Here is a 92,243-nt window from a genome sequence, read left to right as displayed (position 1 = left end):
GGTTCATCGCGTTTTACCGGGGAACGCTGCTTTTATCTTCAGGAAGAAGTAGTCATTATCCCGGTATCCATATGCCATGCGTTTCAGCACCTTGATCTTGTTATTCATTCCTTCAAGCATGCTCGTATTCAGCCGGTGCGTCGCACTGGCGATTATTCCGCTTATGTAGTTCTTCAGCTTGTTAGCGAACTGCTGTAACGCCCTGATCCCACTCTCATCACACTGTCTGTACCACTCATTCCAGCGTGCCTGTGCGGTGGCCTTGTCTGGTGCATACCACATCTCCTTCAGCGCAGTTTTCATTACATACACGGTATTTAGCGGCTGGTTGGCTTCCAGCAGTTCTGCCAGTTTTACCTCATGTCCTGCCGGCAGGTTTTCCGGGTTACGCAACAGTAACCAGCGGCTGCGCTTGATAACCTTCCGCGCTTTCTTGTTGTCACGCAGCTGATTAGCCTGGTCGACCCGCACCCTGTCGATAACCTCACGACCGAACTTTGCCACGACGTGGAAGAGGTCATACACCACTTCTGCCTGTGGGCATTGCTCTCTGACCTCCAGGTCCAGTGCAGTATTCATATCCATCGCTACAGATTCAATGGCAGCGCAGCCTTCAGGACCCAGCCAGGTGAAGAACGGACGGAAGGCCACCCGGCTTCGACCTTCACCGACCCACAACACCTGCTGTGTATCTGCATCCACGACAACGGTGGCATAACGATGGCCTTTAAACAGAGCGAACTCATCCATTATCAGGCGGCGCAGGGTACGACGCTCAGGCTCTTGTAGCTCGCGTCGCAGTCGACGGAGGTCGATATTCTTGATGGTATGCCAGTGCAGCCCCGTCAGCTGCGCTACATGCTTAACGGGTAACAGCCGGGTAAGAGACTCCACCCAGACAGCTAAAGTGGAGGTATAACGTTGTCGCTCAGGCAACCAGGATATGCGTTCAGTAACGATACCGCAGGATGCACATCGCAGACGGCGAACGGGAACCTGAAGTGTGATGCGCCAGTGCAGCAAGTCACGCTCACGAACCCGGCGCAGGGAAGTATCATGAACAGCACAGGTGTTCTGGCCACATCGGCGGCAGGCAGGAGCAAAGTCCGGGTCAGGCCGGAGGGTAATAAGAAGCGCATCGTGTGCGCATGGGGTAAAGGAATCGACGGTGAAACCTTCCCAGAAAAGCGAAGAGAGGTTAGCATTCATGGCAGACGGCGGTTTAGTGGCTGGTTAGTGTTTTGGCGAATACAAAACTAACCACTTTTACCGCCGTTTTCTATTAATTCACGCGAAGGTGCGATGAACCATAAAAAAGCCATCAGCAAATAATTGCGATGGCTTATTTCGCGGGTTTCCTGATTACAATACGGCGATAATCGCTTCACATAACGCGGACATATTATCCGGCGTCATTCCGGCAATATTGATCCGTCCGGAATCTACGGCATAAATACCGGATTCATGGCGTAACCGGTGTACCTGCGCCGTTGTCAGACCACTGAAAGAGAACATACCGTTCTGATTATTGATAAAGCTGAAATCCTGTGCTGCGCCTTTATCCGCCAGAGTATTAACAAACAGCTGACGCATCCGCTGGATACGCTGTCGCATATCTGACAGTTCCTGTTCCCAGATAGTCCGTAATGCGTCGTTACCGAGGATCGTCGCGACAATCGCTGCACCGTGTGACGGAGGATTTGAATAGTTTGAACGGATGGCAAATTTCACCTGGCTGAAAGCTGCAGTGGCTGCACTGCTGTCTTCAGCGACCAGGGTTACGGCACCGACACGTTCGTTGTACAGTCCGAAATTCTTCGAATAAGAGCTGCACACCAGTAATTCTTTATGCTTATCTGCAAAGATACGCAGTCCGGTAGCATCTTCTTCCAGGCCTTTACCGAATCCCTGATATGCGAAATCGAATAACGGCAGCCAGCCGCGTGCAACTGACAGTTCAGCCAGTTGCTGCCATTGTTCGGCAGTCGGGTCGATACCGGTAGGGTTGTGGCAGCAACCATGGAACACTACGACATCACCGGCGGCAGCCTGCTGTAATGAATCTGTCAGTGCAGTAAAGTCCAGCTGGTGGTTTTGTGCATCGTAATAATGATAAGTGCATACTTCCAGGCCACTGGCGGCAAAGATATTTTTATGATTCGGCCAGCTCGGATTGCTTATCCAGACACGTTTAACGCCAGTCTGCTGCACCAGAAAATCGGCGGCAACCCTCAGTGCACCGGTCCCCCCCGGGGTCTGAGCGGTACGGGCGCGTTGTGCAGCCAGTAACGGGTTATCTTTACCAAACAGTAACTCCTGAGTAAGACGGGCGAACTCAGGGTATCCGTCGATACTGAGATAACTTTTGGTGGTTTCATTTTCCAGCAGGAACTGTTCTGCTTTCTTCACGCTGGTCAATACCGCGGTTTTTCCTGTTTCATCTTTATATACGCCAATACCGAGGTTAATTTTATTCGGACGGTCATCGGCGCGGAAAAGATCAGCCAGGCCCAGTATAGGATCGGCAGGTGCAGCAGAAATTAATTCAAACATGAGTGAGACCCGATTAGAGATAAACACATTGTGCGAGAGCTCAAGGTTATCCCGATGGCTGCAGATTGCCAACAGCTACAAGGCAAATTTATGCGCTAAATATCATATTTTTATTATGACAGAGGACTGAGCAAAACGGAGAAAGGATGCAGAACAGGAAAAGTGTGTGAAGTGAAAATAGCGGAAAAAACCAAAACATACGGGGCCATCCGGCCCCGTGTGCAGTACTGAGTTATCTGACAATCAGAACTGGTAAACCAGACCGACGGCCACGATGTTATCGGTAGCCAGATCCAGTTTGTTATCGCTTTTCAGCAGGTTGATTTTGTAATCAACGTAGGTAGACATATTCTTGTTGAAGTAGTAAGTCGAACCGACATCAATATATTTATTGATATCTACATCGCCGACATTTTCAACATCTTTGGCTTTAGTCTGGATATAGGCCAGAGAAGGACGCAGGCCGAAGTCAAACTGATATTGTGCAACCAGTTCAATATCCTGAGTCTTGTTAGCGAAACCAGAAACAGAAATATTGTTGACTTTACCTGAAATAGGAGTGGCGTTCTGGCCTTCAGCATAGGTCGCTGCCAGGTAGATGTCATTTGCGTCATATTTCAGACCGGTAGCCCATACCTGCGCATGGTTGCCTTTACCCAAATACTGACTGCTATTCTGGCTGGCGGTACGTGTTTCGCTTGAAAATGCACCGGTTACCGCTACACCGATCGGCGAAGTATAACTGGTTGAGAAGCCGTAGCCATCGCCATTCGCTCTCTGGATGTCAGTAGTACGGTCATTTTTGCCCTGGTACTGAACAGCGAAGTCCCAGCCATTCACCAGACCAAAGAAGTCAGTGTTACGGTAGGTAGCAACACCGGTAGTACGGCCAGTCATGGTATCAGTGATACCAAAGTCGCCACCGAACTCTGGCAGCATATCGGTCCAGCCCAGTACGTCATAAGCAACGGCGTAGTTACGGCCGTAATCAAAGGTACCGTACTGACCGGCTTTCAGGCCGGCGAAGCCCAGACGGGTCTTGTTACCGTCTTGTGCATCAGAGCCTTCGGAGTTATTCGCGTTGAAGTTGTATTCCCACTGGCCGTAACCGGTCAGCCAGTCGTTAATCTGAGTTTCGCCTTTAAAACCGAAACGGGCATAAGACTGGTCACCATCATTTGATTTGTCTTTAGAAAAATAGTGCAGGCCGTCGACTTTACCGTACAGATCCAGTTTATTACCGTCTTTATTATAAATTTCAGCGGCGTTAGCTGCGCCTGCAACTAACAATGCCGGGATCACGACTGCCAAAATGTTGCGCTTCATCATTTATTACCCTCATCGGAGTTTATTGTAGACAACTGTCACTATCGTCAACAATTCTTTACAAGAACTATTTGCGATGTTTCGTGTCTTTCTGTGTCTGAGGCATCTTTCCATTCATACGATGCCATTTCTAGCCCGAATATGCTACAAAACTAAAATTTGAGTTTCAAGCTGAAAAAGTGTATTTCAAGATGTAAATAACATGGAACTTTGTGAGAGGAATAAGTTCGGTACAAAATAATAAAGCCGGTAATTACCGGCTTTATTATCTATATGAATTTATTATGCTTTAATTAGCATTTAGAAATTTGCATTTCTCGGGGTGCGGGGGAACGGGATAACATCTCTTACATTTTGTACGCCGGTGACATAAGCGATCAATCGTTCAAAACCTAATCCGAAACCTGAATGTGGTACGGTGCCATAGCGACGAAGGTCACGGTACCACCAGTAATCCTCTTTGTTCAGGCCCATTTCAGCCAGGCGCTGGTCAAACACATCCAGACGCTCTTCACGCTGTGAACCGCCGATGATTTCACCAATACCCGGGGCCAGCACGTCCATGGCTGCGACAGTTTTTCCGTCGTCATTCAGTCGCATATAGAATGCTTTAATATCTTTCGGATAGTTTTTCACCACCACCGGGGCACAGAAGTGTTTTTCTGCCAGGAAGCGTTCATGTTCTGAGGACAGGTCAATTCCCCAGGAGACGGGGTTTTCGAATTTGTGACCACTCTGTAACAAAATATCTATCGCATCCGTATAGTCGACCTGGGCGAAATCGGTACTGATAAAGGTCTCCAGGCGCTGGATAGCTTCTTTATCAACACGTTCAGCGAAGAACGCCATATCGTCAGCACGCTCGGCCAGTACCGCTTTAAATGCGTATTTCAGCATTGCTTCGGCCAGTGCTGCCGCATCATCCAGTTCTGCAAAGGCAATTTCCGGCTCTATCATCCAGAACTCAGCCAGATGACGGCTGGTGTTAGAGTTCTCGGCACGGAAAGTCGGGCCAAAGGTATATATTTTGGACAGTGCACTGGCGTAGGTTTCGCCATTCAGCTGTCCGGAAACTGTCAGGAATGATTCCTTACCGAAGAAATCTTCACTGAAATCAACTTTACCCTGTTCGGTACGCGGCAGGTTTTCTAAATCCAGCGTCGAAACGCGGAATAATTCACCGGCACCTTCGGTGTCTGATGCAGTAATTAGCGGTGTCGACACCCAGAAATAGCCGTTTTCGTGGAAAAACCGATGAATAGCCTGAGCAAGGGTGTGACGGACACGGGCAACAGCACCAATCAGGTTAGTACGCGGGCGCAGGTGAGCAACTTCGCGCAGATATTCAATACTGTGACGTTTTGCTGCCATCGGGTAACTGTCCGGGTCATCAACCCAGCCAGCCACTTCAATGGCGGTGGCTGCAATTTCAAAAGCCTGGCCCTGGCCCGGCGACTCCACCACTTTACCGGTGACAATCACAGAGCAACCGGTGGTAAGGTGTAAGACTTCATCCTGATAATTATTAAGCGAATTATTAACAACAGCCTGAACAGGATTAAAGCAGGAACCGTCATAAATGGCGATAAAAGAAAGACCGGCTTTGGAATCTCTACGGGTACGAACCCAGCCGCGAACTGTGACTTCACTATCAACAGCAACACGGCCTTGCAGTACGTCCACTACAGGCACTACGCTCATAATTATCTCTCTATTCAATAATGTTTATAAATGCCCCGACAGGGGGTAGCAGATATGTTACTTGCGAGTTTTCAGGAAACAAGAAAAATTACGCGAAGCAGGATGATTTCACGGTAAAAGAGAGAGAATAGCTGCTCTCCGCAGCTATTCAACTGGCGCGCCTGACCGCAGGCAGGTCAAAAGCTTTTTGCAGGGCCCGGACAAATGACTGGTCGTGACAAATGGTTTTTCCGGGGCTGTCTGAAAGCTTGGCGACAGGTTTACCATTACAGCTGACCAGCTTAATCACAATATTCAGAGGTTCGGTTTCCGGAATATCACAGGTCAGGCGGGTTCCGACACCGAAAACAACCCGGATCTGGCTGTCAAAGTGACGATACAGATCCAGTGCTTTGTTCAGTGTCAGGCTATCGGAAAATACCAGGGTTTTGGTCTGCGGGTCGATACCCAGTTTGCGGTAGTGAGCAATAACTTTTTCACCCCATTCCCGCGGGTCTCCTGAATCGTGGCGCAGTCCCTGATAGTGGCTGGCAAAGTGACTATCAAAATCACGCAGGAAAACATCGGTGCTGATACAATCTGTCAGCGCAATCCCCAGCTGGTCCTGATATTCGTCCAGCCATACCTGTAAGGCAACCCGCTGACTGTTAGCCAAATCAGGACTGATTTGCTGGTGGGCCTGAAACCATTCGTGGGCCTGGGTGCCGACGGGGCTAATATCAAGGCGTCGTGCAAGATCATAATTACTGGTGCCAGCCAGCCAGCTGACATCCTGTTTCAGGGTTTCCACGACTGCCTGCTGTACCGGACGCGAGAAGCGGCGACGGGTACCGAAATCCATCAGACGAAAACGGCTCAAATCGAGACCGGCAGAGGCGTGGTTAAATTCCGCCAGCTTTTGCTGCAAATAATCGACTGCCTGAGTCACACCGTGGTCAGGAGAGCGATCACGATGAACCAGTTCGCTAATCATCGCCAGTAACGGGACTTCCCACAAAATCACATCGACCCACAGGCCGCTGATAGTGATCACCAGCTTGCCCTGTTGATCGGTAACTGACACCTGTTGTGAATTAAAACGGAAGTTTCTGAGCCATCGCAGATAATCAGTGCTGAAAAACGGAAGGGTGCTCAGGTAGTTATACTCTTCGGGAGTTAATGCCAGCGATTGCATCAGCTGAATTTGCTGACGAATTTCCGCGGCATACCGGCCCGGGAGCTGTTCACCCCGGCAGCGGAATTCTGCGGTCACTGAGACATCACGATAACGATGATAAACCGCTTGCTGCATATGAAGCTTATAAGCATCAGTGTCCAGCAATGAAGTAAGTATCGGGGAAGCATGTCGTTTCATGGTGCGTATCTGCATCCTGTTCCGCGGCGCCCGGGGCTGGCCTGGTGAAAGTTAAGAATATTAAACAACAGTTGCAGTATAACCTGATCCCGGGAAAAGTGAATCAGATCACAACACACTTTATGCGGTCAGGTCGAGATTAAATTGTGCCAGATGTTAAAAAAATGTACATAATAAGTTCGCTTATACTTTCGTCTGGAAACCCATGCGTAAGAAGCATAAACTCGGGATTTAAGACTATTTTTCTAAGGCTGAGAAGGAATGATGACAGATCAACCGCAAATTAAGTATCGTCACGATTATCAGGCACCGGACTTCACTATCACTGATATTGATCTGAGTTTTGATCTTGATGAACAACAGACCAGAGTGGCTGCAGTGAGCCAGGTTAAACGTCTGAATGATCAGGCTGCGGCACTGGTTTTGCAGGGGGAATCATTAACCTTACATTCTATTGCTATCGACGGTGTTACATGGGAAGACTACCTTATTGAGGGCAATCTGCTGACCATAAACAACGTACCTGCACAGTTCAGTCTGCAAATAATTAATACCATTCATCCGGACCAGAATACCGCCCTTGAAGGCTTGTACAAATCCGGGGATGCACTCTGTACTCAGTGTGAAGCTGAAGGGTTCCACCATATTACCTGGTACACCGACCGCCCGGATGTACTGGCGCGTTTTACGACAACGATTACTGCCGACAAGAAAAAATACCCTTATTTACTGTCCAACGGTAACCGGGTTGACTCGGGAGAGGCTGAAAATGGCCGTCACTGGGTAAAATGGCAGGATCCGTTCCCGAAACCCTGTTACCTGTTTGCGCTGGTGGCCGGTGAATTTGATGTCCTGCGTGACAGTTTTACCACCCGTTCAGGCCGTGAGGTTGCACTGGAAATTTTTGTCGACCAGGGAAATCTTGACCGTGCTGACTGGGCAATGACCTCACTGAAACAGAGTATGAAGTGGGATGAAGAACGTTTCGACCTGGAATACGATCTGGATATCTTCATGATTGTCGCGGTTGATTTCTTCAATATGGGGGCAATGGAAAACAAAGGGCTGAATGTTTTTAACTCTAAATATGTGCTCGCCAAAGCAGAAACCGCGACCGACAAAGATTATCTGGGTATTGAAGCCGTTATCGGACATGAATATTTCCATAACTGGACCGGTAACCGTGTCACTTGCCGTGACTGGTTCCAGTTAAGCCTTAAGGAAGGCCTGACCGTGTTCCGTGACCAGGAATTCAGTTCTGATTTAGGTTCCCGGCCGGTCAACCGCATTGATAACGTACGGGTTATGCGCGGGGCACAGTTTGCTGAAGATGCCAGTCCGATGGCACACCCGATCCGGCCCGAGCAGGTCATGGAAATGAATAATTTCTACACCCTGACCGTCTATGAAAAAGGCTCAGAAGTTATCCGTATGATGCATACCTTATTGGGCGAAGATAAATTCCAGCAGGGTATGAAACTCTATTTCCGTCGCCATGACGGCAGTGCTGCAACCTGTGATGATTTTGTACAGGCGATGGAAGATGCGTCCGGGGTTGATCTTACCCAGTTCCGCCGCTGGTACAGCCAGTCGGGGACTCCGGTACTGACGGTGCAGGATGAATATGATCCGCATACTGAGACTTATAAACTGCATGTGAAACAGCATACACCGGCCACTGCGGATCAGACTGAAAAACTGCCATTACATATCCCGCTGGATATCGAACTTTACGACGGACAAGGCGAGGTTATCCCGCTACAGTACCAGGGGCAACCGATAGCTTCGGTACTCAATGTGACTCAGGCTGAGCAAACTTTCGTGTTTGATAAAGTATACTTCCAGCCAGTGCCGTCTCTGCTGCGGGAGTTTTCGGCACCGGTCAAACTCGACTATCAGTGGAGCGATGCTCAGCTGACTTTCCTGATGCAGCATGCACGTAATGATTTTTCTCGCTGGGATGCGGCACAAAGTCTGCTGACCACCTATGTGAAGCTGAACGTATTACGTTTCAGCCAGAAACAGCCATTATCGCTGCCGAAACACGTTGCTGAAGCCTTCCGTACTCTGTTGCAGGATAACACCAGTGACCCGGCGCTGAGAGCCTTGATCCTCAGCCTGCCATCAGAAAATGAAATGGCAGAATGGTTCAGCGTTATCGATCCTCTGGCGATTTCTGCTGTCAGAACCTCAATGATCCGTACCCTGGCAAAAGAGCTGCACAATGAGCTGCTGGAAGCCTGGCAGCAGAACCAGTGTGGTGAGTATCGTGTGGTGCAGCAGGATATTGGAAAACGGGCCCTGAAAAATGTCTGTCTGAGTTATCTGGTGTTTGGTGATCCACTGGCCGCCGATGCTCTGGTCCGCCAGCAATACCTGCAGGCAAACAATATGACGGATGCGCTGGCAGCCTTAAGCGCAGCGGTATCTGCACAATTGCCTTGTGTCGATGAACTGTTGCAGCAATGGGATGAACGCTGGCATCAGGACGGGCTGGTCATGGATAAATGGTTTATGCTGCAAGCGACCAGCCCGGCGGCAGATGTGTTATCACGGGTTGAACAGTTGCTGACACACCGTTCCTTTACCATGAGTAACCCTAACCGGGTCCGCTCACTGATCGGTGCCTTTGCTTCGGCAAACCCGTCTGCGTTCCATGCTGCCGATGGCAGTGGTTATCGTTTTCTGACCCGTATGCTGACTGACCTGAATAAACGCAATCCGCAGATCGCGTCCCGTCTGATTGAACCGTTAATTCGCCTGAAACGTTATGACAGTCAGCGTCAGCAACTGATGCGTGAAGCATTAGAACAGCTGAAATCTCTGGACGATTTGTCGGGTGATTTATACGAAAAAATCACCCGCGCATTAGCGGCCTGATTACTGGTTAAAGACAGCACAGTGACGAAACCACCGGCAATGACCGGTGGTTTTTTTTGCATCTTAAATAATAAGTTTATTTGATACCCCTCAGGATCTGCGGGCAGTTTGCGGGTTAAATTTACTTTTGTCCGAAAGCTCTTTACCATTCCGGCGCAGAAAACGTTTCAGCCTGACCCCTAACCGCGACCAGTGTTTCCAGGAGAGTGCATGTTATATCCAATCATCCGCCCTGCATTATTTAAACTTGACCCCGAGCATGCTCATGAGCTGTCAATAAAACAGCTGAAATTACTTCAGGGAACCGCATTTGAGCGTCTGATCCATCAGTCTGTGCCTTCAAAGCCGGTAACTTGCATGGGTCTGCAGTTTGATAACCCGCTCGGCCTGGCGGCCGGATTAGATAAAAATGCCGAATGTATTGATGCATTTGGTGCAATGGGTTTCGGATTTGTTGAAGTCGGTACCGTCACGCCACGTCCCCAGCCAGGCAATGATAAGCCTCGTTTATTCCGGCTGGTGGAGGCCGAAGGAATTATTAACCGGATGGGGTTTAATAACCACGGGGTTGATCATCTGGTCGAAAATGTAAAAAAAGCAAAATTTCGCGGTATTATCGGGATCAATATCGGAAAAAATAAAGATACACCTGTTGAGCAGGGTAAAGATGATTACCTGACATGTATGGAAAAAACTTATGCCCATGCCGGTTATATTGCCATTAATATATCTTCACCGAATACTCCGGGCTTACGGACATTACAATACGGCGAAGCGTTAGATGATTTGCTGTCAGCAATAAAAGAGAAACAACAGGAATTACAACGCAGACATTTAAAATATGTGCCTGTCGCGGTAAAGATCGCGCCGGATCTTTCAGAAGAAGAATTGATCCAGGTTGCCGACAGTTTAGTCCGGCATAATATTGATGGTGTGATTGCGACGAATACCACCCTGGATCGGTCGCTGGTTGAAGGATTGAAATATGCAGGAGAAGCAGGCGGGCTTAGTGGCCGTCCTGTTCAGCTACGCAGTACCGAAATTATTCGTCGGCTGAGTAAAGAATTAAACGGGCGGTTACCTGTTATCGGGGTGGGCGGGATTGATTCTTTAATGGCAGCGAAGGAAAAACTCGCGGCAGGAGCTACGCTGGTTCAACTATATTCAGGATTTATTTATAAAGGTCCCGGACTTATCCGGGATATCCTGAGGGATATTTAAGCACAATAAGTTTATTATTTAGCCAGAGGGGTTTCTTTATTCCTCTGGCTCGTTTATATTTTATCCGGATTATACTCAGCAGGACCGGTTTAGTTATTCAGAACAGGCTGTGATTTATATTCAGGAAAGAGATTTCCACCGTAATGAGAGAGGCGGCTAGAGATGACATTAAAGCCCGATGATCGCTGGCAATGGTATTACGATGATGTCCGGGATCGTATGATGCTTGATTTAACCGAAGGGCTGCACTTCTGTTCCCGTTTTCCTAAAAAAATGCTGACGCCCGATGCATTTGAACCGCAGCGTTTTTGTGTTGATGATGCTGCCGGTTTTTTCAATTTCGATGAAAAATGTCGTGCTGTTAACTTTAGTCATCAGCAACGGGCTGAATTGGTGTTAAATGCGCTGGTAGCCAGCCGTTTTCTGAAACCACTGATGCCAAAAAGCTGGCATTTTGTTGCCTGTCATTCCGGCTGGCAACCGGAAGCAGGGCAACTGGCGGAAGCAATCCTCTCTGATACCGGTCAGCCGGCACGTTTGCTGGTGGTTGAAACGGGCAGCAATGCTGCACTGTGTGTTGTTGCCCAGAGTTCGCTGGAATTATCAGGAAAAAGGCTGTTACTGGGTGATGCCATTAAAATTATGTACGATCGGCTGCGTCCCGCGGACACCGCCGGCGAATTCTCCCTGGAACAGGCCGGTTAATCTCAGTCACTTTCCAGAACGACGGCACTGCGCGGTATACAGCTACAACTCAGTACTTTGTCACCGTTAACTCCTGAAGCATTCAGTGCGGTGACCTCTCCGCTGACCAGAGTCAGCCGGCAACATCCGCAGGCACCCGCACGACATGAATAGGGGATACTGAATCCCGCCGCTTCCAGTTGCTCCAGAAGGATCTGCTGGTTATTACCACGGAAGCTTTTTCCCTGATAGCGGATATCGATAATGGCATTATCCGTCTCTGGCCGGGCCACGGTTTGCTGACGTTGTGTCACTGTGTAGGGACGGGCGGGTTTTCTGGCCAGTACAGTAACATCATCGCCACAGCGGATGACGCCGCTGTTACGGGCGATCAAATTCAGGCCGAAATCGATATCACCACTGCTGTCTGCGGCCAGACGGAACATTTTCAGGGTTGTCATGGGTTCACCGGATGGGTGCTTAACTCCGCGTTCGGTACTGACCGTGGTGAAAATACAACGGCTGCAGGGTTTTGCCACATCGAACGTAATATCGCCGACCCGGATCACAGACCACTGATCTTCATCCCAGGCGCTTGCCCCCGCCACTACCAGATTCGGACGAAATTGTTCGAGACGGATCCCCGCCGGACAGCGATTCTGTAAATCATAAAAAGAAGACTGGTTGATCAACAGAAACGGGTAACCATCAGCAAAGCCGACCGGGATCTCCGGAAAACGCCTGACCCGGCGTGCAGGTTTAATACCGGTCCAGCGCAGTTGTACCGGATGAGGAAAAAACCGGCTCAGCCATTGGTTAATCACTTCGGGGGCGATACAGGAGGCAAAGTTGCTGCCCCAGACCTCGGCGGGTTCCACCTGCGGGCTGAAATCGTCAAATCTTACCAGCACCTGACTATTATCCGGCGCCTGGATAAACAGTCCTTCTGGCTGAACCAGCGGAGTAAATAGCACCATTTCCGGATACTGGCGGGCAGTAATAAACTTACCTTCAGTAGTGGTTACCATAAACATCCGGTCCCAGGAAAGTCCCTGTGGTTGTACCAGTGACTGGGAAACAGCGGTACCGCGCATCGATTTTACCGGGTGAATAAATAACCGCGACAGACTGATCATAATTTCTCCGTTCCGGGCTTCTTGCTAATAAAGACGCTAACTTTATGACATAGCGCTGTGATTCGCTATAATGCGCAGCAATTTCCAATTAAGTAGACCAAAAATATGAATTCTCTGTTTGCCAGTACAGGCCGTGGGCTGGAAGAACTTTTAAAAACTGAGCTTGAAGCGTTAGGCGCTCAGGATATACAGCTGGTACCGGGCGGTGTTCATTATCAGGGCGATGATAAAATGCTGTACCAAAGCCTGATGTGGAGCCGGCTTGCTTCGCGGATCCTGCTGCCATTAGGAGAGTTTGGTCTGTGGAGTGATCTTGATTTATATGTCGGCGCACAGTCGATTCCCTGGACCGAATTATTCGACAGCCAGCATAGTTTTGCGGTGCACTTCAGCGGCACCAATGACATTATCCGTAACAGCCAGTTCGGTGCTATGCGGGTAAAAGATGCCATTGTCGACAGTTTCACCCGTAAGAATCTGCCAAGGCCGGACGTTAACCGTGACGCTCCTGATATCCGCATCAATGCATGGCTGAACAAAGACAAAGTCAGCATTTCTCTTGACCTGAGCGGAGATGCGTTACATCAGCGTAATTACCGTCAGCAGACCGGACAGGCACCATTAAAAGAAAATCTGGCGGCAGCCGTGGTACTACGATCAGGCTGGCGTCCGGGGACGCCGATGATCGACCCGATGTGTGGCTCAGGTACTCTGCTGATTGAGGCTGCCATGATCGCCGCCGATCGTGCCCCGGGGCTGGCTCGTCAGCATTGGGGATTCACGGCCTGGAAAGGACACAATGCCACCCTGTGGCAGGAAGTGACAGCTGATGCTAATCGCCGTGCCGGGCAGGCAATGCAGGGTAAAAAAGTGCGTTTTTATGGCTACGACAGCGATCCGATTGTTATTCAGCGGGCACAGGCCAATGCACGCAAAGCGGGCATGAGTGCGTTTATCAGTTTTAAACGCCAGGATGTCTCACAGCTGACGAATCCGCTGGCTGCCGAAGATCAGGGGACCCTGCTCAGTAACCCGCCTTATGGCGAACGTTTGGAAAGTGAACCGGCGCTGATTGCACTGCACAGCCAGCTGGGCAGGATTGTGAAACGTGAATTTCCCGGCTGGACATTATCGCTGTTCAGTGGCTCCCCGGAACTGCTGAGCTGTCTGCAACTGCGTGCTGAGCGTCAGTTTAAAGCGAAAAATGGTCCGCTGGATTGTGTGCAGAAAAATTACCAGCTGATGGCCGGATCCGGTGAAGCAGGGCGGGAAATCGCCGGGGATTATGCTAACCGTCTGCGGAAAAATGTGAAAAAGCTGGATAAATGGGCGAAACAGGAAGGTATTGACGGTTACCGGATCTATGATGCCGACTTACCGGAATACAATATTGCTGTAGACCGTTATGCCGACTGGGTGATAATTCAGGAATATGCACCACCAAAAACAGTGGATGCACAGAAAGCACGACAGCGCCTGTTTGATGTGATCAGTGCCACCCTGACCGTATTGGATCTTCCGGCAAACCGGTTGGTGCTGAAAACCCGTGAGCGCCAGAAAGGTAAAAACCAGTATCAGAAATTAGGCGATAAAGGCGAATTTTTCCCGGTAAAAGAATATAACGCCCGATTGCTGGTCAATCTGACCGACTACCTGGATACCGGATTATTTATTGACCACCGTATTGCCCGTAAGATGCTGGGCCAGATGAGTGAAGGGAAAGACTTTCTTAACCTGTTCGCATACACCGGCAGTGCCAGTGTTCATGCCGGACTGGGCGGAGCCCGCTCAACCACGACGGTTGATATGTCACGCACCTACCTGGAATGGGCAGAGCGGAATTTACAACTGAATGGGCTGGCCGGCCGGGCACACCGTCTGATCCAGGCTGACTGTCTGAGCTGGCTGAAAGAAGCGACAGAATCTTTCGACCTGATCTTTATCGATCCGCCGACATTCTCAAACTCAAAACGGATGGAAGACAGCTTTGATGTTCAGCGTGACCATCTTGATCTGCTGCGTGATCTGCAGCGATTACTGCGTCGTGGCGGAACGATTATGTTCTCGAACAATAAGCGCGGGTTTAAAATGGACTTTGACGGGCTGGCGGCTCTCGGACTACAGGCCAATGAAATTACGCAAAAAACCCTTTCTCAGGACTTTGCCAGAAATAAACACATTCATAATTGCTGGCTGATTACTGCCGCGGGTAAGGAATAATTTTTTATGTCATTAATCAGTATACACAATGCCTGGCTGTCATTCAGTGACGCGCCATTACTGGATAACACCGAACTGCACATTGAAGAGAATGAGCGGGTATGTCTGGTCGGACGTAACGGGGCCGGTAAGTCGACATTGATGAAAATCATTAACCAGGAAATTGCCCTGGACGATGGTCGCATTGTCTATGAGCAGGACCTGGTCGTTGCCCGGCTGCAGCAGGATCCGCCACGAAATATCACCGGCTCGGTGTATGACTTTGTCGCCGAAGGGGTCGCGGAACAGGCAAAATACCTGAAGGAATACCATGCGATTTCGCATCAGGTCATGCAGGATCCGAGTGACAAGAATCTTAACGAAATGGCGAGATTACAGACATTACTGGATCATCATAACCTGTGGCAGCTGGAAAGCCGTATTAATGACGTGCTGGAAAAGATTGGTCTGGATGCGGAAACTGAACTCTCTTCTCTGTCGGGCGGATGGTTACGTAAGGCGGCACTGGGGCGTGCACTGGTCAGTAACCCGAAAGTACTGCTACTTGATGAACCGACCAACCACCTGGATATTGAAACCATTGACTGGCTGGAAACATTCCTCAAGACCTTTACCGGCAGTATTATTTTCATTTCCCATGACCGTTCGTTTATTCGCAATATGGCAACGCGTATTGTTGACCTGGATCGCGGGAAACTGGTGTCATGGCCGGGTGACTATGACAATTTTGTGCTGGGTAAAGAAGAAGCTCTGCGGGTAGAAGAACAGCAAAACGCGGAGTTTGACCGTAAGCTGGCCCAGGAAGAAGTCTGGATCCGCCAGGGGATTAAGGCTCGCCGTACCCGTAATGAAGGCCGTGTCCGCGCTCTGAAAGCATTACGTCGCGAACGCTCTGAGCGTCGCGAAGTCATGGGCAAAGCAAATATGCAGGTTGAGGAAGCATCTCGTTCAGGGAAAATTGTCTTTGAACTGGAAAATGTTAATTACCAGGTGGACGGTAAAACACTGGTCGATAATTTTTCGGCACAGGTTCAGCGTGGTGACAAAATTGCACTGATTGGGGCTAATGGTTGTGGTAAAACCACAATGTTACGTCTGATGCTGGGTGATTTAGCCGCGGACAGCGGACGGGTACATAGCGGTACCAAGCTGGAAGTAGCCTATTTTGATCAGCACCGTGCTGAACTGGATCCTGATCGCACAGTTATGGATAACCTGGCAGAAGGCAAGCAGGAAGTGCTGGTTAACGGTAAACCGCGCCATGTCCTCGGTTACCTGCAGGACTTTTTGTTCCATCCTAAACGGGCGATGACCCCGGTCAGGGCTCTGTCAGGCGGAGAACGCAACCGGTTATTGCTGGCCAGATTATTCCTGAAACCAAGCAACCTGCTGATCCTCGATGAACCTACCAATGACCTGGACGTGGAAACACTGGAACTGCTGGAAGAACTGATTGATGGCTACCAGGGGACAGTATTACTGGTCAGCCACGATCGTCAGTTTGTCGATAATACTGTCACTGACTGCTGGATTTTTGAAGGTAACGGCGAAGTCGGCCGGTTTGTCGGGGGGTACCATGATGCACAGCAACAACGTGCCGCCTACAAACAGACCAAAAAACCGCAGAGTGTCAAGCCAGATGCACAGGCGAAATCACCCACTGAGACCAGAGCAAAAACCACTAAACCCGCTAAGCTTAGTTATAACCTGGCACGGGAACTGGATCTGTTACCACAGAAACTGGAAACTCTGGAAACAGAGATAGGTGAGTTGCAGGCAAAAATGGGGCATGCTGATTTTTTCAGCCAGCCCCATGACAAAACTCAGCCGGTAATCGATCAGCTCTCCGCAGCCGAACAGGCTCTGGAAGAGGCTTTTTCCCGCTGGGAATATCTTGAAAATCTCAGGAACGGAGAGTAATTCCCATGAACATAACCCGGTGTGAGCAACGTAATGATGCAGACACATGGGTTTTGTGTCCTCAGTGTGATATGGCATGCCGCTTACCGCCCCTCAGCATCGGGACGAAAGCGGTTTGCCCGCGCTGTCACACAACTCTGAATATGCACTGGCCGGATCCCGGCAGACGGCCTATCGCTTATGCGGTGTCGGCTCTGATTATGCTGATTCTGGCAAATATGTTCCCGTTTATCAGTATGCATGTTGCCGGCTTAAGCAGCGAAATCACCCTTACCCGTATTCCGGATATTATGGTGTCTGATAATTTTCGATCGCTGGCATTTCTGTTTTTATTGCTGGTACAAATTATTCCGGCCAGTTGTCTGGTGATGATTATTTTACTGGTTAATCACGTAAAAATACCCCGTTCTTTGCGGATCCTGCTGGCCCGGCTGTTTTTCCAGCTGCGCAGCTGGGGCATGGCTGAAATTTTTATGGCCGGGGTACTGGTCAGTTTTGTAAAACTGATGGCTTACGGAGATATCGGACTGGGGATCAGCTTCTGGCCGTGGTGTCTGTTTTGCATACTGCAATTACGCGCTTTCCAGAGTGTGGATAAACGCAGTTTATGGCGTCATATTCAGCCGCAACAACCGTTGTTTAAAACGCCACAGGCAGGTATCAGTGGTTTAGCTCAGGGGATGCGGTCATGTCCCTGTTGTACTGCTATTCTTCCCGCAGAGACGCGTATCTGCCCGCGTTGCTCAACGGCCGGAACGGCACGAAAAAAACAAAGTTTGCAATGGACACTGTCATTATTGCTGACTTCTGTAATGCTTTATATACCCGCCAATATTATGCCGATTATGGTGACCGATGCCCTGGGGTCGAAGATCACGTCGAATATTATGGCAGGGGTCGTGTTGTTATGGAGTGATGGATCTTACCCGGTCGCGATGGTTATTTTTATCGCCAGCATTATGGTACCGTCGCTCAAAATGCTGGCTATTGGCTGGTTAAGCTGGAACGCCAGCGGTAAGGGGCGGAGAGACAATCAAAAAATGCATCTGATTTATGAAGCCGTCGAATGCGTCGGACGCTGGTCTATGATTGATGTATTCGTGATCGCTATTTTGTCATCCCTGGTGCGAATGGGGGGGTTAATGAATATTTATCCGGCTCCCGGAGCACTGTTGTTTGCCAGCGTTGTTATTTTAACCATGTTTGCCGCACTGACATTTGATCCTCGTTTGTTGTGGGACCGTGAAACAAAGAACCGTATTGAGGAATCTGGTGTTGAAACAGAATAATCATGAAACAGCCCGTATAGAGAACATCAAAAGGTGGTCACCGGTATGGATTGTGCCGATTGTGACGATTCTGATTGGGGCATGGATACTTTTTTATCACTTTTCACATCAGGGACCGGAAGTTACCCTGATAACCAGTAATGCTGAAGGTATTGTCCCCGGCAAAACGACCATCAAAAGCCGCAGTGTCGATATTGGTCTTGTGCAAAGTGCTGAACTGAGTGATGACCTGCGGCATGTGGAAATTAAAGCGCGGCTGAATGCAGGAATGGAAAAAACCCTGCATCAGGATTCGGTATTCTGGACCGTTAAGCCGCAAATCGGCAGGGAAGGTATTACCGGACTGGGGACGCTGCTGTCCGGTTCTTACATTGAATTACAACCGGGAACAACAGGTGATAAACCGGACCATTATGCGTTACTTGACTCGCCTCCGTTAGCTCCGCCGGATGCTAAAGGGATCCGCGTGACTCTTGACAGTTCTAAAGCCGGACAGCTGAATCCCGGGGACCCGGTATTATTCCGTGGCTACCGGGTCGGCTCGGTGGAAACCAGTAAGTTCGATACGGAAAAACGTCTGATGAGTTATCAGTTATTTATTCAGGCACCTTATGACCGGCTGGTAACCACCAATGTCCGTTTCTGGAAAGACAGTGGTGTCTCCTTCGACATGTCAGCCTCAGGAATGCGTATCGAAATGGGATCACTGACGACCCTGTTCAGCGGCGGGGTCAGTTTTGAAGTCCCTGATGGTGCTCCTCTTGGTGAACCGGCAAAAAACAATGCTGATTATCATCTGTTTGATGATCAACATTCTTTACAGGAATCGATTTATACCCAGCACACCAACTTCGTGATGTTTTTTAATGAATCGATTCGCGGGCTGCAGCCTGGCGCGCCGGTGGAATTCCGGGGGATTCGTTTAGGTACCGTCGCTAAAGTACCTTATATAATGCCGGGCAGCCTGAATACTCTGAAAAATGATTATCGGATTCCGGTACTGATCCGTATCGAGCCCGGACGACTGGCGGCCAGTGTGGGAGATAAGTTTGATCTGCAACAGCACTTGCAGGATGCCCGTCAGCATGGCCTGAGAGGCAGCCTCAAGACGGCAAACCTGATTACCGGTGCACTGTATGTTGATTTAGATTTTTACAATAACGTACCGCCATTCACTGGCCCGGATAAGGTGGGTGATGTTGAAGTGATACCGACAATTGCCAGCGGGCTGAATCAGATGCAACAGAAGGTGATGACTATTCTCGACAAGGTTGAGAAGTTACCTCTGGCACCAATGCTGACTGAAGCTACCGGTACCCTGAAACAAAGTCAGAAGACCCTGAAAAATATGCAAACGGCTCTGGATAATCTGAATAAGATCACTTCCAGCCCGGCGATGAAAACATTGCCTGCCGATATGCAGCAAACCCTGCGTGATTTAAATCGCAGTCTGAAAGGGTTACAACCGGGATCGCCGGCATATAACAAGCTGGTGGGTGATATGCAACGACTTGACCAGGTATTGCAGGAGCTGCAACCGGTGCTGAAGACTCTGAACAATAAGAGTAATGCGCTGGTATTTGAAGCACAGCCTGGCAAAGATCCCCAGCCGAAGAGGGCGAAATAATGAAAAGAACATTCATCGCGGCTTGTGTACTGTTGCTCAGTGCCTGCAGCAGTGAGGCAGATAAGCATTATTATCAGCTGCCGGCACAGCCGGTACCTGTATCTGCTGTCTCTTCGCCGGGGCTGTCCTCTGCTGACTCCCCGAAAGTATTATGGGTAGAACCGGTCAGTGTCTCCGATTTTCTGTCAGGAACGGGTCTGGCCTATCAGACCAGTGATGTACAGTATGTGATTGCCACTAGTAACCTGTGGGCCAGCCCGCTGGATCAGCAATTACAACAGACGCTGGTCAGTAATCTGAGCCAGCTTATGCCTGGCTGGCTGGTGACCGGATCACTGGCCGGTAATAACTATGACACCTTATCGGTTTCGGTCACCGGTTTTCATGGCCGTTATGATGGTAAAGTGATTATTACCGGTTCATGGATCCTGCAACGTGGCCAGCAAACCCTGCGCCGGCCGTTTTCACTGGTATTGAAACAGTCACAGGATGGCTATGCGGCATTAGTCCGAACCCTGGCAGAAGGCTGGCAACAGGAAGCAGTGCAAATAGCCAGACAAATCAACCAGTAATATAATATTATCCCCTGAAAGCCTCCTGACGGAGGCTTTTTTTATCCGCAGAAGCCGGCCTCGGAATATTCCTGAATGATGCTGCTGTTTGTAAATAATTCTCTATGAAAGAATAACAGGTGACGGTAACACATTGTCTGAACTCTGTTTGTCTGCCGGTTGTGTCAACAGGATGACAATCTGATGAATTTCAGTGATTGATCTTTTGTTTTTGAGGCGGTAGAAATAGGGCGTGGCCGGATGTTTATTAACCACACATCCTTTCTATCCCGTCCCACCTTAGACAATGAGGGAAAGCTGATATGAAGAGACAAAAAAGAGACCGCCTGGAACGAGCACATTCACGCGGCTATCAGGCCGGCATTACCGGACGTTCAAAAGAGAACTGTCCGTATCAAACCATTGATACCCGTTCCCATTGGTTAGGCGGGTGGCGCATGGCGATGGCCGAACGCTCGGTGTTTGCTTAGCTCTGAAAGGATAGGACGCCGGGGCCTGTGCCCCGGCAGAAAATACCGGACTCTGATAACCTGCCTGATAGATCCCTTTGCCCGCCGGGCCCGCCCGTTTTTTCTCTCTGTTATGGTCCGAAACCGATGCTGATAGTCTGTTTCTGCGGCGGTGAACCGCCAGTAACCCCGTGACCCTTATAAAGGATTAACGGCAGCCAGAACAGGGGAGTTTTGCATAAAAAACGGGAGTGAATTATCACTCCCGCTCAGGTCGGTACTGTCAGTCAGCGGTGATCAGAAAGATTCAGTATCTTTGAATAAACCAACTTTCAGGTCGCTGGCATTGTAGATCAGCTGACCATCAACAAAGACTTCACCATCAGCCACACCCATCACCAGTTTACGGTTGATGACACGTTTGAAGTGAATTTTATAAGTGACTTTTTTAGCGGTAGGTAATACCTGTCCGGTGAATTTAACTTCACCAACACCTAATGCGCGGCCTTTACCTTCTGCGCCCAGCCAGCCGAGGTAGAACCCGACCAGCTGCCACATTGCATCCAGACCCAGACAGCCTGGCATCACCGGGTCATTGACGAAATGACAGGCAAAGAACCATAAATCAGGGGTGATATCTAACTCAGCTTCAACGAAGCCCTTGTCAAACTTACCACCCGTTTCGGACATTTTGACGACGCGGTCCATCATCAGCATGTTTCCTGCCGGTAATGGCGGACCATTCTCACCAAATAACTCTCCGCGTCCGGAGGCAGCAAGATCTTCTTTTGTATAGGATTCGCGTTTATCTACCATGTCTTTTTCTAGCCTTAAATTTATGAATGACGGAGAATAGCTTACAGTTGTACGCTGAGCAAGTCCGATTAACGCTGGTTAAACCAGTTGAGCCAGCGTAAGACTCCTGTTCTGCTGCTGTGTTCGGGTTGTGTAGCCTGAGCAATACGCCGCTGGATCAGAGAGATCAGATCGTCGCTGTCGTCTTCTGTCAGCCATTGTTTACCGGTCAGCAGTGTCAGGGCCTGGTCGGCACTGTCGACTGCCCACAGGTGAAATTGCCCTGCTTTTACTGCCTCTGTGACTTCATCACTCAGTGACAGATGACGCACATTGCTTCGGGGAATAACCACACCTTGTTTACCGGTCAGTTCACGCGCTGAACACACGCCAAAGAAACCTTCAATTTTTTCATTTAAGCCGCCAACCGGCTGAACATTACCCAGTTGATCAATTGAACCGGTAACGGCAATCGATTGTGTCAGAGGCTGCAGAGCTAAGGCACTGACCAGCGCACAGAGTTCTGCCAGCGAAGCACTGTCACCATCCACCTCTGAATAGGATTGTTCGAAAACCATTGAGGCACTGAAAGGCAGCTGTTGATCGAGTTCAAGTTCAGAAATAAGAAAGGCCTGGATAATCATCATACCTTTGGCATGCAGGTTCCCGCCCAGTTCCGCTTTCCGCTCTATATCCATAACTTCGCCATCACCATAATGGACAACACAGGTAATACGGGAAGGTTCGCCCCATGGACGCGGATGGCCGGGGAAGTCCAGTACCGACAAACCATTCACCTGACCAATCACTTCACCTTCGGTTTCAATAAATACCTGCTGGTCATTGATCTCGTCCTGCATCCTGCCGGGCAAATAACTTTCACGCCAGCGTCGGGCCTCTAAGGCTCCCCTCAGGGTACGGGCACAAATTTCTCCGCCATAGCTGACAGCATCGGTTAACTGTCGCTGTATCCAGTGCGGACAAAGGGGCAGCAGAGTCTGGTCTCCCGTATAACGGCAGCCCTCAGTCACCAGTAATGGCCAGCTGTCTTCAGCGATATCCGGCAGATTCAGTTCCTGGCTCAGGCAAGTGACCCAGCCACACCATAAGGCCATGTCATCGTTATCACTGAAACGCCACTGCTCTTCGTATTCAGTGTACAAAGCCCGGGCAACAAACTCAGGCTCAGACTCCTGAAATTCAGCCAGTGCATCCCGGTCACCGCATAAAATAAGTTTAATATTCAGTGGCAGATCGGGCAGGGAGACGGGTAATGGCCGGCGTTCATCCGCTGACAACCACTGAAAATATCCGCGCGCAAGATATTGCTTTAACCGCAGCCACATCAGAGGCTGTGCGAGCAGAGTACGGACGGACAGAATAAGTGTGCCGCCGTTCGCCTGATGCAACAGTCCGGGTTCAGGACGGTAGTCGCCGGCGTGCCCGCGTACGGCACCAAACAGCTCGGTACTCTCTATCCATTCACGGAAGAAAACCCCCGGCTGCTGACAAAACACAGCATCTCCGGGGGCGGCCGGGACCAGCAGAAAACGGTCATCAGCCTGTCGCTGATAATTCCAGCCACTGAAGTCGCTGTTGTTCTCTGAAACGGCAAGATACGCGGCTGCGATACGTGAGAGATAGTCGGTATTTTCCTGACTACGAACCATCAGTACCGGTGAAAGGGTCTGGTTATCCAGGTAAGCCAGTCCATTGATTAAACGCGGCTGGATCGCTGCCTGAATATCACCTTCAGTATCGGGAATCCGGGTGAATGCTGTCCGGTAGTCGTCAGTGTTTGGCCGCAGTGCCTGCCAGGGGAGTTGAGAGCTGATCAAAGTAATAGCATTTATCCGGTGGTAAGAAAGGCACGATTATACAGGAAATGAGGTTATGAAACAGTGCAGCGTGACTGGCCGGTTTCAGTGAAGTAATCCTTACTACAGCAGCGCAAAAAACTGTTATTCTTAGCAGGATACCCGAATATGATGAGACCCCTGATGAAATATCTGCAACTTGAAAATCTGGAGTCCGGCTGGAAATGGAAATACCTGGTGAAAAAACACCGGGAAGGTGAGGCCATCACCCGTTACCAGGAGCAAAGTGCTGCGGATGAGGCGGTCAGATTACTGGCGACCCTTGAACACAGGCCTGATGATATTGCCGGCTGGATTGAACAGCATATGAACCCGGCACTGGCTAACCGGATGAAGCAGACCATCAGAGCACGCAGAAAACGGCATTTTAATGCTGAACAGCAACACACCCGTAAGAAATCCATCGATCTTGAGTATCTGGTGTGGCAACGGCTGGCGGGGCTGGCACAGCGTCGCAGTGCAACTCTTTCGGAAACCATTGTTCAGCTGATAGAAGATGCTGAGAGAAAAGAACAATACGCCTCTCAAATGTCATCCCTGAAACAGGATTTACAGTCAATACTCAGTCAGAAGAGTAGCGGGGATCCTTCATCACAGCAATAATCTGCAGGAGCGATCATTCCTTTGTATTTTATTGCATAAAAAAACCCCGCATTTGCGGGGTTTTTAATTAGCCGGAGTGACTCATTAGCCCTGAGGCTGAGAAACTACGTCTTTGATACCTTTCACTTCGATTTCAACGCGACGGTCCGGACCCAGACACTGGATCAGGGCAGCACGGCCTTTCACGTTGTTACAAGTGTTGCCGGTAACCGGATCTGCTTTACCCATGCCTTGTGCAGAGATTTTGTTTGAAGGAATACCTTTAGATACCAGGTAGTTCACAACAGACTGTGCACGTTGCTCAGACAGTTTCTGGTTGTATTGAGCAGAACCGATACGGTCAGTGAAGCCCAGAACAACAACAGAACCATCTTTAGGATCCAGAGAGCTCAGCTGAGTATACAGCTGATCCAGCGCCTGCTGGCCGCTTGCTTTCAGGGTAGCTTTGTTGAAGTTAAACAGTACGTCTGATTTCAGAGTAAAGTGTTTGGTTTCAACAACCGGAGCTGGTGCAGGTGTTGGCGCAGCAACAGGTGCCGGCGCATCATCCTGACCGAAACGGTAAGATACACCAACGCTCAGCATGGTGTTATCCGGACGAGTACCAACGGTACCAGCGTCACCGATGTGGTTAACCCACTGGTAATCCAGACGGGTTGCCCAGTTTTTGGTCAGTGCATATTCAACACCAACTGCGGCCAGCGGAGAAACACCGGTGTCGTTATCTTTCAGATGTGCACCGTTTTTGTTCTCGCTAGAGTCTGCACGCCATACCATGCCACCCAGACGCGTATAAACATCCAGATCGTCAGTGATTGGGTAGCTCAGTTTAGCCGCCAGCTGTACGCCCTGCGCTTTAAATGCGCCATTAACGTTGGTGCCTTTATGAGGCATACGGCCCAGCCAATCGTAACCCGCTTCGAAGCCCAGGTATTGGTTTGCCTGATAGCCTACGAATGCACCGGCACCCAGCTGACTTTTGTGGGTAGGGCCATCATTCTGCTCGTAGTTGTTACCGTAGAAACCGGTGTCGTGATACTGAGACCAGCCCAGTTTACCACCAGTGTACCAGGTATTATCTTTCGGTGCGGCCTGCGCTACGGTAGCGAAACCTGCCAGTGCCACTGCAATTGCGATAGCTGTCTTTTTCATTTTGCGCCTCGTTATCATCCAAAATAGGCAATGAGCATAAATTTTGCTCTTTGGTTGTAATCCTTTGCCGGGTTGTAATGCTCGATTTTTACTCTGCCAAAAAGGAGATTATTGAGCACCCTGGCGAGCTAAAGTCTACAACGAGATTAGAAAGTTACAAGTACGATATGATGTTGTACAGTAAAAAAACAGCATTTTGTACATATATGGTTACATTTAAAACTGAACTAAGGCCGGAAATGCCATTACAAAATCACGTTAACTCATTGTTGGCTCTGGGGTGCCATGAGGTAACGGTGATTTATTTTTCTTCACGTAAATTTTCCTGAGAAAAATCTTATTTTAGCTCAATGTAGTAACGGAGACTGAATTTTCAATCGATTTTCCTGTCTGCCGGGGTAAACGAAGCCATTTTCTTCCCGCATGATCAGTCCGAGAGTACAACCTTCTTTTGCTGCCAGTTCGAGATCTTCCCGTTCAGCTATCGTCAGATGATCTGGTAACCAGGCCATCACCACACTGAAATTCCCTGAACAAAGAGCCTTAGTCATCGCGCGGACGTCGCTACAGGTATCCAGAGATGCAACCTGTATGCTTTTTGCCAGCGGTAACCCGGATTGTTGTAACCAGTGACGGTTCAGCTTATGTGGCGGGCTAAGCCATAGCTGCCAGCGTGACTGCTCACCCAGTTGCCTGAGTAACGGCAGCAGTAAACTATGCAGTAACGCGGGATGCTGTGCATGATAACTTAATTCACTGATACAACCGCTGACACTGGCAGGTGTCGCCGTATGCCGGTGAAGGTTAATTGTCGCTGATTTCAGTAGTTGAGCACGCATATTTTTATATCATCCGCAATGAACTGTATGTATATACAGTATTCCGGTTATGGATAAAGATCAATCATTTTTCTGAAAACAGTTCGCATAATCCAAAACTAACCGGCCAAACGGCTATTTATGCATTGAACTACTAATAGCTTTTGTTTAACTTCTAACATGTTGATAAGTATTATTTTATTGGCAGTTATGCCATTGCCAGAACCAGGGAGGTTCGCGATGAAAACATCCGGTCAACGTATTGAAGAATCAAAGAAACAGCTTTCAGCATTAGGTGACATTCAGTCACGTACCCAGTTCGGCGGATATTCTTTATCGGTTGAGAAAATTGTGTTTGCTTTGGTGAGTGAAGGTGAACTGTATTTGCGGGCCAGTGAAGAAATGCATACTTATCTGCAGATGCGGCCTCTGCAGCCATTTATTTTTCATAAACGCGGACAGTGCGTCAGTCTTAATTATTATCGGGTGGATCATCAGCTCTGGGGCCACCAGGACGTATTGCTGGGCCTGTCGCGTAGCTCCCTGAATGAAGCCAGAGCATTGCGTCAGGCACAACTTGACTGTCACCGTTTAAAAGACCTGCCTAACCTGAGTATCCGTCTGGAAGTATTATTGAAAGAAGCCGGCGTGCCGACCATTAGCCGGTTGCGTGAGCTGGGCGCGAAGCAAAGCTGGACAAGGCTAAAAAATAACAACAAACATCTTGGAATTAAAACTCTGTATGCGTTGCAGGGGGCAATCTCCGGCCAGCACCAGGAGGTACTGACCAGAGAGGTGAAAGAAGAACTGAGGCACTGGTATCAGCAGTTTATTAAAGCATCTGCCTATCCGCTACCGCCGGGGGTTAAAGGGCGTTGATTTCCTGGCGGATATTAAGCAGTTCGGGAAGGACTTTCAGTATTAAGCCAATCTGTTGCAGTATCACCGGCTGATGACTCTCCGGGTTGGCTTCTATAGTATTCATCTCGCGGGTTAATGCCTGTAGTTTTTCCGGAATCTGTTGCTCACCCGCCGGGCTCATCTGTAACACATTTTCGGTCAGACTGACGGCATCATCGATGAGTTGCAGTAAATCGCTGCGTTCGATTTTCTCACGGTGGGCACCGAGTGCTGCAATATAACTCAGCAGGCTGTGATTAAGGCAAAGTACCCGGAAAGCCACATCTTTTACTGGCTGATGTAAACCGTTTCCTGCGTTCAGGTTGGAAATAACCAGTGCCAGCTCGGCATCCGAATTATGTGCATCACGGCGCGCGACCCGATAAGACATTCGGTTATCCTTGCCCTCATGATACTGGACCATAATGGCATCCAGATATTTAGCATTCGCTGCCAGCGCCTTATTGATCACATCGGGCAGCTGACGGTAGCGCCAGTCCGGGAATATCCAGGCCACCGCCATCCATGCCAGCGCACATCCGATAAGCGTATCAATAATCCTCGGTAATGCGACGTCGAATCCCTGGCCCAGCAGATTAAAACTCAGCAATGCCAGTAATGTAATAAACAGAGTCGCCTGTGCGTACTGAATCAGCCGGAAGGCAAAAAACAGTACCCCGGTGATCACTATCAGAATTAACTGCCCCTGCACCGAAGGCACCAGCCACAGAACCGGTAATCCGATGATAATCCCTGCCAGAGTACCGATTATACGTAAAGCCAGACGTTTTTTGGTGGCACTGTAATTTGGCTGGCAGACAAATAAACTGGTCAGCAGGATCCAGTAACCATGCTCAAGTCCCGTCAGGCTGATAAAGGCATAACCAATACAGAGTACTAAAGATACCCTGACAGCATGACGGAACAGAGGGGATTTCGGGCTCAGGTGGCGTGTCAGGCGCAGGCGCACGTCCTGCCATCCGGTCAGACCTTCGCGCGATAAATGGGTATCACTGTTTTGCCACAGATGGTTCAATATCTGTTCAGAGGCGATAGAAATCAGCTGGTCGTCGATCGCTTTCAGATTACGCAGTAACCAGTGCAATCCGCGGGACTGAGGATCATCAGGGTATTGCTGTGTCAGCCGGTCCAGCGCCTGTTGCAGATGAAAAAAAGCCCGTTCAAAGCGATGGTCATGATGATAAGGTGTGTTCATCGTCACGGAATGGGCGACCTGACGACAGGCCCCTGCCTGCATATTCAGTAACCGCTGAAAACGGAACAGAATTTCACTATAACGCCATTGATCACGCAGTTGATGGTACTGAATATGTGAAGAATTAGCACGTTCGTGAATTTCCTGGGCGGCAAAGTAGTACAGCAGTGAACGGCGGCTGCCGCGGGCGGCACGTTCGCCGCTGATCCGGCTCTGAATAGCGGTTTTGGTAATATTGAACTGAGAAACCAGCTGGCTGTTTACCAGCGCAGCCTGGATCAGTGATAAATCATCCGCGCCTTCCGCATCCGGATCAAACAGATTTGCTTTGGCATCCAGATAACTGGCCAGCTGACTGTAGGTGGAGGATAACTGTAGCTGCACCGGCTGTACGGGGAAAAACAGGTGCATCACCATGGTCAGCAAATTATACCAGAGTGCCCCTGCCAGCAGCAGTAGCGGCTGAGTATACCAGTGGCTGAACAGATGGATCCCCAGCATGGTATAGATGGCAATCAGTAACGCGCCAAAAGCGATGGTGGCATAGCGCTGTCCCAGTGCTCCCAGCAGGATAAAGATCCAGCTGGAGACTGCCAGCCCGATCAGAAAGAACAGCGGATAAGGGAAAAGAAGTTCCACAGAGACCGCTGCCAGACAAAAACAGGCAAGGGTAATCACCATATTACGTAAACGACCGCTCAGACGGTCATCAATATCGGTCAGCCCTGCAGCAACCACCCCGAGAATTAACGGTATGGTCCACGTAATCGTCTGTAATGACCAGGACAGCACGACACAACCCGTCATGGCGATAAAAATTCGCACCGGGTCACGCCATAGTTTATTCATCAGAAAAGTGTGCCAGCCATTGAGCATGGTCGAACCTGACTTCATTAATCCGTTTTCCCTTAAAACCGCAGACGTGCCGCGTTCTCGCGGGCCATTTTTGCTTCTTCAACCGATACCACACGGCGGCCTACCGGCCACAGAGCAATGGCGGCAATTTTGAAATTTGCAATGCCGACAGGAATACCGATGATCGACAGGCATTGTACAATTCCGGCAAAGATATGCGTCAGGCACAGCCACCAGCCGAAAAATATAAACCAGAATATATTCAGCAGAGTTCCGCCGGAATTACGCAGTGCATTCTTATTTTGCGGCTGCAGTTCATCAACATGGATAGCTTCGTTACCGAAAGGGAACAACGATAACCGGGTAATTTCCCAGCAAGAACGGGTCAGCGGGAGTGTGAAAATCAGCACAATGGTCAGCAGAGTGGCACAAAACCAGGCCAGGGTGGTGGCAAATCCGCCAAGTACAAAATTGAGAATATTGAGTACGGTTCTCATCAGATTACTATCCTTTCGGCTGTCTTACTCAGTGACTGCTGTGTAACCTGTTTTTTATCTGGAGCACTCAGGCACCCGCAGTTAAACTGTTACATCAGCAATGGCTAAAAACGGCGTGAAGCATGGAACTAAAAGCGACTTCAATGGGTAAACGTCTGGCACAGCATCCTTATAACCGGGTCCGTTTGCTACCGGCGGGTGTTGAAGTGAGCGGCGACCGTCATGAATATATTATCCCATTTAATCAGTTACTGGATATTCAGTGTAAACGAGGGATGGTATGGGGAGAACTGGAATTTCTGCTTCCTGAAAAGAAAGTCGTCAGACTTCATGGTACTGAATGGCAGGAAACGCGCCAATTCTACCAGCATTTACTGCATACCTGGCAGCAGTGGAGCCAGCAAATGGCCGATGTCTGTTATCAGGTACTGAATGAATTACAGCAATATCTGTTAAGCCAGATACAGCGTGACTGCTGGCTGACCCGCAATGATGTCGCCGGGTTTAGTGAGAAAATACGTGATAAATTCTCAGCATTACCTTTGCCCGCGGAACGGATCCCCGAATTCGAGCCTTGCCGTCCCCTGTGGGACTTTTGTCTGTGCTGGCTCCGGTCGACAGATAAACAACGAGCAGAACGTAACCGTCAATGGTCAGATGAAATCCTGACCCGTTACCAGGATTTTTTCGCTTCTGTAGAATCTTCCCCGTTAAATGCTTCCCAGTGCCGCGCGGTAATTAACGGAGAGGAGTCACTGCTGGTTCTGGCCGGGGCCGGCAGCGGTAAAACCTCGGTACTCGCCGCCCGTACTGCCTGGCTATTGAAACGAAAGCTGGCCTCTGCTGATCAGATTTTGCTGCTGGCTTTTGGCCGGCAGGCAGCAGAAGAAATGGACCAGCGGGTAATTAAATCCACCGGTGAATCATCAATTACCGCCCGGACCTTCCACTCACTGGCGTTGCATATTATTCAGCAGGGCAGTAATAAACGTCCCCTGATCAGTCAGCTGGAAACAGACTCCGATTTCCGGCGGCAGATGCTGACAGATGTCTGGCAGCAGCAATGTACAGAAAAGAAGTCTTACGCCAATGGCTGGCGGAGCTGGTTACAGGAGGAGCTGCAGTGGGGGCTATTACCTGAACAGTTCTGGCAGGATAAAACGCTGGTCAGCCAATTATCCGGCAGGCTGGAACGCTGGGTGTCTCTGATGAGAAATCATGGCGGAGCACAGGCAGCAATGATCGCCGAGGTGCCTGAAGAAATACGGGTGCTATTCGGTAAACGTATCAGGCTTATGGCCCCGTTACTGAAAGCCTGGAAAAGTCAGCTGAAACAGGAAGGCGCGGTCGATTTTGCCGGTTTGATCCAGCAGGCGGTAGCCTTACTGGAAAAGGGCCGTTTTATCAGTCCGTGGAAATATATCATGGCAGATGAATTCCAGGACCTTTCCCCGCAACGTGCGGCACTGATTACGGCATTGCGTAAACAAAACAAACGCAGCAGTCTGTATGCGACAGGCGACGACTGGCAGGCGATCTATCGTTTTTCTGGCGGAGAGGTGAATCTTACAACCGGTTTCCATCAGCAATTCGGTGAAGGCGATATCTGTATCCTGGATACGACCTATCGTTTTAATCAGCAAATCGGTCATGTTGCGAACCGCTTTATCCAGAAAAATCCGCGACAGATGAAAAAAGAGCTTAACAGTCTGACTAAAGGCAGCCGTAAGTCTGTAACACTGCTGGAAGAAGATTCTCTGGAAGCATTGCTCAATAAAATGAGTGGCTATGCAGGGAATGATGAAAAAATACTGATTCTGGCACGCTATCATTACCTCAGACCATCAGTTCTGGATAAAGCTCCGACCCGCTGGCCTAAGCTTTCGTTATCTTTTATGACCTTCCATGCCAGCAAAGGCGGGGAAGCAGATTATGTGATAGTGCTGGGGCTAAATAACGGAATAAACGGCTTCCCTGCCGCTGAGCGCGAATCCGTTATCGAACAGGGATTACTCCCCGTAGCCGAAGACTTCCCGGATGCAGAAGAGCGGCGGCTGGCATATGTTGCGATGACCCGGGCCAGGAAACAACTCTGGCTGTTGTATGATAAATCCGCTCCGTCCTGTTTTGTGGACGAGCTGCGGGAGCTCGGTGTACCGGTGGCGCGTAAACCCTGATCCTGTCAGCCATTATTTAATAATGGCTCTTGCAGGCGTTCTGCCATATAGCGCGGATAATCCGGAATGGTTATTCCGACCCGTTGAGTATACAGGGCTGAATTAACAATAAAGTCGGCAGTAGAGCGGTTGGTGGCTACAGGAATATTCCAGACAGTTGCCAGACGAAGTAATGCTTTAACATCCGGGTCGTGGGGTACGGCGTTCAGCGGATCCCAGAAAAAAATCAGCATATCGATTTTACCTTCGGAGATCATCGCGCCGACCTGTTGGTCACCGCCTAATGGCCCGCTTAATAAAGGATTAACCTGCAGACCACAGTGCGAGTTGATTAGATTACCGGTAGTCCCGGTCGCATATAAAGTATGAGAAGCCAGAGATGGCTGATTTTTTTTAACCCAGTCGAGAAGAGACGCTTTACAATTGTCATGTGCGACCAGGGCTATATGTTTACTTTCCGGCAACGTTCTGACTGTCTGCTCCATTATTGATCCTTTTAATTAAGCGGATACACAGGTTGTTATGGCAGTGTAACGCGGGCCTGAATCAGGGTTCAACTGGTTCGTAATGCGCGCAGCCATGAAACCAGCGTATGGAAAGACCAGCCGGAAAGAGATAATGGTTGTTCAGTGGCCGGCAGTTGCAGATGACGGTTTTCCCTGAGTGATTCCGTTTGCAGCGGGTTACTCTGTGATCCTGCAAGGACAAATTTTTCAACCGATGCTTTATGGTTGTGACGGTTATAATCAGCTATTGCTGCGACATAATTGGTCGCCGGTTGCAGTGGCAGCTGATCCTGAATGGCTGGCAGTTGACGATTATGTTCGTCCACCACCAGAAAACGGAAACGGGAAGTCAGCGGACGCGGTAAGGCACCGGGAACGGTAATCTGTGGCATAACAACACTGACCGCCCGGCTGTCAGCGGTAAATGTGATGATAAAAGCAGGCGATGGCCCGGGTGTGTCAAGGGTAAACAGGATCTGGTGCTGTCCGCGATCCAGTTCGATGCTGTCAGCTCCTTTGAGCAGGCTGCCCGGCAGTTTATTTCCGTCCAGCACCAGTAAATTCATCTGCGGGTTTAGCCTGAAGCTCAGGGCTTCAGCCGCTGAAGTGTAACCACTTAGCAGTAGGCAGAAGAGTGTTACTACAAACTTCATGGTTGCTCCCGGAAGCCCCGTGACGGAAATTTATTAACAGTTACTATTATGGCATCAACTTTTACATTTTGTCATATTTATTGTGCGATATATCGGTGACTGTCTGAATATGCTGCGGTTAACTGGCAGGTGTTCTGGCTGATAAAGCAGCAGGAATAACAGGAGGCTGAATAATGAATGACTCAGATATCCGTAAAATATTAACCGGTACCCGGCGAATTGCATTAGTCGGGGCCAGTGATAATCCGCAACGTCCTGCGTGGCAGGTGATGATGTTTTTATTGCAGCATGGTTATCAGGTGATCCCGGTCAGCCCGCGAATGGCCGGGAAAACAGTTGCGGGTCAGCAAGGATATGCATCTCTTGACGAGGTGCCGGGAAGTATCGATATGGTTGATGTATTCCGCAATCCGGAGGTGGTTCCGGCTATCGCGACCCGGGCCATTGCCCGTCAAATACCCGTATTGTGGTTACAGCCGGGCACAGTAAATCCACAGGCGGTAAATATAGCCCGGCAGGCCGGGCTGATCGTTGTGGAAAATAAATGTACGAAAATCGAAATTAACCGGCTGGAAATACCGCCTTTGCCTGTCTGACAGGCAAAGGAAAGAGACTCAGTGGCAGCGATAAGGTGCCTGCAACTGCTGGCGCACATTTTCGGCCAGCTCATCAAGCACTGGCTGATCGGGGTGTTCATCATAGACTTCACCGGTCAGCTGGAATTCGGCGATATAAGTATGCACAGTATCGCCGGATTCATCTTCCATAACTACATGGTACCAGGGGCTGGTTCCTGCAATGTCACTGCTGTTCTCATCGGATGCTTGCATATCGAGAGAAAACTCGGCATCGACATCAACAATCACTCCCAGAGTACCGGATAGCCTGTGCCGGACTTGCTGACCAATGCCAAATTTACTGCTTATCATAAATACCTCCGGAAGATTCTCTCCATCAGATATAAGGGCAGTGTACTTTTTTTCAAGCTATTCGACGTAACAAACAAACCCTTTCAGGTATAACCCTTCAGGATAGCTCGAGATGACCGGATGATCGGCTGCCTGACGTAACTGGTCGACAAACTGTACGTTTTTTCCGGCATCAAGGGCGGCATCAGCAACCACTTTCTGAAACAGGTCAACCGTCATCAGTCCGGAACAGGAGAAGGTTAATAAAATCCCTCCGGGGTTCAGTAACTGCATGGCCAGCATATTGATATCTTTATAGCCACGGCATGCGCCTGCCAGCTGATTTTTATTTTCAACAAATTTGGGCGGATCCATGACAATAACATCGAATTTTTCGCCGGTATCGCGGTAGGTACGCAACAGTTTGAACACATCATCACGGATAAACTGTGCTTTACTCAGAGGCAGCTGATTCAGTTCCACGTTCTGTCGCGCAATATCCAGCGCTGCTTCCGAAGTATCAACACTGATAACTTCCTGACATCCCCCCATCAGGGCAGAGACTGCAAACCCGCCGGTATACGAAAAGCAGTTCAGGACACGGGCATTTTCGCTGTAACGGCGCAGAGCAAAGCGGCTGTCGCGCTGGTCAAGATAATATCCGGTTTTATGTCCTGCTTTTATATCTACCAGCAGTTTCATACCATGCTCAGAGATTGGTAACAGGGCAGGGGGTTGCTGGCCGGAAATCAATCCGTGACTTAATGGCAGACCTTCTTTCTTACGGACAGAAACATCAGAACGATCATATATTGAGCATTCAGGGAAGCAGTTTTGCAGAGCCGTAATAATGGCCGGACGCTGGTATTCTGCCCCGGCAGACAATAACTGTACGACCAGATAGTCGGAAAATTTATCGATTGTCACACCCGGTAAGCCGTCAGACTCTCCGGCGATTAAGCGATAGCTGTCAAGGGAGTCAGCTTTTGCCAGCCACTGACGCCACTGGCCGGCTTTTCTGATCTTTTGCTCAAAGAAGGCGATATCAATAGTTTCATCAGCCTGCCAGCTCCATACTCTGGCGCGGATTTGTGACTGGGGGGACCAGGCTGCCTTTGCCAGCCAGCTGCCTTTATGGTCACAGACATCGACCGTCTCACCGGAAATGGCATTACCTTCAACACGGCTGATGGCGCCGGAGAAAACCCACGGATGGCGGCGTAACAGGGATTTTTCACGTCCCCTGGAAAGAATTAATCGGGCAGTCATAATATACAGTTACCAGAGAATAAAGGCGGTATTGTTAAGCGGATATCGGAAAATTGCAAACCGGAGAGTGAACCGCGGAGGAAACAGGATGCAGGTAATGTATAAAGTCAGAGTATCAGGCCGGGTACAGGGCGTATTTTTCCGTGGCAGTACCCGACAGCAGGCGATCAAATACCGGGTGTCTGGTTACGCCAAAAACCTTCCCGACGGCAGTGTGGAGATCCTGCTGGCAGGAGATGTCCGTGACGTTGACCATATACTGGCATGGATCTCGGCAGGGGGGCCTCCGGCAGCCAGCGTTGCTCATGTCGGGGTTCAGCAAATAACAACGGAGCAGCAAATCCGGGGATTTATAACTGGCTGAGTACCGGCTTTACAGGCACTTAGCCGGTTTGGGCAATCCGGCAATTTTGGTGGCTTGCTTCGCCGGCCCTTGCGGAAACAGCCTGAACAGATAACGGCTGTTACCTTTTTCTTCGCCAAACTCTCTGGCCATTGCTTTCACCAGCATACGTATTGCCGGAGAAGTGTTAAATTCCAGGTAAAAATCACGTACCAGGCGCACCACCTGCCAGTGGGCATCAGTCATAGTAATCTCTTCACCGGCAGCAATTTCTGCCGCCAGTTCAGCCGACCAGTCTGCAGGATGTTTCAGGTAACCTTCTGCGTCAGTTTCAATATCATTACCGGCAAACTTCACTTTTTATCCTCATTCTTAACCGGCAGGCAGTGTAGCAAAGAGTTAAGGGTGAAAAAATACCCGCATCAGCGGGTATTATTTGTCAGGACGGCGGAGAGGCGAGGATCAGTTACTGCGGGAAAGGCCTAACAGGCTCAGCAGACTGACAAAAATATTATACAGAGACACATACAGGCTGACTGTTGCACGGATATAGTTAGTTTCGCCGCCATGGATGATATTACTGGTTTCCCAGAGGATTGCGCCGGTCGAGAACAGAATAAACAGGGCACTCAGGGCCATTTGCAACGCCGGAAGATGCAGAAACAGGTTAGCCACCATACCGACCAGTAGCACCACAAAGCCCGCCATCATCATTCCGCCCAGGAAAGACATATCTTTTCGGGTAGTCAGAACATAGGCAGAGCAACAAAAAAATACCAGAGCAGTACCGCCTAACGCCAGAGCAATAACATCGCCCATGCCTGCTGCCAGGAAGCTGCTCAGAATCGGGCCGAGGCAATACCCGAGAAAACCGGTAAACGCAAATGCTGCCAGAATTCCCGCAGGTCTGTCAGCCAGGCGATAGGTAAGAAACATCAGTCCGTAAAAACCGGCCAGCATCAGAATAAATCCCGGAGCCGGAAGGGCCAGCAAAGTACTGGCGGTTGCTGTCACCGCGGAAAAAGCCAGAGTGAGGCCCAGCAGGAAATAGGTATTTCTCAACACCTTATGAGTGCTGAGTAAACTGCTGTTGCGACCAGAGGAAAGAATTCTGTCCATAAAGACTCCTTAATAATTCAGAAATAATATTTTAATCACAGCAGAATACGCATCGCCCTGCTACGGATGAAGTCGTTTTACCCATCTTTACGTGCTGAATTGCTATTAAAACCAGCAATATGCTGAACTTGCCAGCATTCACCCATAAATTGGCTGTTTTTCAGGCGAATGGAGCTATCGGGGCTTTACAACATCGTGGGGGATGTTTATAGTGCGCCTCATTGCGGAGGGGTGGCCGAGCGGCTGAAGGCAGCGGTCTTGAAAACCGCCGATGGGAAACCATCCGAGAGTTCGAATCTCTNNNNCCCTTACGGAGGGGTGGCCGAGCGGCTGAAGGCAGCGGTCTTGAAAACCGCCGATGGGAAACCATCCGAGAGTTCGAATCTCTCCTCCTCCGCCATATTTCAGAAGAAACCAGCTACCAGGCTGGTTTTTTTTCGTCGGTAGTCTCCTCCCTGAGCGCTTTTCCGCCAGTGGCGGGAACTTTACACGCACAGAAACAGTCTATTCTCACTAACGCTGGCAATGAAGTTTGCTATAGTGATGGAAATCTTTGCTCTGACAGACGTCGCCGGAGAAGAGTGAAAGGCGGCTGACAGCCTGTTGATCTGCAAGGAATCTGTCAGAGACAATAACCCGTGCCCCTCAGAATTCATGGATTAGTTACAATGATTAAAAAATTAAGCTTGTGCACTCTCGCGGTGCTGGCGGCATTACCTGTAAGTCTGAACGCTCTGGCGGAAGAAAATGGTATGCAACTGGAACAGGTTTTAATGCTGAGCCGTCATAACCTGCGGGCGCCGCTGGCGAATGGAGGCAGTATTCTTGAGCAGTCTGCCAGCCGGAGCTGGCCGCAATGGGATGTTGCCGGTGGTGAACTGACCACCCGTGGCGGAGTGCTTGAAGCTTACATGGGGAAATATACCCATGACTGGCTGGCCAGGCAGGGAGTAATTGATAAAAACCAGTGTCCGAACCCGGCGTCAGTATTTGTTTATGCTAACAGCCTGCAGCGTACTGTAGCCACAGCACAATTCTTTGTCAGTGGTGCTTTCCCCGGGTGTGATATTGCCATTACCCATCAGGATGCAATGGGTACCATGGATCCGGTATTTAATCCGGTGATCACTAACGGCAGTGCTGAATTTAAAAAGGCGGCAATTGAAGCGATGGTCGCCGCTGAGAAACAGCAGCAGTCGCAATTGCAGGGCGCTTACAGCCAGCTGAATAAAGTGGCTGATTTCGCGAACGCTCCCCTGTGTAAAGGTAAAGAAAAATGCAGCCCGGGAAGTATGGCCAATACTTTCAGCATCGAAAAAGGCAAGGAACCTTCGGTTGACGGGCCATTGAAAATCGGCAACGCGCTGGTTGATGCGTTCACGTTACAGTATTACCAGGGATTCCCGGCTGATCAGGTGGCATGGGGACAAATTAAAACCCCGGATCAATGGAAAGCCTTGTCTGAAATAAAAAATGCCTACCAGGATATTCTGTTCACTACACCACCGGTTGCCCATGATGTTGCTGCGCCGCTGGTTGACTATATACGCAGTCAGCTGATTGACCAGGATAAATCCAGCGCGCCGGTATTCACCTTTATGGTCGGGCACGATTCGAATATCGCATCATTACTGGCAGATCTGAAAGTGAAACCTTACCAGTTACCGGGCCAGTATGAACAGACGCCGATTGGCGGACAGCTGGTATTTGAACGCTGGCATGATAAAAACAACAACAAAGATCTGTTGAAAATCGAATACGTTTATCAGAGCACTCAGCAATTGCGAGATGCGGAGCCGCTGAGTCTGAGTCATCCGCCGCAACGGGTGACTTTACAACTGGAAGGTTGTCCGACGGACAGCAACGGATACTGTGCCTGGTCCGATTTCGCGACTGTGCTGAATACCGCACTGCAGGGAACGGCTATGCAACCGCATATGGCAACTACTGACACTCCTGCAGCTGCGGGCCCGCAGCCGAAGGATGGAGCCGTAACCACGGCAGCCGGGACGGCTGCTTCTGCGCAACCCGCGGCAGAGAAACCGGCGAAACGCAGCGAGCCGGCACCAGCCCAGCGGACGTCCACAGACGCTACTCACGCCTCAGGGGCAGAGGCCGGACAATCCCGGTCGGGTCACAGTCAGGATAGTGGCGGAGAAAAGCACTGATTTCCGGTGCAGCAATATCAGTCATCTGCTGACCGTACAGTGATATAAAAAGGCAGCCCCGCAAATCAAATAATGCGGGGCTGCCTTTTTTATCCAGTGGTAAGCACTAAGAACAGGGGACTGACCCTGTTCTTAATCGGGCACTTATGCAGCTTTACGTTTTTGCACCTGCCAGCCGATAGCCAGCACAATAAACCATAATGGCGTTACCATCAGTGCCTGACGGGTATCCGGCTGTAAGGTCAATAGCACTAAGACAAAAGCAAAAAATAGCAGGCATACCCGGCTCATTACTTTCCCTGCCGGCATTTTAAACTCTGAAATATTATGTAGTTGCGGCCTGGTTTTGCGGTAAACAAGGTAACTGCATAAAATGATCGACCAGACGAACATAAATAAAATAGCGGAAACAGTCGTCACCAGAGTAAATACGGTCATGACATTAGGGATCAGATAAATCAGGGCGATTCCTGCCAGCAGGCAGAGGCATGAAAATAGCAGACCACTGACCGGGACGGAGCGTGCTGACAGACGGGCAAACCTGCGATGAGCAACCCCTTGTTCCGCCAGACCAAATAGCATCCGGCTGGTGGAAAAAATACCACTATTGGCGGATGACGCTGCGGAGGTAAGCACGACGAAGTTCACAATACCGGCAGCCGCAGGTAAACCTGTAAGCACAAACATTTCGACAAACGGGCTGCGTGAAGGAACGACCAGGTCCCAGGGCGTCACTGCCATAATGACTAACAGAGAACAGACGTAGAACATAATGATACGTAACGGGATAGCGTTAATTGCCCGTGGCAGAACCTTTTGCGGATCGCGGGTTTCGGCGGCAGTCGTCCCCACCAGCTCAATACCGACAAACGCGAATACGGCAATCTGAAATCCGGCAAAGAAACCGCTCAGACCTTTCGGGAAAAAGCCGCCGTGGGACCAGATATTACTGACAGCCGCCCGGGTACCGTCCGGTGCGCTGTAGTGAATACCGGTTAAAACAATTCCTGTGGCGATCAGCGCAATAATGGCGACTATTTTGATAATAGCAAACCAGAACTCCATTTCGCCGAACAGTTTTACAGTCGCAATATTCAGGACCAGGAAAACGGCAATACAGAGTATGGCGCTCATCCAGACAGAGAATCCCGGCATCCAGAACTGCAAATATGACGTAATAGCAACAATGTCAGCAATACCGGTGACAACCCAGCAAAACCAGTATGTCCAGCCAGTAAAATAACCGGCCCACGGGCCGAGTAAGTCCGCTGCAAAATCGCTAAAGGATTTATATTCCATATTTGACAGTAATAATTCGCCCATCGCCCGCATAACGAAAAACAGCATAAAGCCGATCAGCATATAGACGAAAATTATCGATGGTCCGGCAAGACTGATGGTTTTTCCGGATCCCATAAATAATCCGGTGCCGATAGCGCCACCAATCGCTATCAATTGTATATGGCGATTATTTAAATTACGCCGCAGTTTTTGCGGATCCTCACCGGTCACATTATCCTGAGGTTGATGTGTCATGTTTTTATTTCCTGTGATTGTTTTTTCAGCTCTGTTGGCTGTTTTGTTGTTATCTGTCCGGACGATAGTCAGTATTTCGTAGCCAGTAAATGGCAGCGCCCTGACGGGGCCTGTTTACCTTGTACCACACTCTCTGCAACCGGAGGAATAACCAGCGTAACCGGCCATGCTAAGTGATGATTTTTCACCCGGTATTTCTGAAGGACAAGGGCAGCGGAGCATCTATGGCCGGGTGATACAGGCAGCCATAACAAACAGCAGCAGGTCAGAAGAGGGGAATGTTTCCTGCCTCAGGGGAGACAGGAAAACAGACTATTATTGCAAATAGCCCGCTTTAATCTGTTTCAGCGTGGTAATAAATAATTCGGTATCGGCGTCAGCATCCAGTGAAGCCAGATAACGCTCCATATTCAGGATCGCCTTACCGGCATCGACCTGGCTCATGGATTGCAAAATACAGGTTATCATCATCTTCAGACAGGTGACTTCACGGGATAATGCTTCAGGGTTTTTTTCTGTAGGAAATTCTACATAATTCATTGTTTCAGACTCCGTTAACCGGCAATACCTTGCCATAATGGCGTGGATTATAACAGAATCATGATGGGGGCATTAGCATTTTCCGCCTGACACAGAGGCCGGTATTGGCGGGGGAAGACCGGCGGGGAAATAACGGAAAACAGCGGATAGCCTGTATTTCTCGCGGGTATTATCCGGTAAAAGACAGAGAAGGTTCGGCAACTATTGCTATAATCAGAATTTGATAAGAGTCAAAAACGTAATGTCTCTCAACGGATCCCGGCGGCCTTTTATGTCAAACTGCCAGAAATAAACCCGGTTGTTTCTTCTCTCAATACAGTTGAACCTCAGCCCTGAAACAGTGAATAGTTACCGTTACCGTATGTTCAGTAAACTGAATATCAACGGCGATGCAGAGCTGGCACCTCTTGCCATACGTCACGGGCTGATTAATACGGATTTGGTGATAAGCAGTGAATGATATTTTTGACCCTGCAGATTTTCTTCGGACAGTGACCCACCAGCCGGGTGTATACCGTATGTACGGTACCGGTGATGAAGTTATCTATGTAGGTAAAGCGAAAGACCTTAAAAAACGACTGAGCAGTTACTTCCGCGCTCAGGTCCCGGGCCGGAAAACAGAGGCTCTGGTGGCGCATATTGTGCATATTGATGTCACCGTGACCCACAGTGAAACGGAAGCCTTACTGCTTGAACACAACTACATTAAACTATACCAGCCCCGCTATAATGTCTTGCTGCGGGATGATAAATCTTATCCTTTCATCCTGCTCAGTAATGATAAGCATCCACGGCTTGCATCCCACCGTGGTGCCAGACAGGCGAAAGGTGAATATTTTGGTCCTTTTCCTAATGGCAGTGCAGTGCGCGAAACCCTGGCCATTTTGCAGAAAGTCTTTCCTATCCGGCAATGTGAGAACAATGTTTATCGCAACCGGTCGCGTCCCTGTCTGCAATATCAGATAGGTCGCTGTCTGGGGCCCTGTGTCAGCGGGCTGGTCACGGAACAGGAATATCAGCAACAGACCGAATACGTCCGTTTATTCCTCGCGGGGAAAGATGATCAGGTATTGAAATTACTGATCAGTCGCATGGAGCAGGCAAGTGCAGAGCTAAAATTCGAAGAAGCAGCCCGGCTCCGTGACCAGATTCAGGCGGTCAGACAGATCACCGAAAAACAATTTGTATCAAACCAGGGGGATGACCTGGATGCTATCAGTATTGCTTTCGATTCAGGGATGGCCTGTGTCCATGTCCTGTTTATCCGTCAGGGGAAAGTACTGGGCAGCCGGAGTTATTTCCCTAAAGTGCCACCGGGTACTGAGCTTGCAGAAGTTGTGCAGACGTTTGTCGGTCAGTTTTATCTGCAGGGCAGTGAAGTCCGTACGTTACCGGGTGATATTCTGCTCGATTTTACCTTGCCTGAAATCAGTGTGCTGAGTGAATCTTTGTCAGAAATGGCGGGGCGTAAAATCAGCCTGCAAAGCAAACCCCGTGGCGACAGAGCACGGTATCTTAAGCTCGCCAGAACGAATGCGGCGACAGCACTGACGTCAAGACTGGCACAGCAGTCAACGGTCCATCAGCGGCTGGCTGCACTGGCCAGCTATCTTAGTCTGCCCGCAATTCGACGGATGGAATGTTTTGATATCAGCCATACTATGGGTGAACAAACGGTTGCATCCTGTGTTGTCTTTGATACCAATGGCCCGCTGCGTGCCGAATACCGGCGTTATAATATTACCGGCATTACACCGGGGGATGATTATGCGGCAATGAATCAGGTACTGCAGCGGCGTTACAGTAAAGCACTCGAGGCAAGTAAAATTCCTGATGTTATTGTGATTGATGGTGGTAAGGGGCAACTGGCTCAGGCGAAAGATGTTTTTGCGGGGCTGGAAGTCGACTGGGACAAAAACCACCCGCTATTACTGGGCGTGGCAAAGGGCAGTGACCGTAAAGCCGGGCTGGAAACCTTATTTCTCGATGCAGAAGGCGAGGGGATGTCATTACCTCCTGACTCACCGGCACTGCATGTTATTCAGCATATCCGTGATGAATCTCATAACCATGCGATCTCCGGACACCGTCTGAAACGGGCGAAAGTAAAATCGGCCAGCAGCCTGGAAGGCATTGAAGGGATCGGACCTAAACGTCGCCAGCAGTTACTGAAATATATGGGGGGCTTGCAGCCATTAAAAAATGCCACTGTTGATGAAATTGCCAGGGTTCCCGGGATTTCTGTGGCTCTGGCGGAAAAAATATTCCATTCTCTCAAACACTAGCATTGAAACAGCAGGGGCAATGTAGCAACATAGAGGCTATCGCTACCGTATCCAGGCTGTCAGTCCCCTATGCAATTTAACATACCGACCTATCTCACGCTGTTCAGGGTTGTTTTAATTCCCTTTTTTGTACTGGCGTTTTACCTGCCTTTTAGCTGGGCGCCGGTCTGCTGTGCGTTATTGTTCGTCCTTGCGGCGATTACTGACTGGTTTGATGGTTTTCTGGCGCGGCGCTGGAAACAAACCACTGCTTTTGGTGCATTTCTCGACCCGGTAGCAGATAAAGTTATGGTGGCAATTGCACTGGTGCTGGTGGCTGAATATTTTCACTCCTGGTGGATTACATTACCGGCTGCAACCATGATTGCACGGGAAATTATTATTTCTGCGCTGCGTGAATGGATGGCTGAAATAGGAAAACGTAGCAGTGTGGCAGTTTCATGGATTGGCAAAGTAAAGACAACCGCACAGATGCTGGCATTAGTTGCCTTGCTGTGGCGGCCTAACAGCAGTGTCGAGCTTGCCGGTATTCTGGCACTGTATATAGCGGCGGCATTAACTTTCTGGTCGATGTTCCAGTACCTGAGTGCGGCCCGCAAAGACTTGCTCGATCAGTAAGCAATGCGATGAAAATGACAGCAAATGATTGCTGTCATTGAAAAAATGGTTGACTGGTCTGTCGTGCTTAGTAGAATACAGCACATCAAAAAATTGTCCGGATACAGCTTATACGCTTTATCAGCGATGGATAATATTGCGGGAATAGCTCAGTTGGTAGAGCACGACCTTGCCAAGGTCGGGGTCGCGAGTTCGAGTCTCGTTTCCCGCTCCAGATTCAGATTTGCGAAACGAGAGAGTATTTGCAAGTCGCAGAAAAAAGGACCTTCGGGTCCTTTTTTCGTTGCTATTTTCCCTCAGACAACCTTACCGTAATACCCGGACTATCGTGCCAAACGAAGCCGGGCTGATGTATGGTAATACTTTCCGCCAGGTACTGAATGATACGGCACAGCGTTTGCGTGATCGCCAGAATTCACCGGCAGGGCTGGTCAGGATTAACGCCCCGGTTGTATTCGGTCAAAAGCATATCGCTCCCTGGCTGGCGGAATTAGCCGGGCACTACCCTGAGTATGTGTCACGCTTCGGTTTTCCTCTCTCCCCCGCAGATTTGGCTGCGCATCGTTTGCTGGTCTATAACGGTGTGATGGGAGCACAACGCATTTTTCTCAGTCGCGGAGATCAGGCCCCGATCATTCACGCCCCGGACGCGATTCTGTTATCAAACAATGCGGAAACACTGGTCAACGCAGCCCTTAAGGGGGCTGATATTGTGTTAATGCCGGACTGGCAGGCAGGTGAACTGTTACGACAAAAACGGTTTATTCGACTATTACCGGAGTGGCAGGCCGGAGTCAGTCAGGAAAAAGCGTTATTGCCATGGTCTATCCCCGGGCGCGGTTTATCCCGCTGAATGTCCGTACCGTCAGTGACTTTCTTGCCGAAAAATTCGGGTCACCTCCGTACTGGTCATATGACTAAGGTATGCAGGTGACTGGCAGAGAAAGCGGGGCAGAAATGACCGGCAAAAAAAGTCAGCGCCGATTTACGCTGACGATTCTATAGCAATGGAAAGCGGCAGGTCAGCCGGTCACTTTTTCAGACTGTAAGGTAAAGTCCTGATATAACCGGCGGGCCAGGCTGCTGACAGGGCCACAGGATAATGTTTTTTCTTCAATACGATTACAGTGCAATACTTTGCCATGGTTACCGGTACTGAAAATTTCGTCAGCGTTCAGTACATCTTCCGTTGTCAGTGTGACTTCTTCCACCGGAATACCTTCTGCGCGCAGCAGTTTAATCACCCGCTGGCGGGTAATTCCGTTCAGAAAGCTGCCATTAGGTAACGGGGTATACGCGGTACCCTGTTTAACAATCCAGAGATTTGCCGCAGCAAACTCGGCAATATTGCCTTCGGCATCCAGTACTACGGCGGTATTGAAGCCGCGCTGGTTAGCTTCACGGATAATACGCTGTGTATTCGGATACAGGCAGGAGGCTTTCGCTTCGGTAGGCGCCATGCTGGCATCCGGACGGCGATAAGGGCTGAAAGTCGCACTGAAACCGTTATCTTCCGGAAGCGCAGTTTCAAAAATATGCAGTGCGAAAGTTGTACTGCCCGGATCCGGTAACAGGAATCCGCCCGGTGAAAAGAACAGTACTTTAATATAATAATCGGTATCATGTGGCAGCTGAGTTAAGCCTTCACGGACTAAATCAGCAATATTTTCTGCAGAAATTTTAGGTGCCATTCCCATGGTAATAGCTGACTTTATCGCCCGCTGACAGTGGGCATCCAAATCCGGCAGATGGCCTTTAACGGAACGGGCACCATCGAACACTCCGGAGGCCATCCATAGTGCATGATCGGTTAAACCAATAACCGGTTTATCCTTGGTACTCCACTCCCCATCAAACCAGATGATTTCGCGACTATTCATTATTTATTTTCCAGATTGCCGATAGATTATTTACTATTGAAACGATGTTGTTCAGAAAACAGGAACAACAACAACGAATCCCAGCATAGCAAGAAAAAGTAGCCACTGAATAGTTTCTGCAGGGATGATTTTGATGCGATCTATTCCGGCCGTAGTGATGATCCTGCTCAGTACTTAAGGATCATTGATTAAATTAATGATCTGCTACTAATCCAATATAGTTGTCTGATAACTATCGTATTATTCCAGTTAATACTGATTTTTTCAGTGGCTGTATTTTTTGACATGAACAAATAATAACCATTCAGTCTCAGGGATGTGATTTGATGATTGCTATCAGCAGGTGATAGCGGCATAATGCGCCTCCCCGAAATTCATCGCCAGATGGAAATCTGTGGGTAACATTACAATCAGTGACCTGTTTCCCGAAATATTGCCCAGTATTAATGGTAATATTCCGTTTTCTGTGAACAGAGTTATCCACAATCGCCCATACAACATTCCTCATAACTTACCGACATCACGAACGGATATTGTCGTGTTTAATGCATTGATTTAATTATTTATAATTCAAATATCTTCCTGATGCAGTATTGGTCATATTTCGTCTGTACACCTTGAATCACCAAGCGTTTTTATTTTTATCCACAGAAAAATTTCCGGTCAGAAAATTCAGCACGATGTTATCTCAGGATCGGATAAAACCTCGCGGCGCAGGTAAAGTATGAAGTTGCAATATCTGCGGGTCAGCTCCATTTTGGACCGGGAGCATGATATGGTGGCTGCCTGTCGTTATCTCCCGTAAGAGGTGGCAAATGTCTGTTCAGGATCCCTGTTCCCCGTTATTACCTGAAGCTGTATGGCCTGTCGCTCACTTTCCCCGGCTTGAAAAATATTTATGTGAAACCGAGGGTATCAGCCCTTATACGCTGATGGAGCGTGCCGGGCAGGCTGCTTTTGCCAGAGCATGTCAGTTATGGCCAGAGGCCAGACACTGGCGGGTCCTGTGCGGTGGCGGTAATAACGGTGGCGATGGCTATATTATCGCCCGGCTGGCAAAACAGGCGGGATATCAGGTAACTCTGGTCGCCTGTGACTGGCAGAATGCGCCGCCGGAAGCTCACCGTGCACGGGAAAAGTGGCTTGAGTGTGGCGGAAAATGCACAGCTGCTGACGGTGAATGGCCCGGTGACGAGGATTTGATCATTGACGGGTTACTGGGAATAGGACTGAACCGGGCACCGCAAGAGCCTTATTGTCAGTTGATCCGTAAAACCTTACAACGATCTTGCCCGGTGCTGGCACTGGATATTCCGTCAGGGCTGATGGCTGATACGGGAGCCGTACCCGGAGAGGCGATCAAAGCGACAGTAACACTGAGTTTTATTGCCTTAAAAGCAGGTTTACTGACCGGTCAAGCCCGGGAATACTGCGGGAAGATCCTTGTGGATCCGCTGGGGCCATCCCTCAGTGAAATATATAGCGAGCCGCCGATCCGTCGTAAAGATACGGCAGATTTATCGGGCTGGATCCTCCCCCGCAATGCAACCGCACATAAAGGGAATAATGGCCGGCTATTACTGGCAGGGGGAGATGAGGGGACCGGCGGTGCTATAAGGCTGGCAGCAGAAGCCGCATTACGCAGTGGTGCCGGGTTGGTACGGGTACTGACCCATCCGCAACATGTGACCGCGTTACTGGCCGCTCGTCCGGAACTTATGGTGGCTGCGGTGTCAGAACAACGATTACAGGAAAGTATCGACTGGGCCGATATAGTGGTGACCGGTCCCGGCCTTGGCCAGAGAGACTGGGGACGCCGAATCCTTGCTCAGGTAAAAAAAAGTAAAAAAGACACACTTTGGGATGCGGATGCCCTTAACCTTCTGGCAATCGACCCCGATACACGTCAGAATCGCATCCTGACCCCTCATCCGGGGGAAGCTGCCAGGTTGTTAGGTACATCGGTTCAGGTTGTGGAGAGTAACCGGCTGCAGGCGGCACATAAGCTGGTACAGCGTTATGGCGGAGTAGTGGTGCTTAAAGGTGCCGGTACTGTGATAGCGTCTGAAAGCGGAGCGACGGTGATTGCTGATGTGGGCAATCCGGGGATGGCTAGCGGAGGAATGGGCGATGTACTGAGCGGTATCATTGCTGCACTTGCCGGACAGAAACTCTCTCTCTATGATGCAGCCTGCGCAGGCGTTGTTGCCCATGGCGGTGCTGCCGATCTTGTTGCCCGTGAGTATGGTATGCGGGGTATGTTAGCCAGCGATTTATTTTATCCGCTCAGGCGATTAGTTAATCCGGAAATGAATCTGAAATAAGAATGAAAACCTCTGTAATCTCTTTACCCGACGAATCAGCTACCCTCCGATTAGGTGCTGCCCTGGCACTTGCCAGCCAGCGTGCCACGGTCATTTACCTGTATGGTGATTTGGGGGCAGGAAAAACCACCTTTAGCCGTGGTTTTATTCAGGCACTTGGGCATCAGGGTAATGTAAAAAGTCCGACTTATACGCTGGTTGAGCCCTATACCCTTGGTGATCGTGCAATATATCATTTCGATTTATACCGGCTGGCTGATCCGGAAGAACTGGAGTTTATGGGGATCCGTGATTATTTTTCCGGGGATGCCATCTGTCTGGTGGAATGGCCGCAGCGCGGAAACGGTTTCTTACCTGACCCTGACCTGACGGTAACGATGAGTTACGTCAGTGATGCCCGTCAGGCAGAAATTGTTGCCGAAAGCCCGTATGGTGAAACGCTGCTGAGCATACTGACCGCGGACGGGAAAGAGATATGACACGGCGGTTTTTTAGCCGTTACCGGCTGTTTCTGTGGATGATATTGCTGCTCCCGGGGCTTTCTGTCGCGGCGAGCTTGTCCAATATTGGTGTCCGGAACGGCGACTCACTGACGACAGTGACCCTGCATTTTAGCGGTAAACCTGCCTATTCATGGTTTTCTCTGCACAATCCTGAACGAGTCGTGATGGATATTCGTCAGACCGGGAAAATTAATGGCCTGCCGCTGAACTTCAGTGGTGAAAATATTGTAAAACGCATTCGTACCAGTCAACCGGCGGATAATCAGAGTTTCCGGCTGGTGTTCGAACTGACTCAGCCGGCCAGCACTGTCACCCGGCTAACACAACAAGGTGATCAGTATCAGGTCATTTTTTCTTTACGCGGGCGACAAACGGCCAAAGCAGCGCCGGTCAGTCCGGTGACCCCGCAGGTGGTGCAGCCACCGGCCAGTCAGGCAGTTGCGACGACGGTGAGTCAACCGCAGCGTAACGAGCAGGTCATCATTGCTATTGATGCAGGCCATGGCGGACAGGACCCGGGCGCTATCGGCCAGAATGGCCTGAAAGAGAAAAATGTCACTATTTCTATTGCCCGTAAATTACAGAAACTGCTGAATGCTAACCGGATGTTCAAGGCCGTTATGACCCGTAACGGGGATTACTACGTATCAGTAATGGGCCGTTCGGAAGTGGCACGTAAAGAAAACGCCAATCTGCTGTTGTCTGTCCATGCGGATTCAGCACCCAGCCATACAGCCAGTGGTGCTTCGGTCTGGGTACTTTCAAACCGGCGGGCAAATTCTGAAATGGCAGGCTGGCTGGAAAAAACAGAGAAGCAATCTGAGTTATTAGGCGGTGCCGGTGATCTGCTGGCAAGCAATAAAGCTGACCCCTATTTTAGCCAGGCAGTACTGGACCTGCAGTTTGGGCACTCGCAGCGGGTAGGGTATGACGTGGCCGTCAAAGTGATTCAGCAACTGCGGGTGGTCACCCCGATGCATAAACGTTTACCAGAGCATGCCAGTCTCGGTGTGTTACGGTCACCGGATATACCGTCGTTACTGGTTGAAACCGGATTCATCAGTAACCGTCAGGAAGAACGTTTACTGGGCAGCAGTGCTTATCAGGATAAAATAGCGAAAGCTATCTATCACGGGCTGTATAACTATTTTAAAACCCATCCGCTGCAAAGTATTCCGCAGAAAGAGAATAAAGCCATTGCGGTGAGTTCCGCGGGAAATCTTAGCAAGGGAACGACACACATCCATATTGTGCAGCGGGGAGAAACCCTGTCAGGGATCGCTCAGCGCTATGGTGTCACCCCGGGTTCACTGGTAGCGCTAAATAAACTGAAAAAAGAAGGCGTCTGGACAGGACAACGTCTGAAGGTCGCTGTGGCCGGAAAAAGTGTGCCGGTAGCCAGAAAAGCGTCGATGATTAAGCATAAGGTCGTCAAAGGTGATTCATTAAGCAGTATTGCTGCGCGCTACGGCGTCAGTGGTAAAACTATTATGCAACAAAATAATATGCGCTCAGAAAATGTAATGCTGGGCCAGACTCTGACTATTTCTCAGCCATAAATTATCCGGAAACGGAGGCTGTTGATAAGCTATTTCTGCGGGGATCGGCTATGGCTATACAGATATTACCACCTCAGCTGGCTAACCAGATAGCTGCCGGAGAGGTGGTAGAGCGTCCGGCATCAGTGGTGAAAGAGCTGGTGGAAAATAGTCTGGATGCCGGGGCGACGAAAATTGATATCGGGATAGAAAAAGGCGGAGCTAAGCGTATTTCTATCCGGGACAATGGCGCGGGTATTGCTAAAGATGAACTGGCGATGGCCCTGGCCCGTCATGCCACCAGTAAGATTACCAGTCTGGATGACCTTGAAGCCATTATGAGTCTCGGCTTCCGAGGAGAGGCGCTGGCCAGTATCAGTTCGGTGTCGCGGCTGATACTGACGTCACGCACCGCAGAGCAGAGCGGCGCATGGCAGGCCTATGCCGAAGGCCGTGATATGGCAGTAACACTGAAACCCGCTGCGCACCCTTGCGGTACTACCCTGGAAGTCTTAGACCTGTTTTATAATACGCCCGCCCGGCGTAAGTTTTTACGTACCGAAAAAACCGAATTTACCCATATCGACGAAATTATTCGCCGGATTGCGCTGGTACGTTTTGACGTGGAACTGTCCCTTAGCCATAACGGTAAAATGGTGCGTCAGTACCGGATTGCCAATGACCAGCGTCAGCGTGAGCGTCGTTTAGGGGCTATTTGCGGGACAACTTTTGTTGAGCATGCCCTGTACCTTGAGTGGCAACATGGTTCGCTGAATCTGAACGGATGGGTGGCTGAACCTCAGGGCGCACGGCAGATCACTGACGTGCAGTATTGTTACGTGAACGGTCGTATGATGCGCGATAAGTTGATCAACCACGCTATCCGCCAGGCATATCAGGACAAGCTGGGGGATGATCAGCAGCCGGCTTATGTGCTTTATTTGCAAATTGATCCCCACCAGGTTGATGTTAATGTACATCCGGCCAAGCATGAAGTGCGTTTTCATCAGTCACGTCTGGTACATGATTTTATTTACCAGGGCGTTCTCAGTGCTTTACAGAGTGCAGCACAACGGGATCCGCTGACAGAGTCGCAACATAATCCCCCTTCAGCCAGCCACACGCCGGAGAATCGTCGTTCTGCCGGAACGAACCGTTTCTCCTCACCACCTGAGACGGAGCGACACCCGGAGAGGGATACCCGCAGCAGTGAACCGCCTGCCCGCCAGAGCCGCAGTGGTGGCAGCACTGCCACCAGCAGGCCTGCGAGGGAAACTTTTTCTGGCGAAGGGTATCAGGCGAAACAGGGAGAGGCCTACCAGCGTATGTTATCGGCTGCTCGTGAGCCGCTGGCGACCGGTATATCAGCTCCCGGGCCAGTAGCCACAGACTCACCACTGGAGGCCCATCAGCAGAGCTTTGGCCGGGTGCTTACGGTGCTGCGCCAGTCGTATGCCGTGACGGAAAACGCTCAGGGCCTGAGGATCATTTCCCTGACAGTCGCAGCACGCTGGCTGATCCGTGCGCAATTACAACCGGACGGGGAGCCGCTGCGTACTCAGCCATTACTGATCCCCGTACGCCTGAAAGCAGGGAAGCAGGAACTCCGGGCCCTGACAACCCACATCGACAGCCTGCAATATCTGGGAATGGATTTTGCGACAGATGCGCAGCATGTGACCTTACGTGGTGTGCCTTTACCATTACGAACACAAAATTTACAAAACTTGATTCCGGAACTGTTAGGCTATCTTGCCCTGCAGTCAGAGGTCGGTGCAGAGCAACTCGCCCAGTGGCTGGCGTCACGTTGCCACACTGTTCACTCGGAATGGAATCACTCACAGGCTATTGCCTTACTGGCAGATCTGGAGAGGCTGACACCGTCGCTGGTTTCAGCACCTCCGGCAGGCTTATTGCAGGCAGTAGATTTAGATAATGTCTTTGAAGCGTTGAAAAATGAGTGAAATAAACCAGGCCAGCCGGCCGAAGGCGATATTTTTAATGGGGCCGACAGCCTCCGGAAAAACGGCACAGGCCATTGCATTGCGCCAGAAGCTGCCGGTGGAAATTATCAGTGTCGATTCTGCGTTGATCTATAAAGGGATGGATATCGGTACCGCAAAACCTTCGGCAGAAGAACTGGCCCTGGCGCCGCACCGGTTGCTGGATATCCGGGATCCTGCTGAAGCATATTCAGCGGCAGATTTCTGTCGTGATGCGCTGAAAGAAATGGATGATATTGTAAGAGACGGGCGTATTCCGTTGCTTGTTGGCGGAACGATGCTCTATTTCAAAGCGTTACTTGAGGGATTGTCACCGTTGCCTGCGGCAAACCCTGAAGTCCGCAAACAGCTGGAAGACAGAGCGAAAAATGAGGGATGGGAGTCCCTGCATCGTGATTTATGTCAGATAGATCCTGAAGCGGGTCTGCGTATTCATCCGAATGATCCGCAGAGACTCTCAAGGGCACTGGAAGTTTTCCTGATTTCGGGTAAAACTTTAACTGAGCTGACAAAAATTTCTGGTGAAACGTTACCCTACGATGTGATGCAGTTCGCTATTGCGCCTGCAACCCGGGAATTATTGCATGAGCGCATTGCGTTACGTTTTCAGCAGATGCTGGCGTCGGGCTTTGAGGCTGAAGCACGGGAATTATTTGCACGAGGTGATCTGCATACGGATATGCCGTCAATTCGCTGTGTGGGCTATCGCCAGATGTGGGCATTTTTATCGGGTGAAACAGATTACGATGAAATGGTTTTTCGCGGAATCTGTGCCACACGACAGCTGGCAAAACGGCAGATGACCTGGTTACGTGGCTGGCAAAATGTTCACTGGCTTGACAGTGATCAACCCGCATTGGCACAAGATGCGATTATGCAGGTAGTTAGTGCTAACATTCGGTGATTGTGTACAATTGATTCGTTACCGTGCGCAAAATTTTTCGCAATTTTTACACTGTTGGTTCTGAAATAATAAACAACAAGCATATAAGGAAAAGATAGAATGGCTAAAGGGCAATCATTACAAGACCCGTTTTTGAACGCGTTGCGTCGCGAACGTGTACCGGTTTCGATTTATCTGGTGAATGGCATTAAATTGCAAGGTCAGATCGAGTCATTTGATCAGTTTGTCATTCTGTTAAAAAATACCGTTAGTCAGATGGTCTATAAGCACGCGATTTCTACCGTGGTGCCTTCTCGTCCTGTGTCTCATCACACCAATGCTCCGGCAGGTGGTAGCAACTATCATAATAACGGGACAGCACCGACACAGTCACAACAAGACGGTGACAGCGCAGAGTAATTAGTCACTCGCATGCCAGGGCTGGCAACAATTTAGTGTTTCCCGTCCTGGTCTTTTTTAAAGAGAGGTTTTCGCTTGTTTGAGCGTTATGATGCCGGCGAGCAGGCCGTACTGGTCCATATCTGGTTTTCACAGGACCGGGACGTGGAGGATTTAGAAGAATTTGAAACACTGGTTTCTTCTTCAGGTGTTGAATCACTCCAGGTCGTGACCGGAAGCCGTAAAGCTCCCCATCCCAAATACTTCGTTGGTGAAGGCAAAGCGGCAGAAATTGCCGAAGCAGTGAAAGCGACCGGTGCGTCGGTAGTACTGTTTGATCATGCACTGTCACCAGCCCAGGAACGTAACCTGGAAAGTTTATGTCAATGCCGGGTGGTCGATCGTACCGGACTTATTCTGGATATCTTTGCACAACGGGCCCGTACTCACGAAGGTAAATTGCAGGTTGAGCTTGCCCAGCTACGTCATCTGGCAACCCGCCTGGTACGGGGCTGGACACACCTTGAACGTCAGAAGGGCGGAATAGGACTGCGTGGCCCGGGGGAAACCCAGCTGGAGACTGACCGTCGTTTACTGCGTAATCGTATCAGCCTGATATTATCGCGCCTGTCACGGGTAGAGAAGCAGCGCGAACAGGGGCGCCAGGCACGTGCAAAAGCTGACGTACCCACGGTTTCGCTGGTGGGATATACCAATGCCGGGAAATCAACACTGTTTAATGCGGTGACTTCCGCAGAGGTGTATGCGGCAGACCAGTTATTTGCCACCCTTGACCCGACACTGCGCCGGTTACAGGTTGCTGATGTCGGTGAAGTTGTGCTGGCCGATACCGTCGGATTTATCCGCCATTTGCCTCATGATTTGGTGGCTGCGTTTAAAGCCACATTACAGGAAACCCGGCAGGCTTCTTTACTGATGCATGTTATTGATGCCGCTGATTTACGGGTCAGCGAAAATATTGATGCGGTCAATGACGTACTGGCCGAAATTGAAGCAGATGAAATTCCGGCATTACTGGTGATGAATAAAATCGATATGCTGGACGATTTTGAGCCGCGTATTGATCGTAATGAAGAGAATATGCCGGTACGGGTGTGGTTATCTGCCCGCAGTGGTGTCGGACTGCCGTTACTCTGGCAGGCCTTGTCTGAACGGCTGGCTGGTGAAATTGCCAGCTATCAGCTGCGACTGCCACCGGAAGCCGGTAAGTTACGCAGCCGCTTCTATCAGCTGCATGCGATAGAAAAAGAGTGGAATGAAGAAGACGGCAGTACCGGAATACAGATCCGTATGCCAATTGTTGACTGGCGGCGCCTGTGCAAGCAGGAGCCCTCAGTCATTGATTATATTGTCTGATTTTTAGCAATACCTGAATAATAGTATCTCAACATCGGATACCACCGCACTTACGTTAAATTATCACCGCACTACTATAAATGGAGTATAAGCATGGCGTGGAATCAGCCCGGTAATAACGGACAGGACCGCGACCCGTGGGGAAGCAGCAATAATAAAGGCGGCAACTCCGGGGGAAATCGTGGGGGTCGTGATCAGGGCCCTCCTGATTTGGACGACATTTTCCGAAAACTCAGCAGTAAACTGGGGAAATTTGGTGGAGGAAAATCAGAAGGCGATGGTCCGTCCACCGGAAAAATTGCAGGCATTGTTGCGGTAGTTGTGGTGGCGGTCTGGGCCGCCAGCGGATTTTACACCATTGGCGAAGCTGAACGCGGGGTCGTCACCCGTTTCGGGCAGTTCAGCCATCTGGTAGGTCCCGGGCTGAACTGGAAACCGACATTTATTGATAATGTCCGTCCGGTCAACGTAGAAGCCGTTCGGGAACTGGCGACCTCCGGAGTAATGCTGACTTCCGATGAAAACGTAGTGCGGGTGGAAATGAACGTTCAGTACCGGGTCACGGATCCCGAACGTTACCTGTATTCGGTAACCAATGCTGATGACAGTCTGCGTCAGGCGACTGACAGTGCATTACGCGGTGTGATTGGTCGTTCAACCATGGATCGTGTGCTGACGGAAGGACGTACTGTCGTGCGTAGCGAAACTCAGCGTGAGATTGAAGATACTATTCGCCCTTACAATATGGGTATCAGTGTGCTGGATGTTAACTTCCAGGCTGCCCGTCCGCCTGAAGAAGTAAAAGCGGCATTTGATGATGCAATCGCTGCGCGTGAAAATCGTGAACAATATGTTCGTGAGGCTGAAGCCTATGCGAATGAAGTACAGCCACGGGCTAACGGCCAGGCTCAGCGTATTCTTGAGGAAGCACGTGCTTATAAAGAACGTACTGTGCTGGAAGCTCAGGGTGAAGTCGCCCGTTTCGCCGAGATTTTACCGGAATATAAAGCCGCGCCACAGATCACCAAAGAACGTTTGTATCTGGACACTATGGAACGGGTTATGTCCCAGACCCGTAAAGTTATCGTCAATGACAAAAGTAATAACCTGATGGTTATGCCGCTGGATCAGCTATTGAAAGGCGGCACTGCTGCAGTGACCCGGGAAAAAGCAGTCGCCCCGATGACACCGCTTAAACCGTCATCGGTTTCCTCTTCTGAAGTCAGCATGCGTCGTAATACCTCAGGCTTTTCGCCGGAAAGTGTTATGGATCAGCGACGGGCGAATGCGCTGCGCAATGATGGCCAGCGTGATGGAGGAGATGAATAATGCGTAAGTCTGTAATTGTAGTGGCTGTGATTGTGGTGGTGTTATTGTTCACCTCAATGTTCGTTATCCCGGAAGGACAACGCGGTATCGTGGTTCGTTTCGGTAAAGTGTTACGTGACAGCGAGAATAAACCGCTGGTGTATACGCCGGGTCTGCATTTCAAAGTGCCTTTCTTTGAGACCGTAAAAACACTGGATGCACGTATCCAGACCATGGATAACCAGGCCGACCGTTTTGTGACCAAAGAGAAAAAAGATCTGATCGTTGATTCATACATTAAATGGCGGATCAGTGATTTCAGTCGTTACTATCTGGCGACTGGTGGCGGAGATATCTCCCAGGCTGAGTTATTACTGAAACGTAAGTTCAGTGACCGTCTGCGTTCTGAAATCGGCCGGCTGGATGTGCGTGATATCGTTACCGATTCACGTGGCCGCCTGACGACGGATGTACGGGATGCCCTGAATACCGGCAGTGCCGGCAGTGACGACGATGTGCAAACCCCGGCCGCAGATGATGCCATTGCCAGCGCGGCGGCAAGGGTAGAGAAGGAGACTCAGGGGAAAGTGGCTGCGGTAAATCCAAACAGTATGGCCGCACTGGGGATTGATGTTGTTGATGTTCGTATCAAACAGATCAACCTGCCTGCTGAAGTGTCAGGGGCTATTTATAATCGTATGCGTGCGGAACGTGAATCTGTTGCCCGTAGTCAGCGTTCTCAGGGACAGGAAGAGGCTGAAAAGCTGCGCGCTCAGGCTGACTATCAGGTCACTAAGACTCTGGCTGAAGCACAACGCCAGGCTCTGATTACCCGTGGTGAAGGGGATGCAGAAGCCGCAAAACTGTTTGCAGATGCTTTCAGTAAAGATCCTGATTTTTATGCCTTTATCAGAAGTCTGACCGCTTATGAAAACAGCTTCCGTGGCAATAAAGACGTGATTGTAATGAGCCCGGACAATGATTTCTTACGTTTTATGAAATCACCGTCAACCGCTGCAAGTCACTGATTTTACTGTTTTACACTGACAGGCCGGCGTTTGCCGGCCTTTTCTATTGGACCGCAAGATGAATACAACAATCTGGATGGCGTTAGCGCTGGTATTGGTTCTGGAAGGCCTCGGGCCGATGCTCTATCCCGGAGGCTGGCGTAAATTTATTGCCGCGATGGTAAAACTGCCTGATAACGTATTACGACGTTTCGGTGGCGGACTGGTGGTCGCGGGAATCGTGATCTATTATATGGTCAGTCGCTGAAGTCTGCGGGTTTTACGATACTGAATAAAATCACCGCAAAAAAAGTACGCAACCGTATGCTAAAAATGCTGAAAGAGACTATTTCAGATGGTAGAATCCTTTTTTAAGCAATCGGTGGTTTTGGAAAATGGGTAAGAACGTCGTCGTACTTGGCACCCAATGGGGTGACGAAGGCAAAGGTAAAATCGTAGATCTTCTGACTGAACGTGCGAAATATGTTGTTCGCTATCAGGGTGGCCACAATGCCGGTCACACACTGGTCATCAACGGTGAAAAAACCGTCCTCCACTTAATTCCATCAGGTATCCTGCGCGATAACGTTACCAGCATTATTGGTAATGGCGTGGTTTTGTCTCCTGAAGCATTGATGAAAGAGATGAAAGGCCTGGAAGATCGCGGTATACCGGTACGCGAACGTCTGCTGTTATCTGAAGCTTGTCCGTTAATTCTGCAATATCATGTGGCGATGGATCTGGCTCGCGAAAAAGCGCGCGGCGATAAAGCCATCGGGACTACCGGACGTGGTATTGGCCCTGCTTATGAAGATAAAGTGGCCCGCCGCGGTTTACGTGTAGGTGACCTGTTTGATAAAGAAACGTTCGCCGTTAAGCTGAAAGAAATTGTTGAATATTACAACTTCCAGCTGGTCCATTATTACAAAGCCGAACCGGTTGAATACCAGAAAGTCCTCGATGATGTTCTGGCGATCGCCGACATTCTGACCGGCATGGTGGTGGACGTTTCTGAATTACTGGATAACGCCCGTAAACGCGGTGATCTGGTTATGTTTGAAGGTGCTCAGGGGACATTGCTGGATATCGATCACGGTACTTATCCGTATGTGACTTCATCGAATACCACCGCCGGGGGTGTTGCGACCGGTTCAGGTCTGGGCCCGCGTTATGTTGATTATGTGCTGGGTATCGTGAAAGCCTATTCAACCCGTGTCGGTGCGGGTCCGTTCCCGACCGAACTGTTTGATGAAACGGGTGAGTTCCTGGGACAGAAAGGTAATGAGTTTGGTGCCACCACCGGCCGCCGTCGTCGTACTGGCTGGCTGGATGCAGTCGCAGTGCGCCGCGCGGTGCAAATCAACTCCCTGTCAGGTTTCTGTCTGACTAAGCTGGATGTACTGGATGGTCTGGAAACCGTTAAGATCTGTGTCGGTTACCGGATGCCGGATGGTCGTGAAGTGACGACGACTCCGCTGGCAGCAGAAGGCTGGGAAGGTATTGAGCCAATTTATGAAACAATGCCTGGCTGGAGCGAAACAACTTTCGGCGTTAAAACACCGGAAGGATTGCCGAAAGCTGCCCATGACTATATTAAACGTATTGAAGAACTGACCGGCGTACCGGTGGATATTATTTCAACCGGTCCTGACCGTAGTGAAACGATGATTTTGCGCGACCCGTTTGATGCTTAATCATACTCAGGCCGGAATTATTCCGGCCTTTGTCTTTCCTGCCAGCGTTTTCCTTTCCTCCTGTTTTCTGATCCGGTTCATTGGTTGTTTAAATAATTCTCCGGCATCCCGAACTCTGGTTTATTATCAATATACAGAGGTTCCTTTTGCTTAATCACTGCGCCATTTTTATCCGGCGAACACGATGAGGAAACAGTGCAGCTAACCAGCTTTACAGATTACGGTCTTCGGGCGTTGATTTTTATGGCAACCTTACCGGAGCAGCAGATGACAAGTATCACTGAAGTGACGGATGTCTATGGCGTTTCGCGACACCATATGGTTAAAATTATTAACCAGTTAAGCCGCGAGGGCTTTGTTCAGACCAGTCGCGGAAAGCATGGTGGTATTCGTCTTGGCATGCCTGCACAAGCGATTAATCTCGGTGAAGTAGTACGAAAGTTAGAACCTTTACAGCTAGTGAATTGTGATGAGTGTGCTATTACCCCGGCCTGCCGCCTGAAAGCAGCGTTACATAGTGCAATGGAACAATTTCTGAAAGAACTGGATAACTATACGCTTGCGGATATCGTTCAAAATAACGACAACTTATATAAAATTTTTATCACGGATGCCGCTGTGGTAAATACACATTCATGACATTGGAGGTACCTGTGTCAAAAGACCCTTTTCAGCAACGGGAAGCGGAAAAATATGATAATCCGATCCCCAGCAGGGAATTTATCCTTGCCCATTTAGATAAACGTGAAAAACCTGCTAACCGTGAAGAACTCGGCCGTGAGCTGGGTATCAGCGGCGAAGAACAGATCGAAGCGTTGCGCCGCCGCCTGAGAGCGATGGAGCGCGACGGACAATTAGTTTTTACCCGTCGTCAGTGCTATGCCTTACCGGAACGGCTGGATTTGCTGCGCGGTAAAGTGATAGGGCACCGTGACGGCTACGGTTTCCTGCGGATAGAAAATTCCAAAGATGACCTGTATCTGTCAGCTGAGCAGATGAAATTCTGTATGCATGGCGACATTATCCTGGCTCAGCCAGGAGGTTCCGACCGTAAAGGCCGGCGTGAAGCCAGGGTGGTGCGGGTGGTTGAACCCCGCAATAACCAGATTGTCGGACGTTACTTTGTCGACGCCGGTGCCGGTTTTGTGGTGCCCGATGATAGCCGTCTGAGTTTTGATATTCTTATTGAACCGGAATTTACCCTGAATGCGCGGATGGGGGCAGTGGTTGTGGTCGAACTTGAAAAACGTCCGACCCGCCGCGCGAAAGCCATTGGCCGGGTGATCGAGATCCTTGGCGATGATATGGGCACCAGCCTGGCCGTGGATATGGCCCTGCGTACCCATGAAATTCCCCACAGCTGGCCGGAAGCCGTTGAGCAGCAAATGGCTGCGCTTAGCGAGCAGGTTCCGGAGCAGGCGAAAGCCGGACGCATCGATTTACGTCACCTGCCGTTAGTCACCATCGATGGCGAAGATGCCCGTGATTTTGATGATGCGGTCTACTGCCAGAAAAAACGGGGTGGCGGCTGGCGGCTGTGGGTTGCGATTGCCGATGTCAGTTACTATGTTCGTCCCGGCAGTGAACTGGACAATGAAGCTCAGCAGCGCGGCACCTCCGTGTATTTCCCTTCACAGGTCGTACCTATGCTGCCGGAAGTCCTGTCTAACGGATTGTGTTCACTGAATCCGCAGGTCGATCGTCTGTGTATGGTGTGTGAAATGACGATTTCTGCGGCCGGTAAACTGAGTGGTTATAAACACTACGAAGCGGTAATGAATTCCCATGCCCGCCTGACCTATAACAAGGTCTGGAATATTCTGCAGGGGGATCAGGAATTGCGTGAACATTACGCACCACTGGTCGGTGACCTGGAAGAACTGCATCGTATGTACCAGGTGCTGGAAACCTCCCGTGCTCAGCGCGGAGGCATTTCTTTCGAAACTGAAGAAGCTAAGTTTATTTTCAATGCGGAACGCCGTATTGAACGGGTTGAGCGTACGGTACGTAATGATGCCCATAAACTTATCGAAGAATGTATGATCCTGGCTAATATTGCCTCAGCACGTTTTGTCGAAAAATACCAGGAACCTGCGTTATTCCGTGACCATGATCGACCTTCAGAAGACAGTATCAAGAGCTTCCGTACGGTCCTTAGTGAGCTGGGCCTGAGCCTGTCAGGGGGGAACAAACCCGCTCCGCTCGATTATTCTGAGTTGCTGGAAAAAATTGCCGACCGGCCGGATGCGGAAATGTTACAGACCATGCTGCTGCGTTCGATGAAGCAGGCGGTTTATGATCCGGAAAACCGGGGGCACTTCGGTCTGGCACTTGCCTCCTATGCGCACTTTACGTCGCCTATCCGTCGCTATCCGGATTTGTTATTGCACCGTGCAATCAAGTATCTGCTGGCGAAAAATGCCGGGGAATTACAAGCAAACAGTACACCGACCGGCGGCTATCACTATGATCTGCAACAGATGCTGCAATTAGGTCAGCACTGTTCAATGACTGAGCGCCGGGCTGATGAAGCGACCCGTGATGTTGCCGACTGGCTGAAATGCGACTTTATGCAGGATCAGGTGGGGAATACCTTTAGCGGTGTGATTTCCAGTGTGACCGGCTTCGGCTTTTTTGTACGCCTCAATGATCTGTTTATCGATGGCCTGGTACACGTTTCGACGCTGGATAATGACTATTACCGTTTTGATGCGGTAGGTCAGCGGTTGATCGGCGAGTCCGGTGCACACACCTACCGGTTGGGTGATATTGTCGAGATCCGGGTCGATGCGGTACATATGGATGAGCGTAAGATTGATTTTGCGCTGATCTCCAGTAAGCGTCAGCCTCGCGGAGCAGGTAAAACCGCCCGTGAGAAAGAAAAACAATCGGCATCTTCTGCCGGTAAGCGTCGCCGCGAAACGGGGTCAGCAAAGAACTTTGAGGCTGACAGCAGCTTCCGCGCGGATAAAAAGAAATCAGGAAAAAAGCGTTCTGCAAAAAAGAAAATTGCGCAGAACAGCAGCCAGCCCGAAACTCCGGCACAACCGGTGAAAAAAGGCAAAAAAGTATCAGAGAAAACACGTAAAATCGCGGCAGCAACTAAAGCGAAACGTGCAGCCAGAAAGGGCAAAGCAGTCGCGAAGAAAGCTGACTGATTCCCTTATTCAGGGCGCTTTCCGTCCCCCGGAAAGCGCCTGTTATTAACGTCCAACCATTGAACTGAGTTATGAGCGAAATTATTTTTGGTATTCATGCCGTAGAGGCCTTACTGGAGCGTGACCCGCAACGTTTTCAGGAAGTATTTATTCTGAAAGGGCGCGATGATCGCCGTCTGCAACCGCTGGTCGCCGCACTGGAAGCTCAGGGGGTTGCTGTTCAGGTAGCGACCCGCCAGTGGTTGGACAGCAAAGCCGAAGGCGCAGTTCACCAGGGGATTATTGCCAGCGTTAAACCCGGCCGTCATTATCAGGAAGGTGATCTGCCTGATTTGCTGGAAAAAACTGAACAGCCTTTCCTGTTGATCCTCGACGGAGTGACGGATCCGCATAACCTGGGCGCATGCCTGCGTAGTGCTGATGCGGCCGGAGTCCATGCGGTCATCGTACCGAAAGACCGTTCTGCTTCACTGAACGCGACCGCCAGGAAAGTCGCCTGTGGTGCTGCCGAATCGGTGCCTTTGATCCGTGTAACTAACCTGGCTCGTACCATGCGTTTGTTGCAGGACTACCATGTGTGGATTGTCGGCACTGCCGGCGAAGCCGACCACAATCTGTACCAGAGTAAAATGACCGGACCTATGGCACTGGTGATGGGAGCAGAAGGTGACGGAATGCGCCGTCTGACCCGTGAACACTGTGATGAACTTATCAGTATTCCTATGTCGGGCAGTGTGTCATCACTGAATGTATCGGTGGCGACAGGAATCTGTCTGTTCGAAGCGGTACGCCAGCGTCAGTCATAACTACAGCTGCTGTGCCGGGAGTGCTCCCGGCGTGGCACAGAATATTGCTTTACTCTGCCACCGGCCGGGCTGTCAGTCAGTGGCTGGCGGTATAGTTGAAATCATCGGGGTGATTTTCCAGGCTGCCGGTAATGGCCGCATATAATACGGTTCTGCCATCAATGGATAATTTGTCACTCAGGTTCAGCCAGCGTAATTGCTCCGTATGACGTCTTTCATCATGACGAACAAATACACCACTCATTGTGCCTTCTGCCGGCGAGTAAAGCAGGGCGAACTGTTCGGCAGAGCAGTTATGCGGTTTACAGGCATAATATACCTGATACCGCTCACCGTTCAGCGTCACCGGCTGTGCCGGCGTTTCGGTCCCTCCTTTCTTTACCCAGTCAGGCAGATGTTGTCCTGTGACCAGCTGTGAAAATTGCTGACGGCCCTGCGGGCTATGGATAAGCGTATTTAAGCTGGTTTGCTGCCCTGCGACGGCCGGGAAAGTTACTGCCGAACAAAGGGTTGCAGCACAGAACATCCGGAATATCATCTTCATCTGTTCCTCCTGTAAAGTGGCATTATTATAGTCTGTTAGCGGTAGTGCCGCTAATCGCTGCTACGCCATATTATGGTGATGCAATCTTTGTCATTATTCGTGATTTAATTGCTTGAATTTCGCCCTCAGGGTCAGTATTATTACGCGTCAATTTTTCGGCCGCACTTAAACACGTTCCTTGCTTCCATGGGCCGCGGCTGACCCTGACAGGAGGCTGAATAATCCGTAAGGAGCAACCGATGCGTCATTACGAAATCGTATTTATGGTCCATCCTGACCAGAGCGAGCAGGTTCCAGGAATGATCGAGCGTTACACTGGTGCTATCACCGGTGCAGAAGGCACGATCCACCGTCTGGAAGACTGGGGTCGCCGTCAGCTGGCTTACCCGATCAACAAACTGCACAAAGCACACTACGTTCTGTTGAACGTTGAAGCTCCGCAGAGTGTTATCGATGAGCTGGAAACTAATTTCCGCTTCAACGACGCCGTTATCCGTAGCATGGTTATGCGCGTTAAAAACGCGGTAACTGAAGCGTCACCAATGGTTAAAGCGAAAGAAGAACGTCGTGATCGTCGTGAAGACTTCGCTAACGAAACCACTGATGACTCAGATGCTGAGGAAACTGAAGAGTAATCCATGAGGGTGGCTAATCGTCTGCACCTGTCCGGCAATGTCTGTGGCAAGGTTGTCAGAAAGACCAGCCCCTCAGGAATTCCTCACTGTCAGTTTGTGCTTGAGCATAAATCCTTACAGGAGGAAGCCGGATTATCCCGGCATGCATGGTGTCGTATCCCTGTTATTGTCAGTGGTAACGAACATCAGCAGATTACTCAACATATAACGGTCGGCACGCAACTTATTCTGGAAGGTTTCCTGCATTGCCATCAGGCAGCGACAGGACAAAGCCGAATAGTGTTACATGCCGAGCAGATTGAATTGATAGATTCTGGAGACTAGCCTAATGGCACGTTATTTCCGTCGTCGCAAGTTCTGCCGTTTCACCGCGGAAGGCGTTCAAGAGATCGATTATAAAGATATCGCAACGCTGAAAAACTACATCACTGAAAGTGGCAAAATTGTACCGAGCCGTATTACCGGTACTCGCGCAAAATACCAGCGTCAGCTGGCCCGTGCTATCAAGCGCGCGCGCTACCTGTCTCTGCTGCCGTACACTGATCGTCATCAGTAATCGGCCACTGTCCATTAACGACTTTGAGAGGATAAGGTAATGCAAGTTATTCTGCTTGATAAAGTAACAAACCTGGGTAACCTGGGTGATCAGGTAAACGTAAAAGCGGGCTACGCTCGTAACTTCCTGGTTCCACAGGGTAAAGCTGTCCCTGCAACTAAAACTAACATCGAGTTTTTCGAAGCTCGTCGTGCTGAGCTGGAAGCTAAACAAGCTGAAACTCAGGCTGCTGCCAATGCCCGTGCTGAGAAAATCAACGCACTGGCGACAGTAACCATTACTTCTAAAGCCGGTGACGGTGGCAGACTGTTTGGTTCTATCGGCGCACGCGATATCGCTGATGCAGTATCTGCTGCCGGCGTTGACGTTGCGAAAAGCGAAGTTCGTTTAGCCGAAGGCGTTCTGCGCTCTACCGGCGAATACGAAGTTAATTTCCAGGTTCATAGCGAAGTAGTTGCTAAACTGGTTGTTAACGTCGTTGCTGCATAATTTGCAGTAATGCGAAAACGCCGGCCTTGTGCCGGCGTTTTTGTTTGTACAGTCCGCCTGCATGACAGACAGTTTTACTGCGCCCGGATAAAGCTGCCGTTGCTCTGACGGGTAAAAAGCACGGGTCCGTTGCTGTTATTCAGTGTCAGGGCTGTCACGGTGCCACGGGCATTAATCTGCAGCCGAATCTGCTGTCCTGCCTGTAAATTACTTAAAGGCTTATCTGTACCCTCTGCGTTTGCCATCGCAAACACATCACTGACCGGTAAATTATTATCACGGAATAGCTGAGCCAGCGTCTGCCCATCGCTTATCTGGTAATTATGCCATTGTCCCTGTGGATCATCTGACGAAGGGGCTGGCAACGATGACGAGCTATCACTGCTATTATCCAGCTGTGCCTGCATTATCGCCTGTGAAGTATTCACGGACCGTTGTACCGGAAATTGCGTGGACTGACCCGGTAATAAAAAACCCGTAATTATCAGCAACAGACCGATAAATATTCCCCAGCGGTGAGTCAGCGGCAGGGGATCCAGCCAGTGCAACTTTTCTGGCCATTGCCGGATATTACTAATCAGTGAATCCGGGCTGATATTTTTTTTCTGTGTCCGCATAGTGGTGTCCTGTTGCGGGATAATTAATTTGCGTATGGCTGCGGGGCGTACGGCCCTCAGGACAGCGGCTACGCGGTTCCGGGTGACAGGGGGATTACGGCGGGCAAATTGGCCCATTTTGTCTCTCTTCTTACACAGATAATGATAGTCGCGATGCTGAACTGCCGTCGTAGTTATCACCGGCCGGCGGATATACGCACCTTAAGCTGACTATTGTTCATCTTTCAGAAAAAAAAGTCACCAGCAGCAGGTTCGGTTTTACCCCGGCGGCGTGCGCTGTTATGCTGCCGTTTCACTTTTTTAAGATAAATCAGGAACAGAAATGACGACTCTTTCTTTTGATAGCATTGAAGCACAGGCTAGTTACGGTATTGGTCTGCAGGTCGGGCAGCAACTGCTGGAATCAGGTTTACAAGGGTTACAGCCTGAAGCTTTACTCGCCGGCCTGCGTGATGCGCTGGAAGGAAATTCGCCGGCTGTCCCTGTGGACGTCGTACATCGCGCACTGCGTGAAGTTCATGAACGCGCTGAAGCGGTTCGTCAGGAACGTACTCAGGTTATGGCAGCAGAAGGGCTGAAATATCTTGAAGAAAATCGTCAGCGTGAAGGCGTCAGCAGCACTGAGTCTGGTCTGCAATTCCGCGTACTGACTCAGGGTGAAGGTGCGATACCTTCGCGTCAGGATCGTGTCCGCGTACACTATACAGGCAAACTGATCGATGGCACCGTATTCGACAGTTCTGTACAGCGTGGTGAACCGGCAGAATTCCCTGTCAGCGGCGTTATCGCGGGCTGGATTGAAGCTCTGACCCTGATGCCGGTAGGCTCGAAGTGGGAGCTGGTGATCCCTCAGCAGCTGGCATACGGCGAGCGTGGTGCCGGTGCATCAATTCCTCCGCTGAGCACTCTGGTCTTCGAAGTAGAGTTACTGGATATTCTGTAATTCACTGCATTAATCTGAACCGGCCACAGGGCCGGTTTTTTTTGCCTGCGCCCGTAGACCTGGCGCGGGATGACGGATTCGCTCAGGGTGTTGTCAGCGATATCTGTTCCCGCCACCCTCTCTGCGTCAGCAGAGAAAATACGGTACACTGAAAAAACGACAACTAATGACGGCGCACTTCTCTGTGGGGTGCCGAACATGAAGGGGGTGAATAATGCTGGAACAACTCTGTCAGTTAGCGAGAGCAGCCGGTGTGGAAATTATGCAGATATATAATGCCGAACAGCCGCCGGACATCCTGCATAAAGCAGATAATTCCCCGGTGACCGCCGCGGATATAGCAGCTCATCATGTGATCCTCGACGGGCTGAGCCGAATAACTCCGGATATTCCGGTGCTATCGGAAGAGTCACCCGTAAGCTGGCCAGAACGTCAGCAGTGGCAGCGTTACTGGCTGGTTGATCCGCTCGATGGCACTAAAGAGTTTATACGTCGTAACGGAGAGTTCACGGTAAATATCGCCCTGATTGAGCAGGGGGTGCCGGTTGCAGGTGTTGTCTATGCACCCGCGACGGACCTGATGTATTTTGCCGCGGAAGGAAAAGCCTGGAAAGAAACACAGGGGGACCGCCGTCAGATTCAGGTGCAGCAGGCAAATCCGCCGCTGGTTGTGGTAAGCCGTTCCCATGCTGATAGTGAACTGAAAGAGTATCTGCAACAACTGGGAGAACATCAGACCACGTCTGTCGGATCATCCCTGAAGTTTTGTCTGGTCGCAGAGGGCAAAGCACAACTCTACCCGCGTTTCGGACCGACGAATATCTGGGACACGGGGGCCGGACATGCTGTAGCAAAAGCTGCCGGGGCGCATGTCACTGACTGGACCGGAAAAACACTGGATTATACGCCACGTGAGTCCTTCCTCAATCCCGGTTTCCGGGTCAGTGTGTTCTGACCATTCTCTCCCGCCGGACTGCATCGGCGGGCTAATCCTATTCAGCCCGCGGGGGCGCCGGCGTGCCCTGTGCTGTATCCCTTACCGGCTTGCTACGCACTTTTCTCTGCAACACCCTTAACTGCGGTACGGCCACTCTTCTGTGCAGTGATCATCTTACTGACATATATGCCCGGCATTATATGTCGCCATCAGTTGTTAAATAATTGTGTGCTACTGCACAGATGTGATTTTTATACTGTATTAACATAGATAAACAAAATATAAGACTAATCCATACCATTTTTATGGTTTATCTGATTGAGCAGTGTGACAATTTACCGGTAAATTGTGGTCATAGCAGTGATATCCGGTTGCGGATATCAGGGCATCAGCAAGTAAGGATCGAAAGGATGAAGATTTTTCAGCGATACAACCCTCTGCAAATCGCTAAATACGTGAAAATTTTGTTTAAAGGCCGCTTATATATTCGCGGTATCGGGGCTTTTGACTTCGATAAGGGCAGGTTGTTACTGCCGACTGTAAAAGATAAGCAGCAACTGAATGTGATGTCGGAAATTAACCGCCAGGTGCTGCGTTTACAGGCTGAGTATCGTTAATAAAGCCAGGGCGCCGGAAGGCGCCCTGAATCATTTAACTGGCAGAGATATTCTCGTCTGCGACAATAGTGCCGGCAGGGGCCAGCATTGCCGGGCGTTCATCTATTCTGGTGACCAGTAACTGGTCAATCCGGTAGCTGTCGATATCCACCACTTCGAACTTATACCCCGAAAACATCACAAAATCGGTACGTTTCGGGATTTTACGCAGCATGTACATCATAAAGCCGCCAATGGTTTCGTAATTACCCGAATGGGGAAATTCGTCAATGTTCAGCACCCGCATCACATCATCGATCGGGGTTCCTCCTTCGACCAGCCATGAGTTAGCATCACGGGCAACGATCTGTTCTTCAAAGCCCTGACCGACCAGGTCACCCATCAGAGTGGTCATCACATCATTCAGTGTGATAATGCCCACCACTAATGCATATTCGTTCATGATCACTGCAAAATCTTCCCCGGCAGATTTAAAGCTTTCCAGCGCTTCAGACAGGGTCAGTGTGTCAGGAACAATCAGTGCAGAGCGGATCTGCACGCCGCTGTTAAGGGTCAGGCTCTGATTCCCCAGCACCCGCAGTAATAGCTCCTTGGAGTCAACATAACCAATAATATGGTCAATATCGTTATTACAGACCAGGAATTTAGAATGCGGGTGCTGTGCAATTTTTGACTTCAGACTTTCTTCATCTTCATTCAAATCGAACCAGACAATATTTTCCCGCGATGTCATGGATGAAGGCACAGTGCGTGACTCCAGCTCAAAGACATTTTCAATCAGTTCATGTTCCTGTTTACGCAGTACCCCGGCCAGCGCCCCGGCTTCGACGACCGCGTAGATATCATCAGGGGTGATGTCATCTTTGCGGACCATTGGAATTTTAAACAGGCGGAAAATATTATTCGCCATACCGTTAAAAAACCACACCAGTGGCCGGAAGATCATCAGACAAAAACGCATCGGGTGGATGATACGCAGAGCAATGGCTTCCGGTGCAATCATCCCGATACGTTTTGGTGTCAGGTCTGCAAACAGAATAAACAGGCTGGTGACGATGGTGAAAGAGCAGATAAAACTCAGCTGATCGGCAATTTCCGGTGCAAAGAAGCGTGAGAACAGCGAACTGAATGCCGGGGAAAATGCAGCATCACCGACGATACCGCCGAGGATGGCAACCGCGTTCAGACCAATCTGTACTACGGTAAAGAACATGCCCGGGGATTCCTGCATCTTCAGGATATGCTGGGCACGGACATCACCGTCATCTGCCAGCAATTTCAGTTTTATTTTGCGTGCAGCGGCCAGAGAAATTTCAGACAGGGAGAAAAAAGAACTGATGACTATCAGTAATAAAATGACAAATAAGCTATCTAACATAAAGGGTCCAGTATTTATACTCTTGTCATTTTTGGCGTGGGCAACATAGACCTTCTCGTGCGCTGACAGTGCTTATATCAGTAACATCGGCTATCCGCGCCAAAAATGTCTGTCCGGCAGCTTAATTAGCGTACCTCTCAGACAGAACGGCTCAGGCTTTCCTGAAGAAGCGATTATAGCAGCAGCCACAGAGAGGCCGCCAGAGGGAAAGATGAACAAATTTTCATCGCCAAAATAATCTGTCGTAAAACAGTCTGTGCTGGTTTTTTATCTTAGCTTTACCGCCATCATTACGTCATTAAACCGAAAAATAGCGTTATATCTTACTGCCAGGTGTTGTGTTAACTGCAGCATTTATCGACAATAGCCGCTAACTATCTTAGTTTTTCATTTTTCGTTGTTTTTGCCTTTCCGGCTACCGATAGCCGGAAAAGCTCACCGGGAAAACGGCCGGTTTAAACAGGAGTTTACGTGCCACGTCTACGTTTATCGCTATTTGGTATGACGGTAATGCTTTTGACAGCGCCTGCCCTTCAGGCTGCGACCGTTCAGTTACAACTGACGGGATTGTCAGGTGAATTACAAAATAATGTGCGGATCCGTCTGGCAGCGATTGCCAGTGAAGAAGTTACGGCGGATAACCGTTTCCAGGCACGACTGACCGATTCCATTAAACAGAGCCTGCAAGCGCTCGGTTACTTTCAACCGGTAATTACGTTTCCGACCCCTCCTGAGTCTCTGGATCGTAAAAACCCGATCATCCGCGTAAAGGTTGATGCCGGTCCGCCGGTAAAGATTGCCGGCAGCACGATTGTGGTCGGGGGGGAAGGCAGTAAAGACCCTGATTACCAACAGTGGATAGCCGCAGGACGTCCGGTGGTCGGTACGGTACTTAATCAGGGCAAATACGACAGCTTTAAAAGCGGCTTCTCCGGCATTGCTCTGCGCAACGGTTATTTTGATGGTGAGTTTAAAAAAAGTCAGCTTGGTGTTTCGGTTGAGCGGCATGAAGCGTTCTGGGATATCGACTATGACAGCGGGCAGCGTTACCGGTTTGGTGATGTCAGCTTTACAGGCTCACAGATCCGTGAAGAGTATCTGCGCCAGCTGGTTCCTTATCACAAAGGCGACTACTACAGTTCCCGGGACTTAGCCGAACTCAACCGCCGTTTATCTGCCACCGGGTGGTTCAGCTCGGTGGTGGCATCTCCGGAATTCGGTAAGTCCCGTCAGGATAAGGTGCTACCGGTGAGTGCGGTACTGACCCCCGCAGTGAAAAATACCGCCGAAGCGGGTATCGGTTACTCAACTGATGTCGGGCCCCATGTTAAAGCATCGTGGAAACGTCCCTGGGTAAACGACTACGGCCACAGCATGTCGGTCAGCACTTACCTGTCGCAGCCGGAACAACAGCTCGACATGACCTATAAAATACCGTTACTGAAAAGTCCGCTGGAACAATATTATCTGTTACAGGGCGGTGTAAAGCGTACCGACCTGAATGATACCCGTTCTGATACCTCGACACTGGCAGTATCCCGCTACTGGGATAATCAGTCGGGCTGGCAAAAAGCGGTAAACCTGCGCTGGAGTCTGGATAACTATACCCAGGGGAATATATCGGATAATACGATGCTGATTTATCCGGGGGGCAGTGTTAACCGTACCCGCTCACGGGGCGGGCTGATGCCGACATGGGGGGACTCTCAGCGTTACTCTGTCGACGTTTCTGATACGGGGTGGGGCTCGGATGTCGATTTTGTCATTATGCAGGCACAAAATGTCTGGATCCGTACCCTGGCCGAAAAAAACCGTTTTGTATTCCGTGGTAACCTTGGCTGGATAGAAACCAGTAATTTCAACCGTATCCCGCCTGACCTGCGCTTTTTTGCCGGGGGTGACCGCAGTATCCGTGGCTATAAATATAAAGATATCTCACCGCGTGATTCTGATGGCAAGCTGACCGGGGCCTCCAAAATGGCCACCGGTTCGGCCGAGTATCAGTATAATTTTACGGGCAAATGGTGGGGGGCAGTCTTTATCGATTCCGGTGAAGCGGTCAATAATATCAAAGATTCTGATTTCAAAACCGGTGCCGGAGTGGGGATCCGCTGGGCATCACCGGTTGGGCCGATCAAGCTGGATATCGCCCGGCCGGTAGGCGATTCAGGCGAGCATGGATTACAGTTTTATATCGGGTTGGGGCCGGAGTTATGACGCTATTGAAAAGAGTTCTGGCAGGGATCCTGATATTTCTGTTACTGCTGGTGGTTATTATTGGCTTCCTGATTGGGACTACGCCCGGCTTACATCTGGTGCTTAACAGCGCTGCGCGCTGGGTTCCGGGTTTACAGATTCAACAGGTCGAAGGTGGCTGGCGAAATCTGACGATTAAAGGGCTGGCGTATCAGATGCCCGGGGTCAGTGTCTCCGGCGGGGAGTTTCATTTATCGCTGGATGCGTCATGTCTGATCCACTCTTCAGTGTGTGTTAATGACATCGGACTTAAAGATGTCAGCGTGGTCGTGGACAGCAGCAAAATGGCCCCCGCATCACCGGAGAAACCGGCCGAAGAGAGCAGCAGTGGCGACATTTCCACCCCGTATCCGATAGTGTTACGTCACCTCGGGCTGGATAATGTGAATCTGAAAATCGATGACACGGCGATTTCTCTGGGCAGTTTCTCGAGTGGGATTCACTGGCAGGGGCGTCAGCTGACCCTGACACCGACCAGGATAGAAAATCTGCTGCTGGCATTACCAAAAAGCAAAACAGCCGCAGCACAGGCAGCCGCCGGGCCGGTTGCCGTACAAGCTGCCAAAGTCACACCGCCAGTTTCGGCAACGTCCGGAACAGGGCAGACGGTGGCTGCGGCAGCTTCGCAGCCTGTTACGGAGCAATCACCGGCAGAAATGCTGCGGGCGTTATTCGCTAAACCACTACTGAATTTACCCGAATTCCGTTTACCGATAGATATCCGTATTGAGGATATTCTTGGCGAAAACCTGCGTCTGACCGGGGATACGGACCTGACCGTTAATCGTTTACAGCTCCGGGCCCTGATTCAGGAAAATAAAGTTGAGTTACAGACCCTGAAGATAAACGCACAGCAGGGGATCCTGAGTGCCCGCGGCGAAGCCAGCCTCAGAGATAACTGGCCGCTCAGCCTGACACTGAACAGTGATATCAATATGGCACCGGTAAAAGGCCAGAAAGTCAGGCTGACTGTCAGTGGTGCCGCAAAACAGCAGGTAGATCTGAAAGTTAATCTTTCCGGACCAGTGAAAGCACAGTTACAGGCGATGGCCCGTCCGGCTGACATCGGGCTGCCTTTTTCATTGCGTTTAAACAGCCCGCAATTACGCTGGCCGCTGACCGGAGAGCCTGACTGGCAGGTGAAAAATCTGGCACTGACTACTGAGGGGAAAGCGACGGGCTACACGATTTCCCTGCGCAGCGCGGTTTCAGGCAACAGCATACCTCCCGCAGATATTGCTCTGGACGGCAAAGGGAATACGGATCAGTTCTCGCTGGATAAACTGCGTATCTCAGCATTACAAGGAAATGTTGATTTACGTGCGCTGGTTGACTGGACCAAAGCCGTCAGCTGGAACAGTGAGTTAACCCTGGCAGGTATTAATACCGCCAGACAGTATCCTGACTGGCCGGCAAAACTGAACGGCAGTATTAAAACCCGTGGCAGTCTGTATGGCGGCAGCTGGCAAATCAGGGTACCTGAACTGTTACTTACCGGTAATGTGAAGCAGAATGCGGTGAATGTAAAAGGTTCACTTTACGGCAACAGTTACAATCAATGGAATATTCCGGGTATTGATCTGTTACTGGGACAAAACCGGCTGAATATTAAAGGATCTCTGTCGGATAAGATTAACCTGGATGCCAGCATTGATGCGTCACACCTGGATAATGCATTGCCGGGACTGGGTGGGGTGGTTAAAGGAACAATACTGGCGCGCGGTAGCTTACAGCAGCCTGAAGTTCGTGCGGATCTTGACGGACAGGGGTTACGCTGGCAGCAATTGAAAATTCGTCGTGTCAGCCTTAAAGGCAATGTCAGTTCCGGCCAGCAGATTGCCGGTAAACTTGCGTTACGGGTATCACAGCTGCAACAGGATGCCCTTAACATCAGCAGTGTGGTACTGGATGCCGATGGTAACGAAAAACAGCATCAGCTGAAACTGACGGTGGCCGGTGAACCTGTTTCGGGTCAGTTGTCCCTGACCGGCAGCTTTGATCGCCAGCAACAGCGCTGGCAGGGATCACTTAACAATACCCGCTTTAACACCCCGGTTGGCGAATGGCGGCTGAGTAAAGCGGTCAGCCTGGATTATAAAAATACCCTGAAAACGATCACAATTGGCAGCCACTGCTGGCTGAATCCTGATGCACAGATTTGTGTACCGGAACCGATTGTCGCCGGTGCTGACGGGCATGCACGGATACAACTGACCCGGTTTGACCTCGGGATGTTAAAACCGGTATTACCTGCGGAGACTCAGCTGAAAGGTGTATTCAGCGGAGATGCCAGGGTGAAATGGACCGCCAACGGAGGACTCCCGGAAGGTAATGTGACCCTCAGCGGGAAAGGTGTCGAGGTGAAACAGAACGTGCAGGGCAATACACTGCCTATTGCATTTGATGCCCTGAACCTGAAAGCCTCGCTGGCAGGCGGAAAAGCTCAGCTTGACTGGCGGGTAAAAATTGCTAATAACGGTCAGCTGAACGGCAGTGTCCGGATCAGCGATCCGCAACGGGCCCGTAATCTGAGTGGTAGCGTGAATATTGCCGGTTTTTCTCTGGGGCTGTTTAATCCGGCGCTGGCGAAAGGGGAACAAATTACCGGTATGCTGAACAGCCAGTTGCGTTTATCCGGTAATTTGCAGAACCCGCGGGTCTATGGTCAGACTACGCTGGACGGCCTTGATATTAATGCCAATTTTATGCCGGTTGATATGACATCGGCGAACCTGAAACTGGTATTTAACGGGGTCAGTTCAACCCTCGAAGGTCTGATTCAGACCCGGCAGGGAAACCTGAATCTGACCGGTAATGCTGACTGGGCTCAGATTGATAACTGGCGGGCTCGGGTTGCTGCCAAAGGTGAAAAAATTCGTGTCACGGTGCCGCCGATGGTCAGGATGGATGTCTCTCCGGATCTTGTGTTTGAAGCCACGCCGGCAGCCTTTAATCTGGATGGCCGTGTGGATATTCCCTGGGCGCGGATTACGGTACAGCAGGTACCGGAAAGTGCCGTCGGCGTATCTCCTGATCTGGTGATGCTGAATGAGAATCTGCAGCCGATACAGCCAAAAACCACCTCAATTCCTATAAACAGTAATTTAATCATACATGTAGGTAATGATGTTCGTTTGTCTGCCTTTGGCCTGAATGCCCGTCTGACGGGAGACCTGAAAGTATTGCAGGATAAAAATGGACTCGGACTGAATGGACAGATTAATATTCCTTCAGGACGCTTCCATGCCTATGGCCAGGATCTGGTGGTACGTAAAGGACAGTTACAGTTCTCCGGCCCGCCTGACCAGCCATATGTCAATCTGGAAGCTATCCGTAACCCTGAAGCCACAGAAGATGATGTGACTGCGGGTATCCGTGTGACAGGCATGGCAGATGAACCTAAGGTTGAGGTGTTCTCTGATCCGGTGATGTCACAACAGGCGGCCTTGTCTTATTTATTACGCGGGCAGGGACTCGGCAGTGACGGTGACGGCAACGCACTGACATCTGCTCTGGTTGGATTAGGGGTTGCACAAAGCGGGCAGGTAATGGGCAAAATCGGCGAAACCTTCGGTGTGAGTAACCTTGCACTCGATACCGCAGGGGTCGGTGATAGTCAGCAGGTGCAGGTCAGTGGTTGTGTCCTGCCGGGGCTGCAGGTGAAATATGGTGTCGGCTTGTTTGATTCTCTGGCGACGCTGACCCTGCGCTACCGGCTGATGCCTAAACTCTATTTGGAAGCGGTGTCTGGTGTTGATCAGGCGCTTGATTTGCTTTATCAGTTTGAGTTTTAGCAATGCGAATAATCGTCTATGGTAGTTTGAGGCGCAAGCAGGGAAACAGTCACTGGATGACCAATGCGCAGTGGTTAGGGGATTATCAGGTTGAAGGGTATGACCTGTATAATCTTGGTCTGTACCCCGGGATTGTTGCCGGTGAAGGACGTGTGTGTTGTGAGGTATACCGGATAGATGCCACAACTCTGGGTGAACTGGATGCCCTGAGGACCCGTGGCGGAGAGTACAAGCGTCAGCTGATATCGACGCCGTACGGTACTGCGTGGATGTATATATATCAGCGGCCAGTCGTCCGCAGCCAGCAGATTATCAGTGGTGACTGGCTTAAAAAGGATAGTGAAAACTGAGACAACGAAAAACGCCGTCTGTTAGCAGACGGCGTTTTTTTTACAGCAAAAGCAGAAGATTACTTTTTAGCAGCACGTTCGAAAGAAGAAACGATTTCTGCTTTAGCCGCGGCGGCATCAGCCCAGCCATCGACCTTAACCCACTTGCCTTTTTCCAGATCTTTGTAATGTTCAAAGAAATGGGTAATCTGGGCGCGCAGTAACTCAGGAAGATCTGTCACGTCTTTAACATGATCATATTCTTTGGTCAGTTTGCTGTGGGGGACAGCAACGACTTTAGCATCTTCACCTGATTCATCAGTCATTTTCAGTACGCCAACCGGACGGCAGCGGATCACTGAACCATGCTCTAACGGATACGGCGTCGGGACCAGAACATCTACCGGGTCACCATCCAGTGACAGAGTGTGGTTGATGTAACCGTAATTACATGGGTAGAACATGGCCGTAGACATGAAACGATCGACAAACAGTGCGCCTGACTCTTTATCAACTTCATATTTAATTGGATCAGCGTTCGCCGGGATTTCAATGATAACGTAAATATCTTCTGGCAGATCTTTACCTGCTTCAACCAGGTTCAAACTCATCGTTTAATTCCTTCAATGACATCAATTAAGTGCCCGGTATTATAGCTAACTGACAGTGAAAGTATTGCCTCTTTTTCTGCTTTCAGAGTGATCCGCACAGAGCTTTCGGCGAAAAACAAACCCGCCGCACAGCTATCAGAGATAAAGATCTCTGCGGATGATTCAGCAGAGGGTCAGTTGTCAGTAAAGGATCGCCCCGCCGTGACGATAAATAAGGTATTTCCGTACATAGCGGCTAAGGAACAGGTTTTATGCTGTTTAAATTATCATTACGCAGCGGGTTGCTGATTATTCTGTTATTAATGACCGCGTTGTTATGCATTGTCAGCGCCACCGGGTTTATCGCTCTGAGAGCCGCCGATCGCTCACTGACTGAGATCAATCGTATCCATGAGAATGAGCTGGCTAACCTTTACCAGAGTAACAGCGACTTACTGCATAGTCGCTCACTGGCGGCACTGGTGGTCCTCAAGCAGGAATCGGGGGATAAACAGGCCGCAGCAAAGTATCTGCAGGGGGTAAATGATGCGGTTGCCAGTTCACTGCTGCATATGGAACTGTTTATGAAAGCCGGGACGGTGACGCAGAAAGGAAAACAGATGGCGGCTGACATCAGTCGCAGTTTTCAGGCCTATACCGGGCAGGCTATTTTTCCGAGGGTCACCAGCCTTAAAGCAGCAGATCTTGCCAGTTACTATCAAAATATTGAGAAATTCCCTGCCCTGATGGCCAGCTTCAGTCAGTCGGTACAAACGTTTAATCGTTACGCCAGTAATGTTGCACAACAGCAATTTATCCTTGCCGGAAAACGGCAGAGGAATATGGAAATATTACTGGCTCTCTGTTCAATCATTACCATCAGTACCTTACTGATCAGCTGGCGGATCCTGCGGCAGGCCTTGTTACAGCCATTGGCGCTGATGACGACACATCTGACATTTATTGCCGAAGGGGACTTAACCCGTCAGGTGCCTCTGGCAGGCAGTAAAGAGCTGCTCAGGGTAATGAATACACTGCAGGCGATGCAAAGTGCGCTGGGGACTTCGGTACAGCAAGTCTCCGGGGCCAGTTTACAGATAGACCAGGGATGCCGTGAACTGGGGGCGGGGATCCTTAACCTGTCTCAGCGTACAGAAGAGTCTGCAGCCTCTCTGGAACAGACGGCCGCGAGTATGGAACAGATCACCGCCACAGTCCGCCTGAATGCAGGTAATGCGCATCAGGCGCATCAGCTTGCCAGCCGGGTGTCGGAAACTGCCCATCGTGGTGCAGAAGTGGTCAATCAGGTTGTCGAAAAAATGCAGGAGATTACCCACAGTTCGCAAAAAATTGGCGATATTCTGGCTATGATCGATGGTATTGCTTTTCAGACCAATATACTGGCTCTCAATGCTTCGGTTGAAGCGGCCAGGGCCGGGGAACAGGGCCGGGGATTTTCGGTGGTTGCTAACGAAGTCCGCAGCCTTGCCCAGCGCAGTGCCAGTGCCGCAAAAGAGATCCGTCAGCTGATAGTCACTTCCCAGAGCCAGGTGGCTGATGGCAGCAGGATGGCCAGCAGGGCCGGGGAATCGATGAGTGAAATTTATTCTGAAGTATCGCAGGTCAGTCTGCTGATGAAAGAAATTTCGGTTGCCTCTGATGAACAGAGCCGCGGTATCGAACAGATAAATATTGCGGTCACACAGATGGATGACGTGGCGCAGCAGAATGCCGCATTGGTGGAACAGGCAACGTCAGCGACTCATACACTCGAAGACCAGAGTTCCCGGCTACAGCATACGGTCGCCGGGTTTCGTCTGACGGCGTAAAGCGTCACCAGCCCCGCAGATCGGCACCGGGTAAGATCTGCGGGGGAAAACCGGTAATTATTGTGCGTTTTCTTCAGGGTTCTCGCGGATAAAACGTTCAAGGTCGTTGACCATCGTTTCAGGACCGACAAAGAACGGACTGCGCTGGTGAATACTCTGGGGTTTCAGTTCCAGAATACGGGTGGTGCCGTCACTGGCTTTGCCGCCAGCCTGTTCGGCGAGAAAGGCCATCGGATTACATTCATATAATAAACGCAGTTTTCCTGTCGGATAACTTGCGGTACTCGGGTACAGATAAATACCGCCTTTTAACAGGTTACGGTGGAAGTCTGCGACCAGAGAGCCAATATAACGTGAAGTATAAGGGCGGCGGGTAGCCGTATCTTCTTCCTGACAGAATTTCAGGTACTTTTTCACCCCCTGCGGGAAGCGTGAATAGTAACCTTCGTTAATCGAGTAAATATTGCCTTGTGCCGGGAAAGTCATCCGTTCCTGACTCAGACAGAACAGGCCCAGTGACGGATCGTAGGTAAAGGCATGTACGCCGTGGCCGGTGGTATAAACCAGCATGGTCGATGAACCATAAACCACATATCCGGCAGCAACCTGAGCGGTACCGGGCTGCATAAAGTCTTCTTCAGTGACCGGCGTCCCTACGGGAGTAATACGATGATAAATTGAGAAAATAGTACCGACAGAGACATTGACATCAATATTTGAGGAACCATCAAGCGGGTCCATCAGCACCACATACTTACCGTTTTCCACACCTTCGAAAATGACAAATTCATCTTCTTCTTCGGAGGCGATGCCCGCCACAATTCCGCGTGCTTTCAGGGCGGCTTTCAGTTTTTCGTTAGCGAACAGGTCAAGCTTCATTTGCTGCTCACCCTGTACGTTCTCGACGCCGCTGGTGCCAAGAATATCGACCAGACCGGCTTTATTGATGTCGCGATGAATAACTTTTGCGCCCAGTTTTATCGCTGAAATCAGCGCTGTCAGTTCGCCTGTGGCATGAGGAAAGTCATGCTGCTTCTCAACAATAAATTCACCCAATGTTTTCATAACAATTATCCGGGATAAGTTAATTAATGAATTTCTTACTTTATGTTAACACCAATGCAAACTTAACTGGCCATAATAACTTAATCAATCATCTTATTTCTTAGTTACCGGCTGTAGCGTTACACTGTACCGCAACTTTTGGGTAATGGATCAGTTTATGCGAATTCACATTCTGGGTATCTGTGGCACCTTTATGGGTGGGCTGGCAATACTTGCGCGATCTCTGGGACACGAAGTGACCGGTTCTGATAGCAACGTATATCCGCCAATGAGTACTCTGCTGGAACAACAGGGAATTGAACTCACTCAGGGCTACGACCCTCAGCAGCTGGATCCGGCACCGGATCTGGTGATCATCGGTAATGCGATGGCCAGGGGGAACCCCTGTGTTGAAGCGGTACTGGAAAAAAATATGCCTTATATGTCCGGTCCGCAATGGCTGCATGATTTTGTGCTGCGCGACCGCTGGGTGCTGGCCGTTGCCGGCACTCATGGTAAAACTACCACTTCGGGGATGGTGGCGTGGATCCTCGACGCCTGTGGCCTGGCGCCGGGGTTTGTTATCGGTGGTGTGCCGGGCAACTTTGATGTCTCTGCCCGGCCCGGTGACAGCCCGTTTTTCGTCATTGAAGCAGATGAATATGACAGTGCCTTCTTTGATAAACGATCTAAATTTGTGCATTACTGCCCGCGGACACTGATCCTCAATAACCTGGAGTTTGATCATGCGGATATTTTTGATGATCTGCGTGCTATTCAGCGCCAGTTCCATCACCTGATCCGTATTGTTCCCGGTCAGGGGAAAATCCTGTGGCCGGAGCAGGATACTAACCTGCGTCAGGTGATTCAGATGGGCTGCTGGAGTGAACAGGAAACTCTGGGAGAACAGGGGCACTGGCAGGCGAAAAAACTGAACGCCGATGCATCCCACTGGGAAGTCTGGTTTGATGGCCAGCCGGTGGCAGAAGTGAACTGGTCACTGGTGGGCGAACATAATATGCATAACGGATTAATGGCGATGGCGGCCGCCCGGCATGTCGGCATTACTCCGCAGGATGCAGCATTAGCCCTGAATGATTTTATCAATGCCCGTCGTCGTCTGGAATGGAAGGGCAATATCAATGGCATGGATATCTATGATGACTTTGCCCATCATCCGACGGCTATCCTGGCCACGTTATCGGCCTTGCGCAGTAAAGTCGGTGGTAATGCACGGATCCTCGCGATACTCGAACCGCGCTCCAATACCATGAAAATGGGGATCAGTAAAAATGAGCTGGCACCGTCACTGGCCAAAGCCGATCAGGTATTCCTGTTCCAGCCGCCGCATATTTCGTGGCAGGTTACGGATGTGGCTGATGCCTGTATCCAGCCTGCACACTGGAGTGCGGATATTGATACGCTGGTGGAAATGATAGCCAGAGAGGCAAAACCCGGTGATACCCTGCTGGTCATGAGTAATGGCGGTTTTGAAGGGATCCATCAGAAGCTCCGCCAGCGACTGGAAAACCGGTAAGCCGCGGCCGGCAGGGCGAAATGTCGCCCTGCCGGAAGCCTTACTCAGCTTCCGCCAGCTCACGCAGATACTGGAAAATCAGTCGTGCAGATTTCGGCGGTTTATTGGCCGCTTTTTCTTTCTGAGCATTACGGATAAAACTGCGTAATTGCTGACGATCGGCTGTCGGATATAAATTAATCACCTCTGTAATCGCATCATCGCCCTGTTCAATCAGCCGGTCACGGATCGCTTCCAGTTTGTGGAACAGTGCTACCTGCTGATTATGGCGGTTCTTCAGTTTATCCAGTGCCTGGCGAACAGGTTCGACGTCACGTGAACGTAATAACTTACCAATCAGTTGTAACTGGCGGCGGCGTGCCTCTTTCCTGATTCGCTGAGCCAGTTCAACTGCATCGCGCAACTGTTCATCCAGCGGGATGCGTTCCAGCTCATTTTTACTCAGGTCAGTCAGTTCTGCACCCAGGCGTTTAAGCTCTTCGGCATCACGTTTAATTTCACTTTTACTGACCCAGATAATCTCTTCATCTTCATCTTGCTGGGGGTCTGGCTCGTGGTCGAGCCACTCATCGGGCTGTCTGGTCATTATAGGGCTCCTGAAAAAGAAGCTAATGCTAACAGGTTACAGGGTGACTGCGAAATTGTTCTCTGACTCTGATAGACTGAATATATTCATACATAACAGCAGACGGCGAATCGATGAAGGTATCAACTCAGGTTGCAGAGCAACGTAAAGTGCTGGAACAGGCAGTTTCTCACGCGCTGGAGCTGGCGAAAACCAGCGCCGACGGCGCAGAGGTCGCAGTAAGTAAAACGACAGGGATCAGTGTCAGTACCCGTTATGGCGACGTGGAAAATGTTGAGTTCAATAGTGATGGTGCGCTGGGAATCACCGTCTATCTGCAGCAGCGTAAAGGCAGTGCTTCTTCGACCGATCTCAGCCCGCAGGCTATCCAGCGTACGGTTCAGGCTGCTGTTGATATTGCCCGTTACACCTCACCGGATCCCTGCGCCGGAGTGGCGGAAAAAGATCTGCTGGCCTGGGATGCTCCGGACCTGGATTTGTTCCATCCTGCGGAGATTGAAGTTGATCGTGCCATTGAACTGGCGGCGGCGGCAGAACAGTCAGCCCTGCAGGCGGATAAGCGGATTATTAATACCGAGGGTGGCAGTTTTAATAGCCATGCCAGTATCCGTGTATTCGGTAACAGCCATGGCTTACTGAACAGTTATTGCAGCAGCCGCCATGGTATTTCGGCCAGTGTGATTGCTGAGCAGGAAGGGCAGATGGAGCGCAATTACGCGTATACCGCGGCCCGCGATTTTGCTGACCTGCGCACGGCACAGTGGGTCGGTGAAGAGTGTGCCCGTCGTACTCTGGCACGGCTGGCCCCGAGAAAACTGTCTACCATGCAGGCTCCGGTTATTTTCGCTGCTGAAGTGGCGACGGGGCTATTTGGTCATCTGGTCGGAGCTATCAGTGGTGGTAATGTTTACCGTAAATCGACCTTCCTGCTGGACTCACTGGGTAAACAGATTTTCCCTGACTGGCTGAATATTGAAGAACGTCCGCATTTGCTGAAAGGCGTAGCTTCTACCCCGTTTGACAGTGAAGGCGTCCGAACCTGCGACCGGACGATTATTAATCATGGTGTTTTACAGGACTGGTTACTGACCAGCTACTCTGCGCGCAAACTGGGTCTGCACAGTACGGGGCATGCCGGCGGCATCCATAACTGGCGTATTGCCGGACAAGGCCACTCATTTGAACAGTTATTACAGCAGATGGGCACCGGGCTGGTGGTCACCGAGTTAATGGGTCAGGGGGTAAGTGCTATCACCGGTGACTACTCTCGTGGTGCCTCCGGTTTCTGGGTCGAAAATGGCCAGATACAGTATCCGGTCAGTGAGATTACTATTGCCGGTAACCTGAAAGATATGTGGCAAAACATGGTCACTGTCGGCGATGACATCGAAACCCGCAGTAATATTCAGTGCGGCTCTGTATTACTGGACGGAATGAAAATCGCCGGTCAGTAACCGGCTGGCAGCAGTCGATACCGGTGATAAAACTAATAATGCCGGTACGCTGATAATCATTAAGGAGTGAGCAATGGGTAAATCTGTGATTGCGGCATTCACTGCCGTGCTGTTTCTTTCCTGCGCTTCGGCCTATGCCCTGCCACTGGAACAGGATATGGATATTCTGGGGGTGGAGCTGGCAACCGTGCAGAGCACTGACAGTGGCCCGGAAATGCATCAGGCCCTGCAAAAAATGCAGGCGGCGGCCGAAGATGCAAAAAAATCGGCGCCCTATACGTTGCAGGGGCAGGCACCTGACAGTTCCGGTATGAAAGATTACCGTGCCGGACTGGATCAGTTAATCACACAGATTGTGGTGGTCGATAAACTTGCGGTGTTGAATAAACTACCGGAAGCCAGAACTGAAGCGAAAAAGCTGGCTGAGATCCGTAATCAGAACCATAAAAAATTTCGCTGACTGCCTGCCCGGACCTATGCAGGGCCCGGGCGGCAGTATTAACCGGATATTTCAGCAGGCAAAGTACGGACCAGCGCCTGCCAGTGTTTCAGGGTCACAGGATCATTCCCATCCCTGAAGCGTGATGACTGTTCACTGACTTTATCAATCGCTTCCTGAGGCGCCAGCAGGATATTCTGCCGGCCGCCGGCCAACGCAGCAATTTGTATATTACAGGCCCGCTCAAGCATATGCAGATTGCGAAACGCCTGCGCTATGTTGCTTCCCGCGGCCAGCAAACCATGATTACGCAGGATCATAACATCACTGTCTGCCAAATCCCGGACCAGCCGTTGTTGTTCATCCATATCAAGGGCAATACCTTCGTAGTCGTGATAAGTGATACGTGAGTAAAAGCCAAGCGCGTGCTGTGATATGGGCAGCAGCCCCTCGCGCTGCGCAGAAACCGCCACACCATCACGGGTATGGGTATGCAGGATTGCTTTCAGATCCGGGCGTGCTTCATGAATGGCTGCGTGGATCACATAGCCTGCCTGATTGATCCCAAGCCCGGTCGGATCATCAATAATATTACCGCGGATATCTATTTTAATCAGATTGTGCGGGGTTATTTCCCCGAACAGTAATCCGTAGGGATTAATAAGAAAGTGTTCTTCTTTGCCCGGTACCCTCACCGAAAAATGCGTATAAATATGGTCAGTAAATTTCAGCTGCGCCGCCAGTTGGTAAGCGCGGGACAGATCCAGCCGCACAGCATATTCTTCATCAGACCAGTGGCGGCTATCTGTGGCGGTGTGATGAACCAGGGTGTCTGTAGTCATAATGATTCCTGTATAAAAAATTACCAGTCAGTGCCCTGGCCGAGTAAAGCCAGAATTTCCTGACGTTGTCTGACCAGTAAAGGGGCGTCCCGATGACGGGGAAAAGGTGCCGGATTACGGAATTCGGCAAGAATGCGTGCAGGACGGGGTGAAAAAACCACCACACGGTGGCTAAGCAGTAAAGCTTCTTCGATATCATGGGTAACCAGCACACTGGTATAGCCCTGGTTTTGCCATAAGGTAATTAATTCACTCTGCATACGGATCCGCGTCAGGGAATCAAGTTTACCGAGGGGTTCATCCAGCAGCAGCAAACGGGGCTCATTCAGCAACGCACGGGCTAATGCCGCCCGTTGTGCCATCCCCCCCGATAACTGGGCTGGCCAGGCATCAGCAAACTCCTGCAAACCGATACGGCTGATCAGCTGATCAGCTTTGGGTTGTTGCCCTTTTAGTCCGCGAGCCCGCGGGCCGAGTAAAACGTTTTGCCGTACCGTCAGCCACGGGTATAGCGTCGGGTCCTGAAATACCAGAATACGGTCAGGGCCAGGGGCGGTTACCGGCTGGTTTCCCGCCAGCAGCTGCCCTTGCTGTAAAGGTTCAAGACCCGCCAGTAAACGCAACAGTGTCGATTTTCCGCAACCGGAAGGGCCGAGCAATGCCACGCTTTCACCCGGGGCAATCTGCAGGCTGACATTATCCAGTACCGGCAGTTGCTTATCTTTCAGAGTAAAGCGGTGGCTGATATTTTGCAGGCTGATACTCAGCCCGCTGAATGTTTCTGTTGCCTGAGCGGTGGTTACCATTTCATGGTTCCTTTTTGCCAGCGGAGTACCCGGTTTCTTACCGCGAATAACAGACTAATCAGCCCGGAACACAGCAGGGCCATCAGTAACAGTGCTGCATACATATTTGAATAGGCAGCCCAGCCCTGTGCCCACTGCAGATAGAAACCGATACCTGACTTAACTCCGACCATTTCGGCAACAATCAGTACCGAAAATGATGCTCCCAGCCCCATAAACAAACCGACAAACACACTCGGCAAAGCGGCAGGGATAGCTACCCGTAAAATCAGAAAACGGGAGTTCCCGCCCAGGGTTCTGGCCACGTCATACCAGGCCTGATCGATCCCGGCAACACCTGACCAGGTGAGCACAGTGACCGGAAACCAGGTCGCCAGTGCGATCAGAAACACGCTGGCATCATGGCTGGTAGGGAACAGAAAAAAGCATAACGGCAACAGGGCAGTGGCCGGCAATGGTCCGAGGATACGCAGCACCGGATGCATCCAGTAGCCAACCCGCGGTGACCAGCCAATCGCCAGCCCGGCAATAAAACCAAACAGCGTGCCCAGCAGCACACCACTCACCAGCAAAGACAGTGAGTGATACAGGCTGTCGAGCAGCCTTGGCCAGTCATCATGAAACACCTGTAACAGTGCCTGGGGAGGCGCGAAAAACGGGACCGGCAGTACCAGCAGCTTTGCCGTTAATAACTGCCAGCCACTGAGTAACAGAGGCAAGGCGATTAGCCAGGCCGCGGCGACTCTGAGCCGGGGCAATGCAGTGACCCAGTGGCGATAAGTGACTGTCAGTAGCAGTAACAACAGGCCAATAGTCACATTAATCTCTGCCCATAGTTGTGAATAAGGCCAGTCTCTGGCACCGTTTGGCCAGTACCGCGTAATAGCGGCCGAAACCAGCCATGCCAGCGCCGCAATTGCGCCTTTATTCCACAGCCGGGGCAGTGTCAGTCCGGCCGGGGAAATCAGATGATCAGGCGAAGACATTTGCATAAATACTCTCCGAAAACTGATGAGGATTAACTGAGGCACTGATAACCTGTACTCTCTGTAAATCAGTGACATAGCGGGTCATTTCGTTGACGAATGCTGCTCCGACAGCATGATGGTCATGGGCCTGACTCATCAGAATTGCTGACACTTCCTGTGGCGAGGTATTCAGTGCATGGGCCATAAATTCGCTACCGACTTTTTGCGGATTCCTGGCGGCAAAACTGTGGGCATCCAGCAGGGCCTGAGTCAGTGCCGCTGCTGCAGGTTTGTGCTTACGGGCCAGCTCCCCGCTAACGCCGATAACACAGCAACTCAGGTTGGCGTACTCTCCGGTCATATTACTGGCCAGCAGATGATATTTCCCCGTATCCAGCATCCGCGTGCTGAAAGGTTCACTGCCACTGATGGCGGCAATTTCACCGTTATCCAGCGCATGGGTCATCAGGTCGGCAGGATAGACCTTCCACTGCACATCCGCGATGGGGTCAACGCCGTGATTTTTGAGTAAAATCGCAAAGAAGTTTTTATCCGGCCCGGCCATATCGGTTACCCCGATAGACTGACCTTTCAGACTGGCAAGAGAGGTATAAGGAGAGTTATTTGCCGTCAGCAGGCTCAGGCAGCCGCCATGAGTACCGGCGGTCAGTTTTACATCGAACCCCTGTTCAAGGGCTTTCAGCCAGCGCAGTGCCATTCCGATCCCGGCGTCCGCTTTCCCGGTGGCAATCGCCTGTAACAGCACATCGGTTGAGTTACCAAAATTGACGAATTCGACATCCAGATTGTATTTGCTGAACAGATTTTGTTGCTGTGCCACGGTGACCGGCGCAATACAGATCGCGCTCTGGTTGATCGCCAGTTTTAATTTAAAAGGTTCGGCCAGCCGCAGTGATGAAGTATCTGCAACGCCGCCTTTGGTATTATCGGCGGTTTCGATCATCCCGGCCATGCCTGCCATCGAATGACCGACAGGCTCAGCCGCCCACAGAGAAGATGAAAAACCGCCGAGCAACGGTGTTGCTGCAAGGCCGGAACTGAGGGCCAGAAAACGCCTGCGGGATAATAGGGAAGAACGCATCAGTCAATTCCTTGTTATTGTTCCCGGACCCGGGAAATTAATGTTGTCACCGGAAACCATCTCCGGACAGAGCCGCCGGCCGCACCGGTGAATGTCTGCGGCGAGTCAGGCCGGGGCTGTGTTCAGTCGTTGTTGTCCCGCATATAACCAGGCACTGTCTCGCTGCGGGGTATGTACCCGGCCACAGAGCACATTGCGGTAATGACGCTCCAGTGGATTACTGCGTGTCAGCCCGTAATTCCCTGATAACTGCAGGGCCAGGTCGACCACGCGGATAGCATTATCGGTAATAGTCGCTTTTGCTAAACCGGCCTGCGAATAGCTGAACGCTTCTGCCGCCGCCTGGTTTAACAGTGTGCTGTTAATCAGTAGTAACGATTCAATTTGTCCGGCCTGTTCCTGAACCCGCGGCAGGGAGGCAAGAGGCTTGCCGAGACCTGAAGGGGTCCGTAGCTGAAGCCAGCCGGTCAGCCAGTCGGCAGCGGCCCGGGCAATAGCATCGTAAATGGCGGCCAGCAGTGCCGTATTGGCATTGGCAAATGCGGTCTGAGACGCGGTATCCGTGTGAGTCGTGGCATTCACCGGGGTGACATCGGCCGCATAATTGAGCGGCACAGTGACGTTTTTGAAAATGACTTCATGGCTGCCGGTGCCACGCATACCAATATGGTCCCAGCTGGGAATAATGCTGATACCCGGGGCCGATTTCGGCACCAGCCAGCTGCCGACCAGCGGGACCTGGTCATCACTGCATGCCCAGACGACCAGCCAGTGCAGCCCTTCAATCCCGGTAGTGTAAAGCTTATGGCCATTCAGTACCCAGCCGGTGGCGGTACGCCGTGCGATGGTTTGTGGCAGGCCACCACGGGCCGGTGAACCCATTTCCGGCTCGACCCGCAGACTGTTAATCAAGGCCCCCTCGCTGACCGCGGTTTCGGATACCCTGCGGATCAGCTCTGTCGGCCAGCGGTTTGGCTGGCGTAACCGTAAGTGATGCAAATAATGCATACAGGTGATCAGTGCTGTCGACGGCTCACCTCCGGCAATGGCGCTGATCACCTGTTGCAGCGTGTCGAGGGAAGCGCCACTTCCGCCATAGGATTGTCCGGTCGCCAGTGCCAGTAATTTATGCTGCTGTAACCAGGACAGATTCTGGTGCGGGAAAGCACCTTGCTGATCATATTGTTGCGCCGTTTCTGCCATTCGGTGGCGAATATCGGCGAGTAATGATGCCGGAGGCCAGGGGGCCGCAGACTGTTCTGCCTGTCTCATTGGATGCTCCTTATGGATATCAGGCACGCTGGCGTTCAGCCTGTTCACGGCGGGCGATTTTTTCCCGTGTCAGTGGTAGTAATACTTTCCCGTAATCCAGCGCATCATTCAGAGGATCGAAACCCCGGATCAGGAAATTTCGCACCCCGAGGTCGTAGTAATCGAGTAATGCATCGGCAACCTGTTCTGGCGTACCTACCAGCGCGGTAGAGTTTTGTCCGCCGCCGACCAGCTTTGCGATACCGGTCCACAGACGTTTATCGACAATTTCTCCGAGGGCGGCCGTAGCACGCAGCCGCTGAGCTCCCACACTCTGTGGTTTATTATCCGGTTTCAGCGGCCCGGCGGTCTGCTGACGACGGGTCGCGGTGGCAAGGATTAGTTCAGCTTTCTGCCAGGCCTCCGCTTCTGTATCGGCAATAATCGGGCGGAAAGAGACACTGAACTCTGTTTTCCGACCATGACGGGCTGCTTCGGCAGTCACGCGGTCAATAGTCTCTTTGGTCTGGGCCAGAGATTCTCCCCACAGTGCGTAAACGTCGGCATGTTTACCGGCGACCCGAATCGCGGCATCGGATGACCCGCCAAAAAAGACCGGAATCGGCTGATCTGCAGGGGGACGTATTGCCGAGATCGCCTGCTCAGCCCGGTAAAATGAATTACTGATATTGAAGGGCTGATCATTGCTCCAGATATCACGTACTACGTCGAGGAAAGCTTCACTTCTGGCATAGCGCTGATCATGGTCCAGATAATCACCGTCACGACGCTGCTCTGCATCGCTGCCGCCACTGATAATATGTACTGCCAGACGGTTATCCAGTAACTGATTCAGGGTGGCAAATTTACGTGCTGCGAGGGTAGGGGAGACGAACCCGGGACGATGGGCGAGCAGAAACTTAATTTTTTCTGTTGAGAGCCCGGCCAGTGCTGTGACCAGAAATCCATCGGGCTGGTCGGAAGCATGGGCGACCAGCAGGCGGTCGAAACCTGCGGCTTCATGGGCCCGTGCAATACGAGTAATGTAGTCTTTATCAAATACAGGGCCTGAAGGGGCGATGGTTTCAGATGCCAGACGGTGGCTAATCATGCCGATAAACTGAATGCTCATAGTTATTTCCTGTCACAAAAGGGCCCGCAGATCTGCACAGATCAGCGGTGGTTTTTTATACTCTAGGCCGAATGTTAATATGATCAAAATTCATTTTTAACATTAGTAATTATGCTAAACAGATATGAACCCGAGGCACCGTGCGCTAACGTCGCGGGCTAATTCAGAAAACCGGTAATGGCGTATTCGCTGACGTTAATTTTTTGCGGAAGAATGCCATAGTGATAAAAACGATCTGCGGTGGATTGCAGGTTGCTGAGATCGCCGGGAGTGACATTGCGTGAGTCTGTCGATCCGCGTGAGATAATCAGGCGGGCAGTCGAGAGAGGTAACTGGCTGAGCGCGGCGTAACTGGCGGCATATTGCTGAGGATGACTGACCGCCCAAAGTCTGGCTTTACGTACCCGGCCAGCAAAGTCCTGAATGGCCTGTCGCTTCGCCGGATCAGCCAGTGATGCGGTCGTAGCGGTCAGAAACGAAAATGAGGTTGTCAGGTGGCTGGCATCGGTAATTAACCGGCCCCCGTTTTGCTGAGCGACGGCCAGGTAGGGGTCAAAAACGGCCCAGGCGTTGATCTGGCCACTGTTAAAAGCGGCGCTGGCATCAACCGGCAATACAAACCGGATCCGCGTATCCTGACGCGACAGACCGGCTTTTTCCAGTGCCAGCCAGAGCATATTCTGTGAAATACTGCCGGCCGCTGAGGAAACAACGACCTGCTGACCACGCAGGTCGTTAACCGTTTTTAGCGGGCTGTCGGCAGGCACTACAATGCCGTTACCCCTTCCGGTACTGACTTCGGTTAAAATAATTTTCAGATTCACTCCGCCTGCCAGTGCCTGTAATACCGGTAAATCCCCGGCGTAAGAAGTGTCTGTGGCATCAGCCCGCTGGGCTTCAAACAACGGGGCGGCTCCCTGAAAATTGGCCCAGTGGATCGAGTACGGCAGATCCTGCAATACCCCGGAAGCCTCCATCAGACTGCGTAAAATACGCGCCTGATCACCGACTACCAGAGAGGTTTGTGCAGCAGATACACTGAATACCAGCCCCGGTAAGATCCATAACACCGCTATCCACCGGATAACGCGACGGACCTGTGTACCCGGTAAGGAAAAAGACATAAATAATTCCTGCAACAAATGAAATGTGTTATTACGTTAGCAAAGGCATTTTTATTCCTAAAATTCAATTTTTATCTAAGCTAATATGCAAAAAGTTCATAAGAGATCAGCATGCGAATAGATGACATCGATGCATTACTGGCGGTAGTACAGTTTTCTTCCCTGAGTCAGGCCGCTGAACATTTAGGGATTACGCAGTCAGCGATCACCCGCAGATTACAAAGTCTGGAACAGTCATTAGGGACCCGGTTGCTGGACCGGCAGACCAAACCCCTGCGGCTGACCACGGTCGGACAGCGGGTTTATCAGCAGTGCCTGGCTCTGAAAAGAGAGGCCCGTCGTTTGTATGCGATGGCCGATGATGGCGGACAGCCGCGGGGGCCTCTGCGGTTAGGTTTACCCCAAAGTCTGAGTGAACTGAGTCTGACGCACACCCTGAATAACTTACGTCAGGAATTTTCTCATGCCGGAATCACGGTCAGTTGTGGCTGGGGCGGACAGTTACTGAATCGTCTGGAAAACTTCGACCTTGATGCCATGCTGGCGATAGGTCCGGCGAACCTTGCGGTGCCGGAGAATATTCAGGCTGTAAAACTGAAACCTATGGCGGTAGCGGTGATCGCCCGTAAGGGAATGTTCAGTGAGCATATAACACTGGGTGAAGCGGCAGAAACGGGGTGGGTATTGAATCCTGAAGGGTGCGGATTAAGAGCCGGTATTATCCGTTATCTTGAACATTCAGGCAGTCGATTCAACGTTAATGTGGAAAGTGCCGGAGCACTCTTACAGATGCAACTGGTGGCGAATGGTAACGGTGTAGGAATTGTACCGCTGGCAGTACTGGAGAGCAGCCCGTTACGGGAGAGCCTGCAAATTATCGCCAGTCAGGAATATCAGCCGGAAAACTATCTCTGGCTATTATCGGCCCCTGAGCAGGGCAATCTGATGCCGGCGATCCGTGCATTTGCCCGTCAGGTTGCCGATCAGCTTCCCTGAATCAGCATCATTCCGCGGAACGGCAGAAGGCAGGATATACTGCGCTGTTATAGATTGTCGCTGTCTGCCGGACTATCAGTCACCTGGTTCGCGGGCTCTAATCACATGGCTGCTCAGAGAACTGCTGATGCCCCCGTTCAGGCCAGCAGCGCTGAGTTGTTACCCGGCTGACTGTCTCCCACTGACCTTCGCGGTAATTCATTGTAAAAACAGTTCGTTCGGCAGCGACAGAATCGTCCATTAGCCCCGATTGTTCAACGGTGACAATCGCTTTATCCGGCGCTTCTCCGCTATTTACCTGCTGTGTGACTTTTAAGTCAGTGGCATTTTCCTGAAAAGATCTACCCATTGCCTCCAGCGCACCCCGGGCCGGATAATTGTCACCGCTCGTGCTACTGACTGATTCCGCAGTGCTATTGACGCAGCCGCTGGTCATAACGACTACAGAAAAGAGAATCAAGGCAGGGATTATTTTATTTAATAATATCAATTTATTACCTCTTCATTTCCCAGGGTGTATCATGTCAGGTGTACGCTTTTTAAGCGGCAGGTATTTCACTGCGACTCAGCCAATATATCATTACTCAGACCGCTCTTTTCGGGGAAATATTGCACGGTCGCCCCTGAGCCATATGATCGCCGGAGGCTATCAGAGAACATAAAAGCAAAAACCCGCCGCAGCGTGCTGTCCATAAGCAGCGGAAGCTGGCCGGTAAGCCGCATTCCTGTGGGTGAATAGCGTCGTGGACACGTCCGCGACACCGCAGGCCGCAGAAGACTTTCCCGGAAGCAGAAAAGCAA

Annotated in this window: 82 protein-coding genes, 3 tRNA genes and 1 pseudogene; 51 read left to right on the top strand and 35 right to left on the bottom strand. The window is 50.6% G+C overall.

Annotated elements, in window-relative coordinates:
- Nucleotides 1-3 precede the first annotated feature (3 nt).
- From JK216_RS03915 to pncB, 5 genes are all read right to left on the bottom strand, one after another.
- The gene (locus JK216_RS03915) at nt 4-1,209 is read right to left on the bottom strand and encodes an ISL3 family transposase (RefSeq protein ID WP_212711058.1); all 1,206 of its coding nucleotides are present in this window, start codon (nt 1,207-1,209) and stop codon (nt 4-6) included.
- Between the two features lie 153 nt (nt 1,210-1,362).
- The gene (locus tag JK216_RS03910; protein WP_212711921.1) at nt 1,363-2,553 is read right to left on the bottom strand and encodes an amino acid aminotransferase; all 1,191 of its coding nucleotides are present in this window, start codon (nt 2,551-2,553) and stop codon (nt 1,363-1,365) included.
- A gap of 243 nt (nt 2,554-2,796) precedes the next feature.
- Nucleotides 2,797-3,882: a porin OmpF gene (gene ompF / locus JK216_RS03905; protein WP_283092860.1), complete on the bottom strand. Its 1,086-nt coding sequence runs from the start codon at nt 3,880-3,882 to the stop codon at nt 2,797-2,799.
- A 297-nt stretch (nt 3,883-4,179) separates the two neighbouring features.
- Complete coding sequence (gene asnS, locus JK216_RS03900; protein WP_212709924.1) at nt 4,180-5,580, bottom strand: asparagine--tRNA ligase; 1,401 nt, start codon at nt 5,578-5,580, stop codon at nt 4,180-4,182.
- Between the two features lie 148 nt (nt 5,581-5,728).
- Entirely contained in the window at nt 5,729-6,934 is a 1,206-nt protein-coding gene (gene pncB, locus JK216_RS03895; protein WP_212706680.1) for a nicotinate phosphoribosyltransferase, read from the bottom strand.
- A gap of 264 nt (nt 6,935-7,198) precedes the next feature.
- Between pncB and pepN the strand changes: the two genes are divergently transcribed.
- The 3 genes from pepN (at nt 7,199) to JK216_RS03880 (ending at nt 11,740) form a co-directional block, all read left to right on the top strand.
- Nucleotides 7,199-9,814: an aminopeptidase N gene (pepN, locus tag JK216_RS03890; RefSeq protein ID WP_212706793.1), complete on the top strand. Its 2,616-nt coding sequence runs from the start codon at nt 7,199-7,201 to the stop codon at nt 9,812-9,814.
- A 210-nt stretch (nt 9,815-10,024) separates the two neighbouring features.
- Nucleotides 10,025-11,035: a quinone-dependent dihydroorotate dehydrogenase gene (gene pyrD, locus JK216_RS03885; RefSeq protein ID WP_212706679.1), complete on the top strand. Its 1,011-nt coding sequence runs from the start codon at nt 10,025-10,027 to the stop codon at nt 11,033-11,035.
- A 162-nt stretch (nt 11,036-11,197) separates the two neighbouring features.
- The gene (locus tag JK216_RS03880; RefSeq protein ID WP_212706678.1) at nt 11,198-11,740 is read left to right on the top strand and encodes a cell division protein ZapC; all 543 of its coding nucleotides are present in this window, start codon (nt 11,198-11,200) and stop codon (nt 11,738-11,740) included.
- 2 nt (nt 11,741-11,742) lie between these two features.
- Here the strand turns inward: JK216_RS03880 and JK216_RS03875 are convergent, their stop codons facing one another.
- The gene (locus JK216_RS03875; RefSeq protein ID WP_212706677.1) at nt 11,743-12,855 is read right to left on the bottom strand and encodes a YcbX family protein; all 1,113 of its coding nucleotides are present in this window, start codon (nt 12,853-12,855) and stop codon (nt 11,743-11,745) included.
- A gap of 105 nt (nt 12,856-12,960) precedes the next feature.
- On the opposite strand from JK216_RS03875, the gene rlmKL reads away from it, so the two are divergent.
- From rlmKL to rmf, 6 genes are all read left to right on the top strand, one after another.
- A complete protein-coding gene (gene rlmKL / locus JK216_RS03870; RefSeq protein ID WP_212706676.1) occupies nt 12,961-15,075 on the top strand; it encodes a bifunctional 23S rRNA (guanine(2069)-N(7))-methyltransferase RlmK/23S rRNA (guanine(2445)-N(2))-methyltransferase RlmL in 2,115 nt (704 codons plus the stop codon).
- Between the two features lie 6 nt (nt 15,076-15,081).
- Complete coding sequence (locus JK216_RS03865) at nt 15,082-16,995, top strand: ABC transporter ATP-binding protein (protein WP_212706675.1); 1,914 nt, start codon at nt 15,082-15,084, stop codon at nt 16,993-16,995.
- A 5-nt stretch (nt 16,996-17,000) separates the two neighbouring features.
- On the top strand, nt 17,001-18,284 hold the full coding sequence (gene pqiA / locus JK216_RS03860; protein ID WP_212706674.1) for a membrane integrity-associated transporter subunit PqiA: 1,284 nt from the start codon (nt 17,001-17,003) through the stop codon (nt 18,282-18,284).
- A complete protein-coding gene (gene pqiB / locus JK216_RS03855; protein WP_212706673.1) occupies nt 18,271-19,911 on the top strand; it encodes an intermembrane transport protein PqiB in 1,641 nt (546 codons plus the stop codon). The genes pqiA and pqiB overlap by 14 nt, the downstream gene beginning before the upstream one ends.
- Nucleotides 19,911-20,483 carry a membrane integrity-associated transporter subunit PqiC gene (gene pqiC / locus JK216_RS03850; protein ID WP_212706672.1) on the top strand — a complete coding sequence of 191 codons (573 nt, stop codon included), beginning with the start codon at nt 19,911-19,913 and terminating at the stop codon, nt 20,481-20,483. The genes pqiB and pqiC overlap by 1 nt, the downstream gene beginning before the upstream one ends.
- 302 nt (nt 20,484-20,785) lie before the next feature.
- Nucleotides 20,786-20,953: a ribosome modulation factor gene (rmf, locus tag JK216_RS03845; protein ID WP_212706671.1), complete on the top strand. Its 168-nt coding sequence runs from the start codon at nt 20,786-20,788 to the stop codon at nt 20,951-20,953.
- A gap of 276 nt (nt 20,954-21,229) precedes the next feature.
- On the opposite strand, the gene fabA is transcribed toward rmf, so the two are convergent.
- Together fabA and JK216_RS03835 are read right to left on the bottom strand one after the other, a co-directional pair.
- Nucleotides 21,230-21,748 (bottom strand): bifunctional 3-hydroxydecanoyl-ACP dehydratase/trans-2-decenoyl-ACP isomerase, encoded by a 519-nt coding sequence (fabA, locus tag JK216_RS03840; protein WP_212706670.1) that lies wholly within the window; start codon nt 21,746-21,748, stop codon nt 21,230-21,232.
- Between the two features lie 68 nt (nt 21,749-21,816).
- Nucleotides 21,817-23,565, bottom strand: a complete 1,749-nt coding sequence (locus JK216_RS03835; protein WP_212711922.1) for a Lon protease family protein — start codon at nt 23,563-23,565, stop codon at nt 21,817-21,819.
- 162 nt (nt 23,566-23,727) lie between these two features.
- Here JK216_RS03835 and matP point away from each other — a divergent pair, with 162 nt between their 5' ends.
- Nucleotides 23,728-24,207, top strand: a complete 480-nt coding sequence (matP, locus tag JK216_RS03830) for a macrodomain Ter protein MatP (protein WP_212710994.1) — start codon at nt 23,728-23,730, stop codon at nt 24,205-24,207.
- 84 nt (nt 24,208-24,291) lie between these two features.
- Here matP and ompA read toward each other — a convergent pair whose 3' ends face one another.
- Both ompA and sulA read right to left on the bottom strand, forming a co-directional pair.
- Nucleotides 24,292-25,359, bottom strand: a complete 1,068-nt coding sequence (gene ompA / locus JK216_RS03825) for a porin OmpA (RefSeq protein WP_212706668.1) — start codon at nt 25,357-25,359, stop codon at nt 24,292-24,294.
- 347 nt (nt 25,360-25,706) lie between these two features.
- Nucleotides 25,707-26,198 (bottom strand): SOS-induced cell division inhibitor SulA, encoded by a 492-nt coding sequence (gene sulA / locus JK216_RS03820; RefSeq protein WP_212711923.1) that lies wholly within the window; start codon nt 26,196-26,198, stop codon nt 25,707-25,709.
- Between the two features lie 219 nt (nt 26,199-26,417).
- Between sulA and JK216_RS03815 the strand changes: the two genes are divergently transcribed.
- On the top strand, nt 26,418-27,056 hold the full coding sequence (locus JK216_RS03815; RefSeq protein ID WP_212706666.1) for a TfoX/Sxy family DNA transformation protein: 639 nt from the start codon (nt 26,418-26,420) through the stop codon (nt 27,054-27,056).
- Here the strand turns inward: JK216_RS03815 and yccS are convergent.
- Both yccS and JK216_RS03805 read right to left on the bottom strand, forming a co-directional pair.
- Nucleotides 27,043-29,187, bottom strand: coding sequence for a YccS family putative transporter (yccS, locus tag JK216_RS03810; RefSeq protein ID WP_212706665.1), 2,145 nt, complete (start codon nt 29,185-29,187; stop codon nt 27,043-27,045). The genes JK216_RS03815 and yccS overlap by 14 nt on opposite strands.
- 14 nt (nt 29,188-29,201) lie before the next feature.
- Complete coding sequence (locus JK216_RS03805) at nt 29,202-29,645, bottom strand: YccF domain-containing protein (protein ID WP_212706664.1); 444 nt, start codon at nt 29,643-29,645, stop codon at nt 29,202-29,204.
- A gap of 122 nt (nt 29,646-29,767) precedes the next feature.
- Here JK216_RS03805 and helD point away from each other — a divergent pair, with 122 nt between their 5' ends.
- Entirely contained in the window at nt 29,768-31,822 is a 2,055-nt protein-coding gene (helD, locus tag JK216_RS03800) for a DNA helicase IV (RefSeq protein ID WP_212706663.1), read from the top strand.
- Between the two features lie 5 nt (nt 31,823-31,827).
- Here the strand turns inward: helD and JK216_RS03795 are convergent, their stop codons facing one another.
- Both JK216_RS03795 and JK216_RS03790 read right to left on the bottom strand, forming a co-directional pair.
- A complete protein-coding gene (locus JK216_RS03795) occupies nt 31,828-32,307 on the bottom strand; it encodes a methylglyoxal synthase (protein WP_212706662.1) in 480 nt (159 codons plus the stop codon).
- Between the two features lie 68 nt (nt 32,308-32,375).
- Entirely contained in the window at nt 32,376-32,981 is a 606-nt protein-coding gene (locus tag JK216_RS03790) for a DUF2057 family protein (RefSeq protein ID WP_212711924.1), read from the bottom strand.
- A 173-nt stretch (nt 32,982-33,154) separates the two neighbouring features.
- On the opposite strand from JK216_RS03790, the gene JK216_RS03785 reads away from it, so the two are divergent.
- On the top strand, nt 33,155-33,577 hold the full coding sequence (locus tag JK216_RS03785; RefSeq protein WP_212710989.1) for a CoA-binding protein: 423 nt from the start codon (nt 33,155-33,157) through the stop codon (nt 33,575-33,577).
- Between the two features lie 18 nt (nt 33,578-33,595).
- On the opposite strand, the gene hspQ is transcribed toward JK216_RS03785, so the two are convergent.
- Together hspQ and rlmI are read right to left on the bottom strand one after the other, a co-directional pair.
- The gene (hspQ, locus tag JK216_RS03780; RefSeq protein ID WP_212706659.1) at nt 33,596-33,910 is read right to left on the bottom strand and encodes a heat shock protein HspQ; all 315 of its coding nucleotides are present in this window, start codon (nt 33,908-33,910) and stop codon (nt 33,596-33,598) included.
- 57 nt (nt 33,911-33,967) lie between these two features.
- A complete protein-coding gene (rlmI, locus tag JK216_RS03775) occupies nt 33,968-35,158 on the bottom strand; it encodes a 23S rRNA (cytosine(1962)-C(5))-methyltransferase RlmI (protein ID WP_212711925.1) in 1,191 nt (396 codons plus the stop codon).
- A 97-nt stretch (nt 35,159-35,255) separates the two neighbouring features.
- Here rlmI and JK216_RS03770 point away from each other — a divergent pair, with 97 nt between their 5' ends.
- Nucleotides 35,256-35,522, top strand: a complete 267-nt coding sequence (locus JK216_RS03770; RefSeq protein WP_249213140.1) for an acylphosphatase — start codon at nt 35,256-35,258, stop codon at nt 35,520-35,522.
- Nucleotides 35,523-35,531: 9 nt separating this feature from the next.
- On the opposite strand, the gene JK216_RS03765 is transcribed toward JK216_RS03770, so the two are convergent.
- Together JK216_RS03765 and yccA are read right to left on the bottom strand one after the other, a co-directional pair.
- Nucleotides 35,532-35,858, bottom strand: a complete 327-nt coding sequence (locus tag JK216_RS03765) for a TusE/DsrC/DsvC family sulfur relay protein (protein WP_212706656.1) — start codon at nt 35,856-35,858, stop codon at nt 35,532-35,534.
- A gap of 105 nt (nt 35,859-35,963) precedes the next feature.
- Nucleotides 35,964-36,620: an FtsH protease modulator YccA gene (gene yccA, locus JK216_RS03760; RefSeq protein WP_212706655.1), complete on the bottom strand. Its 657-nt coding sequence runs from the start codon at nt 36,618-36,620 to the stop codon at nt 35,964-35,966.
- Between the two features lie 226 nt (nt 36,621-36,846).
- Between yccA and JK216_RS03755 the strand changes: the two genes are divergently transcribed.
- From JK216_RS03755 to agp, 3 genes are all read left to right on the top strand, one after another.
- Nucleotides 36,847-36,931: transfer RNA gene (locus JK216_RS03755), tRNA-Ser, on the top strand.
- A gap of 1 nt (nt 36,932) precedes the next feature.
- Nucleotides 36,933-37,020: transfer RNA gene (locus JK216_RS03750), tRNA-Ser, on the top strand.
- A 268-nt stretch (nt 37,021-37,288) separates the two neighbouring features.
- Nucleotides 37,289-38,788 (top strand): bifunctional glucose-1-phosphatase/inositol phosphatase, encoded by a 1,500-nt coding sequence (gene agp, locus JK216_RS03745; RefSeq protein ID WP_212711926.1) that lies wholly within the window; start codon nt 37,289-37,291, stop codon nt 38,786-38,788.
- 144 nt (nt 38,789-38,932) lie between these two features.
- Here agp and cycA read toward each other — a convergent pair whose 3' ends face one another.
- A complete protein-coding gene (gene cycA / locus JK216_RS03740; RefSeq protein WP_212711927.1) occupies nt 38,933-40,324 on the bottom strand; it encodes a D-serine/D-alanine/glycine transporter in 1,392 nt (463 codons plus the stop codon).
- Between the two features lie 315 nt (nt 40,325-40,639).
- The gene (locus JK216_RS03735) at nt 40,640-40,864 is read right to left on the bottom strand and encodes a DUF2594 family protein (protein WP_212706652.1); all 225 of its coding nucleotides are present in this window, start codon (nt 40,862-40,864) and stop codon (nt 40,640-40,642) included.
- A gap of 307 nt (nt 40,865-41,171) precedes the next feature.
- Between JK216_RS03735 and JK216_RS03730 the strand changes: the two are divergent.
- The 5 genes and pseudogenes from JK216_RS03730 to JK216_RS17125 all read left to right on the top strand — a co-directional run.
- Nucleotides 41,172-41,324: pseudogene (locus JK216_RS03730) on the top strand (LuxR C-terminal-related transcriptional regulator); the annotation flags it as partial.
- Entirely contained in the window at nt 41,317-43,149 is a 1,833-nt protein-coding gene (uvrC, locus tag JK216_RS03725) for an excinuclease ABC subunit UvrC (protein ID WP_212706650.1), read from the top strand. The pseudogene JK216_RS03730 and the gene uvrC, both read left to right, overlap by 8 nt.
- A 69-nt stretch (nt 43,150-43,218) precedes the next feature.
- The gene (gene pgsA, locus JK216_RS03720) at nt 43,219-43,767 is read left to right on the top strand and encodes a CDP-diacylglycerol--glycerol-3-phosphate 3-phosphatidyltransferase (protein ID WP_212706649.1); all 549 of its coding nucleotides are present in this window, start codon (nt 43,219-43,221) and stop codon (nt 43,765-43,767) included.
- Nucleotides 43,768-43,905: 138 nt separating this feature from the next.
- A tRNA-Gly gene (locus JK216_RS03715) sits at nt 43,906-43,981 on the top strand.
- Between the two features lie 114 nt (nt 43,982-44,095).
- Nucleotides 44,096-44,620, top strand: coding sequence for a LysR substrate-binding domain-containing protein (locus tag JK216_RS17125; protein ID WP_212711453.1), 525 nt, complete (start codon nt 44,096-44,098; stop codon nt 44,618-44,620).
- A 169-nt stretch (nt 44,621-44,789) separates the two neighbouring features.
- On the opposite strand, the gene JK216_RS03705 is transcribed toward JK216_RS17125, so the two are convergent.
- Nucleotides 44,790-45,647, bottom strand: a complete 858-nt coding sequence (locus JK216_RS03705; protein WP_212711454.1) for a branched-chain amino acid aminotransferase — start codon at nt 45,645-45,647, stop codon at nt 44,790-44,792.
- An 815-nt stretch (nt 45,648-46,462) separates the two neighbouring features.
- Here JK216_RS03705 and nnr point away from each other — a divergent pair.
- The 14 genes from nnr to rlmB all read left to right on the top strand — a co-directional run bounded on the left by nnr (nt 46,463) and on the right by rlmB (nt 62,647).
- Nucleotides 46,463-47,971 carry a bifunctional ADP-dependent NAD(P)H-hydrate dehydratase/NAD(P)H-hydrate epimerase gene (gene nnr, locus JK216_RS03700; RefSeq protein WP_212707125.1) on the top strand — a complete coding sequence of 503 codons (1,509 nt, stop codon included), beginning with the start codon at nt 46,463-46,465 and terminating at the stop codon, nt 47,969-47,971.
- Between the two features lie 2 nt (nt 47,972-47,973).
- On the top strand, nt 47,974-48,450 hold the full coding sequence (gene tsaE / locus JK216_RS03695) for a tRNA (adenosine(37)-N6)-threonylcarbamoyltransferase complex ATPase subunit type 1 TsaE (RefSeq protein WP_212707124.1): 477 nt from the start codon (nt 47,974-47,976) through the stop codon (nt 48,448-48,450).
- Between the two features lie 38 nt (nt 48,451-48,488).
- Entirely contained in the window at nt 48,489-50,033 is a 1,545-nt protein-coding gene (locus JK216_RS03690; RefSeq protein WP_249213015.1) for an N-acetylmuramoyl-L-alanine amidase, read from the top strand.
- A gap of 50 nt (nt 50,034-50,083) precedes the next feature.
- On the top strand, nt 50,084-51,976 hold the full coding sequence (gene mutL / locus JK216_RS03685; RefSeq protein WP_212711456.1) for a DNA mismatch repair endonuclease MutL: 1,893 nt from the start codon (nt 50,084-50,086) through the stop codon (nt 51,974-51,976).
- Nucleotides 51,969-52,919, top strand: coding sequence for a tRNA (adenosine(37)-N6)-dimethylallyltransferase MiaA (gene miaA, locus JK216_RS03680; RefSeq protein ID WP_212707121.1), 951 nt, complete (start codon nt 51,969-51,971; stop codon nt 52,917-52,919). Before mutL ends, miaA begins: the two co-directional genes overlap by 8 nt.
- 99 nt (nt 52,920-53,018) lie before the next feature.
- Nucleotides 53,019-53,318 carry an RNA chaperone Hfq gene (gene hfq / locus JK216_RS03675; RefSeq protein WP_212707120.1) on the top strand — a complete coding sequence of 100 codons (300 nt, stop codon included), beginning with the start codon at nt 53,019-53,021 and terminating at the stop codon, nt 53,316-53,318.
- 75 nt (nt 53,319-53,393) lie between these two features.
- The gene (gene hflX, locus JK216_RS03670; RefSeq protein WP_212707119.1) at nt 53,394-54,674 is read left to right on the top strand and encodes a ribosome rescue GTPase HflX; all 1,281 of its coding nucleotides are present in this window, start codon (nt 53,394-53,396) and stop codon (nt 54,672-54,674) included.
- Between the two features lie 93 nt (nt 54,675-54,767).
- Nucleotides 54,768-56,003 (top strand): FtsH protease activity modulator HflK, encoded by a 1,236-nt coding sequence (gene hflK / locus JK216_RS03665; protein WP_212707118.1) that lies wholly within the window; start codon nt 54,768-54,770, stop codon nt 56,001-56,003.
- Entirely contained in the window at nt 56,003-57,010 is a 1,008-nt protein-coding gene (gene hflC, locus JK216_RS03660; protein WP_212707117.1) for a protease modulator HflC, read from the top strand. Before hflK ends, hflC begins: the two co-directional genes overlap by 1 nt.
- Before the next feature lie 58 nt (nt 57,011-57,068).
- A complete protein-coding gene (locus JK216_RS03655; protein ID WP_212707116.1) occupies nt 57,069-57,257 on the top strand; it encodes a DUF2065 domain-containing protein in 189 nt (62 codons plus the stop codon).
- 127 nt (nt 57,258-57,384) lie between these two features.
- Nucleotides 57,385-58,683: an adenylosuccinate synthase gene (locus JK216_RS03650; protein ID WP_212707115.1), complete on the top strand. Its 1,299-nt coding sequence runs from the start codon at nt 57,385-57,387 to the stop codon at nt 58,681-58,683.
- Between the two features lie 195 nt (nt 58,684-58,878).
- Nucleotides 58,879-59,322, top strand: a complete 444-nt coding sequence (nsrR, locus tag JK216_RS03645; RefSeq protein WP_212707114.1) for a nitric oxide-sensing transcriptional repressor NsrR — start codon at nt 58,879-58,881, stop codon at nt 59,320-59,322.
- 14 nt (nt 59,323-59,336) lie between these two features.
- Nucleotides 59,337-61,841 carry a ribonuclease R gene (gene rnr / locus JK216_RS03640; RefSeq protein WP_212707113.1) on the top strand — a complete coding sequence of 835 codons (2,505 nt, stop codon included), beginning with the start codon at nt 59,337-59,339 and terminating at the stop codon, nt 61,839-61,841.
- A 71-nt stretch (nt 61,842-61,912) separates the two neighbouring features.
- On the top strand, nt 61,913-62,647 hold the full coding sequence (rlmB, locus tag JK216_RS03635) for a 23S rRNA (guanosine(2251)-2'-O)-methyltransferase RlmB (RefSeq protein ID WP_212707112.1): 735 nt from the start codon (nt 61,913-61,915) through the stop codon (nt 62,645-62,647).
- A 76-nt stretch (nt 62,648-62,723) separates the two neighbouring features.
- Here the strand turns inward: rlmB and JK216_RS03630 are convergent, their stop codons facing one another.
- Complete coding sequence (locus tag JK216_RS03630; RefSeq protein WP_249213011.1) at nt 62,724-63,191, bottom strand: Ivy family c-type lysozyme inhibitor; 468 nt, start codon at nt 63,189-63,191, stop codon at nt 62,724-62,726.
- Nucleotides 63,192-63,430: 239 nt separating this feature from the next.
- Here JK216_RS03630 and rpsF point away from each other — a divergent pair, with 239 nt between their 5' ends.
- The 4 genes from rpsF to rplI are packed head-to-tail and all read left to right on the top strand — an operon-like array spanning nt 63,431 to nt 64,871.
- Complete coding sequence (gene rpsF / locus JK216_RS03625) at nt 63,431-63,826, top strand: 30S ribosomal protein S6 (protein WP_212707111.1); 396 nt, start codon at nt 63,431-63,433, stop codon at nt 63,824-63,826.
- 9 nt (nt 63,827-63,835) lie between these two features.
- Nucleotides 63,836-64,150, top strand: a complete 315-nt coding sequence (gene priB, locus JK216_RS03620) for a primosomal replication protein N (RefSeq protein WP_343876917.1) — start codon at nt 63,836-63,838, stop codon at nt 64,148-64,150.
- A 4-nt stretch (nt 64,151-64,154) separates the two neighbouring features.
- Nucleotides 64,155-64,382 (top strand): 30S ribosomal protein S18, encoded by a 228-nt coding sequence (gene rpsR, locus JK216_RS03615; RefSeq protein WP_000135199.1) that lies wholly within the window; start codon nt 64,155-64,157, stop codon nt 64,380-64,382.
- A gap of 39 nt (nt 64,383-64,421) precedes the next feature.
- On the top strand, nt 64,422-64,871 hold the full coding sequence (gene rplI, locus JK216_RS03610) for a 50S ribosomal protein L9 (protein ID WP_212707109.1): 450 nt from the start codon (nt 64,422-64,424) through the stop codon (nt 64,869-64,871).
- Nucleotides 64,872-64,945: 74 nt separating this feature from the next.
- Here rplI and JK216_RS03605 read toward each other — a convergent pair whose 3' ends face one another.
- On the bottom strand, nt 64,946-65,488 hold the full coding sequence (locus JK216_RS03605; protein ID WP_212711457.1) for a LysM-like peptidoglycan-binding domain-containing protein: 543 nt from the start codon (nt 65,486-65,488) through the stop codon (nt 64,946-64,948).
- Nucleotides 65,489-65,810: 322 nt separating this feature from the next.
- On the opposite strand from JK216_RS03605, the gene fklB reads away from it, so the two are divergent.
- The 3 genes from fklB to JK216_RS03590 all read left to right on the top strand — a co-directional run bounded on the left by fklB (nt 65,811) and on the right by JK216_RS03590 (nt 67,985).
- Nucleotides 65,811-66,431 (top strand): peptidylprolyl isomerase, encoded by a 621-nt coding sequence (gene fklB / locus JK216_RS03600; protein WP_212711458.1) that lies wholly within the window; start codon nt 65,811-65,813, stop codon nt 66,429-66,431.
- Nucleotides 66,432-66,645: 214 nt separating this feature from the next.
- On the top strand, nt 66,646-67,386 hold the full coding sequence (gene cysQ, locus JK216_RS03595; protein ID WP_212707106.1) for a 3'(2'),5'-bisphosphate nucleotidase CysQ: 741 nt from the start codon (nt 66,646-66,648) through the stop codon (nt 67,384-67,386).
- A gap of 392 nt (nt 67,387-67,778) precedes the next feature.
- A complete protein-coding gene (locus JK216_RS03590) occupies nt 67,779-67,985 on the top strand; it encodes a DUF1107 domain-containing protein (protein ID WP_212710172.1) in 207 nt (68 codons plus the stop codon).
- Between the two features lie 34 nt (nt 67,986-68,019).
- On the opposite strand, the gene JK216_RS03585 is transcribed toward JK216_RS03590, so the two are convergent.
- Nucleotides 68,020-69,363 (bottom strand): hemolysin family protein, encoded by a 1,344-nt coding sequence (locus JK216_RS03585; protein ID WP_212707104.1) that lies wholly within the window; start codon nt 69,361-69,363, stop codon nt 68,020-68,022.
- Nucleotides 69,364-69,864: 501 nt separating this feature from the next.
- On the opposite strand from JK216_RS03585, the gene JK216_RS03580 reads away from it, so the two are divergent.
- From JK216_RS03580 to JK216_RS03570, 3 genes are read left to right on the top strand one after another with little or no spacing between them, the layout of a single operon-like run.
- The gene (locus JK216_RS03580) at nt 69,865-71,580 is read left to right on the top strand and encodes an autotransporter assembly complex family protein (protein WP_249213016.1); all 1,716 of its coding nucleotides are present in this window, start codon (nt 69,865-69,867) and stop codon (nt 71,578-71,580) included.
- Nucleotides 71,577-75,413: a translocation/assembly module TamB domain-containing protein gene (locus JK216_RS03575; protein ID WP_212711460.1), complete on the top strand. Its 3,837-nt coding sequence runs from the start codon at nt 71,577-71,579 to the stop codon at nt 75,411-75,413. Before JK216_RS03580 ends, JK216_RS03575 begins: the two co-directional genes overlap by 4 nt.
- 2 nt (nt 75,414-75,415) lie before the next feature.
- The gene (locus JK216_RS03570; RefSeq protein ID WP_212707101.1) at nt 75,416-75,763 is read left to right on the top strand and encodes a gamma-glutamylcyclotransferase; all 348 of its coding nucleotides are present in this window, start codon (nt 75,416-75,418) and stop codon (nt 75,761-75,763) included.
- 59 nt (nt 75,764-75,822) lie between these two features.
- Here JK216_RS03570 and ppa read toward each other — a convergent pair whose 3' ends face one another.
- Nucleotides 75,823-76,353 carry an inorganic diphosphatase gene (gene ppa, locus JK216_RS03565; RefSeq protein WP_212707100.1) on the bottom strand — a complete coding sequence of 177 codons (531 nt, stop codon included), beginning with the start codon at nt 76,351-76,353 and terminating at the stop codon, nt 75,823-75,825.
- A gap of 251 nt (nt 76,354-76,604) precedes the next feature.
- On the opposite strand from ppa, the gene JK216_RS03560 reads away from it, so the two are divergent.
- Nucleotides 76,605-78,161 (top strand): methyl-accepting chemotaxis protein, encoded by a 1,557-nt coding sequence (locus JK216_RS03560; RefSeq protein WP_249213012.1) that lies wholly within the window; start codon nt 76,605-76,607, stop codon nt 78,159-78,161.
- Between the two features lie 57 nt (nt 78,162-78,218).
- Here the strand turns inward: JK216_RS03560 and fbp are convergent, their stop codons facing one another.
- Nucleotides 78,219-79,226, bottom strand: coding sequence for a class 1 fructose-bisphosphatase (gene fbp, locus JK216_RS03555; RefSeq protein ID WP_212707099.1), 1,008 nt, complete (start codon nt 79,224-79,226; stop codon nt 78,219-78,221).
- Nucleotides 79,227-79,383: 157 nt separating this feature from the next.
- Here fbp and mpl point away from each other — a divergent pair, with 157 nt between their 5' ends.
- Entirely contained in the window at nt 79,384-80,742 is a 1,359-nt protein-coding gene (gene mpl / locus JK216_RS03550; protein ID WP_212707098.1) for a UDP-N-acetylmuramate:L-alanyl-gamma-D-glutamyl-meso-diaminopimelate ligase, read from the top strand.
- A gap of 40 nt (nt 80,743-80,782) precedes the next feature.
- Here the strand turns inward: mpl and yjgA are convergent, their stop codons facing one another.
- Nucleotides 80,783-81,328: a ribosome biogenesis factor YjgA gene (gene yjgA / locus JK216_RS03545; protein ID WP_212707097.1), complete on the bottom strand. Its 546-nt coding sequence runs from the start codon at nt 81,326-81,328 to the stop codon at nt 80,783-80,785.
- Nucleotides 81,329-81,441: 113 nt separating this feature from the next.
- On the opposite strand from yjgA, the gene pmbA reads away from it, so the two are divergent.
- Nucleotides 81,442-82,782: a metalloprotease PmbA gene (gene pmbA / locus JK216_RS03540; protein WP_212707096.1), complete on the top strand. Its 1,341-nt coding sequence runs from the start codon at nt 81,442-81,444 to the stop codon at nt 82,780-82,782.
- 73 nt (nt 82,783-82,855) lie between these two features.
- The gene (gene cybC / locus JK216_RS03535) at nt 82,856-83,242 is read left to right on the top strand and encodes a cytochrome b562 (protein WP_212711461.1); all 387 of its coding nucleotides are present in this window, start codon (nt 82,856-82,858) and stop codon (nt 83,240-83,242) included.
- A gap of 38 nt (nt 83,243-83,280) precedes the next feature.
- Here cybC and JK216_RS03530 read toward each other — a convergent pair whose 3' ends face one another.
- The 7 genes from JK216_RS03530 to JK216_RS03500 form a co-directional block, all read right to left on the bottom strand.
- Nucleotides 83,281-84,063: a class II aldolase/adducin family protein gene (locus tag JK216_RS03530; RefSeq protein ID WP_212711462.1), complete on the bottom strand. Its 783-nt coding sequence runs from the start codon at nt 84,061-84,063 to the stop codon at nt 83,281-83,283.
- Nucleotides 84,064-84,083: 20 nt separating this feature from the next.
- Nucleotides 84,084-84,869, bottom strand: coding sequence for an ABC transporter ATP-binding protein (locus JK216_RS03525; RefSeq protein WP_212707093.1), 786 nt, complete (start codon nt 84,867-84,869; stop codon nt 84,084-84,086).
- Nucleotides 84,863-85,861 (bottom strand): ABC transporter permease subunit, encoded by a 999-nt coding sequence (locus tag JK216_RS03520; RefSeq protein WP_212711463.1) that lies wholly within the window; start codon nt 85,859-85,861, stop codon nt 84,863-84,865. Before JK216_RS03520 ends, JK216_RS03525 begins: the two co-directional genes overlap by 7 nt.
- A complete protein-coding gene (locus JK216_RS03515) occupies nt 85,842-86,939 on the bottom strand; it encodes an ABC transporter substrate-binding protein (protein WP_212707091.1) in 1,098 nt (365 codons plus the stop codon). The genes JK216_RS03520 and JK216_RS03515 overlap by 20 nt, the downstream gene beginning before the upstream one ends.
- A 105-nt stretch (nt 86,940-87,044) precedes the next feature.
- Nucleotides 87,045-88,211, bottom strand: a complete 1,167-nt coding sequence (locus JK216_RS03510) for an acyl-CoA dehydrogenase family protein (RefSeq protein ID WP_212710177.1) — start codon at nt 88,209-88,211, stop codon at nt 87,045-87,047.
- A gap of 19 nt (nt 88,212-88,230) precedes the next feature.
- Nucleotides 88,231-89,322, bottom strand: a complete 1,092-nt coding sequence (locus JK216_RS03505) for an LLM class flavin-dependent oxidoreductase (protein ID WP_212707089.1) — start codon at nt 89,320-89,322, stop codon at nt 88,231-88,233.
- Nucleotides 89,323-89,480: 158 nt separating this feature from the next.
- The gene (locus JK216_RS03500) at nt 89,481-90,446 is read right to left on the bottom strand and encodes an ABC transporter substrate-binding protein (protein WP_212707088.1); all 966 of its coding nucleotides are present in this window, start codon (nt 90,444-90,446) and stop codon (nt 89,481-89,483) included.
- Nucleotides 90,447-90,557: 111 nt separating this feature from the next.
- Here JK216_RS03500 and JK216_RS03495 point away from each other — a divergent pair, with 111 nt between their 5' ends.
- Nucleotides 90,558-91,442 carry a LysR family transcriptional regulator gene (locus JK216_RS03495; RefSeq protein ID WP_212707087.1) on the top strand — a complete coding sequence of 295 codons (885 nt, stop codon included), beginning with the start codon at nt 90,558-90,560 and terminating at the stop codon, nt 91,440-91,442.
- 97 nt (nt 91,443-91,539) lie between these two features.
- Here JK216_RS03495 and JK216_RS03490 read toward each other — a convergent pair whose 3' ends face one another.
- A complete protein-coding gene (locus tag JK216_RS03490; protein ID WP_212711464.1) occupies nt 91,540-91,791 on the bottom strand; it encodes a hypothetical protein in 252 nt (83 codons plus the stop codon).
- Between the last annotated feature and the right edge of the window lie 452 nt (nt 91,792-92,243).

It is taken from the genome of Tatumella sp. JGM94 (assembly GCF_018257595.1).
Classification (GTDB): domain Bacteria; phylum Pseudomonadota; class Gammaproteobacteria; order Enterobacterales; family Enterobacteriaceae; genus Tatumella; species Tatumella punctata.
The sequence above is the reverse complement of the archived record's forward strand: the minus strand, read 5'-3'. Positions and strand labels throughout refer to the sequence as shown.

Coding starts and splice junctions, on each gene's coding strand:
- JK216_RS03915 (WP_212711058.1), bottom strand. CDS start 1,209: ATGAATGCTAACCTCTCTTCGCTTTTCTGGGAAGGTTTCACCGTCGAT.
- JK216_RS03910 (WP_212711921.1), bottom strand. CDS start 2,553: ATGTTTGAATTAATTTCTGCTGCACCTGCCGATCCTATACTGGGCCTG.
- ompF (WP_283092860.1), bottom strand. CDS start 3,882: ATGATGAAGCGCAACATTTTGGCAGTCGTGATCCCGGCATTGTTAGTT.
- asnS (WP_212709924.1), bottom strand. CDS start 5,580: ATGAGCGTAGTGCCTGTAGTGGACGTACTGCAAGGCCGTGTTGCTGTT.
- pncB (WP_212706680.1), bottom strand. CDS start 6,934: ATGAAACGACATGCTTCCCCGATACTTACTTCATTGCTGGACACTGAT.
- pepN (WP_212706793.1), top strand. CDS start 7,199: ATGACAGATCAACCGCAAATTAAGTATCGTCACGATTATCAGGCACCG.
- pyrD (WP_212706679.1), top strand. CDS start 10,025: ATGTTATATCCAATCATCCGCCCTGCATTATTTAAACTTGACCCCGAG.
- JK216_RS03880 (WP_212706678.1), top strand. CDS start 11,198: ATGACATTAAAGCCCGATGATCGCTGGCAATGGTATTACGATGATGTC.
- JK216_RS03875 (WP_212706677.1), bottom strand. CDS start 12,855: ATGATCAGTCTGTCGCGGTTATTTATTCACCCGGTAAAATCGATGCGC.
- rlmKL (WP_212706676.1), top strand. CDS start 12,961: ATGAATTCTCTGTTTGCCAGTACAGGCCGTGGGCTGGAAGAACTTTTA.
- JK216_RS03865 (WP_212706675.1), top strand. CDS start 15,082: ATGTCATTAATCAGTATACACAATGCCTGGCTGTCATTCAGTGACGCG.
- pqiA (WP_212706674.1), top strand. CDS start 17,001: ATGAACATAACCCGGTGTGAGCAACGTAATGATGCAGACACATGGGTT.
- pqiC (WP_212706672.1), top strand. CDS start 19,911: ATGAAAAGAACATTCATCGCGGCTTGTGTACTGTTGCTCAGTGCCTGC.
- rmf (WP_212706671.1), top strand. CDS start 20,786: ATGAAGAGACAAAAAAGAGACCGCCTGGAACGAGCACATTCACGCGGC.
- fabA (WP_212706670.1), bottom strand. CDS start 21,748: ATGGTAGATAAACGCGAATCCTATACAAAAGAAGATCTTGCTGCCTCC.
- matP (WP_212710994.1), top strand. CDS start 23,728: ATGAAATATCTGCAACTTGAAAATCTGGAGTCCGGCTGGAAATGGAAA.
- ompA (WP_212706668.1), bottom strand. CDS start 25,359: ATGAAAAAGACAGCTATCGCAATTGCAGTGGCACTGGCAGGTTTCGCT.
- sulA (WP_212711923.1), bottom strand. CDS start 26,198: ATGCGTGCTCAACTACTGAAATCAGCGACAATTAACCTTCACCGGCAT.
- JK216_RS03815 (WP_212706666.1), top strand. CDS start 26,418: ATGAAAACATCCGGTCAACGTATTGAAGAATCAAAGAAACAGCTTTCA.
- yccS (WP_212706665.1), bottom strand. CDS start 29,187: ATGAAGTCAGGTTCGACCATGCTCAATGGCTGGCACACTTTTCTGATG.
- JK216_RS03805 (WP_212706664.1), bottom strand. CDS start 29,645: ATGAGAACCGTACTCAATATTCTCAATTTTGTACTTGGCGGATTTGCC.
- helD (WP_212706663.1), top strand. CDS start 29,768: ATGGAACTAAAAGCGACTTCAATGGGTAAACGTCTGGCACAGCATCCT.
- JK216_RS03795 (WP_212706662.1), bottom strand. CDS start 32,307: ATGGAGCAGACAGTCAGAACGTTGCCGGAAAGTAAACATATAGCCCTG.
- JK216_RS03790 (WP_212711924.1), bottom strand. CDS start 32,981: ATGAAGTTTGTAGTAACACTCTTCTGCCTACTGCTAAGTGGTTACACT.
- JK216_RS03785 (WP_212710989.1), top strand. CDS start 33,155: ATGAATGACTCAGATATCCGTAAAATATTAACCGGTACCCGGCGAATT.
- hspQ (WP_212706659.1), bottom strand. CDS start 33,910: ATGATAAGCAGTAAATTTGGCATTGGTCAGCAAGTCCGGCACAGGCTA.
- rlmI (WP_212711925.1), bottom strand. CDS start 35,158: ATGACTGCCCGATTAATTCTTTCCAGGGGACGTGAAAAATCCCTGTTA.
- JK216_RS03770 (WP_249213140.1), top strand. CDS start 35,256: ATGTATAAAGTCAGAGTATCAGGCCGGGTACAGGGCGTATTTTTCCGT.
- yccA (WP_212706655.1), bottom strand. CDS start 36,620: ATGGACAGAATTCTTTCCTCTGGTCGCAACAGCAGTTTACTCAGCACT.
- agp (WP_212711926.1), top strand. CDS start 37,289: ATGATTAAAAAATTAAGCTTGTGCACTCTCGCGGTGCTGGCGGCATTA.
- cycA (WP_212711927.1), bottom strand. CDS start 40,324: ATGACACATCAACCTCAGGATAATGTGACCGGTGAGGATCCGCAAAAA.
- JK216_RS03735 (WP_212706652.1), bottom strand. CDS start 40,864: ATGAATTATGTAGAATTTCCTACAGAAAAAAACCCTGAAGCATTATCC.
- pgsA (WP_212706649.1), top strand. CDS start 43,219: ATGCAATTTAACATACCGACCTATCTCACGCTGTTCAGGGTTGTTTTA.
- JK216_RS03705 (WP_212711454.1), bottom strand. CDS start 45,647: ATGAATAGTCGCGAAATCATCTGGTTTGATGGGGAGTGGAGTACCAAG.
- nnr (WP_212707125.1), top strand. CDS start 46,463: ATGTCTGTTCAGGATCCCTGTTCCCCGTTATTACCTGAAGCTGTATGG.
- tsaE (WP_212707124.1), top strand. CDS start 47,974: ATGAAAACCTCTGTAATCTCTTTACCCGACGAATCAGCTACCCTCCGA.
- JK216_RS03690 (WP_249213015.1), top strand. CDS start 48,489: ATGATATTGCTGCTCCCGGGGCTTTCTGTCGCGGCGAGCTTGTCCAAT.
- mutL (WP_212711456.1), top strand. CDS start 50,084: ATGGCTATACAGATATTACCACCTCAGCTGGCTAACCAGATAGCTGCC.
- miaA (WP_212707121.1), top strand. CDS start 51,969: ATGAGTGAAATAAACCAGGCCAGCCGGCCGAAGGCGATATTTTTAATG.
- hfq (WP_212707120.1), top strand. CDS start 53,019: ATGGCTAAAGGGCAATCATTACAAGACCCGTTTTTGAACGCGTTGCGT.
- hflK (WP_212707118.1), top strand. CDS start 54,768: ATGGCGTGGAATCAGCCCGGTAATAACGGACAGGACCGCGACCCGTGG.
- hflC (WP_212707117.1), top strand. CDS start 56,003: ATGCGTAAGTCTGTAATTGTAGTGGCTGTGATTGTGGTGGTGTTATTG.
- JK216_RS03655 (WP_212707116.1), top strand. CDS start 57,069: ATGAATACAACAATCTGGATGGCGTTAGCGCTGGTATTGGTTCTGGAA.
- JK216_RS03650 (WP_212707115.1), top strand. CDS start 57,385: ATGGGTAAGAACGTCGTCGTACTTGGCACCCAATGGGGTGACGAAGGC.
- rlmB (WP_212707112.1), top strand. CDS start 61,913: ATGAGCGAAATTATTTTTGGTATTCATGCCGTAGAGGCCTTACTGGAG.
- JK216_RS03630 (WP_249213011.1), bottom strand. CDS start 63,191: ATGAAGATGATATTCCGGATGTTCTGTGCTGCAACCCTTTGTTCGGCA.
- rpsF (WP_212707111.1), top strand. CDS start 63,431: ATGCGTCATTACGAAATCGTATTTATGGTCCATCCTGACCAGAGCGAG.
- rpsR (WP_000135199.1), top strand. CDS start 64,155: ATGGCACGTTATTTCCGTCGTCGCAAGTTCTGCCGTTTCACCGCGGAA.
- rplI (WP_212707109.1), top strand. CDS start 64,422: ATGCAAGTTATTCTGCTTGATAAAGTAACAAACCTGGGTAACCTGGGT.
- JK216_RS03605 (WP_212711457.1), bottom strand. CDS start 65,488: ATGCGGACACAGAAAAAAAATATCAGCCCGGATTCACTGATTAGTAAT.
- fklB (WP_212711458.1), top strand. CDS start 65,811: ATGACGACTCTTTCTTTTGATAGCATTGAAGCACAGGCTAGTTACGGT.
- cysQ (WP_212707106.1), top strand. CDS start 66,646: ATGCTGGAACAACTCTGTCAGTTAGCGAGAGCAGCCGGTGTGGAAATT.
- JK216_RS03590 (WP_212710172.1), top strand. CDS start 67,779: ATGAAGATTTTTCAGCGATACAACCCTCTGCAAATCGCTAAATACGTG.
- JK216_RS03585 (WP_212707104.1), bottom strand. CDS start 69,363: ATGTTAGATAGCTTATTTGTCATTTTATTACTGATAGTCATCAGTTCT.
- JK216_RS03580 (WP_249213016.1), top strand. CDS start 69,865: ATGACGGTAATGCTTTTGACAGCGCCTGCCCTTCAGGCTGCGACCGTT.
- JK216_RS03575 (WP_212711460.1), top strand. CDS start 71,577: ATGACGCTATTGAAAAGAGTTCTGGCAGGGATCCTGATATTTCTGTTA.
- JK216_RS03570 (WP_212707101.1), top strand. CDS start 75,416: ATGCGAATAATCGTCTATGGTAGTTTGAGGCGCAAGCAGGGAAACAGT.
- ppa (WP_212707100.1), bottom strand. CDS start 76,353: ATGAGTTTGAACCTGGTTGAAGCAGGTAAAGATCTGCCAGAAGATATT.
- JK216_RS03560 (WP_249213012.1), top strand. CDS start 76,605: ATGCTGTTTAAATTATCATTACGCAGCGGGTTGCTGATTATTCTGTTA.
- fbp (WP_212707099.1), bottom strand. CDS start 79,226: ATGAAAACATTGGGTGAATTTATTGTTGAGAAGCAGCATGACTTTCCT.
- mpl (WP_212707098.1), top strand. CDS start 79,384: ATGCGAATTCACATTCTGGGTATCTGTGGCACCTTTATGGGTGGGCTG.
- yjgA (WP_212707097.1), bottom strand. CDS start 81,328: ATGACCAGACAGCCCGATGAGTGGCTCGACCACGAGCCAGACCCCCAG.
- pmbA (WP_212707096.1), top strand. CDS start 81,442: ATGAAGGTATCAACTCAGGTTGCAGAGCAACGTAAAGTGCTGGAACAG.
- cybC (WP_212711461.1), top strand. CDS start 82,856: ATGGGTAAATCTGTGATTGCGGCATTCACTGCCGTGCTGTTTCTTTCC.
- JK216_RS03530 (WP_212711462.1), bottom strand. CDS start 84,063: ATGACTACAGACACCCTGGTTCATCACACCGCCACAGATAGCCGCCAC.
- JK216_RS03525 (WP_212707093.1), bottom strand. CDS start 84,869: ATGGTAACCACCGCTCAGGCAACAGAAACATTCAGCGGGCTGAGTATC.
- JK216_RS03520 (WP_212711463.1), bottom strand. CDS start 85,861: ATGCAAATGTCTTCGCCTGATCATCTGATTTCCCCGGCCGGACTGACA.
- JK216_RS03515 (WP_212707091.1), bottom strand. CDS start 86,939: ATGCGTTCTTCCCTATTATCCCGCAGGCGTTTTCTGGCCCTCAGTTCC.
- JK216_RS03510 (WP_212710177.1), bottom strand. CDS start 88,211: ATGAGACAGGCAGAACAGTCTGCGGCCCCCTGGCCTCCGGCATCATTA.
- JK216_RS03505 (WP_212707089.1), bottom strand. CDS start 89,322: ATGAGCATTCAGTTTATCGGCATGATTAGCCACCGTCTGGCATCTGAA.
- JK216_RS03500 (WP_212707088.1), bottom strand. CDS start 90,446: ATGTCTTTTTCCTTACCGGGTACACAGGTCCGTCGCGTTATCCGGTGG.
- JK216_RS03495 (WP_212707087.1), top strand. CDS start 90,558: ATGCGAATAGATGACATCGATGCATTACTGGCGGTAGTACAGTTTTCT.
- JK216_RS03490 (WP_212711464.1), bottom strand. CDS start 91,791: ATGGGTAGATCTTTTCAGGAAAATGCCACTGACTTAAAAGTCACACAG.